Raw genomic sequence first — 115,343 nt, 5'->3', positions numbered from 1 at the left:
AAAAATTCGTTTAAAACGACTCCTGCAATAACTGCAATAAGTGCGCCCGGAACTAATTTTAATTTCTTTAAAAAGGAAACCTTTTCCCATGAAATCAAGATGATCAGCGAAACAAGCGAAATAATTACTGCTCCTAAGTGAATGTGGTTTAAAACATCGAATAAAAATGAAAACGAATTACTTCCATCATTTTGAACAAAAGCCTGATCGCCTTCAAAATCAGCATCGTAACCAAAAGCGTGAGGCAATTGTTTTAAGATAATAATAATCCCGATACCAGCTAACATTCCTTCAATAACATTTGTGGGAAAATAATTTGATATACTTCCGGCTTTTAAAAACCCTAATGCTAATTGAATTAATCCAGCAATAAAAACCGACATTAAAAACACATCAAAGGCGCCAAGATCAGTAATAGCTGTTAAAATAATAGCTGTTAACCCAGCTGCCGGTCCTGATACACTAATGTGTGACTGGCTTAAATAACCAACCACAATACCACCAATAACACCTGCTATAATTCCAGAAAATAAGGGAGCTCCAGAAGCCATTGCAATACCTAAACACAATGGAAGAGCCACCAAGAAAACCACTAAACCTGAAGCAAAATCAGATTTAAGGTTGGCAAAAAGATTGATTTTTTTTGTCATAATACAATACTAAAAAAATTATTCATTAAAGATTTACCACATTTAATTAAAAATGCAGTTGTAGTTCAAAATAATCGGAAGTATTATACTAAGTTAGGAGGTGGAGCAAAAATGCTCGGAGAAATATTATCTAATTTTACGATGTTTTCAGAAACAATCGTTTTCTTTTGAATATAAACAGGCAACAGAACTTCATGCTCAAATATTGTAGCATGAACTACTGATTTAAGTTCTTTATGAACTTCTTCTTCTGCGCAATTAAAAGACATAGGTGTATTGCCCCCTTTCTTTATCGCCTGAACAATTGTTGGGGTCGATAAGAAGGCGATAAATATGAATAATAATATGCGAGCGATTAGTTTCATTGCAGCAAAAATAGTGTTAAAGAAATAAAATCAAAGCGCGAGAGCAAAAATTTTTTACAAATTTAACAATCATAAAAAAACAGAATAAAAGAAAGACTCATATTCTGTTTATATAACACTAAAAAACAATTCATTACAGCGATTCTTCTAACCATGCATTCATCATCCAGATGGTTTTTTCCTGCTCTGCAATGAAGTCGCTCATCATCGAATTTGTTCCTTCATCATTAATATCAGCTGATTGTTTTAAAATGTCTCTTTCAATTTTTAATAAATCAGATAGAGAATTAACAATTAACTGAACTGCTTTCTCATCATTAGAAATATTCTTTCCTACCGCTAATTTATTATTTTTAATATAATCTTCAAATGTATGTAATGGAGTTCCTCCTATTGTTAGAACTCTTTCTGCAATCATATCAATTTTTAATTGGGCATCAGTATACAATTCTTCAAATTTAACATGTAGATCAAAGAAACGTTTACCACGAATATTCCAGTGTATTCCTCTTAGATTTTGATAGTATACCTGAAAATTTGATAACAGAATATTCAATTCATTGACTAATAATTCTGACTCTTTTACCGGCAATCCTAAAATATTTGTTTTCATAGTATTCATTTTATAATAAGTTTACTACAAATTTAAAACAAGTTCTTTAAAAATATTATAAAAAAAAATTATATTTTCTTATTTTTGCATCACAAAATACTATCAAAATGACGATTACTCAATTACAATATGTGTTAGCTGTTGCCGAACATAAAAATTTTACACTTGCTGCCGAAAAATGTTTTGTTACCCAACCAACATTAAGCATGCAAATTCAAAAAATCGAAGAGGAACTTAATATTTTAATTTTTGACAGAAGTAAAAAACCTATTCAGCTTACTGATATTGGTCAAAAAATTGTCAATCAGGCAAAGAATATTGTAAATGAAGCGGATAGAATTAAGGATATAGTAGAACAGCAAAAAGGTTTTATTGGAGGAGAATTTCGCTTAGGGATTATCCCAACGATTATGCCAACTCTTTTACCTATGTTTCTAAATAACTTTATAAAAAAATATCCTAAAGTAAGACTCTTAATCGAAGAATTAAATACAGATGAGATTATTATAAAATTAAAAAACGGTCATTTAGACGCTGCAATTGCTGCAACTCCTCTGGAAGATGAAAAAATAAAAGAGATCGTTTTATATTTTGAGCCATTTGTAGCCTATATACCGGAACATCATGCAAATTTCCAGAAGGAAGAAATTGAAGTTGCCGATTTAAACATTAATGAAATTCTGCTTTTGCAGGACGGACATTGTTTTAGGGACGGAATCCTGAATTTATGCAAAAACGGTACTGATATCGACCAAAATAATTTTCAGATACAAAGCGGTAGCTTTGAAACTTTAATAAAATTAGCCGATGAAGGTTTGGGTACAACATTACTTCCGTACTTGCACACCTTAGACTTAAAAGATTCCGACAAACTGAAACTACGAAATTTTAAGGAACCAAAACCTGCTCGTGAGGTAAGTTTAATTTACCCAAAGAGCGAATTAAAAATGCAAATCATTGACGCCATAAGATCGACAATCGCCGGAGTTGTAAAAGGAGCAATTGTTTTTCAGAACGTTCAAATTGTTAGTCCGCTACAAAAGAAATAGAAATAAAAAAGGAGCCAAATTGGCTCCTTTTTTTATACTGTAATTAGTAGTAAACTTTGTTTTAGTTCTGGTTTTTCAACAATAAAGTTCAATAACCACTCTTGTAATTGTTCCATCTCGTATGGTAACAGTGTTTTGATAGCTTTCTCTAGTTCTTTACAGAAAAGTATCGGATCGAAACTTACTCTCTCAAGTATTGATTTCGTGTAATCAAACATCATTTTTGACATAATAAAATAAGATTTTGGGGGTTATCTATATTTTTAAACTCGCACAAATTTAATCAAATATCATTCATACGCATTCATTTTAACTATTTTTTTTAAAAACTTTATCAACGAATACGTTTTCTTAATGTATATAAATCAATATAGAACGATTCTAAACAACTCATTTAAACCTTTTTAAAGGCTCTAAACATTTCTCGTTTTCCTGGAGGCCCTGCTAATTTTTCGACGGTAAACCCAACTTCTATCATACTTCTTTTAACAACTCCGCGAGCAGCATATGTTACCAGGACTCCGTTTGGTTTTAAACTATTATACATTTTCTGAAAAATTTCAGTACTCCAAAGCTCCGGCTGCACTCTATATCCGAAGGCGTCAAAGTAAATCAAATCAAAAATTTCAAAATCGTTTATTTCATCAAAAAATTGTTTCCTTTTGGTTAACGAAAAAGCATTGCAAATTTCAATTTTTTTATCCCATTCACATTTATGCATTTTCTCAAAAATGTTCTCAAATTCCAATGCTTCCAGCTCACTCACATAATTCATTTCTAAAACTTCTGCTGCTTCCACAGGATAAGCTTCTACTCCAACATAATCAATTTTCTGATTTTTTTGATTTGATTCTAAAAAAGTGATAAAAGCATTTAATCCTGTTCCAAAACCTATTTCAAGAATACTTACCGGATTATTTTCAAATAATGAAAGTCCGTTTTTAATAAAAACATGTTTAGCCTCCTGAATTGCACCATGTTTTGAATGATAACATTCATCCCACTCCTGTAAATGAATTGTGGTTGAACCATCTAGCGTTTTAATTATTTCTCTTTTCACTTTTTTCGGAATTTATAATCTGATTTTATTGGTATTCAGCGTTTTTTGCGAGTCAAATTTAGTCAAAACAAATGCGTAAAGCCTTAAAAAACGGCTGTTTTTTCATAAATTCTTTATAAAAATGTCCTAATTTTTTCACTTTATTATAAGATAAATAAATCTCAGTTAAACGGCATAAATAATGCAGTTTTACTAAGCAAATTATATATTTTTACTTAATTTTGCATTTATTAAATTCTATTTTACACCAAATCATTACTTTAGAATCTTCTATTGAAATGAAAATTACATAAAAACTTTATATAATTATGAGTACAACTCAAACAAGCAAAATTGAAATCAGAAAAGCCACTTCGTCAAAAATAAGCGGAGTAGACTTTCAAAACTTAAGCTTTGGTGCTGTTTTTACGGACCATTTATTCGAATGTGATTTTAAAAATGGAGAGTGGCAAAACCCGGTCATTAAGCCTTATGCTCCAATTTTAATGGATCCTTCTTCAAAAGTCTTTCATTACGGACAAGCTATTTTTGAAGGAATGAAAGCTTATAAAGATGACAATAATGATGTTTGGTTGTTCAGACCTGATGAAAACTTCAAACGTTTTAATAATTCTGCAGTTCGTATGGCAATGCCAGAAGTTCCGGAAGCTATTTTTATGGATGGTCTAAATGAATTATTAAAAATTGATCAGGAATGGATTCAGAGAGGAAACGGAAGCAGTATGTACATTCGTCCTTTTATGATTGCTACAGGTGCTGGTGTTGTTGCCAATCCTTCTGACGAATATAAATTCATGATTTTACTTTCTCCGGCACAATCTTATTATGCAGGCGAGGTAAAAGTGATTATTGCTGAACATTACAGCAGGGCAGCAAATGGCGGTATTGGAGCTGCAAAAGCTGCAGGAAACTATGCTGCACAATTTTACCCAACAAATTTAGCTAATAAAGACGGCTTTCAGCAGGTTATCTGGACAGATGACGCAACGCATACAAAACTGGAAGAAGCGGGAACAATGAACGTTTTCTTTAGAATTAACGATACATTATTGACTGCTCCTACAAGCGAAAGAATCTTAGATGGTATTACCAGAAAAAGTTTGATTGCAATGGCAGAAAAAGAAGGTCTTAATGTAGAGGTTCGTTCTGTTATTGTTTCAGAATTGGTAGAAGCGGCTAAAAACGGATCTTTAAAAGAAATCTTTGGGGCCGGAACTGCTGCAGTTATCAGCGTTATCAAAGGTTTCTCTTATCAGGATGTATATTATGAAATGACTCCGGTAGAAAATTCATACGCTTTACTATTGAAAGAAAAACTAACAAATCTTCAAAATAAACTTTCTGAAGATACTTTTGGCTGGACTGTAAAGGTGCAATAAGCTAAAAATATTTCAATAAATACAAGCCCAACGTTTCGATACATTCGTACGCTGGGCTTCTTTTTTATTTGATTTTTCAAACCTCATCAAAGAATGATTCAAAATCTGGTTTTACAAAATATTGCTAAACATATTTCGCTTGACGAAAATGAAATATCTTATTTTCTGTCTATTCTAAAAGAAAAGAAATATCCTAAAAAGAGCATGATTTTAAAAGAAGGTGAAATTTGCAAAACGATAAATTTTGTTCAATCCGGAATTTTACGTGCATTCTACAGAGATCAGGAAGGAAAAGAATCTACTATTATGTTTGCTATTTCGGACTGGTGGATTACAGATATGGCTTGCTTTATCAACCAACAGCCTGCAATACTCAATATTGAAACAATTGAAGACAGTCTGGTATTTTTTTTACAAAAAGAAGATTTGGATGAATTATATATCAAAATTCCAAAATTCGAACGTTTTTTCAGGATTATCATGCAAAATGCCTACATAAGAGAACAGTTAAGAGTTATTCAAAACCTATCACTTTCTGCAGAACAGCGGTATTATATCTTTCTGGAAAAATATCCTCAGGTTGCAAAACAAGTTACACAAAAACAAATTGCATCATATTTAGGTATTACGCCAGAATTTTTAAGCATGATTCGGGCAAACAAAAATAAACAGGCATTTTCTTAAACTACATTATTTTTTTACTGTAACAACTTCACGTGATTTGTAAAAAATATAAAGACATGCTTATACTTATTGCCGGACCATATCGTGGCGGGACAAATGATGATCCCAAATTAATTCAACAAAATCTAGAAAAATTAGAAGCCGTAGCGCTGCCTTTATTCAGAATGGGACATTTGCCCATAATTGGCGAATGGCTTGCTTTGCCTTTATTACATTTAGCCGGTTCTAAATATATTGGCGATAGTGTGTGGGATGAAATACAATATCCTGTTGCACACAGGCTTCTTGAAAAATGTGACGCCGTTCTACGTCTCGAAGGCGAATCAAAAGGAGCGGATAATGATGTTCGAATTGCTCAGGAAAGAGGTTTAAAAATTTATTATCGTTTAGAAGATATTCCAAATGCGGAATAACAAATCTAAAAAACAAAAAATCCCTAATAGGTTTTAGAAACTTATTAGGGATTTGTATTTTTATAGAAGTTTAGAAAAATCAGGTTTAAAATAATTCGGCCCTTTCATTACCTTACCGTCTTCTCTGTAAATAGGTTGTCCGTCTTCACCCAATTTACTCATATTACTACGCTGAATTTCATCAAAAACGGCTTCAATTTTATCTTGCAGACCGTGTTCGATAATTGTTCCGCACAAAATATACATCATATCACCAAGAGCATCAGCAATTTCGACTAAATCATTATTCTGAACTGCTTCAAGATATTCTTCGTTTTCTTCTTTCATCAAATTATAGCGAAGTATTTTCTTTGTTTCGCCTAAATCAGCAATTGGGGTCTGGCTATGACCAATTTTAAAAGCAGTATGAAATTCTGTTACGGCATCAAGTTGTTTCTTCATGATATTATTTGATTAAATGAGATGGCAAATTAGCAACTATTCGTGTACAATTCTCTAAATTTGTCAAAAAATAATTTTCAACTATGTTTAGTCAAGGACAATTAATATTCGCTCTCTGTTTTTTTATTGCATTTGTAATCGTAATGATATTTGCTTACCGTAAAGATCTCGCTTTGCATAAAGTTTTTTATAAAGGAAATTACAAAGTTTTAATTGTATTCTTGATTTTTATTGCTCTTCTATTTGTTATTAAATTCTTCTTTAAAAGATAATTTATAGAATTTATTGCTATATTTAGAATAAAATAATTTTAAGAGCTTTTACAATTAAACATCTTCAAAAACGTTTATTTAAAAGCTTTTTTTGACCAATATAATTTATAAAGTGTACTTTTATTGCTCCGCTATTATTGCGACAGGTAATTTAAATTTATAACTTTACGACACAAAATAAACGACTACAATGAAGATTCTAAAATATTTATTTCTACTATTATTATTAAGCTTAGTTGCTCTTACTGTTTTTGTCGCTACCCAAAAAGGGATTTTTTCTGTTGAAAGAAGCAAAGTGATTAATTCGCCAAAAGCAACAGTTTATAATTACATAAATGATTTTAGAAATTACGAAGATTTTGAATCGTGGTCTGTCGAAGACTCATCAATAAAAATGACATTCCCTAATAAAACATCCGGCAACGGGGCTTCTTATTATTGGGACGGAACTGAGGGAAAAGGAAATGCTATTACCCTAAAAGCAATTGACGGCGAAAGTATTCAGCAAAAAATGAAATATGACGGTACAGAAGCTGATGTAAACTGGACATTTAAAGATACTTTAGCAGGAAAAACAAAAGTGACCTGGAAAGCAAGCGGAACAATGAGTTTTTTATTTAAAGTTTATACTGCCTTAAACGGAGGTTCTGATAAAGTTATTGGAACTATTTATGAAAAAAGCCTTGCTAACATCGACAAAAATTTAGACTACGAAACCAAAACTTTTGCGATTAACGTAAATGGTGTCGTAAAGAAAACCGAAACACCATATATCAAACAGACTTTTACAAGCGAAATCTCTAAAATAAATAAAAATGCGAGAATTGTAATTCCGAAACTTATTGAGTTTAGTAAAAACAATGGTCTATCCACAAACGGAAAACCTTTTATAATTTATCACACTTACGATACCGAAAAGGGATTAGCAAAAATATCGATTTGTTTACCTACGAATAAAGAAATCATGACCACATCCGGAAGTGATATTTTAGGAGGAAAACTCAATGGTTTTGAAGCCGTAAAAACAACTCTAAAAGGCGATTACACACATTTGAATGCCGCAATTGCAAAAACTACAGCTTTTATCAACAAAGAAAAAATTACGCCTGAGTTAAGCTGGTCTCATCTTGAAATTCTGACTATTAGCAAGCTGGATGTAAAAAGCCCATCTAAATTGATGACAGAAATTTATTTTCCTGTAAAACCTAAAGTAGTTCCTGTAGTAAAAACTCCTGTATATACTACTCCAACAGCAGAACCTACAACACCTAAACCTGCAACGGAAACACCAAAACCAGCACCAAAACCTACTACGGAAGAAGAGCAGTCAGAATTTTAAAATAAATGATGCATTAAACCTTTTGTTTAAAGTTCATTCTAATAAGATAAATCGAAAAATTTGACAGACGAGAAGGAATTTATACAACAATTATTAGATCCTAAAACGCAGAATACAGCGTTTCAAAAACTCTTGTCTGATTACCAAAAACCATTATATTCTCATATTCGAAACATTGTTTTGAACCATGATGATACAGATGATGTATTGCAGAATACGTTTGTAAAAGTTTTTCAGTATTTAAAGAATTTTAAGGGAGAAAGTAAACTCTTTTCCTGGATGTACCGCATTGCAACTAACGAAGCCCTAACTTTTTTAAATCAGAAAGCTAAATTAAACGGATTAACATCTGAAGCATTACAAAATAAAACCATTGACAATCTGAAAGCTGATGTTTATTTTGATGGCGACGAAATCCAGATAAAACTTCAAAAAGCAATTGTAACCTTGCCGGAAAAGCAACAATTGGTTTTTAAAATGAAATATTTTCAAGAATTAAAATACGAAGAAATAGCTGAAATTCTGGGAACTTCAGTTGGCGCTTTGAAAGCATCTTATCATCATGCCGTAAAAAAAATTGAAATATATGTTACATCAAATTAAACCTTTTGTTATAAAACATATCTTATAGACATTATGAAAGCATTTAAATTAGAAAACGAACCGAAAATAACAACTGGATTTAAAACTCCGGAACATTACTTTGATAATTTTTCGGCAAAAGTTTTACAACAAGTAAACGAAGAAAAAGAAGTAAAAGTAATCCCGATTTACAAACGTAAAAAAGTGCTTTCGCTTCTTACTGCAGCAGTTGTTGTTATTGCATTAATGATTCCTATAATAAACAATTACAATAACACTTCTAAAGATCTTGATGAAGATACCTTAGAAACTTATTTATCTTACCAATCGAATTTAAATCAATATGATTTGATTCAAAAATTAGATACAAAAGACATTCAGGAACTAAGTAAAAATGTTGCAATTGAAGATGAAACCCTGGAGGATATTCTGGCAACAAATCCAAATATTGAGCATTTAATATCCGAATAAAACAATTAAAAAATGAAAATCAAAAATATACTTCCGATAATACTCTTTCTGATTAGTTTTTCGTTTTATGCCCAAAGTGGTAAAACGGATGAAAAACGAGAAAAAATTAAAGCTTATAAAGTTTCATTTTTAACGACTGAGCTGGAATTAACTTCTACAGAAGCTGAAAAATTCTGGCCCATTTATAATGCTTATGACGATAAACAATTTGAATTAAGACATCAGAAAATGAAAACGTACATGCGCAAATTAGATGATGACAATATCAATTCAATGTCTGAAAAGGAAGCTGTAACACTTTTATCACAGATGGAAAGTACAGACAAAGAATTGTATCTTTTGCGCGATAAATACATGACGAATTTAAAGAAAGTACTTTCAGCAAAAAAAATACTAAAACTTAAAAAATCAGAAGACGATTTTAATCGCAAATTACTGCAGCAATATCGAGATAAAGCAGGTAAAGATTAAAACACATTTTACAGTACAACAGCGACAGGAACCCTATATAATAATACTTACTTTATTATTTAGGGTTCTTGTTATTTAAAATTAATTCGAACCATTTTATTATAACCTGCAGCAATTGCAGTATTTTTATTTAGAAAGCGAATTGTAAAAAGTTTGGTATCATCTGACAATTGCACCCATGAAGCTCCGTTATCAGTTGAATATTGCAATCCTCCTGATCCCACACACACGAGTTGCTGTCCATTTGTTCCCGGAACATACTGCACACAAGAAGCATAACCAAAACCTTCATTTTGTCCTATCAAATTCCAGGTTTTTCCTCCATCTTTTGTAAAGGCTTTATTATCCTTTTTTTCATCAGGTAAATCATAATCACCTCCTGCAATAAAACCGTTTTTTGCATCATAAAAATCAGCAGTAAAAATTCCGGTCATTTGTTTACCCTGAACTATAGGAGTTTCAATTACTTTCCAGGTTTTACCTTTATCTGGAGAATAAAAAGTCCTAGCTTTTTTTCCGCCTGAAAAAATCCAGGTTTCATTTCCTTTTATTATAATATTCGAATTACTGGCTGCAAAGGCTGACTCGCCTGTAGCGTTTGTAGGTAGTTTATCAGACAATAATTTAGTCCAGTTTTCGCCTCCGTCGCGTGTAATAATAATTGAAAAAGTATCTTCGGTGGGATCACCTACAGCAATTCCTTCTTTATCATTCCAGAATTGCATACTATCATAAAATACTTTATCATGTACTTCTTTGTATACTAATTTTACTTTTTGAGTTTTTTTAGAAACCTGATAAAGTAGTGCGGGATTTCCTATACTTAATAAAAAAACATCGTTTGAAGTTTGTGCTATACTTCTAAATTCCAACTTTAAAGTATCACGATAAATATGTTCTTCAAATTTCTCATTTTTATCTAAATCATAGTATCCAAAACGAGAATTATCGCCGCCGTACCAGACCTTATTTTTATCTATTGAGATGGCGCGAATACTAATTTTATCCTTAAATAAAGTATCAATTTTCACAGTCGAAAAATAACCATTCAACCCTATTTTATCACTGTAATTCAGCGTCTTAAAAGACATAAACAAAACAAAAGCGCAACAAAATAAAATTAGTTTTTTCATAATAAATTAAAGTTTATTCGGCGCTAAAATACAATTATTTACAAAATATAAAATAAGTTAGGTGTTTTTTTCTGGCACAGTAATTGGATATCTCACAATATTAATCTTAATATGATTTAAAATGAAAACTAAACTACTTTTTATAGCCCTGCTAACACTAGGTTTTAGTTCTGTACAAGTACAAAGCCAAACTACTGTATATGCAAAAAATTCAGATATAAGCGATAATTTAGATTTAAGAGCCGTTGCCTCTATGTTTGGAGAATCAGCGAATCTACAGGATTTTGAAAGACGTTTGAATGACCCAAAATATCAAATTTCAAATCTTGACTTAAATGACGACAATGAAGTTGATTATTTAAGAGTGATAGAATCAGTAGAAAACAGAACCCATGTTGTAATTATCCAGGCTGTTTTAGATCGTGATGTTTATCAGGATGTTGCTACAATTGATGTAGAAAGAGATAATTATAATAAAGTTAGCGTTCAGGTTGTTGGTAACACTTATTTGTACGGAGACAATTACATCTACGAGCCGGTTTATAGCGTTGCTCCGGTAATTTACAGCTCATTTTGGGTTACAAATTACAGACCATATTATTCTACATGGGGTTGGAATATGTATCCAACTTATTATGCAGCATGGAGACCTTACCCAATTTACAGATATAGAAACAACATCAATATATGTATCAACGTAAATAATCATTACAATTATGTAAATACAAGAAGAAGTTATGTTGCGCCGGTTTTATACCAATCCAGACGTACCTACGGTTACGAAACAAGACGTCCTGACTATAGCTTTGCTCAAAGACATTCGAATGTGTCTAACAGATATGATCTGGATCAAAGACGTGTTGCAAGCAGAGAATCAGGCAGAAGCCAAAATTACGGCACAAACAGATCAAATACAGGAAGAGTATCTTCAACAGACAACAGAACTGCTCCAAACAGAAATTATGCTGAAAACAGAACTAATACTGACAGAAGCTATAATACAAATCGTTCAGTGTCTTCTGACAGAAACACATCGAATCCTGTAAACAATTCTCCAGTAAATAATCCTGTAAGAGTTGAAAGCACTCCAAGAACAGAAAACAGAAGAGATTATAGTCAGAACAATTCGAATGTTTCAAGAGGGAAGTCGCAAAGTCCGGTTAATACTACCAGACCTGCTCCAACTCAAAGAACTGAAACTTCCAGAAGTTATTCTGATAACAGAGGGAATTCAGAAAACAGAGGATCTTCAATGAGAACTCAAAATACGCAACGTTCTGAAGCTCCAAGAGCAAGTCAGGAATCAAGAAGCAGCCAGCCTCAAAGAGAAAGTGGTGCGGGAGGAAGAAGCGCAGGAGGAAGAAGAGGTTAATAATAAATTCGCATTTCTAAATAAAAAACTAAAGCACAATTTGACGATTGTGCTTTTTTTTATCTTTTTAATTATAATTGATGCTAATTTGTTTTAAAACAGTAAATTTGCAACCGTCTTTTATAAAAACATACATGAGCGCATCGCATAAAAACTTACATAGTAAGTTGTCTATAGGGGGTTTATTGATAACATTAGGGATTATTTATGGGGATATTGGTACTTCTCCATTGTATGTAATGAAAGCCATACTTGGTGAATACGCCATTAATTCTGACATTGTTCTGGGTGGAATTTCTTGTGTTTTCTGGACTTTGACCCTACAAACTACCATAAAGTACGTTCTTATTACCTTAAGCGCTGATAATCACGGCGAAGGTGGTATTTTTGCACTGTACGCACTGGTCAAAAAAACTAAAATTCAATGGCTCATCGTGCCCGCCATAATTGGTGGAAGTGCCTTGCTTGCCGATGGAATTATAACCCCTCCTATTTCGATATCATCTGCCGTAGAAGGAATCAGAGCTTTTTATCCTACAATGCAAACTGAAACAATTGTATATATTGTTATCGGAATTTTGTTCATATTATTTACCATACAACAATTTGGAACCAAGCTGGTTGGAAAGTTTTTTGCTCCAATGATGCTAATTTGGTTTGCTATGTTGGGAACTCTTGGAACTATCCAGATTATAAATCATCCGGAGGTAATAAAAGCAGTAAATCCTTATTATGCTTACCATTTATTATCGATTCATCCTGATGGTTTCTTCGTACTTGGTTTTGTGTTTTTATGTACAACGGGTGCAGAAGCTTTATACTCTGACATGGGACACTGTGGAAGAAAAAATATCAGAATTAGCTGGATTTTCGTAAAAACAACTTTAGTACTAAACTATTTTGGTCAGGCAGCTTATCTAATTCATCATGAAGGAAGCACTTTACAGCAATTAGGTGGAGAAAACGGAAACCCTTTTTACCTCATCATGCCACATTGGTTTCTTCCGTTTGGGATTGTTGTTGCAACTTTAGCAGCTGTTATTGCTTCTCAAGCACTTATTAGCGGTTCATTTACTTTGATAAATGAAGCAATGCGACTGAATTTCTGGCCAAAGGTAAAAATCAAATATCCTACTGAAGTCAAAGGACAATTATACATCCCGTCGATTAACTGGTTATTGTTTTTTGGTTGTGTTGGAATCGTGCTGCATTTCGAAAAATCAGGCAACATGGAGCATGCCTATGGTCTTGCTATCATTCTATGTATGATTATGACCACTATTTTACTTAATTATTATTTAATAATGAAAAGAGTAAAATTGTATTTGATGGTACCGCTTATCACAATTTATTTATTGATAGAATTTAGTTTCTTAATTGCTAATATTACCAAATTTGCTGAGGGTGGTTATGTAACCCTAATCATTGCCATGATTCTGATTTCGATTATGACGATTTGGTATCTGGCTAAGAAAATTAATAAAAGCTACACTAAAATCATCAAAATTGACGATTATAAAAAAGTATTAATGGAGTTGAGTGAAGACTTATCAATTCCTAAATATGCCACGCATTTGGTTTACATGACCAATGCAAATCGTGTTGATGAATTAGAGGAAAAAGTAATTTATTCTATATTACAAAAACGTCCTAAAAGAGCTGATATTTATTGGTTTGTACATGTAAACATTCTTACTGAACCTTATAAAACACAATATAAAGTTACTGAGATTGCGAAAGATGATATCTACAGAATCGATTTTAACCTAGGTTTTAGAGAACCTACAAAAATCAATTTAATGTTCAGGGAAGTAATTCGTGATATGGTAAAACGCGGAGAAGTAGATATTACAAGCCGTTACGAATCATTGAACAAAAACAATATTATTGGTGACTTTAAATTTGTATTGTCCGAGAAATTCCTATCGAATGACAACGATTTAAGATGGCACGAAAACATTATCATGAACTCTTATTTCTTTATCAAGAAACTGAGTTTATCTGAAGAAAGAGCATTTGGTTTAGACAGTAGTTCTGTAAAAATAGAGAAATTTCCTATGGTGCTTCACGCTCCGGAAAATATCGGACTAACGAGAATTATAAAATAAACACTTATAAAATACATCAAAAAAACACTCTTTTAAACTTTATCAGAGTGTTTTTTTTCTTTTAAGAGAAGTTAAAACAAGAATCAAAATTAAAAATTTAACTTTCAATCAATTAATAGTACCTTTGCAACTCAAATAATTAAAATGAGATTACACAGAAATTTAGTTTATACTACCATCGATTCTTTAAATGCAATTTTCAATGAAGGAGAATATGCAGACAAAGTGGTAGCAAGAGCATTAAAAAAAGACAAACGTTGGGGAAGTTCTGACAGGAAGTTTGTTGCTGAAACGATATACGAAATTGTTCGTTGGAAACGATTATACTCAGAAATTGCCGAAGTAAAAGAGCCTTTCGACAGAGAAAACTTATGGAGAATGTTCGCAGTTTGGGCTGTATTAAGAGGATATCCAATTCCGGATTGGAAACAACTGGAAGGAACTCCGGAAAGAAAAATAAAAGGACGTTTTGATGAACTTTCTAAAATCAGAGCATTAAAAGAATCTATTCCGGACTGGATGGATGAACTAGGTGTGAAAGAATTAGGTGAAAAAGTTTGGGCTACAGAAATTGCGGCTCAAAACCAACCTGCAAAAGTGATTTTAAGAACCAATACGCTTAAAGGAACAAAAGAAAGCCTTAGAAATACTTTGATGGATTTGAATATTGAAACAGAATATTTAAAAGATCAACCTGAAGCTTTAGTGTTAAAAGAAAGAGCTAATGTGTTTTTGACAGATGCTTTTAAACAAGGACTTTTTGAGGTTCAGGATGCAAACTCACAATTAGTTGCCGGTTTCCTGGATGTAAAACCAGGAATGCGTGTGGTAGATACTTGTGCAGGAGCAGGAGGAAAAACATTGCACATTGCTTCTTTAATGGAAAACAAAGGACAATTGGTTGCAATGGATTTGTACGAAAGCAAATTGAAGCAATTAAAATTAAGAGCAAAAAGAAATGGCGCTTTTAATATTGAATACCGTATCATTGATACTACAAAAGTGATTAAAAAACTACACGAAAAAGCAGATCGTGTTTTAATTGATGCACCATGTAGTGGTTTAGGAGTTTTAAAAAGAAATCCGGATGCCAAATGGAAATTACAACCTGAGTTTATTGATAACATTCGTAAAGTTCAGGCAGAAGTTTTAGAAAGCTATTCTAAAATTGTAAAGCCGGGCGGAAAATTAGTTTATGCAACTTGTTCTGTTTTACCATCAGAAAATCAGGAACAAGTAGAAAAATTCTTAAAAACTGAAATCGGAAAACAATTTACTTTCATAAAAGATCGTAAAATTTTAGCTTCAGAGTCTGGTTTCGACGGATTTTACATGGCATTATTAGAACGTAAAAATGCTGTAGTAATAGCTGAATAAACTCAAGATTACTTTATAAAAAAAGCCTTTAGAATTATCTCTAAAGGCTTTTTTTTGTTATATGATAATTATAGCAAACTTGGTTTACGTAATAATTTCCCGTTTTCATTTTCTTTAAATTTAGGAACAAAAACAATTTCCTTTGGTTTTTCGTATTTATCCAGGACATCAAAAAAGTCTGAAGCAAAATCTTGCTTTTCGCCTTCGATAACCAAAATTAATTTTTCGCCTAAATTGGTATCAGGAACTCCGGTGACAAAAAATCTCGTGTTTATTTTACTAATCAGCTTTGCTTCAATCTGCTCCGTAATTAGCTTTACTCCTCCACTATTTACGACATTATCAATTCGACCTAAAAATATAAATTGATTTTCTCTTACTACCTCAACTAAATCATTGGTAACAATAGGCTCTTCAGAAATAGTTGGAACGGTAATAACCAGACATCCACGATCATCCTGGGCAATTTTTACATTTGGCAAAACTGTAAAAACATTTTCTCCTACCTTCTTCGCTGCAATATGAGTAATCGTTTCAGTCATACCATATGTCTCATATACTTCTGTTTTAAGTAATGGTAAAACTTTTTCCTCTAAGGAAGCATCCATTTTAGCTCCACCAACTATTAGTTTTTTAATGTTTTTTAGCGCTTCTATAGAATTTTGAACTTGTAAGGGAACCATTGCCACAAAATCATAGACTTTTGAATTTAGCGCCAAAGGATGTGTACTTGGTTCTACGATATCTAGTTCAAGTCCTAAAATTATACTTCGCACCAACATCATTTTGCCGGCAATAAATTTTACAGGCAAACAAAGTAAAGCTTTATTTCCAGGCTCTAATTTAAAAAAGTCACCTGTCGCTAAAGCCGACTGGATCATAGCTTGTTTTTCTAATTGCACCAATTTTGGTAATCCCGTTGTTCCGGAAGTTCTCATTTCGATATATTCCTTATCATCGAACCAATCCAGTAAAAATTCACCAATCACCTGTTCGTTGCTGTTACCTTCTTTTATATAATCATAAGCAACACGGCGCAACTCCTCTGCGTTTAAATGAAAACCATTTATTTTAAAATAATTGTGAACATTTTTATGTGTTAAATGTGACATGATATTATTGATTTGAAATTTCTAAAACATTTATTTTCCCAGTTAATTTTTCTTTCCAGTTTGTCCATTTGTATTTTTTACTAAAAATAAAAAGCAAAATAGGATAAATTACTACCACAGGAAGTATTACATCAAGACCGGCAGAAGGATCTGACATATCTTTAAAAAGAGAGTGCGTCTGAAAAACCGACCAATCTGAAGTAACCAACAAAGCGCCAACCAAATTATTGGCAGCATGAAAACCTAAGGCCAACTCTATACCTTCATCCATAAGGGTAATAACTCCTAAAAATAATCCTGTACCAATATAATAGATCATAATAACGTAACCCATTTTTGTTACTTCCGGATTAAAAACGTGCATAGAACCAAATATGAGTGACGTCATCAACAACGGAAACCATCTGTTCTGTGCCAAATTAGCAAATCCCTGCATCAAATAACCTCTAAAAACATATTCTTCGGTACTGGTTTGTATTGGTATTAAAATCGATCCTACAGCAACTAAAACTAAAAAAGGGATCAATTTAAAATTCCATATAAAATTCTCAGGAGCTTTTAAGTATACAGCCAGAAAACTTAAAACAGAAAAGAAAGACCATAAAAAAAAGGAAAAACCAACACGTTTCCAATCTACTTTATTTCTTGAGGTCGTAATTGACAAAAATGTTTGATGATGCAAATACTTTACCACATAATAAATTCCTGCAAGTGCAAAAACAAAAGATATCATTACCAGAAATAAGGTCATATTAGGCTCGAATACTTTCATAACAGCAGCATTATCTGTTGGAAAAACCTCTTTACTGCTAAAAGTTTTATATAACACTGCAACCGAAAAAGGAATCTGACCAATAAATGACGCAATAATAATTAAAACTGACCCTATAAGATATAGCCAAAATTTATTCTGAGGTTTAATTCCTTGTTCTAAAAACATATTTATAATAATTTAAAAATGAGAATTCGATTTGATAAGTAAATCTTATTTTTGGTCTTGCTAAAATACCGATTTTTTAGTTTAATTATCTTACAACACTTTAAATTTACTAAAATGATACAAATTTACCATAATCCTCGTTGCGGAAAATCAAGAAACTGTCTTGCCTTTATTGAACAAACAAATCAGGAATATGAAATAATACCTTATTTAACAGAAACCCCAAGTTTTGACGAACTTAAAAAACTTTTAGAAAAACTAAACCTTCAACCAATTGAATTAGTACGTATTAAGGAAAAAATCTGGATTGAAAATTACAAAGGGCAAGAACTAACAAACGACCAGATCATTCAGGCAATGATTGATAACCCAATTTTGATTGAACGTCCAATTGTTATAAAAGACGGAAAAGCTATTATAGGAAGGGATTTGGATCGTGTAGCCTCTTTTTTAGATTGATTATAAAGAAGCGTATTAACATATTTTTGTGATTTCTCTCTTTAAACCAAAAGCTACATTTGCGGTCTAAAAAGTAATTGAAACCAAAAATAACAATGAAAAAAATCAAATTTGCTGTATTGCTTGTATTCTTTCTTACAAGTTTTTACAACTATGCACAACAGGAACCACCTGCCAAAAACAAAGTAAAAGTAACGGGAAAAGTTTTCGAAAAAGTAAGCAAACAACCCCTTGAATATGCAACAATTTCAATTACTGCACCAAATGACACTAAAGTTATTGCGGGCGGAATCACAAATCCTAAAGGGGAATTTGATGTTGCAGTTGCGCCGGGAACTTATGATATAAAAATTGAATTTATTTCGTTTAAAGCTACTGAAATCAAAGGAAAGAATATTCAGGATGATACAAATCTAGGCGTTGTGAATTTATCTGAAGATGCAGCACAATTAAATGAAGTTGTTATTCGTCAGGAAAAATCGACAGTAGAAATAAAACTAGACAAAAAAGTATACAATGTTGGTCAGGATATGATGGTCAAAGGCGGAACTGTAAGTGATGTTTTAGACAACGTGCCTTCTGTTTCTGTTGATACGGAAGGAAATGTAAGCTTAAGAGGAAGTGATAATATCAGAATATTAATTGACGGTAGACCGTCTAATGCCATCAATGTTGCCGAAGCTTTACGTCAGCTTCCTGCCGATGCTATTGACAAAGTAGAAGTAATCACCAACCCATCTGCACGTTATGATGCCGAAGGTGGTTCAGGAATTATCAATATCATTCTTAAAAAAGGAAAAAATCAAGGTTTTAACGGAACTTTTATAGCTTCTACAGGACTTCCGGAAACTTATGGCGCAAGTGCCAATTTGAATTATAAGACTGAAAAATTCAACTATTTTACTACAGCTGGATACAACTACAGAACCAATGAAGGTGCTGGTTTAACTAATTCTGAATATTTTAACCCAGACGGTACAACCAAAAATTTCCTGGACGAAGATCGTGATACTAAAAGAACCAGAGAAGGTTTTAACGGAAGAGCTGGTATCGAATGGACCGTTGCACCAAACACTTTTTGGACAAACGCCATCAATTATCAAAAAAACACTGGTGAAGACAGGGATTTAATCAATTATAATAATTTTGATGCAGGTCGTAATTATACCGGTTCAACATATCGTTTAAATACCGGAGATACCGGAAGTGAAAATGTAGAATATACTTCGAACTTAATTAAAAATTTCAACGATAAAGGTCATAAATTAACCGCTGATTTATCTATTTCAAGAAATACCGACGATAGCAATAGTGTTATTACAGGTTCAGATAATTTCAATAATACTCTAAACAATCAGGTTCAGAAACAAGTACAATTACAGGCAGATTATGTGTTGCCTTTAGGAAAAGGAAGCCAGTTTGAAGCTGGATATAAAGGAAGTTTTGGAGATTTGAATAACGAATATTTTGTTCGTGATGATCAGGGAGAAGCACTTCCTAATTTATCAAATACCTTAGAATACAAAGAGAACATCAATGCACTTTATACTTCATATGGTTTTAAAGTAAATAAATTTTCTTATTTGTTTGGTTTACGTTGGGAAGACACAAACATTCAGGTCAATCTATTAGATTCGAACGATTTTAACACTAAAAAATACAACAACTTGTTTCCAAGTGCATTTATTAGTTATGAAATCTCTGATCAGAGTAATTTTACGGCAAGTTACAGCAAGCGTTTATCAAGACCCAGAGGACGTTTTATGAATCCGGCGGTAAATTACTCCAGTAATATCAACATTTTTCAAGGAAATCCTGACTTAGATCCATCTCTTACGGATAAATACGATATTGGCTATATCAAACGTTGGGATAAAGTAACCTTTAATACTTCGGCTTATTTTGAAGATACTAAAGATGTTTTTAGTTTTGTTCGATCTCCTACGGGTGAGAATGTAAACGGAATTCCTGTTATTCTAAGCCGACCAATAAACTTAGGAAAAGAACAAAAATTTGGTTTTGAATTTACACTAAATTACACTCCGTTTAAATGGTGGAAATTAAACAGTAACTTCAATCTTTATAACGTAAAAACAACTGGAGAAAACAGCTATAAAGATGCAAATGGTTTACTTGTAGTACAAAATCTGGACAATCAGGCAAATTCATGGTTTGCCAGAATCAACTCAAAAGTAACTTTACCATACAAAATAGACTGGCAATTAACCGGTATGTATAACGGTGAGCAAAAAACTGCTCAGGGTAAAAACCTAGGTCAGTTTGGTATGAACACTGCTTTAAGCAAAGATGTACTGAAAGACAAAGCTACAATTGCTTTTAATATTAGTGATGTTTTCAATTCAAGAATCATGAAATCATATACTTATCTTGAAAACCAAACGTCTTATGGTGAAATGCAATTTCGTAAGCGTCAGTTCAACTTATCGTTTACTTATCGTTTCAACAAAGCTAAAAGTGATAGAGAAAAACCGGGAGCACCTAAAAATGAAGGTGACGGCGGCGGAGAATTCCCTGGATAATATTCAACAAATAACTTATAACAGGACTCGTGAAAACGGGTCCTTTTTTTATGAGTTAAAAAACATAAAGCATAAAAAAAAGGACTCGTAAAAACGGGTCCTTTTTTTATGAAGACAATTTAAAATTAAATTGCTTGTTCTTGTTTCTTTTTTGCTCTTTTCTCTTTGATTAGTTCCCAGCTTGCTCCCGTAACCCAATAAGATACGAAACCAACTAAGAAAAACATCAACCAAAACCCTATAGTTAGTATGGTCAAGAAAAGTAAAAAACCTAAGTACTGTGAAAATTCAAACATGTTTTCCGGAATTTTTGAATGTAAGCACAAATGTATGTTTTATATTTTTCGTTAGCAATAAAAACCAAATCAATTTTCGTAAAATCACAATAATCCGTATATTTAAACTCATTTTAAATAAGCTTTTTTCTCGATAATTATTTAACTATCTAAACTAGAAGATTATGAGTGTTTTCAGGAGCTATTTCCCGCTATCCATTACAATCTTTTATGGCGAACCCCGCCATAAAAGGATTTCCACTTCTATCGGGGCTATGAAAACCGTTTTCACAATAAGTTTCAATCATAAAGAAGAAAAATCCGTTCAATCCGCGTCACATTTAGCACAACATTTCACAAATTACATATAAACATTTTACATACAACATCATGAAATACAGAATAGAAAAAGACACGATGGGCGAAGTTCAGGTCCCGGCTGATAAATATTGGGGAGCACAAACAGAACGTTCCCGAAACAATTTTAAAATTGGAGCTTCAGCGTCTATGCCACAAGAAATCATAGAAGGTTTTGCTTATCTAAAAAAAGCTGCCGCTTACGCCAATGCTGATTTAGGAGTTTTACCTGCAGAGAAGCGTGATGCAATTGCGGCAGTTTGTGATGAAATTCTGGCTGGAGAATTAAAAGATGAATTCCCGCTTGTAATTTGGCAAACAGGTTCAGGAACACAAAGTAACATGAACGTAAACGAAGTTGTCGCGAATCGTGCACAAGTTTTAAAAGGTTTCAATATTGGCGAAGGCGAACCCTTTATAAAAGCAAATGACGATGTAAACAAATCACAATCATCAAATGACACCTTCCCTACTGCAATGCATATTGCAGCGTACAAAATGGTAATTGAAACTACTATTCCTGGAGTAGAAAAACTTCACGCTACTTTAACAGCAAAAGCAAATGAATTTGCAGCTGTTGTAAAAATTGGCCGTACACATCTTATGGATGCTACACCATTAACTTTAGGACAGGAAATTTCAGGATATGCCGCTCAATTATCTTTTGGATTAAAAGCAATTAAAAATACTTTATCTCATTTATCAGAAATCGCTTTGGGCGGAACCGCAGTAGGAACCGGATTAAATACTCCAAAAGGATATGACGTAAAAGTTGCCGAATATATTGCAAAATTCACCAACCTGCCTTTCGTAACTGCCGAAAATAAATTTGAAGCCCTGGCAGCACACGATGCGATTGTTGAAACTCACGGAGCATTAAAACAATTGGCTGTTTCTCTAAACAAAATAGCAAATGATATTAGAATGCTGGCATCAGGACCACGTTCCGGAATTGGAGAAATTCATATTCCTGAAAATGAACCGGGATCTTCTATCATGCCGGGAAAAGTAAACCCAACCCAATGCGAGGCTTTAACAATGGTTTGTGCACAAGTTATTGGTAATGATATGGCAATTGCTGTTGGCGGAATGCAGGGACATTATGAATTAAATGTTTTTAAACCTGTTATGGCGGCTAACTTCCTGCAATCGGCACGTTTATTAGGAGACGCCTGCATTTCATTTGACGAACATTGTGCTCAGGGAATCGAACCCAACTACAAACGTATCAAAGAATTGGTAGATAATTCACTGATGCTGGTTACGGCTTTAAATACCAAAATAGGCTATTATAAAGCTGCCGAAATTGCGCAAACCGCTCATAAAAACGGAACAACCCTAAAAGATGAAGCTGTTCGTTTAGGTTATGTAACTCCGGAAGATTTTGATGCCTGGGTTAAACCAGAAGAAATGGTATAAAAAAGTTTTCAGTTTTTAGTCACAGTTTTCAGTTCTTAGAATCGGTCAAACTTTGTAAAAGTTATGCACTGAGAACTGAAAACTGAGACTTTTTACTTATTTCCCGTCTACGTAATCTTGTAAATAACTAAATCTTTCTGTTAGTTTTCCTTTTTCGGTAATTTTAGCGCGTTTTAGAATTCCGTCTTTATCACCATTAAAGAAAGCTGGGATCACGTGTTCCATAAACTGTTCACCAAACCCTTCACTAGCATCTTTTGGGATCTCACACGGTAAATTATCAACTGCCATTACGACAACCGCTGCCGGATGAAAAACCTCAACTTCTCTATCTTCCAAAGGAAAATATCCATAAATAGGTTCTTCAATTGTCGAGGAACGCAACGTACACGCAATTGGACCCTTTACATCACAAGAAATATCAGCAACGACTTTTAATTTACAATCACTGGCATTCAGCATTTCTCTGGTTAAAATCATTGGAGCTCCAGTAGCATAAAAATGTCCTGCAAAATAAATATCTGATACTTTTGTAAACTTTTCAAAGTCAGAAACATATTGATCCGGATGCGCAACAAAATCATTAAAATCAATAACTTCGCCGTCTATTCGTTTATTATATTCTAAAACATCTAACTGAACGTAAACGGGTTGTGCGTAATTTTTACTTAAATAATTTTCAACCGTAATTTCTTTTACTTTAATGGCATCGAGAATTTCTTTTGCTCCATTTCCCACTTTTCCGGTTCCGGTAACTACAAATTTTAGTGCTGGCAAGTTAATACGTTTCAAGTGCATGATCAATGCATCTTTTCCGGCAAGGGTTTCTGCTTTGGGTAATTTAAATAATTCAAATTTTATTCCAAAAGCACGAATTCCGTTATAAACACCAACCATTCCGGCATATTTTCCGAAACCAATTAAACGACGATTTTGATCATCAACAATTGTTTCATGATCATATAGATCAATATTTTTCTCTAAAATTGCTTTTATCAGCTTCTGATTATAAGGCTGTTTCTTTATAGTATGAGAAAAAAAGAAATAGGCTTTATTTGGAATCAAATTTTCAACAGGAACTTCTTTTACGCCAAACAATACATCACAATCAGAAACATCATCTGTAATCGTAATTCCCAAACTTTTATATTGAACATCTGAAAAAATCCTAATATCCGAACTCTCTACTTCAACAACAGCATCATGATATGTTTGTTTAAGTTTTGCAAGTTCATTTGGTGAAAACACAACACGTCTGTCCGGCGGACTTTTTCTTTCTTTTATAATTCCAAATTTCATTTATAGCTGATTAAAATAATTATTAATATAACTTTTTAAGTTCAATTTGTTTCAAATATAACAAATTTAGTTAAAGTTTTGTTGTTAAAATACAATTTAGAATGTTTTGAAACCGTTAGGAGCTGACTTACAATCAACTAATTAAACAAAGTCTTAATTTTTTGTTAAAAAAACGTTTGCAATAATCGAAAAAAGCCAAAACATAAATATTGAATTCTATATATTTGTTTTTAAAGAACGATGAAAATGATTTTCCTTAAAAAAACAAAGATACCACAAATACTTTTCTCAATACTAGTTTTGAGCTCTTGTGGTAATGACAAAAAGACTCAAATAAATACAACTCCTGAAGTCGAAGATACTTTACCTAAAATGAAACCGTTAGGTCCGGAAACTAAGATTTCGCAAGCTTACATAAATTCAGTAACAGGACGAATAAATCATTTTTATGTTAAAAACTGGCCTAACAATAGTATGAACGGAAGTTTTTTAGTGGCAAAAAACGGTCAGATTATTTTTGAGAGATATAATGGTTTTGCCAATAAAAATGAAGGAACTAAAATTACAGCAGAAACACCTGTACAAATTGCTTCTGTCAGCAAAGTTTTGACTGCAACTGCAGTTTTGAAATTGGTAAATGCCGGTAAAATTGATTTAGACCAAAAAGTAAATACAATTCTGAAAACATTTCCATATGAGGATTGTACTATCAGGATGCTTTTAAGCCATCGCAGCGGAATGCGTAATTATGCCTATTTTACAGATCACGACAAATCTGTTTGGGACAGGCACAATCAACTAACCAATAAAGATATCTTAGATATTTTAGCAACAAAAAATGTTGGATTAGAATCAAGAACCGGAACACGTTTTAGCTATTGCAATACAAATTATGCCATGCTTGCGCTTATTATTGAAAAAATCACTGGACTGACTTATAAAGAAGCGATGTCTCAAATGATTTTCAAACCTTTAGGAATGACGCATACTTATGTTTTTGACGATGATAAGGAAAGAAAAAAAATTGTTCCGTCTTATAAAGGTAATGGTGTAGAGATTGGTTTTGATTATCTGGATAATGTTTACGGAGATAAAAACGTTTTTTCTACAGTACGAGATCTTTTAAAATTTGACAGGGCAAGAAATGCCCCCGGATTTTTAAAGCCGGAACTTTTAAAACAAGTTTATACTGGTTACAGCAACGAACGCAAAGGAACAAAAAATTATGGTCTTGGTATTAGAATGATCAATTGGGATTCCGGACAAAATTATTACTTTCACAACGGTTGGTGGCATGGTAATACCTCATCGTATATTCCGTTGATGAAAGAGCATGTTACTATTATTGCTTTATCAAATAAAATGACCAGAAACACTTATGCGGTTCGTAAACTGGCTCCAATTTTTGGTGATTATCCGTTTAAATTTAAAGATGAAGAATAATATTATTTTTCTGCAAAATTTATTACAAACCTAACTTCAAATAGTATAAATTTGCAAACTCATTTTTGGGGTCGACTGGTTTTGACAGCAAGTCGAATTGAAAAGTAAGCACGTCGAGCATTGAGACCTTGCTCGTAAATATAAGATCTTACAATTTTACACGGCGAAAATAACTACGCTTTAGCTGCATAATCCGAATTATAGTAAGATTAAGCCACGTCCCTATCAGATAGGGAAGCTGGATTCTCCTTGAAAGCCTTGGTTTGTGGCGGTCAGTACAGGGGAACCGTAAAAATAGACCTAGATTTCCATGAGCTTCGGGTGGATATCGAAATTAAGAAGATAAGTGTTGAGTGGTTGTTCCTGACCTAGCTTAACATCGAAAATCCAATCAGGAAATAAACGCGTAGAAAGCTCTTTAGTTGCTTGTTTGGACCCGGGTTCGATTCCCGGCGACTCCACAAAAAAAATCGCAATTACCTATAATAATGGCAATTGCGATTTTTTATTTTACATTTTAGCCAACATTATGCCGACAACATTTTTTTAACTACTTAATATTGTACGGCAATTCAAAAGTAAAATAAAACCTTTGTATAATAGTAGATAATCTTTGCTCCTCAATTCCATTGTCATGACGTTTTATATTTCCAACATTTAAATGAAGTATCAATGATTCTCTTGATGTCTCATTATAAATGTACCCCTCTAACTTGCCGTTGTTTATACGTACTAAAGCAAATGCTCCGCCTATAAAAATTTGTGCAAGGTTAGAATCGAAATGTTTATCAACACTTTCAATAGCATAGCTAAGCGTTGGACTAAATTCTAAGCTAATTAATAATTCTTTACTATTAGGTTTGGTAACAAAGTCGTAATTGGTTTGTCTTAATAACTTTAAAGTTTCTTCCATGATTTCCTGAATCATTCGGTCTTGTAAGATAGCCTGAGCAAATTTATGTTGATAAAAATCGAAATTACGCTCCTTTGGCCCTGTCCCTGTTGCAAATTCATAAAGCAAAATAGCTACTGAGGCTTCGTAACTTTTTCTAAATAATGCTTGCTTTTCGTTTTCATGATCCAGTCTTCTAACTCCGGGATAAATTCGGTTTGCAGTTTTAGCCAATACGTTTCCAGCTATTTCATTAGGCAAATCAATAATTTCCTGCTTAATTTTTTCACGTATTTTTATTCTTTTTTCTTTTATTTTTTCTGCTATCTTTTCCTCTATTTTTTTTCTTATATCATTAATTTCTGTTATTTCATTGTATAGATTTTTAATTAAATCAACATATGTTTCACTATAATGATCACTTAATTTCGTTCTTTCAAATTCTTCACTAATTTCATCATAAAGATCCGTTAGGTCTGTTGTTACTTCTTCACCAATATCTATTAATGAATATATTACTTCTTCAATTGCAGAAATTCCGGTATTTAAAACAAGTATAACGAGCTCATCTAAATTTGACAATACATAGATTACTTTTTCATTAAGTTTACCTTTTATTCTTGATAAACGCTCAAGTAACTTATATTCTTTTAAATGTTTTGACTCTTCTCTTATTGCCTTTTTTGGGTCAATCTTAAAATGCACAAACGTTTCAACTTTATATTTTCCAGGATCTTTCAGGATTTTATCAATATTATCCACTTTAAAAGTATCGCTCAGTTTTAAATAATACAATTCTTTTACCATCAATTGCCCAAGCTTTACCCTATCATCATATTTTGCAAAATTGAAAGTTATCTTTTTGTTTGTAGTAAAATGTTTTTCCATAATATCTTCTGTGATATCAGGAGCCATCCAAAGTGTAAAATTGTCATTAATCTGTTTAATAATAGCATCTAAATCCCTATTTCCGGTAGTTTCTGAAACTTCATCTAAGGATTTTTTCAGAAAACTATTATTTAAATCATTAAAAGATGAATTTATATAATCCTGAACTACAGTTTGTTCAAATTCTACCAATTTAAAATCTAATTCTTGTTGAGATAAATTTTTAAAACTTTGCTTATTTCCTTTAGCATCGATAAATTCTCCACTTAACGTTCCTTTGCCTTCTAAAAGTAATTTTACATTATTCATATTATCAGCAAATAAATATCTATTGCCTCCTTTTAAGAAATCATCTGTTTCGTCAGATAAGAACCAAAGATTTAAAAACATTTCTGGAGCTCCTAATGCCATTTCACCATCTATCGCAGTTCTAATAGACCCCATTGTTACTCTTGCCGCTGCATCAAACCACTCAGATATTATGCCTCTTGTCTTTAAATAAGCATCAACGAATTGATAATAAGCGTGACGTTGTGCAATGGTATGATATAAATAATGCTGGCCATTTAGGGTATTATACAAAGAAGCGTCCCAGAAAGTAGAGCCTTCTTCGGTAGGATTATCAATTCTGTCATAATCATACCATTGACCTATTTTTAATGGGGGAAAGGGATTAAAAAAACAGCATTCTATCTCACCTTTACCATATTTAATCTCTATTTCATCCAACAACGTTCCTGACCAAATAAAGTACATATCTTTTAGTCCAATGTTAGGGTACATTTTTTGAGGACTTAAATTGGGATATATTATTTTTTGAGTTTGGATGGTTACTTTGCCAGGCAAATTAGGAAAAACTGATTTTAATAATAAGAATAGTTCATCATGTTCTGAAAATAGTTTTTGGACATTTATATCCGGATTTTTAATTTCTTTAATCATCCTTTTATAATATTCTTTCAAATTTTCATTTGTTTCTTCACTTGATAATTGCAATAATTTCAAAATCATTAACTCGCTTGCATCTCCCCAATTTATATTATTAATTGCAGACTCTCCAATTTCAGCAAGACGCCATTTTTGTAATCCAAAATACATTTTTGTAAAAAGTTCATGATCCTTTTTGCCATTAAAATCCTGAGCAGTGGCACCTTTCTTAAAAGCTTTAGTAATCTGTCTCCAATAGGCTATTTCTCCTTTATTATTTATTGCGATAGCAGTATCTAATTTCTTTTTAATTGCCGCTTTAATAACTTCTAAAGCAGGTTCGTTGCTTGTACTGTGAGGTATTGTTAAAGTTTTTTGTGCCGCCAAACCTGCATAAGTCTGATTTGTTGTGCCGTTGCTGAAGTTAAGGGTATTATTTTCTGCTCCTGATGCGGAAGAATTCATTGTTGCTGTTCTATTGTTACCAGCAACGCTCTCCCCTATTAAGGTACTGGAAGTCGTTTCCCCAAAGACCGAAGGAGTATTGCTAACCAATGTTGCTGTTTTTGTTTCAGCACTGGTATCGATAGCGCCTCCTTCGATTAGGGAACCAGAATTGTTTGCCATAGGAGCAGCATTTTGCTTTTGCCATTCCTGCACTATATCTTTTTGCTGGCTCATTTCTTTTGAGACTTTGGCTAACTCTTTTATAATAGCATTCGTTAAGTCTTCTGAACTTTTTACATCAGCAGTATTTTTTATTAAAATATCGAAATTGTGAATTGAATTTTTACTCATCGCTAGGTGTTTTTCTGAGGGTAAAAGTAATATCAATATTTACGTTTTCTAAATTTTAAAACACTTGTATTCAGTAGCTTCAGCAAAAATACAACTTACTGAAACTACCGAATTCACAAGACTTTTTTTTGCAGTTTTTCTATTCTTCTGTTCTACTTTTACACCCTCAAAAATTGACTTTTATGCAATATGATTTGCAAATTCTGCTGTTAATTTCAGTTAAAAACAATCATCACACCTTATATATAAATCATACTAAAAACAATAGCCATTATGGATTATTTATTATCGAAAGGCAAAAGAAAAACGCCAAAAATTCCAGACAAGAAAAACCATCAAAATTCTTTTAATCGACCAATTAAAAGTGCTGATTTCAGCAAAATTTATAATCTATATAACTAAAAATAAGAAAATGGCAATACAAACATTAAACACCATAAAAAACTGGTTTAGAACTGGTTTAAAACCAACACAGGCTCAATTTTGGGATACCTGGGATTCCTTTAGACATAAGTACGAAAAAATTCCTGCAAAAGACATTGAAGGAATTGACGAACTATTTGGAGATAAAATTATTCCATCCGGACAGTTTTTAATTTTTAAAGTTGATCCAAATACTGCTAATGAATTAGAAATTGGCGATAGCGTAATAGGATATTGCGAAGGTAATTTTCTTAGCGAAGCAACATATTATGGTGGAGACACCAGTTTGATGAGCAGTTTTACTAATACAAACAATAGTGTAGGGAGAATTATATCATTTGATTATAACGATCCAAACTACGGTGACTTTATTATTTATGAACTTAATGATGAAGTATTGCAAAGAGCTTATAGCTGTGGTACCTATAATGGAGTTACCCTTATGTCTAAAAGACCAGGACAACTCGAATTTTCAGTAGAATATTTTAGTGCTTCCTACCCAAAAACATCGGTACAATGGCTTGAATTAACACCTGGCACTATTATTAAATTAAGAGATACTATTGGTGATTTTGACGATTCGAAAGAATTTATAATACCAAACGAAGAAAGATAAGCTAAACATTAAAACAAATCAATATGAAAAAAGCAATTATACTGTGCATGTTAATCATCGGGATGATGGCAGATGCACAAAATCAGATTACAACTAAACCTTTACAACTAAGCACAGTAAACAAAGGCTTTACCAGCGATAGTGTGCTTGTATGGGGTAAAGATAAAATTGTAAAGTTTATGCCTAAAAGCAGTTTTGGTACTAGCTCATCAACTTATATTACGGCTGGCTATAACGTAACAATCAATGGATCTGGAGATATAAACAATCCATATATAATCAACTCCAGCTATCCAACAAATGGTGCAAGTTATTCTGACAATCCTTTTACGGCCTACTGTTTTATTTATCCGGACAGAGGTTTTCAATATTATAAAAAAGAATCTCCTAGTAATGAAGGAAGATCTGCTCAGACTACTTATTCTGACTCAAGTATAAATTATTGGCTAGAAGGGAATGCTACATGGCCGCAAAGTAATAATACCCAATTAGAATTAAAATTTCCAAAACCTATTTCCGGTTACAATACTCACACCTTACCAATATCTGTTAATGGGAACTTTGCTGATTCAAGCGGTAACATTGAAATTTCAGTAGGAGGAGATGAAATCCCTAATTTAAGTCAGGTACTATTATCAGGAAGTACAGATAATACTGGACAAGTACTAAAATTTGAATCTCCAAATACGGGCTATATTGAAAGTGCGTTTATGCTATATAATGGAGTACATGTTTATGGAGCAGATAATGCAACACAAGTTTTCAATGATGGAATTAATTTTAGCAATGCAATTTCAGATAGTTTCGTAACTAATGTAAGATTAAAAGGATCACCCACAAAAGACATTACAAGAACAAGTACTTATAGTTTTCCCGATAAGATAAATGGAGAATATACCTTAGCCACCACAGATGATTTGGCACAAATGGTTACTACAAATGGTACTGTTACCGGAACACAAACTTTAAAATTAGAGAGTAACGATCATATAACTTCAACTTACATGAAGAATAATGAAATTGGATCACAGAGCTCATCCGGAAAAGTTTATTTAAGAAATAATGCTTTGTCTTTTTCAAAAGGTGGTTCGTGTATTGAATTATCAAAATCCCCAACTCAAAGATCAAGTACACAAATTTTTGTGACGATGCCAGATACTAACGGACAGTTGGCCTTAAGAGATGAGTTTGCATATGATAGCTCTGCGACTACAGCAGTCTCAGCAACAAATTTAGATGCAGACTTTGCAAATGCTCCAAATGGATTTAAAGTTAGAACACACATTGTAGACCCGTCTGACGCATCAAAATTTATTATGTATGAAAAAACCTCTACTGGATGGATTGAATACTCTTTTAAAACAGTAACTCCTTAAAAACTAAAATATGAACAAAACAAAAATTGCAGTAATCGTTGGTTTATTAATTGTCTTAACAGGATTTATAGACACGAAGTTCGATCTTTTACAAGAAGCAGGTTTTTCATTGCTGACAATCAATAGAATCAAACTATTTGGTTTGTTTTTGTCCGCTGCCTTGCCTGGCATTGCCCCTTTATTTTCTAAAGAAGAAAACTAAAACTGATAAAAAGAAACTAAAAAAATCATTTGGTTTCAAAATAACTCTTATCTCATTTTAAACAAATATACCCAAGATTCTAAGGAGTATAAATTTTCTAAAAACCTTGGGGATATATCCGGAAAGCTAAATTTTCCCTAAAAAATCCACAAATAATTTAAATAATAAAATGGCAATACAAACATTAAACACAATAAAAAACTGGTTTAGAACTGGTTTAAAACCAACACAAGCTCAATTTTGGGATACTTGGGATTCCTTTAGACATAAATATGACAAAGTTCCCGTAAAAGATGTTGAAGGGATTGATGAATTGCTGAATTCAAAAACAGACCAATCCGATTTTAAAACAATCAATGGAGAATCTTTAATAGGAAATGGAGATATATCTGTAGGAGGTGTTGGATCCCAAAATTTAGATCAAGTACTGACAAATGGTAATAGATCATCTCAGGAAATATTTATAGGAGAAGAATCAACACAGCAAGTTCAGGTAAACGATTATGGAGTATATGTATCAACTAAAGACAAACAATGGTCTGAGTTTTCAAGTAATGGTTTATATGTGGTTACTCAAAATGAAGCAGAACTTTCAACAGAATCTTCTTTTGGTAATGAACAATTATATTTTTCTGTCAATGGCGGAATAAAGCAAGCTTTTTTTGGTCATCTTAATGGTTTGTTCTTAAAGATGGGCGGAGGAGGCTCCTTTAATCTTAGATCTGACCTTGTTACTGAGGGGTTAACTGTAAATGTACCTAATGCATCAGGAGATAGAATTATGCCTTTGTCTATAAACGGAAACTTAGCAGATGAAACGGGAAATATTGTAATTGAAGGTGCCGGAGATGCACAAACTTTAGATGAAGTATTAGAAAAAGGGAATACTTCCGGCAAATCTGCCAATATTGGAGGAGTCTGGATCAATCCAACACCAGGAAATAATGTACTCTTAGGATCTGCCAATACCGGACAGGGTTTACCTAATAGCAATTACAATACAATAGTTGGTATTGGAGCCGGAGCATATGCATCAGGAAATTATTATTCAAGTATGTTTGGAACTTATGCCGGACAATCAAGTTCAGGAATGAGTAATACATTTTTAGGATCTTTTTCTGGTAATCTTAATTCCGGATCAGGTACAGTAGGTATAGGTATAAATGCAGCAAGAAGTAATACGAATAACAATGTTATAATATTATCCGGATTAAAATATGGAGATGGAGGAAATCTATTGCCATCAAATGACCATCAATTTGTTATTGGATCAGTTGCTGATAAACCAATACGATTTAATACGAATGTAGAAACTCCTTTAGATTTTAATTTCCCTTCACGATCAGGAACATTAGCAACAACAGATGACATACCACCAAGTCAGAGTTCTACATTACAGCAAGTTGTTACAAAAAATCCAATAATTTCTAATGGTCAAAATATTATAAATGAACTTGGAGCAGGAAGAACGGTTTTAGGTCCCGGAGTTATATCAATATCTGAATCTGGTACATTTGAAAAAAACACTCACTACGGAAGTCGCCAGATACAGTTTTTAGACGGAACTGGTAATCACGCAACTCTATGGGGAGAAGGTGGTAACGGAACTTATTTTATGCCAAATAAAGCAAGTGGTAATTATACCCTCGCAACTACTCAAGATATTAAAATAGGGACAACACCTCCCAGTTCCTCTACAGACAAAGGTGAACCAGGAGAGATTAGAGTGACTTCCAGTTTTATCTATTGGTGTGCAGCCCCTAATACTTGGTTTAGAGTCAATGCAACTTCTTTTTAAAAACAATCCCACAGGTTATACTTTTTTAAAGAGTAATAATTTAAGAAAACTTAATCATCTCAAAATCTACAATTTAATTTAATAGTTAACCCAAATACAATATGGCAACAAATATCAATACCATTCTCAACTGGTTTAAAACCGGCAAAAAACCAACGCAGGAACAATTCTGGTCTTCCTGGCAAAGCTTTTGGCATAAAGACGAAACGATCCCGCAAAACAGTATAACAAATCTTGTAAGTTCGCTTGATTCTAAAGAAAACTTAGGAAATAAAAGCTTAACCATTTCCTCATCATCAACAAACAATGATTATCCGTCTTCAAAAACAGTTTATGATTTTGTCAATGAATTTGTAAAAACAGAAAACAATTTAAATACAGAAGATATTTTAAATCTGGTAGAATCTAACTCTTTGATTCCGGGTAATTATTATTTGATAAATGATTTTCAAACCATTTATACTATTAATGGTTCAGACTCCGCTCCAAACATAACAACAAAACGAATTGATTCTTTTCCGGCAAATTACGCTGCTCTAAACGGTGGATATGATTTAAATTTAATTGTAGGCAAAACTGTGGTAATTAGTAAGCTTCCGGCCGGTTATTCAGGGGCGTTAACCGTTGGTTCAAGCACAACTGTTTCCCTTTCATATCTGGGTTATTATTTCCGTTTTGCTAATGGAATGCAAAATGTTTTAGGATTAGAATTTGAATACTCAATGCCCAGATATTCTAATGGAATTGCTGATAATTTAGTTGTTAATGATTCTAACGGAAAACCTGTAATACGCCCCGGAGGAGTATTAAATACTGAAGTACATAATGGTACGCAGTATATGAATATGTTAGCAGATGAAAACCCGGGAGTTCCTTTAGAATCGATTATTTTAAGGGCAAAATCTACGAACGAATTTGAATTAGAAGGAAAATCAATTACATATCCTGATGATATTATCGAATATAGATTGCCTGTTGCAGGCAATGTTGCAACAAAAGGAACAATATTAAGACGATACAATAATGCTCTTAATATTGATTTAAAAATTGACTGGAGAGTGCAACGCTATCGCCGATGGAAAATTTCTGCTGATTCAATTTTAAAAATACTTAATCAGGATCAGCCAGTTACTTCGCTAACCGGATTTGCTGGTGTTTACCAATTTACAGCTACTAACTCAACTAAAACAACAACTGAACGTTTTTATATAGCGTCAGATTTAGATAGTGAATCATTAGCTATAGATGCTGACACAAAGATTATTGATTTCACAATGGAGGTTAGTTCTTATGATCAGGCCAAAGATTTTACAATCTTTAAAATAGATCAAAATCATCAACCCGTCAATATTAAAATGATGAAGGTTTCCGGATCTTTTGACAATACCGTGATTCAAAATAATTTAAGTGAAATAAATTTTGATACTAATATAGATGCTGAAGTATTAAGCAATACAACATTTGTATGTTCTGTTACAATCAGCGGAACTTTTAGTAAAATATACGAAAGCTTATTTTTAGATAGTTTTCATATCACATCTGATAATAGTAAGGCAGAAATAGTGATTAGTAAAATAAAGTCATTACCGTACTTCATGATTGAGGGAGCAAATTCTTCGCAAATTTTTAATTCTGTAATTGGGGTTAATACTAATAATTATAGTAGTGCTCCTAATCCTTCTGTTAGATGGTTAAGAATAGAAAACATACAAGGTTCATTTTTAAAAAAAGTACTTTTAGGCGGTTCATCAACTTATTATAATTTTAATAATTCTCAAATTAACAACTGTACTTTGTTTTTCTATTATAATCAACGTAATGAGTATTCAATATTATTTTATGAAAACAGCAAATTAATATTTAATAATTGCCTCATGCTTTCAATGTCAATCTTCAACAGATCTAAATTGGGTAATGTCATATTTAATGATATACTAAGCAACGTTTTTTATGCACCGCCATCTGTGTCAGGAAGGGATATTTACACCAATTCAACAGATTTAAATGAAATTCAAATTAAAATGAATAAATACAATCATAAATTATTCTATGAAGAACGAGATGCTTCAGATATTTTAACCGTAAAAACATATGCAACTCCTTTGCCATAAAATGAAATTATAATTAGAGCATAAAAACAATTCATTACCATTTTAAAATAAACATCCAAGATGCCTGAGAATATAAATTCTCTGGCTTCCTGGGTATTTTTGCTTCTGCGTATTTGAGAAAAACATGATTGTAATTATTCTAAAATATTTAATAGATTATCTGAACAAAAAAAACTTTTAAACACTGATAAACAATAATTTACAAACATTTTTTTGTTACTGAAACTACTGAATACAGACCTTCATTTTTTCGTTTTTCACACTCTTCCGCCGTATTTTTACATACTCTAATTCCAACAATTGGTTTGCCTGAAAGGCGCAAAAAAATTACTGCTTTCAAAATATTTGTGAAAGTGGGCACCTCAACTATACAAATAACTTTTAGCAATCATAGTAACAATTAAACAATAACTAATCATGGATTATACACCCAGAGATTTAGGAGAAACACCTAAAACACCAGACATGAGTAATTTCAAAAATCCTTTAATGCAGGCATCAGAAGGAAGCATTTTTATAGAAAGTTTTAATATCACGCCTTTAAATCTATCTGAAAATGGAGAAAGCCTGACCGAAATTATAAAAAAGGAAAGCAGGGACAGCAGTATTTAAATATTCTAAAATCTTTTAATTCCACTCTGCTTCATAACAAAAGAAAAACACCTAAAACCAGAAAAAATGCCAGACGAAACAACCATAGAAAAATTAAAAGAAAAATACGGAACAGTATTAAAACTGACCTCAGAGGATCTTTTAACAACGACTTACTGCAAGAAACCATCCTTTACTATATTTCTAAACTATCAAAAAAAATATAAAGACAATCCGCATGAAGCGATTCTGTTTTTATTTAAGGAATGCGTTCTTGACCAGCAGATTTATGATGACGAATTCATGCTTTCGGCAGGGAATTCTATTGTAGCAATGATCAAAAACGATAGTGAATTTACTATAGACCCAACACCACAAAAAGATGAATTTAAAAAATCTGCTGCCCTTATTCGATATGCTTTTCAGGTAGATCCGTACCAATTATCAATCGATGAGTTTTACAAATTACTTGAAGAAGCGCTTTGGCTTCAAAAACACAACGATAAAAGACTGGAAAACACCTTCATGACAGCTCTTGCACAAACATTTTCAAATTAAAAAAACAAAATAAATCATTATGAAATTCAATTTTAATGTAAACGAAATTTTAAATACAAAAGATACTGAATATACTGGTATTAACTATAACGAATCAGAATCGAAAGATTTTATTATCGACAAAACCGGAGGTGAATTTAATTTGAGAGTTTTTGCTCCTTTGGTTTTTGAACCTCTGATAAAAACAGATCTTAATTTGCCTGCTTTAAGAATAGATGCTGTTACAGTTAATCTAAACCGCTCAAAAATCATAAAAAAAGAAGGCATAGAAGGCAGGGATTCAACCATAAAAGAACACATTACAAATGGCGATTTCAGCATTTCGATAGAAGGATTAATCGCTAGTGAAACCGGAGATGAATATCCCAAAGAAAAGCTTTTTTTATTGAAACAATTCCTAAATGCGCCTTATGCCTTAAGAGTAACACATGCGATTTTGAACCGATTTGGTATTTACGAATTAGTGATAGACTCCTACTCTATTCCGTCAATTTCAGGAACAAAAAACATTCAAAAATTTACTGCCAGCGCCACATCAGATGAAACTGTAGAACTAATAATCAGAGACAATGCTTAAACTAAATGCTAAAATTAGAGTTTACGAAACAGTACAACTTATCCCGACTCCTAAATTTTATGAATTTACCTATGTAAAAAATGTAGACATAAGCAGTTCATACAAATCCCTTACTGATACAGCCACCATTGTAATGCCCCAAAAAGTATATACAGACACAAAAGGATTTGACCAGAGCTTGTTTACAAATGCAAGCGGTACTGAAAAAACAATTCATGACTTTTTTAAACTCGAAAATTTCATAGAAATATTTTTAGGCTATGATGGTGATTACAAGCCTGCTTTTAGAGGCTACATTACAGGCGTACAAGCAGATATAAATGCTGTAATAACGTGCGAAGATGCAATGTATGCTTTAAAAAAAGTAAAAGCCGTAAAAGATGATGATGTTCAGGATAAGAATGATACTATGAATTTTGTAGCTACAAATCCAACTGCGAACGTTGAAAATTTTAATCCTAAAACTTTCTTTGAAAAGAGAATCAAAGAATTGAAATTACCTTTTAAGATAAATGCTCTTGACGAAGAATTAGGAAATATAATAATCAACAGAAACCAAAGCCTGGCGCAAGTTTTTGAAATACTGAAAGACAAAGGAATATATACTTATTTTAAAATCGAAGATGCCGCTCCTGTCCTTACAATTACCAATAATCCGCAACAACATACTGCAACTGAATTAGCCGGTTTTATAGATCGAAATTTTATTAAGAGCCCATTAGCAGGAACATTAGTAAAAAAATTGATTAATCAGGGACTCGCTATTTTGAGTTCTCAATTAAGCAAAGCCACTCAATCGCTTTCTGATCGTTTTTTAGGAAAAGTGCGTTTTAGATTTCGTTATAATATTATCGAAGATAAATTAGTTGTAGTCAAAGAGTCTACAAAGAATACGCGAATGCGGGTAGAAAAATACTTTAAAAACTCCAATACGCCAATCTATATCGAATTAGGAGATCCGAATGGACAATTAACCAAAACCCATGTATTGCATAATGACACAGATGATTTGCCTAAAGATCCTGAAGCTTTCAAAAAAGCAACCACGGAAGTTGCGTCAGAATTGTATCAATATGCTGCCTTAAGAGCAATGGAATCTAAACCAAGTGGATTTGAAGGTTCTTTTCTGACTTTTGGAGAGCCTTTTGTGCGACCTACAGATCAGGTAATTCTTGAAAACGCAAAGGATAAAGAAAAAAACGGCACTTTTCAGGTCGAAAAAGTAGAACGAAGCTTTGGCGAAAACGGCTACAGGCAAAGAATTTTTATAGGACGAAGAGTAGAAATAGTATAAAAAACACATAAATGGGAAATATAACAGATCTAATAAAAGATGTCGCCAGTAAAAATCAAATTATTGAAACCTTTGCGGCAAAAGTCATCCAAATAAATAATGAAACAGAATCGCTCCATAATCCGGAAGATGCTTATACTGTAAATATCATGCGTGCTGATGGAGCAATCCTTAAAAACGTACGACTAAAAGCTTCCATTCAGGATTTAGAACAAGGAATTATTACAATCCCCAAAAAAGACAGCTGGGTTTTGGCTACCATTATTGACGGTGTAGAAACCAGAGCTTTTATTTCGCAATTTTCTGAAGTTGACAGAGTAATGGGAAGAATACAGGATCATAGTGACTCTAAATTATACGTAGATTATAGTGCAGATGGCAATAAACTACATATTCGCTATATGAACACAGATTCTGAAACAGAGACTGATGAAACTAAAATTGTTGATGTCGCAAAAATAGAGTTTGATAAAGACCGAAATTTTAAAATTAGCTACTTTGATGACAATGAAAATCCATTGGCCATTACACATTTTACACCGGATAGCTTAACAACAACTTTCAATTCAATTGAAAACAAAGAAATAAAAGAACGATTGGCTTTGACGGTTTCTAAAGATGCTGTTTCTTTCAAATTTAAGAACAACACTGGCAAAGAACTAAATTCTATGCTGGCAACACCTGAAAAATACGCTATTTTATTAAAAACCGAAGAGGATAAAAAACAATCTTCATTTGCAATTGAAAAAAACAAAATAGCAGGATATTTATTTGAAGATGATGAACTAAAAAAATTAGCGTTTGAACTAAATGGAGACGCTGATAGTATTCGATTAAAAAAAGACGATCAAAATTTAATCGAACTTAAAGGAAAAACAGCCATTACTCTAAAAACGGAAGGCGACATTAACATTGAGGCTAAAAATATCAATATAAAATCTACAGAAAAGATAAATATTAATGCCACCGGAGATACTATTATTAGCGGAGATAATGTAAAAATCAATTAATCTATGGCTACTAAATATGTATGTAATGGTGCTTTATGTGCCTGTGATAAAGGTTCTGCGCCAGGTATATTAGATGTAATATCTCAAAAAAACATTTTTATACAGGATAAATTGATGGCTACTGATGATGACAAAACCTTCAAAAGTCCTTTTTTCGGAACTTGTGCAGCAAATCAAAATAATCCATGTAGCCCCAGCATTGTAACTAAATGGGAGAAACCCGCCAGTAATGTACAAGAAAACAATAAAAAAGCCCTTTTAGCAACTTCAACCGTAAAATGTACCATTGGAGGAGAAATTACTATTAAAGATCCGCTACAAACCGGACCAAAAATAGTAATTATTGATGATTATTCTCCTCCGGTGATAACACCTTTGACAAAGGAAATATTAAATATTACGTGGAAAAACGGAGATTTGGATAGTGAAATAGATACCGCACATATTGGAGAAAAAGTAAGTTTGGTTGTAGAAACAAAAAACTACAAAGAAGGAGAAACGGTCGTCATCGTAATAGATGAAATAAACGGAAAAGACATTAAAGAAAATACCAAACTATTAAAATTTAGTGGTGAGGTAAATGTAGATGGTATTGCCGTTTTAAAAGAAGAAATATTACTTGAAAATATAAACTAGCATAAAAAATGGATAGAACATTTAGAATAAAGGAAGTCAATGGCGATAATAGTTTTCAAGATAAAAAGTTAGTTGTAAAAAGAGACGAAATAAATCTTTTAATTGTTCTGGAATTAGGAGGTAAGGCACAATTTGACAGAACCTTTAATGATATTTGGAAAGTTGTAAAACTAAATACTATAGATATTGATTCTATAAAAAAATTAAACGAAAAATATGACTATAAGAATATTTGTATTGTTCATCATGGTAATATCTTTTCTGACACTGCGCTAGGATCAGCAAAAAGGGTAGAATTGATGTCATACCGAATGAAAGAAATAAAAAATGTAATTTCGAAATTAGAACCTCCAGCTGAAGTAGACGAAGCATATGCTGTCACGATATGTGATAAAAGTAAGACTATTTACAAAAAAGGAACTAAATTGACTGAAATAAAAGGATTTCTGGGATTAAAATTATTAATAGGACAATTACTGGATAACGGAACTTTTATTTCGGTAGCTTGTAACGAAGCTGATGATTCAGATTTCTTAGCAGAACTTGCTGATTTTACTGATAAAAAAATTAAAATATTCGGTAATACTAATTTTTCCTTTATTGATGATGGAAGAGGTTTCGAATATAATAATTTAACACTTAACAGCTACCATTCCATTTTAAACAGTTACTTATCATCAGCATGGCAAAATAAAAATGGCTGGATGTATTATGATACCTCAACCCAGAAATTAGAACCTACTAAAAAAGAACTTTGGTTACATAGTATGGGTAAAAAAATATATACTTTGCTAGAAAGAAAAAGTACATTAACTCAAACACAAATTGACAAACAGCATTATGCCCAATTGTACTTCTCTAAAAAATATAAAGTATTTCATGAAAAATATGTCACAACAATTAGTTATAATAATTGGAAAAAAGAAATGGAAAAAAAATATCCGGATTTTAAATAATTTAAAAATAAGAATTTCAAAAAATCTGATCCAAAACAAAAAAACTGCAACGTATCGTTGCAGTTTTTTTGTTTTTATCTAATTTAGCTTCTTCCTCAAACTCTCTTCCATTTCATAGAATTTACTTTCGAGATCATGAATCTTTTCATAAATATTTATTGGATCGGGCATTTGTTTAGAAGCATACATACTTGCGTACCAAACTTCCAGGATATCCTCGGCATAAATAGAATACATTGGGTAATTTCCGTCTCTGTTATCAGATTTAAGGATTAATTTTCCACTTTCCCTGATTCTGTTCAAAACCCTTTTTACCACTACTCCATCATTCTTACTGATAATTACATAGATTCTTCCGTCAAGGATATCATCAAAATTATCGACGTACTTTCCAAAAAGATAATCGCCGTCATGGATTGTTGTCGACATCGAATTTCCTTTAATTTCAAAACATCGATATGTTCCGTTTTTTAGCATTGGCATGCTAAACGAAGGAAGACTTTCCATATATTCCGGATCAGCATAACCGTCTAAATATCCCGCACGTGCTTTAACGCCAACAAAATTAATATTTTCTTCTCCTGCTTCATTTACCGTTATAATCTTTGGCAAATGCAAACCAACTTCCACATTTGGTTTATTGATAAAAATAGTATCGCTTTCTCCAAAAAAATAATCCGGATTTACGTTGCAATGGGTTATTATACTTTGAAGAAGATCAAATCCCGGTTTTGTTCTTTTTCTATCTCCATCCGCTTGCAATCTTCCAATAGTGATACTATCTATTGTTGTACTTGTAACTCCTATTAATTTCGCAAATGAGTTATTATTTAACTTCATCTCGTCTATAATACGTTTTATCTTAGTATGTATTTCCATGTTTTAATTGCATTTATATTTTTATGTAATATGTTTTGAAAATTATCAAACATTCCACTATATGTTGCAAAACTAAATAATATTATACAAATAATCGCATTCTTTGAAGTATTTTTTACAAAACAACTGATTTTCAATACATTTGTAACCTCTTTCTTATTGTATTACTAGAACATATGATCTAAAAATACAAATCATATTACTGAAACTATTGCATTTTTCGTCTCAATATGTTGTATATTTTAAAACATATGTTGTATATTTGTAAAAAAATAATCCATCATATGATTTTAAAAGAATTTTATAACGAGAAAAAGAGCGCAATCGAAACTGAGTTTTCTACTAATGCGCTAACAGTACAGCTTTACAGTGATGCCGTTTTTAAAACTGCAATTGAAGCGCCTTTAGTAATGTTTAAATATGATACTATTTCCTGGCAAACATCTTCTGAAAAAAACTATAAAGCAGATGTCTCTTTTTGTTTGTACGTTGTATTACCTATTGGTACAATTTCATCAACAAGTTACGAAGAGGTATTCGAGATTGCACATCGCTTAGACAAAGCCGTCTTGTCTGCAACCAGCAATAATGCTTTTATCGATACCAATTCGACTTTTAAAGTAAAAGAAAAGCAATATATCAATGAGGAAGTATACTGGAATAAAAATGATCATTTTATTTGGGAGATCACTTATAAAACCACATTAATTGAAAACATCTTAAAAAAGAAATACATTCTTTTTAATAATGGCTTAAGCAATGAAGCATTAGAAGAATTAGGATATGACTTAACTTCTGGAATAATAGGAATCAACCCTAATCAAGTTGAAGAAAATATAGATTTAAATACCACAAGATAATCTAAAACGGTCTATTAGTTTACAGATAAATGGCATAACAATACCACAGCATACAAAACCAAATCTTAAATAAAATTAACCCATCCTTATTAAAACCCCAAAAATGAAAAGAAGCAGAACACTATTAGACAAAAGGAGAGATTATGTGATCAACTACCTAAATAGAAATCAAGCTAAACAAATGAAAGTTGTAGTGTCTGAACTTTCAGATACTTTGTTCCTCACAGAGCGTACTATTTATACTATTATAAATGAAGGACTCGCTACAGAGGCCAGAGCTTAAAGCACTGAAACTACTGGCTTTGAAGATCAAAAAAATTGGAAAAAGCAACCTTGAACCTTAAATTTGTACTCGATATCAAAAGCAAATTTATCTCTTGGCCAAGAGCAAAATTCAATTGAAAAACCAGTTTTTATAAACGTCCAAAAAATATCAATCTACTTTTTGGATTCCAGATTACGAATACTTTTTAAAAAAAATTAAATCATTGATAATAATAAGCTTAGCAACTTGTTACAGTCCTTTTTTTGCCTTTTTTCAAGCAAAAAAACAAAAACAAATTTTAAACAATTAAACATTTTTATATTATGAGTACATTAAACGATGTAGTGATTAACAAACTATCAGGCGGATTAGGAAGAAGAAATCCAGACCAGGATATGGTTTCAGGATTACTTTTTGACGGTGTTGCAACTACAAAATTAACAGTAAACAAAATTGAGCGCCTGGTTTCTGTAGAAGATGCTGAAGCATTAGGAATTACTGCTGATTATGATGTAAATGGACAATCAGCGTATTACCAAATTCAACAATTTTTTAGAATGAACCCTTCCGGAGACTTGTACATCATGGCATCTACAGGAGCTTCATACGCAGAGATTGCAGGAAAAGCAATGGATATGCAGGAAAAAGCCAATGGAAACATTCGTCAAATGGCAATTATCTATTCCGGAGCTACCACTTTTGCACAAACAAAAACAGCAGTCGAAACAGCTCAAACACAAGCAGAACTTGCATATACTGACTATATGCCTTTTGAAGTTATTCTGGAAGGAAAAGGTTTTGATGCTGATTCAGCTACAAGCTTAGCTGAATTTAATGCTGAAAACGTATCTGTAGTAGTTGCTATGGATGTTGAGAAAGCGCTTGAACAAAAGTTAGTGAGAGAGGACGATAATACGGTTTACAATCTGGCTCCAGGAGAGAAAGTGGCTCGAATAGAAGATACGAATGTTTTTAACGTAAGAACCAAAGATGGTTACAAAGAAGAAGATGGTGCTTTTCTTGAATTCACTTTTAGAGAGGTGTACAAAAACACAGCAGCGGTTGGTTTGGCACTAGGAGCTGTATCAAGAGCAAAAGTATCTGAAAACATTGCCTGGATCGAAAAATTTAATCTTACCGGAGAAGGTTTTTCAAAAGCAGGTTTTATTGGCGGACAAGAAATCAAAACTCTTGGAACTTTAAGCGAGCTAAACGACAACAGATTCATTTTTGCAAAAACACATACCGGTTTAGCAGGTGTTTATTTTAATGACAGCCACACTTGTACTACAGGAACATCTGACTTTGCTTATGTAGAAAACAACCGTACAATCAATAAAGCAACCCGTTTATTGCGTACTGCTTTGTTACCAAAATTAGCTTCTCCGGTTTTAGTAGATATTGATGGAAAATTACCTCAATCCGTTTCAAAAAGCTTTGAAGGATTGTGCAGAAGTGCTTTGGAAGGAATGGTTGCTAACCAGGAAGTTTCTGACTTTGATGTGTATGTAGATCCAAAACAAAACATTTTGGCAACATCAGAATTAAAAGTAAAAGCAGAAATTACTCCTATTGGAACTGCCCGTAAAATTACTGTCGATTTAGGATTCAAAAATCCTTTTGGAATCGAAAAAGCATAATTTATTGAATTTCCTATAATTCAAAAACAATAAAAATTCACCAATAATATCACCCCAATTCAATTGTTAAAAAACAAAATAAACAAAAGGTGATAGCTCCTGAACGTTATCAGGATTAATAAAAACAAATCAAGATACATATGAATAAATTACCATTAATTAACGGACAACAACACAGCTGGTCATCTATCGAAGTAAGTATTGCGGGTAACATTGTTACCGGAATTACAGCTGTAAACTATAGTGACTCAGTATCTAAAGAAAACCATTACGGAGCCGGAGATATGCCGGTACACAGAGGTAGAGGAAAATATGAGGCAAAAGCATCAATCACTTTATACAACTACGAGGTTGAAGCTATTTTAGCTGCTTTACCAAAAGGACAAAGATTACAGGATATTAATCCGTTTAGCATCATCGTAAGTTATCTTGACGACAGCAACGAAGTGATTACGCATACAGTAAGAAACTGTGAGTTTAACTCAAACAGCAGAGGAATTAGCCAGGGAGATACTAAAATTGCAGTTTCTTTTGACTTGATCTGTTCTCACGTTGAGTGGAACTAATTTGGCGATAAATTCCTAAAACCATAATTCCCTTCCCTTTCTTTGAAACCGATTAAAAAGAGAAACCCAATATCAAACGCGTTACGCAAAAAAGAAGTTCAAAAGCAACATGATTTTTGCAAGTAAACTTATTCCAGAAGCTCTTTATTAGTCCGTTTACAAAAGAAAACCTACTTCAAGAGGCTGCTTTGAGGCTATTTAACTCAAAAAAAATAACTCGGGCAGCCTCTTTTTTACCAGTGTCTAAAAAACAACCAAAAGACACCAACTATATCAGACATCAATTTCCCCTATCATACAACCCATAATAAGTTTCAAAATGGAAAACACAATCTCAAAAACTGCCGATGTCCTTGACGGAAACATTACCCAGGCACAGTTTAATCAATGGAAACACAAGCATAAAAAAGTAGTTAAACTTAGCATTGCTGATGATGACGAAACCACTCTTTTTGCTTATTTCAAAAAACCGGATATCAGTATTCGTTCTGCAGTTTTACAAGCATCGAAAATGGACGAATTTAAAGCGCTGGAAGTATTATTTAAAAACTGCTATTTGGGTGGCGATGGCAAAATCGAACAAGAAGACGATTTGCGTCTCAACATTACCACCGCATTTTCAGATCATATTCAGCCGAAACCTGTTAAAGTAGAAATACTATAGTAAATACCTTTTTGCCTTTCATAAAAAACTATCCTAATGAGTACCAGAAAACATATTATAGAACTTGAAGATACCAGTGCTTCTGAAATGGCCCGTTTTAGACAAATTATGCTTCGCATTTGGCGTCAGCAGATTGAAGATGATAAAAATGCTGGTGAAATGCTTAAATATGTTAAAAGTTCCATAGTAAAAAAACATAAAAAAGTAGTACCCCATAGTGTTGCTATTCCTAAAAAGAATAATGGACCTATAAAAGGCTATGCTACTAACGTTATAGAAGTAAAATCTTATGTTCCCGGAACTAAAACACCAGCTACATATCGTTTTAGTAAGGCTGCTGTTCATTTACTTCATTTAGTTTCAGGTGTAGATAAAAAATCAATACAAAGTACTACTTTAGAATTTAAAAAAAGCTATTTAAGCGGTGGCGGTCTGACTACTGGAGATAATTCTAAATCAGGTAATATAACATATTACAATCAAAGGGCAAACTCTCTGAGCTTTCTTGGATTAAGCGCCCATGAAGTTGGTCACTTACCTCAATTAGACGATTATGGCGGAGCAAAACATATTGCAAGGTCTGTTGGAGCTTATATTGTTGAAGCAATTATTAATCTCGATGCTATAAACGAAGTTGATGATATAAAGACGGGAAAACCTGGATACGATACTATTATACATGATTCTTCTCCACTGGAACAACAAGCAGAAGTTGGTGCCGGAATTTTTAGAGACTTTTCAAAATTTGTTGATAAACATTATGGAAAAGGAAAAAAAAATATGATTCAAAAGCTTTTTAATAATAACATAAATAACGATAAAGTTATTATCATAAAACTCGACAGATGGTGGAATACGTACAAAAAAGGAAAATATGAAAAAATTGATTACTCAGACGTTTCTGATAACTAATCTTTTTTTGCTTATTTTTTTAATGATTCTTATCTGTAAAGAGATATTTAATTGATTTATAAAATCCTAATAATTAAGTGTTTTACAGATCCATTTTAAAATGAAGTCCGGAGTACTCATTTAGCAAGAAAGTTTTTAATATTCTTAACTGCAGCACCCGTTTTTTCAGAGTCAAAAAAATGGGTGCTTTTTTTTGCTCTTTTTTAGATCGCAAAATACAAATAAGCATGCAAAAAAAACACATAAACATATGACTTAAAACAAGATAACATTAATAATAACTTTGTTATGATATCGTTTTATAGTATTTCTAATACGTATCTTACTTTTTTAAATCTGATTATAAAACAACTAATTTTTCAGCATTTATTTACGAAATTCTTTCATCTTAAATAAATCTCAAAACACAAAAAATCTTACTAAATACTAAAAAAACTGGTTGTCTTAAAACAATCAGGAAAGGTTTTTTATTCTCAAAATTTGAAATCATTAATACATACAAATATGGATCAAACAACAAAAAAACACATTGATTTGCTTCATCCTTCGGTCAGGGAAGAAGTTACCAAAATTATTGAGGAATGTGATCTTGCCTTAACCGGAAAGGCTAAAGTTCGCATTACGCAAGGACTCAGATCATTTCAGGAACAAGAAGATCTGTATGCTTTTGGAAGAACGAAACCCGGAAAAAAAGTTACAAATGCAAAAGGCGGACAATCGATTCACAATTATGGCTTTGCGGTAGATATTTGCCTCATTATTGATGGCAAAACGGCTTCGTGGGATACGGCAAAAGACTGGGATAAAGATCAAATCTCGGATTGGCAGGAATGTGTCAAAATCTTTACCAAATACAACTGGAACTGGGGCGGAGACTGGAAAACCTTTAAAGATCTTCCGCATTTTGATAAAAAAGGATATAGCGACTGGAAAGTACTCAGCAAACTAAAACGAGACAAAAAAAACTACGTAATCTTATACAAATAATCAGATGAAATATTTAAAACTAAAGCATATTGTATTTTTAATTGCCATAACTTTTGCAATTAGCTCCTGTACCTCAACCAGAACTGCACTATTTGATCCTTATTCATATCAAAAAGCAACAGAGTTAAAAGTAGAAACTTCTAAATTAATGGCTAAAGCAATTACACCTTATGTTACTCACAAAGAAGAGGTTGAAACTTTACAACTTAACATCGAAAAATTGGTCGAATACGAAAAAAACAAGCCCAATAATGATATCTCTTTTGAGATGTGGAAAATTCTAACCAATAAAGAAAAAAATCTTTTATCCGGTTTTTTCAAGCGTTGGGAAACGAAAGTTATTTTATCTACGGTTTTTATAGAAGAATCTAAAAAACAGGTTTTAGATGCTTTGGATTTACTGATTCAATATGAAATTAAAAAAGACAAAGAGGCGAAGGATGCACTTTTAGATTTAATCAACAGTAACACTTAAAATGATGAATAGCGAGCAACTTATAGAAGAGTTAAAAAGTAAACTAAAAACGATTATAACAAAAAGTTATAAAGATAATAAAGCCGAATTAGAGAAAGATTTAAACGAATTTCTGGAAAAATCCAAAGAAAAACTGGAACGCTGGATGAGTCTTTTTGCTTCCGGAAATCTTACAGAAGAAGAATTGGAATGGCTTTTAAAAAGTCAGCTTGATTTAGTGTCATTACAAGCGCTTCAAACTACCGGAATTTCTAAAATAAAGCTGAATGCTATTAAAAATAATATCCTGAAAATAATTTTTAAAGTGATTATCGACCTCATTATTCCTAGTGTTTAAAAATCCTGATTTTAATTCCGAAACAAGAATATAAAACATTAAATAACAACAATTTAAAACACAATCAACTTACTGAAACTACTGATTACTACCCCTCAAAATCTTGGTAAAAGGCAATGCATGGCGTATTTTTACAGTATCAAAACAAAACATCATCTTTTGAGTATGGCGCGCAAATTCAAGAGAGATATTAATTAATAAAAACAATAAATAATAACGACATATGAAAGATTTTATCATAGATGAAGACTTGTTAATTACAAATGGAGATTTCGCCATTAATGAGGCAGATCAGCAAAATATAGAACATCTATTGTTAAGCCAGAAAGGAAGTTATAAAGAGTTTCCTATTCTGGGAGTAGGAATAAAAAAATACATTAACAGCCCGGACGCAACCTCCAGGCTTAGACTAGAAAACGAAATAGACAAACAATTATCGTATGACAATTTTTATGTAAAAACATTAGATGTCAACGATTTACAAAACATTAAAATCGATGGAAACTATTAAACCACAAGAAAACCAAAACATTTTTGACATCTCTTTACAAGAGTATGGAAGTATCGAAAAAGTATTCGACCTTTTAGAAGACAATGACCAGTTTAACCTGACAGATGACATTTCTGTATACGAAGATTTAAAAATAGGCAGAGAAGCGTTTAAAAAGGATATTGTCGAATATTATAATTCGAGAAACTTAAAACCTGCAACGGCCATTTCTGATGAAGAGCAATATTTACTGGATAACTTCTCAGGAATTGATTACATGATTATTGAAGATGATTTTATCATTTATTAATAAATCTCTTTTGAAATTACCTCATAACAGTTATAATTTTCTGGATCATACGGTAATACACAAATCTCCTTTTTAGAAATTTCTAAAAACAAAACTACTTTTCTGTAGTCTCTACAAAAAAACATAAACAATTATCTATAAGCATATTACACATGTCTTACAGGCTAAACTATTTTAAAAAATCAAAATATGGCACGTACAATTGCTGAAATACAGAATGAAATTCTGATTGAGAAAGGGAAACAATCTTCCCTAAATGGCTTAACAGATTCATTATCAAACTCAAAGACTGCGATTTGGAAACTCTGGATTAATATCATCGCTACTGCGATTTGGGTCCATGAAAAAGTGGTAGAAAAAAATGCACTGATATCAAGACCTCACACTCTAAACTGGTATCGCGAACAGGCTTTAAATTTTCATTACGGAATGTCTTTAGATCCGGATTCGATTAACGGAATGTCACTTATCTGGAAAGATGGTTCATATCAATTTGACACTACAGACTTATCTGAAGACGAAATTGAACAGGCAAAAATAATAAAACATTGCGCTGTTAGTGAAATTGACTTAGGAACGGTGCTTAAACCAAAAAAAGAAATAGAAGAAATTTTCTCTGACTATTTCCATAATAAAGTTGGGGTTGTTTTTATAAAAGTGGCTACTGTAAAAGAGGATAAAATCTCGAGAATCGATGTACCCAACGAACTTTTTGCTTTTAAGGAATATATCGCAAAAATAAAAGATGCTGGAAACCAAGTCTACATCACATCTGATCAGGGAGATAATCTTAAATTAAGTCTTAATGTTTATATCGATCCTTTGACTATTTATATCAATCCAAAAGACGTTGAATATTATCAACTCAAAAGTTTAAGCAGGGATTTAAATGACGAAGAACAAATCAAATTAGCGGCTTACGAATTAGCCTTATTAGAAGAACCATTAGACACAAGAAACGGTTCATTAATTTTAGAAAAAGAGGTTTTTCCGATATTAGATGCAGCAAAAGATAATTTAAAAAACATTGAATTTAATGGTGCTTTTGTAAAAACATATCTGGTTGATGCTGTTCAGAAAGCAACAGGAGTAAAAATTCCGATATTAAAAAAGGTCGAAACTTCGTGGGCAACAAATCCTAGTGACGATCCTGAAAGCCTTACAGATGTTACGAATATCGAATATTTTATTCCAAACGCAGGATATTTTGATATGGATACACTTCAGGTTGAGGTCAACTACATTCCTTATACTTTCTACCGCGATAAACAATAGTCTAATATATATACAATGAAATACACCGTTTTAAAATGGGAAAAGCTATTGTTATGGCTCATCCCTCCTATTCTTAGAAAAAAAACACATTTTGACTGGCTCGATGTTTTATTGACCCCTCTTCATACCATTTACGAGGAGATTCTGTATAAAATGCAGCATACAGGTCAGGTTATTTACCTGGAGAAAGTACTGAACGACACTTATAATCCTACTAAAATCTACAATCCTAATTTAAGCACCGAACAGAAACGATTAGAAGAGTTAATTTATATAGACGAATCGGTCAAACCTGCTTTACAGTATGTGTACCTGCACAAAGAGTATTATGAGCCGGATGGTACTTTAATGATTCCGCAGTTAAAAGTTTTTAAACATGAGGAGTACAAAAACAGGAACAACAAACCTGTTTATCTCGCTCATCGTACAGATTATACGACGATAGCTTATGCGAATTTCAGAGTATTTATTCCGCAAAGTTTAATAGCAAACAAAACTATAGTTATTGACCCCAATAAAGATGAATCTGTACAATCAGAAGCTATTAAAGTTGCAAATATTGAATACCACAATTTGTTAAACTTTTATAAACTGGCTGGTAAAAGTTACGAAAGCTATTCGTATTCATCAGGAAAAATAATATAAAACAAAGACAACAAACGAGTATAAAACAACGGACATTTAAATAAATAAAAATGAAACAAGTAAATTTTAGTCATTCAGGAGGATTTCCTCTGGAGCAAGAAACTTTAGAAAGACTTCAAACTGCGTACAGATCTGAGTTATTCGAAGCTTTAAAAAGCCATTTAAGCATCGATACAGGTTATAATTATATTGTAGCTCCCGCAACTAATGCTGCAAAAGGCTGGGCTATTATTCAACAAGACGAAAATAATCTCAAAGATTCCGGAAGGGCACTACCTCAAACAGAAGGGATTTTATATCCTATTGCCAAAGGTTCTGATACTGGTTATCTAAAAACCACCAGAACTGGAACAAATCTGGTATATGGGACAGGAGTATCTCAAACTGCTTATTTTGATTATGAAGCAGAATACATCACTGAAACTGAGTATGGTAACGGGATTTCTCAAAATAGCGACGAACTAAGAATAGAATATTATGATTTGGCAAATTTTAAAATCGTAAAAGACATTCAGTCGATACAAGCTGATATTGATACTATTAATCAAACCTATCTGCCTCTGGATGGCTCAAAGGCAATGAAAGGCGATCTTGATTTAGACATTTATCAATTATCAAAATTAGACATAAGAGAATCTTCTGCAGCAAATGTAAGAGTTGCTGATTTTAGAATGGGATCAGCATCCAGACGAGGATTAAAAAATCCCGGAAACCCTTTAGGTAGAGCTTTAGTAGACAGCAGTGATGCAGCGGTTACAAACCTTCATTTAAATTATGAATCGGATTGGGATAATACCTATGTTGGAGGAAAAGTACATTTTAACAACCTAAATACAAGTACTGAAAATTTCAATGATTCTGAGAGTTCTGATAAATCTTTATTACTGATGGATGATTACAATCAAGTCGTTAAAAGTAATAACCTACTCAATTCATTACTTGGCCGAATTAGTGAATTAGAAAAAAAACCAGCAACAGCTGTGCCTATCGGTATGATTGCTATTTGGGGCAAACCGGCACCTTTTCCTGATGGCTGGGAAGAATATGTGCCTTTGAGAGGGAAAATGCCTGTGGGGTTATTTAATCCAACTATTCAGGAGAGAAGTGATCTGCTAGATGGTGACGGGGGAAATGGGCTTACTTATAACAGAGACAGTAATGGCAATGCAATATTCCCTTTTGAGACAATAGCTGATACTGGAGGACGAATAGGTAAAAAACTAACTATAAATGAAATACCTCCCCATACGCATACAGAAACCAGGCTAAAAGATAATGCAACTTCTAATATTATACATTATGAATCTGTAGGTGATGACCGTCATGCCGGATATGAAACAGTTAATTCCGGAAGTGCTGGTGGAGGTCTGCCATTTTCAATCATAAACCCTTATCGAGTAGTTTATTTTATAGAATACACAGGGGGCTTAAGCGATAAAACAAAACCAACAAATTTAATAGTAACAAACATAGATTTTACCAGTTTAAGATTAACATGGACAGCGCCAATTGACAGTACAGGGCTTAGCAATTACGTTTTATATAAAAACGGATCTGAATTTGTGACTTTAGGAAACACTGTAACTTCACATCCTGTTTCGGGATTAACTAAAGGAACTTATTATACTTTTTCTGTTGTTGCAAAAAACACAGCCGGAACTTTATCAGCTGCAAGTACTGCAAACGCCACTACAAAAGATGTGGATCCAACTATGCCAACAAACTTACATGGTGAGTCACAAGGCGAAAATAGCATATATATTTCATGGGGCGCTCCTGCAACTCCGGGTGTTCTTAACTATGAGATATACAGAAGACAAACCGGAACGACATCTGCCCTGCACAAAACCGTTCTTGGAAACATAACAAGTTATGTAGACTCAGGATCTTATAGCACTACTTATATTTATAAAGTACGAGCTATATATTCTTCGGGTACTGGTGCTTTTACGGAGAGTGAAGTTGAAGTAACAACAGATCCTATAGACATCCAATGCTTCGACGTAGAATCATTGGTAACAATGGCATCCGGACAATCAAAAAAATTAAAGAATATTGTAATTGGAGATAAACTTCAGGGATTTTCTTTCCCTAATGAAATTGATGAATCTGATGGAGATTACATGATCTGGAACGGTAAACTAAATGAAGCTGCAAAAGCAGAAGTAACTGTAGTAAACAAAATAACAAGCATACAACCCAGTTATTACGAAATTAAAACGGCAGATACAACGCTTAAAGTTACGGGACAGCACCCTTTATTAGTTAGTGAAGATGGTGAAAATGTAAAATGGGTTTGTGTGAAAAATGTTTTACCATACATGTTATTAATTGACAAAAACGGAAAAACAAAAACTATCGAATCAATTGTATTTGTAGAAGAACCTCTGGAAGTAGCACTTCTAGATGTAGAAACTGTAGATAATTATGTGATTTCAGGAATTGTTGCCCACAACAATAAACCTCTGGATCCACATGATCCACAACCATAAAAATTACAATGAACCATTTGTTACAATCTTTTGGGGTTTTATGCCCCAAAAGATTACTTAGGTTTTGATCGTGCGCATAAATCTACAGGAGAAGATTAATAAATATAAAAAAAACAATGATGCATAAAATTTCAGAATATTCAAACGAAATAAAACTATTGCTTTATGGATTTTTTATTTACTTAGAAATGGATATGGAGATTGTTAAAGTGCTGTTTTACCTCATGGTAATGGATACTTTTTTAGGCATTATCAAAACCATAGTATTAAGTAACGCTTTTAGTTTTAAAAAACTGGCTTTAGGATTTGTATCCAAATTAGCCGTATTACTAATTCCAACAGCATTGGCATTGATGAGTAAAGGACTTAATTACAACTTTAAATGGTTCGTAACCGTGGTAATGGACTTATTAATAGTGAGTGACGGAATTTCGATAATCAGCAATATTATTGCCATAAAAACAAAAAAAGAAGTAGAAAATTTCGACGCAATGACACTGATCCTCAAATCGGTAAGAGATCGATTAATACAACTCTTTAAGAAACTTTTAATTACAATAGATCCTAAATTTCACATAGAAAAATAAAATAAGTGAAGGTATTCTAATACCTTCCCTTATTTTTTATGTGCAACTTAAAATGATACAAATTAAGAGATTAAATAGTGTAATATAATGTGATTTTAAACTGGTACATTTGAAATATACTAATTTAAAAATTTCATTATGAATACTTTAAATAACAAAAACAATGTTTCAAGTGCCAGAACATCCGATAAAAAAATGATATCAAAATCAATTTCATCGAGGACAAATGAAAAAAACAGTATTGAAATAAATAAAACGAAACAAAATCTGAACACAATATAAAACGGATTGCCTGTTCGTTAACTTCTATAAACGTTATAAAAAAGCCTGTAAATTTAGTATTTACAGGCTTTTTATTTTTAAATATTGGCAATTCCACATTAAAAATCAGTCCGGATTTGCGAGTATTTTATACAACTCAGCATTCGAAATATAGAACTGATTCTCGATACTAATCTGAGAAAGCTTTGCACTCACCAGATTATTTTCACGCGAATTAATCAGGAATATGGAGCTTTCACCAAAAGAGAATAACTTTTCTTCGGAACTTAGCATTGTCATATAATCTTTTACCAGATTATCGATAACTGCTTTTTGTCTTTTTAGAGATGCAATTTCGGTTTGTTGTGCTTTTATTTTGTTTTTAAGTTCCAGTCTCTGCTGATCGATATCATACTTTAAATCCTGAATTTTTAGTTTGGCCAATTTTAGTCCCCCGCGTTCTTTTCTTAGAAAAATTGGAATACTAAAATCGATATTAAACTTGTAATCATCGGCATTAAAAGAATCAAAATAAGACGGTTCAGAAATATAATTATATCCCACATTTAACTTTGGCAATAACGAATTCGCTTTAAGTTGTCGGTTAATTTCCAGCATAGACATTTTAGTTTCCAGAGCCTGAATTTTAGGATGTGTTTCCAGTGTTTCTGAATTTACCATCATTGCTGCCGTTTTTAGCGTTTCTTCAAGCGTTTGGATTAAATTTTGTTCTGGTTTTACATTATCTTCCAATTCAACCGGAACACTTTCGATCCACAAATAATTAGAAAGATTCAGTTTTGCCTTCGCCAGTTTCAGATTTCCGTTTTCTACATTCAACTCTCTGTTTCTGACTGTAATTCCTGCTTCGACGCTGTCAATCGCGGGAGAATCTCCCAGTTCGATCAGCTTTTTTACACCTGCAAAACGCGTACTTGCAAACCCCAGATAACTTTTATAAAGCTCTGCTTCGTTATAACTTTTTCTCCATTCAAAATACGCTTCACTTGCTTTATACAAAACCTCGATTGCTCGTAACTTTCGTTGTGCATCACTTAGTTTTATCTGCAATTTTCCTTCTCTTACATCTGCCATTCGCTGGTTGATAAACATTCCCTGACCTAAGGCAACGTTAATACCCAGAGAAGTTAATCCTGCTTCAGGAGTACGATTTTGAGGGTTGTAATATTGTCCGTCGGTTTGATCAAAACCTGCCTTGATTTCGACACCATACCACGTAGGAATCTTAAAACTGCTGTTTAGCAACGAATAATATTCTGTTCCTTTAAACTCTTTTTTATTATAATCTACTTCAATTTTTGGATCAAATCCACCGCGGGCAGCCATAAGCATTGCCTGTGCATTACTCACTTCAAGATTAGCCTGTTTTACCAGCGGATGATACTTTTTTACATATCCTAAAAATTCACTGTAACTTAATTCCTCTTTAATAAAATCCTGACTGTAAGATGTTGAAAATACAAATAGAAATAAAAGAGAAAACAATTTTATCATATTCTTCATTTTATTTTTTCTCCTTTCCTTTTTCTTCTTTTGCATCTGACTTATAATAATTAGGTGGAAAACCATTTAAGTTACGCCATATTTCATACCATACAGATACAGTTTCCAGCAATGCAATACTTTGCGCACCGGCTCCTATGCTCAGTTCTTTTGGCCATTTTTCTTCTTTATTACCATCTGGGGCAATTAGAACCCTGTATTTACCGTTGGCGCTTATAAAGTTCTCAATTGCCACAACTTTACCTCCAAAGGTTCCGTACGACAATCCCGGCCAGCCTGAAAATACAATTCTTGGCCATCCGTCAAACCAAACCCTAACTCCTGCACCACGATGTACAAGCGGAAGATCGATTGGGTCCACATAAGTTTCTACCGCAATATCATAATCTGCAGGCATAATGCTTACTATTGGTGTTCCTTCTTTTATTGTTTCTCCAAGTCCCGTCAGTAAAGCACGGTTTATGTAGCCGCTTTGAGGTGCTGTGATATAATACATCCCATTTCGCATGCTGTAATTCACATATTGATTCTGTAATTTATTAACTTGGGCTTCAGTATCATATTGGGTGCTTAAAGCGGTAAACTTATCACTTCTTGATTTCGAAATTTTCTCAGAATATTCTGCCGTGATTCGGTTTATCTCTACTCGGGCATTTATAAGTTCATTTTTACTGCTTAGCAATTTATTTTGCTGTGTGATAATATAAGCCTCTGATTCCTGCAGTTTCAGTTTTTTCTGTTCTACATCTGTAAGTGGTTTTAATCCTTCTTTATTAAGTGCCGTCGAACGGGTAAATTGTGTCTGTGCAATTCTTAACTGCGTTTTAATCGCTTCAAGATCCATACTGTCGCTTTTAATTTTCAGTTGGGCTTGTTTTATTTTGTTTTGTGCTTGCTGCAGTTTTAATTCCCTTTCAGTATTCAGCGATTTTGCCTGAACATCAAGCGAACTCACTTTATCTCCATAAGATTCTACAGCCATTTTTTTAGCATCTACCTGATCTTTTGTATTTCCCACCAGATTAGGATCTAAATAATCTTCTTTTGTTTCTGAAATAAAAAGAATCGTATCGCCTTTTTTTACATAATCACCTTCTTTTACAAACCATTTTTCAACTCTTCCGGCAATGGCATTGTGAACCGTTTGCGGTCTTTGGTCTGGTTTTAAAGTAGTAACAGATCCGCTTCCTGAAATATTCTGCGTCCAGGGAAGAAAAAGACAGGCAACTGCAAAAATCAAAAACCCAATTATAATTCTGTTTAAAATTTTATAGTGTGGTCTTCTTGCAACACTGGTGATCGACGCATATTGTCCTGGTGTTATAAGTATATTATTATCTTTAGATATGTTGAGCATGATTAAAGCTTTATGTCGTTAATAATTTTTCCATCATCAATCGTGATCATACGGTCGCATTTATTCTTCCAGATGTCATTTTTAGAAGTAATAATTACCGTCCAGTTATTTTCTTCTGAAAGTAAAAAATCAACAATTTTATTCGAAGTCAGTTCGTCCATTTTATCAACCGGATCTTCCAGGAACAATATATTAGGTTTATGGACGATGCTTCGTGCCAAAAGAATTTTTTGAATATCTGATGCCGAAAGTTCACTTCCGCCCGGATGAATCTGATTTTCCAATCCGTTAGGAAAAGTTTTAATATACGGCGTAAGACACACATTATCAAGCGCCCATTTTAAATCATCATTATTAATGGTTTGATTTCCAAAAAGAATATTTTCTCTAATCGTACCAGCAAAAAGTGTATCACCTTGCAGGAATGTTCCCGCCTGTTCCCTGTAAGTATCTTCGTTAAGGCGGTTCATGTAATTATCTGTAACATACATATCACCACTTTCCGGTTCTAGCAAACCTGAAAGTAAACGTAACAGCGTACTTTTTCCTGCACCGTTTGTTCCCTTTAATATAATTTTCTCTCCCTGAGATATTTTAAGGTTGATGTTTTTTAGTGACTTTTTATTGTGATTAGGATAATTATAGGCAATACTTTCTGTCTCGATGTTAATTCCGGTGTCGCTTATTGCTGAGGTTTGCGGAATCCCGGAGATCTCCATATCTGTAACCTGACCAATTTTTTCTACCGAAGTAAGCACATCATAAAAAGATTCTAACCCGAAGATGATTTTTTCGACCGAGTTAATCAGCAATACAATAACAATTTCTGCTGCCACAAACTGCCCAATGTTCATTTGATGATGAATTACCAGAAAACCACCAATCGACAAAAGGGCAGCCGTAACAATAACTTTAAAAATGGTAAGCTGAATGTATTGCTTTTTCATTACCTGAAAATGCTTTTCACGATTATTTACGTATTGGCTTGCATAACCGTCGTTTCTGTTCAATGCATATTCGAAACCGCCTTTTCTTCGGAAACTTTCGCGGTTACGAGCGATTTCCTGAATCCAGGCTGCGACTTTATATTTGAACTTAGATTCGTTAAGACTGGTTTCCAGACCGTCTTTATACGAAAATTTAAAAATGATATATAAAATAACGATAAACAAAAGACCAATTACCGTAAAAAAGGAATGATATAAAACCAATAAAATGATCCCAAGACCTACTTGCAAAAAAGCAGTACAAAAGTCTAAAAGCAGTTTCGCCGTTCCTTTTTGAACCATTAGCGTATCAAAAAATCGGTTGGCTTTTTCAGGAGCGTATTCAGAATACATTTCCTTAAATTTAATCAAAGGCATTCTGTAAGCAAATTCAAAGGAAGATCGCACAAAAATTCGCTGTTGCAGGTTTTCAACAATCCGAAGTTGCAAAATGGTCAGAACTCCGCCAAAACCAACACCCACAGTTACCAGAAAAACCAGCACTACCCAGGAAACGCTGACTTGCCCGCTTTGAATAAAATTAATAATAGCCTGAATTCCTAAAGGCAGAGAGAGATTTACAATACCGCCAAATGCAGCATAGAATATAATTTGATAAACGTCACGCTTATCAAGCGCAAGTAAATTAAAAAAACGTTTTAATGGTGTCATGAATTTATAGTATAAATACAAGATTAATATTAGACATTAATATACGGTAAATACCATACAAAGGATTATAGAATTACTCTATCCCTATCAAAATTAAGCATTTATAAAATAGCGCGAGGTGGTCTTAAATGTATTTTTCCATAAAATCCAAACGAAAAAATGGGATTATCGATATGATTTTCCCCTTTGGAATCTATTATAAAGTATAATGGAGTTATCGAAGTATCGAGAGGAATTAGATAATCTAATAAAAAAGTTCCTTTTGCCAGTTTTGCAGTTTTGGTATCTTTTGTTTCGTAATCATCCAGTTCTTCGGGAATACCGTCGCATTTGAATATTTTTTTAAGCAAATTGCAGGTAATTCCTTTAACGGAATGAGTTTCGGAATTATCATTTATTATTTGACTAATATTACCTGATATATTAATACTGCTCAATAAAAAATAGCCAATCAGTAACACCTGAAGGCATTTACAGAAAAGATTATTTTTAATTTTATTCAGCATTATCAGAAATCAAAGTTATAGTATAAGATAAAAATCAAAATCATAAGGACCGTTTCAGCTTTGTTTTTCGATGCTGAAACAATCCTGAATTGAAACAATTTTTCTCAAAAAAACGTACAAGCGCGCAATTTAAATCTAAATTTTCGCTGCTACATTAGAATAACATTAGAATTTCAGCACACACAATTACATCATTCATTATCAGATAATTAAAAAATAATCATTCTACTTATTCAAGCTTTTTTTTCGAACATTTACTTATTTATAAAAAAAAAGAGACAATTAACACGAAACTTTCTTAGTTGAAAACTTCATAGACAACAAGTATTTCAATCATAATTAAAATCGTAGTCTAAGTTTGTTTTTAAAATATAACTCACATTAAAAAAATATTTTAATAATTGAGCGCAATTCTTATAATTATTTAAAAAATATAGTAAGTTTGTAAAGGACATAACTATAAAAACCGATGAGTTTAAAAGATTTATTAGACAATAGTAAGGATAAAAGTCTTTCAGGTCAAAAATGGCACATGCTAAGACAATCTATAACAAAGCGTTTGCTGTCTGGAGGCAATGCTACTATTGCCGAATTAAGTACGGAACTTCAATCTAGTGTGCCCACTGTAACTAAAGCTGTCAATGAATTACTGACTGAAGGTTACGTTGTAGATATGGGTAAAATTACCAATAGTGGCGGACGCAGACCTTCATTATATAGTATCAACCCAACTTGTGCTTACTTTTTAGGTGTTGAGGTTGGAATAAGCAGTATGTCTATTGGATTGCAAAATATCAAAAATGAATTGGTTAGTGTAGAACTTGGTACATCATTTATTTTAGAAAATACCCAGAAATCCTTATTAAAATTCTGTGAACTCATCAACTCATTTATTGAAGACAGCTCTGTAGATAAAAAACTCATAGTTGGGGTTTGCATTAACTTTTCAGGCCGAATCAACTCTATGGAAGGCTTTAGTTATAACTATTTCTTTAGTGAAAACCGACCTTTAAACGAAATCATTTCAGAACAATTAGATCTTCCTGTTCATCTGGAAAACGATACGCGGGCAATGGCTTTTGGCGAATATTGCGAAGGTGTTGTAGATGACGAACAAAATATAATATTTGTAAATTATAGCTGGGGAGTCGCTATTGGAATGATAACGGACGGAAAACTATATTACGGAAAATCAGGATACTCAGGAGAATTTGGACATAGTACTATTTTTAATAATGATATTATGTGCCAATGCGGAAAACTAGGTTGTCTGGAAACCGAAATTTCAGGCTGGTCCTTAATTAATCAGTTTAAAGAAGCGGTAAAAGAAGGAAAACAATCCAAAGTCGTACTTGACGAAACCTCTTCTGCATTACAGCACAATGCTATTATTGCCGGCGCAGTAAATCTTGAAGACACTCTTTGTGTCGATCTTGTTACCCAGCAAAGCGAAAAAATGGGACGTTATTTGTCTATACTTTTAAATATCTTCAATCCAGACCTATTGGTAATTGGCGGAGATTTCGCACAATTAGGCGACTATGCCTTACTTCCTATTCAATCTGCATTAAAAAAATATTCTCTAGGTTTAGTCAACCGTGACATGAAACTTAAAAAGTCTGCTTTAGGCCGTCGTGCGGGCGTTATAGGCGCTTGCTGCGTGATTAAAGAAAAGATGTTATTTCCTCTAATTAATAACTAAATTTCCCAACTGCATCTTTATTATTAAAATATTTTAATAACTAATATTGTTATATTAAAATATTTTATATCTTTACTTCGTGATAATAAATTAATTTATTCATAATATTTTCATAACATTTAAATTGATAGTGAATTTTCAATGTTAAAAGTTCATTAATAAGATATTAGGTCTTTGAATATAGTATAAATCTAAAATTGATTTTTATTAACCCTCATTTCAAAATAAAATAATGCTAAGTGGCAAAAGAACCATCTTAATAATACGAGGAAAAATATACAAGTTTTTATATCAGGTAAAATTTAAAAATCAGCATTCATACAAATACAATCATCGCATAAATAATAATTTTCAAACATAAAAAAGCCAGCTAATGCTTGCAACATTGCTGGCCGGTTCCTCCTGGAACAATGACTTGAAAATTAATAAACAGACCTTTAACAAAGTTATTATTAACCAAACCATTACAAAAGTATGAAATTATTGCCTAAAAGTAAACCTAAAAATTGTAGGTTTACTCCTAACCACGGAAAAGTTATAAAATTGACGTCCACGTTGCTTTTAGTTTTTACCATGCAACTCGCAACTGCAAAAACAGAAAAAAGCATTACACTTACAAACAAAAATGTAAATAGAGTTGATCCGGTTCAAAAGAAAGTTACCGGTACAGTGACTAATGAAAAAGGAGAAGCTTTACCTGGTGTAAATATTATTGCCAAAGGAACTACATTCAGCGCACAAACTGATTTTGACGGAAAATTTACGATCGAAGTACCTGATAATGCTACTACATTAGTGGTATCATATATAGGTCTGCAAGAACAAGAAGTTGCAATTGGCACTGCGCCGCTTACTATTGTGCTAAAAGAAATAGGACAACAAATGAATGAGGTTATAGTAGTAGGATATGGTTCTCAAAACCGAAGAACTTTAAGTACTGCCGTTTCTAAACTGGATAAAAAAGTATTAGAAAATGTACCTTACTCAAACGTAACACAATCTTTGCAAGGAAACGTAACGGGTTTGGTGGTAAAAACCTCTTCTGGTCAGCCCGGGAAAGCTTCGAACATTCTGGTTCGTGGAGGTACATCTATCGATAATCCGGCTGGTGCAACTCCTTTATATATAGTAGATGGAGTTATTCGTACTCAAATCGATGATATAAACTCCCTTGATATTGCTTCACTTCAGGTTCTTAAAGATGCTGCTGCAACTTCTATATATGGAGCACGTGCTTCTAATGGTGTAATTATCATTACCACAAATACCGGAAAAGCCGGTAAAATGAAAGTTACCTATAATGTTTCGACACAAAGCAGTACAATTGGCAAGAAATATGATTTTATGGACGGTGGGGATTATATCAAATTTCAACGTCAGGGACTTTATAATGCTGCAGAAATTGCCGGACTTTCTACCACAACAGGTATTGCAAGACTAGGTCAGCTAACAGGTGCAACTCCTGCAGGTACAGGCAACAACCTTCAAAACAATACTCCGTTTGCTACATTATTAAAATCTAGTTTAACACCTGAATCAGTAGCACAATTACAGGCAAAAGGATGGCAGGAACTACAAGATCCGTTAAATCCTAACAGTACTATTATGTACAAAAGCACAGACTGGAACGATGTATTATTTCAAACTGCCATGACCCAAAGTCATACATTAGGTTTTAGCGGAGGAAATGAAACCGGAGTTTTTGATTTAAGCTTAGGATATTTAAAAGGTGACGGTATTACCATATTTACAGGATATCAAAGGTTTACCAGTAAATTGAATGCGTCATTAAAAGTAGCAGATAACTTCACCATCAACGGTCGTATGTTATTTTCTAAAGCAAGCAACAATCAAGTGGTTGCCAACAGTGTTGTTTTCAACAGATATTTAGGAAACTCACCAACAACAAAATTATATCTGGAAGACGGAACACTGGCTCCGGGACAAAATAATATCAACGGAAACCCATTATACCAAATGGGCAAAGTTAAGGGAATCAACGAAAACAATAAATTACAAATGAGCGTTGATGGTGAATTGAAACTTGCCAAAGATTTTACCTTCACTCCTTCTATGTCGCTTTATAGCGAAAACGAAAATGACAACACTTTTCAACAGGCATTTTTAAGCGGAAGCAGCGGTTTGGTAGACAATACGCGTACAGCAACAAGATTAAGCAATCAAATTTCGCAAGTGCAATACGAAGGTGTTTTTGCTTATAAAAAAGACTGGGAAAATATTGGTGATTTTGATGCTAAATTGGGAGCTTCTAAATACGACAGAACCATCAAGTCTTTTAACGCTTCAGGAAAAGGAAGCCCATCAGATTTGGCGCAGACTTTAGACTCTTCTCCTATTCCCGTTTCGGTTTACAGCAACAATACAAAATTGGTATTAAACAGTGTTTTTGGCCGTTTAAATTACGATTACAAAAACCGATATTTTGCAACAGCTTCTTTCCGTTATGATGGTTCATCAAGTTTAGGACCTGATAACAGATATGGTTTCTTTCCGGGAATTTCTGCAGGATGGAACATGCAGGAAGAAAAATTCTGGACAGCAACAATGCCTAAATTTGTTTCTTCGCTTAAACTTCGTGGAAGTTATGGTGTAAATGGTAACTTAGGAACATTAGGAGATTTTCAGGCTGGCGGATTATACTCAGGATCAACAAATGGTATAGCAAACAGTTACAACGGACAATCCGCAATTATAAACTCACAAATTGCAAATCCGGGTTTAAAATGGGAACAATCTGAAACCGTAAATGGTGGTTTCGATTTAGGATTCAACGGAGATAAAATCAGAATTATTGGAGATTTCTACAACAAGTTAACTTCTGATTTATTAACGAATTTAACGCTTCCTTCTAATAGTGGATTCTCTACAGTTCTAACCAATCTTGGAGGTTTAAGAAGTAAAGGTTTCGAATTAGAAGTACAAGCAAATGTTTACAATCAAAACGACTGGAAAATTAATGTTGGAGCAAACGTTTCTCATAATACCAATACGATTGAAAAACTTCCATCAAATGGAAATTTAAATAACCGAATTGGAGGAACAGAGATTTTCGATCAAAAAAGCGGAACTTATCAATATGTTGGAGGTTTACAAGAAGGTCAGAAAATTGGAAACTTCTATGCACACAATCAATTGTATGTACTTTCTACTCAAGCAGAAGCCGATGCTTACAACTTAAAAGTTCATGATACTTATGTTACTAAAACAGCTGCCGGAGGTGGTAATCCCGAAGGTAAAAAATTCGCGGGAGATGCTGTTTTTGAAGATACTGATAACAATGGTGTAATCGACAGCAGAGACAGAAAATACATGGGTAATATGTTCCCAACATTTGTAGGAGGTTTTAATTTTGATGCTGCTTACAAAGGATTCTCCTTAACTGTAAGAACAGATTACTCTTTAGGAGCTACAATTTACAACGAAGCAAGAGCACGTTTCTTAGGTCAGTTTCAGGGTAACTACGGACTATTGGCAGAAACTGGACAATCATGGCAAAAAGAAGGTGACATTACAGATGTACCTCGTTACCGTTGGGCAGATCAAACCAATCAAAATAACTTATTTAGATCAGAAGCTAGTGGAGCTGCTTACAACACAAACATGTTTCAGGGAAATAGCCGTTACTACGAAAGCGGAGATTATATATGTATCAGAGAAATTACCTTTAGCTATAATTTCCCAAAAGAATGGGTTGAGAGAGCTAAGTTAGCCTCACTTCGTATGTATATAACAGGAAGTAACTTATATTACTTTACTAAATACAGCGGATTAAGCCCTGAAGTACAAGGTATCGACGGAGGATCTAGTTTAGGATTGTCTGCAGCAGGTTCAACAGGAACCTATCCCGTTCCAAGAAATATTATCCTTGGTTTAAACATCAGTTTGTAAATTTTAATACTAAAATCATGAAAAAGAAATTTCTTCTATATACACTACTTTTCACTAGTCTCTCTATATTCAACTCCTGTCAGGATGATTTAGAACTAACTTCTGATAGTATCATTACATCTGATAGTTTTTGGAAAACAGAAGATGATGCCAAAGCTGGCGTAAACGGAATGTATGTAAACTTTAGAATCCAGACACAACAAAATTACTATTTGTTGGGCGGAGCCAGAAGTGCCGAAATAACAGGTGGTGTTCAGTCACCATTAACATTAGCCAATTATTACAATAACCTGCTTACGCCACAAAACATAGACGTAGACTGGGCTGGGTTATATACCGTAATCCATTCTGCAAACTTAGTTTTAAAATATGTGCCGCAAATTACCTTTAGTCCAACGACTATAAATGAACAAAAACGATACATGGCACAAGCGTATTCTATGCGTGCATTATGTTATTTTATAATGGCGCGTTCCTGGGGAGGTGTACCAATTGTTACAGATCCTACAGAAAATGCCAATCAGTCACAATACATAATTCCACGTAATACGATCGAAGAAACATTTGCCTTCATCAAAAAAGATATTGATGCTGCAATTGCAAACTTTCCGGATGCATCAAATAATAAAACGCAATTATCACTTCCTTCAATTTATGCTTTAAAAGCCGATGTAAATTTATGGACAGCAAAACAATTGGGCGGAGGAACAACAGATTTAAATACTGCCTTAACTGCTATTGATGCAATAGGAATTCCAACTTTATTGCCTAACTTTAAAGATGTTTTTGCTTATGACAAAAAAGCAAATGCTGAGGTAGTTTTTGCCATACGTTATTCTCTTGCTGATTTACCATCGAATTTAGCCGACAACTGGAATCAGTTTATGTTTGTGGGACCAAGTGATTTTGCACCATTATCATCTGCAACCGCAACTGCAACTTTTGGAACATTAGGAACTGGTGCAGGTAATGCCGGAATCTCAAGAGTTCAGCCAGATATTACACGATTTAACTTTGCTGCTACAGATACCAGAAAAGCGGCTACTTACTTAACTTTATACAACGGAGCTGTTCCTGTAGTGACAGGCTTGGTAAAATATAACGGGACGGTAGACGGAACATTAAGACGATTTGTAAGTGATATTATCATTTACCGTTGGGCAGATATTTTATTGATGAAAGCAGAAATCAAAAATGCTTTAGGACAAGATCCAAGTACAGAAATGAACCTGGTAATGAAAAGAGCTGATCCTTCGGCTTCATTTACAAATGATTCTCCTGCAAACAATGACAATGTAATTTTGAATGAACGTTTAAAAGAATTGGCTTTTGAAGGAAAAGCGTGGTGGGATTTAGTTCGTTTTAATAAAACAAGTTTAGTTCCGTCAATGACAGCGAGCAAAGAAGTTTTGTTTCCTATTTCTCAAAACACGATCAACTTTAATCCTAAAATTGTTCAGAATCCGCTTAGTAAATAAGATTTAAAGTACAGCTTAAAATTAGACTGGGAACTTTTAAACTCCCAGTCTAATAAATAAAATACACAAAACAACAAAAAAACATTCTCATGAAAATTGAACATTTACAAGGTCTTATTTCTGCTCCCTTCACTCCTTTTGACAGCATTGGAAAATTAGACGTTAGCCTTATTGCGCCTTATTATGCTTTCCTGAAAAGAAACGGAATTACCGGAGCTTTTATTAACGGATCAACCGGAGAAGGAGTTTCTATTACCTTAGAAGAGAAAAAAGCCGTTGCACAAGCCTGGGCAGATTGCTCGAACCACGATGCTGATTTTAAAGTAATGGTTTTTCTTGGAGGAACTTGTCTGGCAGATTGTATTCACCTTGCAAAACATGCTTACGAAATTGGCTTATATGCCGTTTCTCTAACCGGAGCTTTTTATTTCAAACCAAATAGTGTTGATACACTTGCCGAAATCTGCATTAAAGTGGGAGAAAGTGTTCCAAATATGCCTTTCTATTACTACCACATTCCGGTACTAACAGGTGTAAATGTTGCCATGTATGATTTGGTTAGAGCTTTAGATAATAAACTTCCAAACTTTGCCGGAGTAAAATACACACACGAAGATTTTATGGATTTCCAAAGCTGTATGAGCTACGAAAACGGAAAATTTGATATGCTTTGGGGACGTGATGAAAATATGTTATCGGCCTTAGTTCTTGGTGCAAAAGGTGCTGTAGGAAGTACGTTTAACTATGCAGCTCCATTATATTACGATTTAATTGACGCTTTCAATAATAATGATTTGGTTAAAGCAAGAGCGCTTCAGCAAAAATCAATTGATATGATTCGTTTCTTAGGCAAATATGGCGGAATCTCTGTAGGGAAAGCGTATATGAAATTGGTGGGTCATGATTTAGGAGAATTTAGATTACCGGTTAAAAACATGAGTGCTGCCCAATTTGAATTATTCAAAAAAGATGTCGCAGGTTTAGATTTCGATACTTTTAAATCCAAATAAATCCGTTCGTTTTCTCTAAAACAAACCCATATGAATACGTCTTTTTCTTCCTTAATCCTTACTATTTTTATTATGTCTACAACAGTTGGTTTTTCGCAAAAAACAAAGATTACAAATGTCGAATGGAAAAAAGCAGCACAATTACAAAATGCTGACGGAAGTCTTTCTTTGGGTTTTGCAGGCCCGATAAACGGAATAAGCAATGACGTTTTGATTGTTGCCGGAGGAGCTAATTTTCCTGATAAAATGCCTTGGGAAGGAGGAAAAAAACATTATTCGAATGAAATTCATATTTTAGAAAAAGCAGGCGATGATTTCCATTGGAACAAAAAAGTTACCAATACATTACCCGAAGCAATCGCCTATCCGGGAAATACAACAACAAATCTGGGAGTTGTTTATGTAGGCGGAGAAAATGAAAACGGACTTTCGAATAAAGCGTATATCCTAAATTGGAATGCTGATAAAAATGAAGTTGAAACAAAGTCATTACCCGAGTTCCCATTAGCAATTACCAATATTGCACTTACACATTTAGAGAATATAATTTACGCTATTGGCGGAGACGAAGCAAAACAATCCTCAGATTTAGTTTTTACTCTTGATTTGAATGCCGAAAAACCGGAATGGAAATCGTTGACAAAATTACCTTTTGCTTTAGCGAATTCAGTTTCGGTGATCCAAAATAATAAAATTTATGTTATTGGAGGAAGAACTAAAACTGCATCAGGAATTAGCGATTTACATAACACAACTTTAGTTTTTGATCTCAAAGAACAAACTTGGGAAACCAAAGCTAATATCTGTGACGGAAAAACTACCAACTTTTCTGCCGGCGCAGGGGTTGCTGTTGGTAATGAATATATTTTAATTCTTGGCGGAGATAACGGAACTACTTTTCATAAAATCGAAACCTATTTATCTCAAATTGCAAGCGCCACTTCTGAAGAAGAAAAAGCAAAACTAATCGCCGAAAAAAACATTTTAAATACAACACACAAAGGTTTTTACAACGACATTTTAGTATACAACACACACACAAATATATGGTCAAAAATTGGCGAACTGCCTTTTCTTGCCCAGGTAACGACAACAGCAACAATCTGGAATGATAAAGTCGTTTTATCAAATGGAGAAATAAAACCCGGAATCCGTACTCCTGACGTAATGTTGGGAACTATCAAATAAAAGATTAAACACGAATTACACAAATTACTACGAATTAAAATCATTATAATCTTTTTAATCAGTGGCAAAAAAATAAAATAAAATCTGCCAAATCTGCGAGAAAAAAATTAAACACTAATTGCACAAATTACCACCAATAAAAATCATTATAATCTTTTTAATCAGTGGCAAAAAAATTTAAACACATAGAAACATAGGTTCAAAATCAAAGTAAAGGTGATTCTAAAAAAACATATTTTTTTTCACATAGCGCTATGAGTTTTATTTCAAGTGAAACGCCTTTTCAAGCTATAAAAACTATGTCTCTATGTGTTTAAAAAAATAACCGATTAAACAAAAAAGCATATCAAAATATGAAAAACTCTAAATATTATCCCTGGTTAGTCGTTGCGTTACTCTGGATTGTAGCGTTGCTCAACTATATGGACAGACAAATGCTGGCTACCATGCGACCGTCTATGGAAGCCGACATTCCTGAACTGGTTTCAGGTGAAAATTTTGGACGTTTAATGGCCATTTTTCTTTGGATTTATGCTTTAATGAGTCCAGTTTCCGGAATTATTGCCGATAAACTAAACCGAAAATGGCTAATTATTGGCAGTTTATTTGTTTGGTCAGCCGTAACATATGCTATGGGATATGCCACAACATACAATCAAATTTACTGGTTAAGAGCCGTTATGGGCGTGAGTGAAGCTTTGTATATTCCGGCAGGATTGTCTCTAATAGCCGATTATCATCAGCAAAAAACGAGATCGCTGGCAATTGGTATTCACATGACGGGGCTTTATGTAGGATCTGCTTTGGGTGGTTTTGGTGCAACAATCGCAGCAAAATTTTCGTGGCATACTACTTTTCATCATTTTGGTATTGTGGGAATTGTCTATTCAATCGTTTTGGTTTTCTTTTTATACGAGAAAAAAGTCACAGCTAAAGTTTTTGATCCTGAGTTTAATAAAACCCACGAAAAAGATTCCCTTTTTAAAGGTTTGGCGTTATTGTTTACCAACATTTCATTTTGGGTGATTTTATTTTATTTCGCCATTATAAGTTTACCGGGTTGGGCAACAAAAAACTGGCTTCCTACCTTATTCTCAGACAACCTGAATATTTCTATGGATCAGGCAGGTCCTATCGCCACCATTACAATTTCAGTTTCATCCTTAATAGGCGTTATTTTCGGAGGGATTTTATCCGATAAATGGGTTCAGAAAAATATAAAAGGCCGCGTTTATACCAGCGCAATCGGACTGAGTTTAACCATTCCTGCACTGATGCTGATTGGTTTTGGGCATTCTCTATTTCACGTCGTTGGAGCCGTTTTATGTTTTGGTATTGGCTACGGAATGTTCGATGCGAATAATATGCCCATCATTTGTCAGTTTGTCTCGTCGAAACATCGGGCAACCGCTTATGGAGTTCTTAACATGACAGGAGTTGGCTGCGGAGCGTTGGTTACATCGCTATTGGGCAAATCAGCAGATTCAGGAACTTTAGGTTTTGGTTTTGCCTTAATGGCCGGAGTGGTATTGCTTGCCTTACTGGTTCAAATCAGTTTTTTGCGTCCCAAAGTCAATGATTTTGCAGATGCATAGGTTCTAATCGTTCACCCCTTTTTTACAATTTAAGAGTTAGTTGTTTTTTGGTTTTTTTATAAGCCCGGGCGGAGCCATGCGTTCTGCCCAGCTTATAATTGCCACATTTTTAATATATAGTTCTAAGAAAAAATGAGAACAAAAAATAGAAATATTCATATTATAATCCTACTCCTTTCAATGATTTTAAATTTTGAAATGAGAGCGCAAACTCCAATAAAAATAGCTTGTATTGGAGATTCTGTAACGGCAGGTTATCTTTTAGGTAATCCACAAACGGAATCTTATCCTTCGCAGCTTCAGCTTTTAACAGGAAACCAATATGAGGTCAAAAATTTTGGACATAGCGGAGCAACACTTTTAAAAAAAGGAAGTACACCGTATTTTAAAACCGAAAAATGTGCCGAAGCAATCGCCTATCGTCCGGATATTGCCATTATCCATTTGGGATTAAATGACACCGATCCCAGAAACTGGCCCAATTATAAAGAAGATTTTGATGCCGATTATTCCTGGCTGATTGATACTTTAAAAACACAAAATCCGAAAGTGAAAATTTTCATTTGCCGAATGACGCCGATATTCAATGAACATCCGCGTTTTAAATCCGGAACACGTGATTGGTTCTGGCAAATTCAGGAACATATTCAAGCAATTGCAAAAGCGAATAATGTGGGTTTAATTGACCTTCACGAAAAATTATACAATCGTCCAGATCTTTTTCCTGATGCTTTACATCCTATAAAAGAAGGCGCAACAATTCTGGCACAAACAGTTTACAGCAACATTACACAAGATTTTGGCGGATTAAAACTAGCTCCTGTTTTTAGCGATAATATGGTTTTACAAAGAAACCAGCCAATCGTAATTTACGGAACTGCAAATGGAGGTGATAAAATCGAAATCTCTTTTAATAATCATAAAGAAATTGTTACCACAAACGAATTCGGAAAATGGAAAGCAGTTTTTCCTGCTATGAAATCCGGCGGAACACATCAGATTACAATTTCATCTAAAGAAAAAAATATCGTTCTAAAAAATATTCTGATTGGTGATGTCTGGTTTTGTTCCGGACAATCAAATATGGCATTCCCGCTCTATAAATCAGAAAATGGAATGGCTGAGGTTAAAAAAGCCATCAAAAATACCAATCTTCGATTATTTAATTTTGAAGCCATTGCTGAAACTGATGAAAAAGCATGGGATTCTATTACTTTAGAAAAAACCAATCGCCTGGAATTCTTCTCAGGAAAATGGAAGATCAGTGATTCTGTAAGTGCCAAAGATTTTTCGGCCATTGCCTATTACTTCGGAGAAAATATAATACATGAAGAAAATATCCCGATTGGGTTAATACAAGTTGCTGTTGGCGGATCACCCATAGAATCCTGGATAGACAGATATACTTTAGAACATGATGATAAAATAGTCGATGTATTGACTAACTGGCGAAAATCTGATTTTATGATGCCGTGGGTAAGATCACGCGCCGATGAAAATTTGAAAAATGCCAAAAATCCAAAGCAAAGACATCCTTACGGACCGAGTTACAATTATGAAGCTGGCGTAACCCATTTTACCAATTTCCCTATAAAAGGAATTCTCTGGTATCAGGGAGAAAGCAACGCGCATAACACCGAATTATACGAACATTTAATGCCTGTTTTGGTTAGAAACTGGCGTAAAGCGTGGGGCACTTCCCTACCCTTTTATTATGTTCAATTGTCAGGAACAGATCGTCCGGCCTGGCCGTCCTTTAGAGATGCACAAACCAAAATCCAAAAAAATATTGCCAATAGCGGCATGGCAATTAGTATGGATTATGGTGATGCTACAAATGTTCATCCTATTCAAAAAAAGCAGGTTGGAGATCGTCTGGCGCTTTTGGCCTTAAAATATACATACGGAAAAAATATAATCGCAAACGGACCATCGGTAGTAAAAGCATTTCAAAAAGGAGATCAAATTGTAGTTTCTTTTTCGAATGCAAAATCATTATCGACAGCCAATAAAAAAGAATTAACAGGTTTTGAATTGGTAACCGAAAAAGGAATCCGAATCGAAAGTAAAGCGACAATCATAAAAAATGAAGTATCAATTCTTGTTCCGAAAGGTGAAAAGATAAAAACAGTTTTATACGCCTGGAAACCGTACACAACAGCAAATCTGGTTAATGAAGCAAATTTGCCGTGCTCGACTTTTCAATTGGAATTAGATAGAGAAAGATGAAAGATGAAAGATGAAAGATGAAAGATGTGAGAAGAAAGATGTGAGAAGAAAGATGTGAGATGTGAGAAGAAAGAAATAAAATGTGCTTCAACAAAAAAAACACATTAAAATAAAATCTGTTTATCCCGATAGCTATCGGGAGCGTGATCTGCGAGAGAAAAACAGACACAAATTATAATTAAATCCGCGTGATCTGCGTGTAAAAAAGAAATCACCCCTTAGTAAATACAAAAACTAAGTCAAAAACATATATAAAATGAGTTATTCAAATACTGATCTACTACAACTAAAAGATTTTTATCAGCATCAATTATTACAGGATACAGTACCATTTTGGTTTCCACAATCTATTGATACTATTCACGGCGGTTATTTATTAATGCGTGATCAAAATGGTGTTTTAATCGATGATGATAAATCGGTTTGGTTTCAGGGTAGAACTGCCTGGTTATTATCGACACTTTACAATACGATTGAGCCTAAACAAGAATGGCTGGACGGTGCAAAATCCGGAATCGATTTCCTAAACCAACATTGTTTTGATACAGATGGAAGAATGTTTTTTCACGTAACGCGCAAAGGAAACCCAATTCGCAAACGACGTTATTATTTCTCTGAAACCTTTGCTGTGATTGCGATGAGCGCTTATGCAAAAGCGAGCGGTAATGAAGTTGTGGCAGAGCAGGCACGTTATTTATTTGGAGAATGCATCAAATATTCGAGTACTCCGGGATTATTAGAGCCAAAATATACAGGAGAACGCCCGTCGAAAGGAATTGGCTCTCCTATGATTATGATCAATACGGCACAACAAATCAGGGAAACCATTGGAGATCCGCGTTGCGATGAATGGATCACAAATTGGATTGCCGAAATCGAACGTGATTTTGTAAAACACGACATAAAATGTGTCATGGAACAAGTGTCTCCAGATGGCGAAATAATCGATCATATAGATGGACGAACTTTAAATCCGGGTCACGCTATTGAAGGTGCATGGTTTATCCTGCACGAAGCAAAATACAGAAATAATGATCCTCATTTGATTGAATTAGGCTGTAAAATGCTTGATTATATGTGGGAACGCGGTTGGGACAAAGAACATGGCGGAATTTTATATTTCTGTGATGTTTACGGTAAACCGGTTCAGGAATATTGGCAGGATATGAAATTCTGGTGGCCTCATAACGAAGTAATTATTGCAACATTACTGGCATATACCATGACCGGTGACGAAAAATATGCAAAATGGCATAAAATGATTCATGATTATGCATACAGTAAATTCCATGATAAAGAAAACGGAGAATGGTTTGGGTATTTACACAGAGACGGAACTGTGGCGCAAACTGCGAAAGGAAACCTTTATAAAGGCCCATTTCATTTGCCGCGTCAGGAATGGTATTGCACACAAATATTAAACGAATATTTTGAAAAAACAATGAAACATGAAAATCAAAGCCTGTAAATCAATGTGCCTTTAAAGCACCTATTAAAAATAAAATCTGCATTAAAAAAAACAACAAAATGATATTGAATATGCTACTATAAAATCCAGTTTTTCCATCAAGTAGTTCGTTACCCAACCTTATGCTTATTAACCAATTTTTTAACCAAATATAAAAACTATGAAAAATTTATTACGCTTATTTTGTTCGTGTTTTATGTGTTTATACTGTACCAGCAGTTTACAAGCACAAAGTGGTAAGGTTTTGAACCTCGATGGAATTTCTACTTTTATGACAGTTCCGGATCATCCTGATTTAGATTTCGGCGCAAGTCAGAATAAAACCATTACCTGCTGGATAAAAACCACAACAGCAACCGGAACACCCAGGATTTTTGCCAAACGAAACGGCGCTACAGGAAATGGATACGAATTCTGGACGGGAAACGGAACCAATGCCGGAAAATTTGCCATGAATATGAGCGGAACCGGAACTCCCAATAATATAAGTACCGCAGGATATTCTGCCAATTCTATTGCTGACGGAACCTGGCATCACATTGCTTTAGTTCTGGACGCTTCAAGCAATAGAACGATGTACGGTTATATTGATGGTGTTTTGGCCAATACCGGAAAGGTATTTACTTCTGTAACATCTGATTTTTCGAACGCTTTAAATTTTGTTATAGGTGCAACTTCAGATTCCGGAAACAGTTATAAATGGGCAGGTCAAATCGATAACGTTCGCGTTTGGAATAAAGCCATGACTGCACTTGAATTACAAGCAGACATGACTGCAGTTGTCAATGCTCCGGCGGCAAATCTTCTGGCAGCGTGGAATTTTGAAAACATAAGCGGCACTTCTGTTCCTGATGTTTCGGGAAATAGTCATTCCGGAACTCTTGTGGGATCGCCAACAACTTCGAATGCTTTCCCAATGATTCTGTCTTTAGATGGCGTAAACGATTATATGTCGGTTGTGAATCATGCTGATTTTAATATAACGGCGGGTCAAAGTTTGACGATTACGTGCAAAATTAAAACCTCAGATTTTGGAAAACGCATTTTAAGCAAACGTCCCGGAGGTGCAGGAATTGGTTATGAATTTATCAATAATACATCTGCCGGTGGCGGACAATTTGGAGTAAATCTAACGACAAGCGGCGGAGCGGCGGGACCTCCATATGGAACATCAAATGTCGCAAATAATATTTGGCATCATTTGGCCATGGTAGTAGATGTTGCTACCACAAGCTGTAAAATTTATGTTGATGGTGTTTTGCAACAAACTAAAACAACAGCCAACATTGGCGGAACAAATACCGTTTCGAATACAGGAGATTTATTATTTGGAACACTAAGCAATTTTACATCGTATATGAATGCAGAGTTAGATGATATCCGTTTTTGGAATAAAGCCATGACAGCGGCAGAAATCGTAACTGATAAAACGGCCATTGTCAACGGACCTCAAACCAACTTAATCGCTGCCTGGGATTTTGAAAATATTAGCGGCACAAACGTTCCGGATATTTCAGGAAACAATCATCCGGGAACTTTAAATAACGGAGCAATGGTAATTGCGCAAACCAACGAAATGCAGATTAACTCGGTTTCATTGGTTCAAACCGAATTGCCAACCGGAATTGGAGATCTAAACCAACGTATAATTGCGGTAAAAGCTGCTGTAAGCGGTACAATAAATCCGCTTACGGTGAGTGCCTTAAAATTTACGATGGCAGGAACTACGAATATTTCTGATATTACGAATATCAAAATTTACTCAAGCGGAAATACTGCCATATTCAATCCTGCAACAGCAACTTTGTTTGGGAATGTTTCTCCGTCAAGCGGAAATCTTACTGTTAGTGGTTCAAAGGCATTAGTAAACGGAGATAATTATTTTTGGATTACGTATGATGTTTCGGCGACAGCCACAGAAGGAAATTTATTAGATGCAACCTGCGAATCGATCGTCGCAAACAGCATTACGTATAATACAACATCAAATACCGTTTCAGGAAACCGTGTTGTTTTATTAGCGAATACATTATTGTTCACGCCCGGAGATGCAGGTTCTGCTAGTTATCGTATTCCCGCAATTATAACTGCTGCCGATGGTTCATTGGTAACAGTAACAGATAAAAGATGGAACGGCGCCGGAGATTTGGCTGCCAAAATAGATCCTGTAGTTCGTCGTAGCACAGATAACGGAAAAACATGGTCTGCACCTGTAACCATTGCCAATTTTGGAGCTTCAACCGGAGCAGGCGATGCCGCTTTGGTTTTAGATAAAACTACCGGTGAATTATTATGTTTGGTTTCTGCTGAGAAAGGCTTTTTTGCTTCTACAAATGCAGCACCAGCCAAAGTTCTGGTAATTCACAGTACAGATAACGGTGTAACATGGGGAACTCCCGTTGACATCACAAGTCAAATTTATGGACCAAATCCAGGCTGGAAAGGCTTATTTGTAGCTTCAGGAAGAGCACATCAATTGCGTGACGGAAAAATTGTTGCCGCAATTGCTGTACGCGAAAATGTTTCAGGAACAGAACGAATAAGCAATTACATGATTACAAGTGCTGATCACGGAGTTACCTGGACGGCATCGACAGGAAGAGCAGAAATAGACGGCGATGAAGCCAAAGTTGTAGAGTTAAACAATGGAAATATCATGATGAGTATTCGTAATCCGGGAACACGTCGTTTTAATGTTTCTACAGATAAAGGCGCAACCTGGGGAACGGCTTACAATCAGACAAGTATATCTGACCCTAATTGCGATGGTGACTTTATTCGCTATACTTCTACCCTTGATGGTTATGACAAAAACAGATTATTACATTCTATTCCGTTTTCCGGAAGCCGAAAAAATGTGAGTGTGCAACTAAGTACCGATGAAGGAACAACTTGGGGATCGCCAAAAACTATTTTTACAAGAGCTTCGGCATATTCAAGTTTAACGATATTGCCTGATGGAACTATTGGTATTTATTATGAAAATGGCGAAAGTTCAACGTATCAAATGTATTTTGTTCGCTTTAGTCTGAATTGGCTAACCAATGGTGCTGATACGTACACAGCTCCAAATAGTGCGGTTACCTTTTCATCAATACCTCAGGATTTGCAATTTTATGCCAGAAACAGTAATAATAACGCAACTGTAAAAGTGGTAGGAACAACACAAATTCAGAATTTAAATACTATTACAGTCGATTTTTATCGTAATGATACTTTTCTAAAATCAGTAAATCAAAAATTAGATTATGCTAACGGAAGCGCTTCATTTGATTTATCCGGAACTATTAAATCAGAATTAGCACAATATAAGATTATTGTAAGCACGATTGATTTGCTTGGAAATAAAAAAGTAATAACAGAAAGAAAAGATTTGGTTGCCGGAGATTCATTCGTGATTATGGGACAATCTAATTCTCATCCTACACGTCCGGGATATACTTTCACCAATCCGTTTTTAAGAAGTTACGGTATTCAAACCGGCAACACTAATTATGATACTTACAATACCAGTGACGCAACTCAACAATCATGGGGATTGGCACAAGCGAATCAAACCGGAGCGATAAGTTCTGCGAACCCTACTTATTTTGCAGGACCTTATATGGTAGGCGTTTGGGGATTAGAGATGATGGATAAATTATCTGCTGAATTACAAATTCCGATTTGTGTAATTAACGGAGGTGCAGGTTCCAGTACAATCGAGCAAAATATCCCAAGTTCCACAAACCGTTTAGATTTGTCAACTGTATACGGCCGTACTTTATACAGAGTGCAAAAAGCAGGTCTTCAGAACGATATTAAAGCTGTTTTTTGGCATCAGGGAGAGAAAAATGCAGATGGAACATTTACCAATTATCCAACAAACTTTGAAACGATGTACAACAACTGGAAAGCTGATTATCCGGCTCTTGCAAAAGTATATGTTTTTCAGACCAATCTAAATTCATGTTATGGAGCTGCCAGTGTAAATCAGGCTAAAATGCGCGAATGGCAACGTACTTTGCCACAATTACATAATGATATTACCGTTTTTCCTATGGTGGGAACTCCTGCGATGCAATCCGGGGACGGAAATGAATCTCCTTACTGCCATTACGGATTACAGGGTTATAAAACAATGGGAGAACGCGTTTCGTATGTAGTCGAAAAAGATCTTTATGAGGTATCTTTTACAGAAAATCCGTTGGCTCCAAACATTATAGACGCTTATTTTAGTAAAAGTGACAAAACTCAGATTAAATTAATTTTTGATAATAATAATTTAATTGCCCAAAGTAATGTAGCAAGTTATGCTCTAAAAGACTACTTCTATCTGGATGGTATTTCAGGTAAAATAGCTTCATTATCAATTACCGGGAATACTGTAACTTTAGATTTGGCAACATCAAGTTCTGCTCAAAAAATCTCTTATTTATCTAATAGTATGTATAACGACAATTCGGGCATTTATGCTGGTCCTTATTTAACAAATACAAAAGGTATTGGTGCTCTTACTTTTAATGATTATCCCGTAAGTGCGTATTCAGCACTTTCAACAAAGAAAACATCAGATTATGATATTGATTCAAAATTTAATGTTTTGGCAGAACCAAATCCAACAAGTGATATCTTTAATATTACCATTAATAATGCAAAAGGAAACGTTACAATAAAAATAGTGGATGTTTCAGGAAAAGTAATTCAAAAGACAACACTTAGTAATTCAGAAACGAGTAAAACCTTCTCTTTAGGAAATAAAACAAGTGGGATTTATCTTTTACAAATTAGTGATTCAGAAACAACACTTAGCCGTAAAATAATTAAGAAATAAAATTAAAAAATGAAACAAGCGATTATCAATACGACTGTGCACACTGGTGATGAAATCATTACCAACGGAGTCATTATTATCGAAAACGGAACAATTCTTTCCGTTCAGAAAGAAATTCCAAATGATATTGAAACGATTGATTTAAAAGGAAAACATGTTGCTGCAGGCTTTATCGATATTCAGATCAATGGTGGTGAAAAACTTTATTTCAGTCAGGTTCCTACCGAAGAAACGATTCAGGATATTTATGATGCGAGTTTAAAATACGGAACTACTCATGTGCTTCCGTGTTTGATTTCGTCCTCGCATGAAACAATCCTTGAGGGAATCGAAGCCGTTCGTAATTACATGAAAAAGCATGATAATGGCGTAATCGGAATGCATTTGGAAGGACCGTTTATGAATCCCTTAAAACGTGGCGCACACAGTATTGATCAGGTTCGTAAACCAACGAATGCAGAGCTTGAAGAAATTATCAGAGTTGGAAAAGATGTTATAAAAGTTATTACTATTGCACCGGAATGTTTCACTGAAGAGCAGCTGAATATGCTGCTCGAAAGTGATATTCAAATCTCAATTGGGCATTCGACCGTGACACACAAAGAAGCTCAGGTTTATTTTTCGAAAGGGATAAAACTCGTCACCCATTTATTTAATGCGATGACGCAATTTGGACACCGTGAACCGGGATTGGTGGGAGCTGTTTTTGAAAACGAAAATGTGTATGCTCCCGTTATTTTAGATGGTGCACATTGCGATTATGCAGCCGCAAAATTAGCTTACAGACTCAAACAGGATAAATTCTTTTTGATTAGCGATGCGACGTTTTTAGGCCGAAAAGTAGCCAACTTTAAATGGGATAATTTTGATGCACATCTTGACAATGGCTTTTATAGAAATGACGATGGCAATCTTGCCGGAGCCACAATCTCGATGTTAGAAGCCGTTCAGAATGCGTACAACCATTTAGGAGTTTCTGCAGATGAAGCGATAAAAATGGCAACTTCGCGTGTTGCAAGTGCGATTGGTTTAGAAGATAAATTCGGAAAAATAAAGGCTGGTTTTCCGGCAAGTTTTGTACAGTTTAATGATGATTTATCTGAAATTGAAACTTTGAATTTTTCTAAAACATCAACCTTTATTTCATAAAAAGATGAAAGAAAAAATGCTCCCGATTACTACTAAAATCAAAGAATTTAAAATCATTATTGCCGGAATATTGTTTGCTTTTTTATGGGCTTCTGCTTCAACAGCAACCAAAATTGGGTTACATGCCGCGCAACCTTTTGTGATTTCTATTTTCAGGTTTATGATAGCCGGGAGCATTATGCTTATTCTTTCACATATCGTGATGGCAAAACGTTTTCCACAAAAAAAAGAATGGGTTCAGATCAGTATTTACGGTTTGTTCAATATTACTTTTTATTTGGGATTGTATGTCATTGCCATGCAAAAAGTATCTGCCGGTTTGGGGAGTCTGGCTGTAGCGACTAATCCTGTTTTTATTGTTTTGATCTCGGCTATTTGGTTATCGCACAAAATCAGATTCAAAAACATTCTTAGTTTGATTCTTTGTTTTACAGGTGTATTTCTGGCGGCTTATCCTTTATTACAAAGCAGTTTTGCAACCCCAGGCGGCATACTTATTTTAGTTACAAGTATGATTGCATATTCAGTAGGAACGATTTATTACTCTAAACAAAACTGGAACGGACTGCATATTCTTACCATAAATGGGTGGCAAACCATTATTGGGGCTGTGTTTCTGCTTCCGGTTTTATTTTTAACGTATGAATCTGATAAAAATATTTTCGACACCAATTTCTGGTTTTCGACTTCCTGGCTGGCAATTGCGGTTTCTATTGGTGCAGTTCAGTTTTGGCTGTACCTATTAAAAATCAATCCGATCAAAGCTTCGTACTGGCTTTTTTTATGTCCGATTTTCGGATTTATAATTGCCTATTTTATGGTAAACGAACCTCTAACTTTATACACCCTTTTTGGGGTTGTATTTGTTATAATTGGATTGTATGCCACGCTTTCTTCTGATAAAAAAATAAAAACATGAAGTGAGCATAAATTCTCTCTCGCAGATTTCATTTTTAAATCTATTTGATCCTTTAATCTGATAGTTATCGAGAGCAGCTAAAACATTTTTCACGCAGATTTAAAATGATTTAAGCAGATATTCGCAAATTAATTTTAATTAAATCTGCTCACTCGAACGATAGTGAACAGGCGAAGCAATCTGCCAAATCTGTGAGAAACAAAATCATTCAATTCTCCATTCTGATAATTGTTGAGAATATGCATTAAAACATCAATAGTAATAAAATAATTTAACCAAATAAAATGAATAAAATGGAAACTGATTTAGAAATAAAACCTGATATCAGCTATAAAAGCGCGGGAAAATTTGAAGAGACCAGATTTGAGAAAATCCACAATGAAATCTTCAAAAATTCAGCAGAAGCTTCAGTAATTGTAGCGCAGGAAATCGCGCAATTAATTAGATCTAAACAAGAGAAAGGAAAATCTTGCGTATTGGGTTTAGCCACAGGTTCTTCTCCTATAAAAGTTTATGAGGAATTAGTGAGAATGCACAAAGAAGAAGGCCTTAGTTTTAGCAATGTGGTCACTTTTAATCTGGATGAATATTATCCAATGAGCAGGGAGAACAATCAGAGCTATCATTATTTCATGCACCAGCACCTTTTTAACCATATCGACATCAAGCCCGAGAACGTGAATGTTCCCGACGGAACCGTTGCCATTGAGGAACTCAACCAATATTGCATCGACTATGAAATGAATATTAAAAACGCCGGTGGACTTGATTTTCAGTTACTGGGAATTGGCCGTACCGGACACGTAGGTTTCAACGAACCGGGATCACACGTGAATTCAGGAACCCGAATCATTACACTGGACCACATTACAAGAGTAGACGCATCATCAGATTTTAATGGTATCGATAACGTTCCTAAAAGAGCGATTACCATGGGGGTTTCTACCATTATGAGATCCAAGAGAATCGTACTTATGGCTTGGGGACAGAACAAAGCCGATATCATCAAGAGAACCATTCAGGGGGATATCAGTTCAGAAGTTCCGGCTACATTTTTACAAAATCATGCCAATGCAACCTTTGTATTGGACCAGTCTGCAGCATCAGAATTAACACGTTTTAAAACACCGTGGTTGGTAGGAGAATGCATCTGGACACAGGAATTAAAAAGCAAAGCGATTGTTTGGTTGTGCCAAAAAACAAAACAGTCGATCTTAAAATTAACAGACAGAGATTACAACAACAACGGAATGTCTGATCTTTTGGCGCAGGAAGGTTCTGCTTATGACCTGAACATCAACATGTTCAATGTACTGCAGCATACCATCACAGGATGGCCGGGTGGAAAACCCAATACAGATGATTGGAAAACCCAATACAGATGATTCGCATCGTCCCGAAAGAGCCAATCCTGCAAAAAAACGAGTGATCCTATTTAGTCCGCATCCTGATGATGATGTGATTTCTATGGGAGGAACTTTTTCAAAATTGATAAAACAGGGCCATGATGTACATGTTGTATATCAAACCTCCGGAAATATAGCCGTTACAGACGACGAGGCATTAAAATTTGCTGAGGTAGCAAAGGATTTTGTTGGCGACGCTGCAACACAAATCAACTTTGCATCGGTAATTGAATTTTTGAATAACAAATCAGAAAACCAGATTGATTCTCTTGAAGTGAGAAAACTAAAAGGACTGATAAGAAGAAGGGAATCTTATGCAGCGACAAGATATATTGGACTGAAAGATGAGAATACCCACTTTTTGGACCTTCCGTTTTATGAAACCGGACAGGTTAAGAAAAACCCGTTAGGCGCTGAAGATATTGCCATTGTAAAGGATATTATTGCCAAAATAAAACCACATCAGGTTTTTGCAGCAGGAGATCTGGCAGATCCGCACGGAACGCACGAAGTTTGCCTGAATGCGATTTTTGCTGCCATGAAACAATTAAAACCGGAGAAATACATGGATGATTGCTGGTTATGGCTGTACAGAGGAGCATGGCATGAATGGGACATTCACGAAATTGATATGGCCGTTCCGCTTTCCCCATCAGAAGTACTCTTGAAACGTCACGCAATTTTATACCACCAGTCCCAAAAAGACAGGGTAATGTTTCAGGGAAATGACTCCAGGGAATTCTGGGTGAGAGCCGAAGACCGTAACAAAAATACCGCCATTTTATACGATGATTTAGGATTGGCAGAATACGAAGCAATCGAAGCCTTTAAACGTTTTGATTACTAGAATAAAAATATTTTTACAATAAAAAAATCTAAAAAAACTTACTTTTACAACAAATTAAAACAGCAAATTCTTGTCAATACACTTGTTTTTAATAATGATATTGATAGTTTTGCGCTTTCACAAACAAACCCCAAATTTTACTTACAAAACCTATGAAAAAAATCCTTTCTTATGTATTCCCTTTTGTTATTCTCGCCAGCGTAATTGTTGGCTGCAGTGATGACGACTCAAAAGGAGACGGTTACAAACCAGATTATCTGGCTATTATTGATGCTACGAATTTACCGGCAGAAAATAAACCAATGACGATGTTTGAGGACGATGAAAGTCCCTCAAGAATGTATGACAATAAAGATCGCTGGTTTCGCGTAAACCAACCGATGCAAATCCTCCAGAAAGGAAAAGATTCTGTACAGGTTTCTCTTTATTCTCCTGTTGGGCTTAGTGATGTAAAAGTCTATGCAAAATTAGCCAACTACGACAAGCGTTTTTTAATTTATGAGTTTTCTAAAGTTCCTGCTTTTCACCGTTCTTTTCATCAGCTTCCTTTAGTAGAAGGAAAACATGATTATATGCTGGAAAACGGAAAAACAGTTACTATCGATAAAATTGACGGTTTTTCTAGCGGAGCGATTGAATTTTCTGTAGAATCAACAGATCCTTTATTTGCCAAATTCAAAAAAATAAAATCGGCGAGATTGGTTCAGTTTAGCGATCAGTACCATAAAAACGAATATGGAAAATATTTGCCTATGAACCCTGTTTTGGCTAAAGAAGCGATTACCATGATTATCAATTTCTCTTATGCTATAAGTCATCCTATATATTATGATACTTTCATGAATTTTGACTTGTACAAAAGAGAACAGGCCGCCGCAGCAGGAACTGCAGTAAACGGTGCCTTAAACTGGCACGGAAACGCTGATGATAAAGACGGGGTTTATGATTATTTTACCAAAGCGCAAATCGATCAGGCTTATAATACTTATATCGACAGCCGAAATTTGAATATGGCAATGGTTGGCGGAGATTCTGCCTGGGGAGGCGGTCCTCTGGCTTCACAATGGGAATCCAGCTATGTAACCGGACACTGGGTTGGCGAAATGTCGGTTTGGTCGCATGAATATTCACATCATAGTGGTTATAATCACAGTAGTAATTTAGCCAATAGCGGCGAAGGCGGCGGTCAGCAGGAAATGTTAACCAACTTTTATAAATACCTGATTCATTTAAATGATCTTCCTTTTACGGATCCTGATATATTAAAAGGATACTCAAAAACGGGATATTTAACAGGCACGTATAAAAAACCTGTATTTACTATCAATCCCAAAAATCCATTTTTAGTAAAATATAAAGAAGAAGGAAAATGGAAATAACCTACAAAACTATCATGAGCAAAATACCGTTTTTATTATTATTACTTTGTCTGTTTACCAATTGCAGCAAAGACTCTTCAGAAAGTAATCCTACTACTTACGATTATTTATATCCAACAGATGAAGCATCGATAACGGCTGCGCAAATTGGCAACGGAACCGGAACTCTGGATCCTAAAGGAATCACGATCGCGAACGAAAAATTATATGTGGCTAATGGTGATGTACTGGAAGTTTTTAATGCTGTAACCCTGGCTCATATCAAAACGATTACCGAATATAAAAAAGGAACCACTACAATTGCTTTAAGCGAAATTACTTCTGTTGCTGTCGATAATGGCAGGATTTATATAGGAAGTCGTGAATCAAGACTTTTTGTTATTGACGAAAACACAAATGCCGGAATCAGCACTGTTGGTAACGGACAATGGTGGCAAACTTTTGTACACGTTTTTGGGGTTGTGGTAAAAGACGGATTGGTATTCGTGAAAGAAAAAGAAACGTCTATAAAAGTTTTTGAAACTTCTCAAATTACCGAAACCAGCGAATGGAACCTAAAACCTATTGCGAAGCTAAATACTTTAAATGGTTTTGATCAGGTTTATGCCCTGGATGTCGAAGCCGGAAATCTGGTTGTAGCAGGACGTGATGCAAAAAGCTATTTGTATTATGATATTGCGGGTATTAAGGCCAATGCGGCAGCTTCTCTTACTGAACCATTAAAACCGGTTGTATCTGCTTTTGATGCAAAACCTATTGCGGTTTCTTTTAGTAAGGATTGGGCGGTTACATCAGAAAATGTGGGAAATGTCAATTATTTACGCATATATCCTAAAGCTCAGTTTATGGCGCGCAACTTTACGTCAAGTTTAAATGTTTCTGACGTTTTGGGAGCAAATCCTTTTGGAAGCATTGTAAGTGTTGCACAACTTAACGACCGTTTATTTTTATCTGATAATACAAATAAAAAGATCAGGGTTCTTAAACTTAATAAAGCTACGATTGCTGAACAGGATTAATCCAATTAATTCCGGTAATTCAATAATAAAGGGAATAGTCTAACAGCTATTCCCTTTATTGTTTTTAGCACATATTCAGGGATTATTCTTTTTGTATTCGTGAAGTACTTTGTCTGTTTCACGCAGATCATACGGATTCGCTAAAGCGAAAACGCGGATTTAAACGGATTTTTTTATTTTGGATTGAAACTTTTAACCCCATTTTTCTCATTTCGAAGAATGAGAAATCTCCATAAAAGCTCCGCAATCAAAATCGCCAATGTAGAGTTATTTACGATGATCTCTCCTCTGTAGAAATAACAATAATGCAGATTTTTATTGAACGGAAAAACTAACATAAAAACTCAACAATTCATTTTTAAATTTCTAATTTTAGGGAGTATATTTCAATACCTCTTAGAAACTTTATGCTAAAAAAACACAGCTACTTAATTATTTTTATTGCAATTGAAATCGCAATCGCATTAGTTAGTTTTAATACTCATATCAAAAATAATTGGACTTTATTATCAGTCTTCACGGCTCTATTTTTGATCGTAACTCCGGCTTTATATTATCTCACAAATAAAAAACAAACTGAATTTACTTTTTGGTTTATTTTTTATTCTGTTTTCAAGATTACTCCTTATGTATTCGAAATGGAAAATAACTTCTTTCAGGTTATTTTTCAATATAAAATCTTTTTAAACATTGCGTTTCTGATTTTCTTAGTATGGAAAGCTTTTCAATTTATACGAAACTTTAGAAAAGCCGTAAAACAAAAAGATAATATGGAGCAAGATGAGTATTCTATTATTTCAGATTCTTTAAAAAAATCTATCCCGTTTAAAAAACTGGGAAAAATGATCTCGTTTGAGGTTTGTTCTTTCTATTATTGTTTTATAAAATGGAACCGAAATAAAACAAATCAAAACAATTTTTCGGGCTATCGCGAAAGTGGCGTCAGTGCACTTTATATCGGTTTAATGTTAGCTTCGGTTTTTGAAGCGATTGCGTTGCATGCTTATCTAATTTCACAAAATAGAATTATTGCCATCGTTATTCTGGTGCTTCATATTTATTTACTCATTAACCTGATTGGACATTTAAAAGCGATTTTTTTTAGAAGCCATCTTCTTTTGTCACAAAAAATTGTAATTCGTTATGGCCTTTTCGATACTCTCGAAATACGTCTTGATTCAATAAATACCATACAAAAGTTCGAAGGTGATTATGAAAAAAGCAATGAACTTGTAAAATTTGCCTTGCTGGGTAAATTAGAACCGCATAACATTTCGATTGAATTAAAAGAGAATATTCAGGTTAGTTTACCTTTTGGAATTAAAAAGGAACCTAAAAGAATATTACTTTACATAGATAATGCTGCTGATTTTCTTAAAACTGTTGGTAGCAGAATGGCAGAAGCGCAGGATTTTGATTCTGTGTGTTTAGAACTAGATGGTACTGAACCCGTTTTTGTTATTTAAAATTGAGAAAACTTGCAAAAGAACCCGATGATCTTCTTTTTTGTCATTTCGACGGAGGAGAAATCACACTCGTAACTCGACAAAGATTGGCGATTTTTTTGCAGAATTTCTAGTATGATTTCTAATTCTTCGAAATGACAAGATTGTGGATAATTATAATAATAAATCAAAAAAAAAGACTGCCCTTTCAGGCAGTCTTTATATTAAAAAAAGGATTCGATTATGCTGATATTTCTTTCGCAGCAAGTTCTCTCTTTTTCGCCAGCTGATTTACTCTCCATATTAAGAACACAGTAAAAGCGGTTATTACAGCAATTACATATCCTAGTACATCATAGTTTTCCAGTGGGGAAGATTTCGTTTTTTGATGCACGATAAATCCGGCGCAGACTGCGGCGATTCCGCCTGCAATTTGCTGTAAAGACGAAGATATCGACATATAAGCACCACGATCTTCTAATCCCGGAATTGCTGTATTTAGGGTAGTTGCCGGAATCATTCTGCTCATGATTCCCATAAATAGAATCATATTAATGACTACGATTTCCCATAACGGAATAGGATTCAGGTTGGTATAAATTAAAATCATAATCACAGAAATTAAAGATCCTGCGGCAAACAATTTAAATTTACTGACTTTATCACTCAGTTTCCCGATCAATGGCATAATAAAAAGTACTGAAAGTCCGGTAAAGAAAAATACCATTGGCAATTCTAACTGGCTTATTTTAATATTATTGACCAAAAAAGCACTTCCGAAAGGCTGTAACATAAAACCTCCTACAGACAGAAATGCAATCGAAGCAAAACCTATCTGATATTGTTTGTTGCTTATGGTATGCCAAAGGTGCAGAAATGGACTTTTATCTGATTGTACTTCTAAATGTTTGGTAATAGGCTGCATTTGGGTGATAATTGCAATAAGAATCAATACTCCCAGGGCAGCAATCATAATAAAAGCGGAATGCCATCCCCAATGATTGGCAAAATACAAACCAACAGGAATGCCTAAAATCTGACTTGTCGCAAAAGCCATTTGTATGAATCCCATAACACGTCCTCTTTGATGAATGACGAATAAATCGGTCACGATTGCCAATGAAACAGAACCAATCACGCCACCAAAAAGTCCAGTAACGATTCTGGCAGTCAGCAACATAATATAACTGGATGAAAGTGCACAGAAAACCGTGCCTATGATAAATCCTGTATAAAAGAAGATGAGCAATTTTTTTCGGTCAAATCGGTCTGCAAAACCTGCTGCCAGCAATCCCGATATTCCGGCACTAAAAGCATAAGCAGAAACGGCAAACCCAAAGTTTGACGTTGTCATATCAAGGGTTTTCATTAAGATATCTCCTAACGGAGAAATTACCATAAAATCAAGTATTACAGTAAACTGTAAAAGTGCCAGGATAGCAATAATGATTTTTTGGTGAGATGTAAAAGCGGGGCTTTCCCCTATTGTTTTTTCCATATAAACTGGTTCTTTTTTATTAATTTAATTCTTGGCATTCGTGACCAAATTGGTTGATCATACCAATAATTGTTTCGGGTTTCAAGACATCCGAAACGACGCGAAGTACACAATCGACATCTTCATGATCGATACTCCAGTGTTTTATATCAGAATGGTCGTCCAGCGTTTTACGCATTTCGCAAGCCGGATCAATATTCTTAATATTTGTTTTAAAAACGTGTATTGAGTTTAATTCTGTTTCCATAATTTTTCATGGTGTTAAAGCTTTTATGGTTCGGCTAAAAGCTTCTTTCATAATTTCTTTGGTAAGTTTAAATGGCTTCCCTCCCATACTCTTACCCTCAGTATGCAAGTTCAACAGCGTGTACAAAGGTCCGTAGGCAACAGACCAAAAAGCTTCAAATGTCATAGGGACCAGTTCTTTATTACGTAGTCCGTTATCGATAAACTCCTTCATAATCTTTCTAAAATCTGCAAACTCCTGAATAGAATCGAGAATGATGTCTGAATGAGGCGAATGTTTGACGATCTCAAAAAAAGCAACTTCCTTCGGGTATTTCATGGTAAACGCCGCGCGGTTTTCCCATTGCTTCCATAATCCTTCTTCAAACGACATTTCGGGCGAAAAATCTTTTACTGTACCGGTAAAAAACTTAAGAGCAATCACTGCTCCTATTTTTTGTATTAAATCATCTTTGTCTTTGTAGTATATATATAACGTTCCAACAGAAATTGAACATGCCTTAGCCAGTTTATTCATGCTGAAACCCTGAAATCCGTCGCGTACGATTTGATCAATTGCATTGGTAATAACCAGCTTCTCTTTATCTACATCACGTATTCTCATTATATTTTTTTTGACAAAGATAAAATAATAAATGAATGAACATTCTTTTATTAATTATTTTTTTGTAATTTATTTTATGAATAAACACGACAATAAATATCACGGTAATCTTGTCATCTCGACCGAAGGGAGAGATCACACAAGAAATTCTGCAAACAATGTCGCCAATCTTTGTCGAGTTACGAGTGTGATCCTTCGTTCCTCAGGATGACAAACTAGACGAAAATCGTATTATGAAAATGAGTGCCCTAGCCCCGATAGTTCCGAGGCTTCGGAAGGAAATCCTTTTGTGCCGGTCCCGAGGCTCCGGGAGCCAAAAGATTGGAACGAATTGCTTCGCCAGTTCGCACTTTCAGGCTTGGGTAAGGGATTAGCTCCTAAAAAAATAGTAAATAAAAAAAAACTCCTGCTCAAAATGAACAGGAGTTTTAAAACAAATCTAATTTCTATTTCTAATCTACTTCTACTATTTTATTTATGCTAAACCGCGTGTCAGCCAACCTCTTTTGTTGGCAGTAACGATAGCATAAGGTGTAATCCAGAATAAGCTAAAGGTGTAAAAAACACTGTATGAATATGCCCAAAGCGAATCAGACAAATTATATCTTTTAGCATAAAATAAAACCGGAAAACTGGATACGATTAAGATCCCTAAAAGTGTTGAACTTAAAAACAATAATGGATGCATAATGATAAAAAAGAACATAAAAAGCATAAACGGATACGCCATAACAATTTTTGTAGCCTGGTTTAACCATAAAAGTCGGGCACCAAATTTAGATTCTTTTCTAAAATCTGTAAAAACGTATTTTGCCATTGCGATGTTTTCACGTACATTACTTCTGCTCCATCTTATAAACATTTTGTACAAACCTGTGTATTCTTCCGGTACATTTGTCAATACATAAGCATTTCTTTGAAACAATACATGCTGACCTTGTTTCAGGATCATATTGGTCATGGCGCGATCTTCACCAATGTCTGATGGCTGTCCCATAAAAGTCTGGTTGATCCATTCGTCAAGACAAGCAAAAACTGCTGTTTTACGATATGCTGCTGCTGCTCCCGGTGTACAAAGAACTGAACCCAATTTACTTTCTGCCGAACGCATGAATTCAAAACTCATTACAAAACTTACATTCAGCATTTTTGGCAAAATTGCTTTTTTACTGTTCAAAACATGAACGTTTCCTGCAACTGCTCCACATTTTTCGTCTACTACAAACGGGCTCACTAGGTTACGTAAAGTATCTTTTTTCACGATCGAATCACTATCTACCGTTACAAAGATTTCTCCTTTTCCTAATTCAAATCCACGGTATAAGGCGTGACGTTTTCCTGCATTTGCCGGTTGTTGAAAAATCGTTAAACGATCTCCTAATTTTATTTTGGCCTGTTGCATCCAGTACCAGGTATCATCTTTACTTCCGTCATCAACGGCTAATATTTCTAATTTGTGTGCCGGGAAATCACTCTCGGCCAAACTCAATAAAGTATCCCAAACCAGTTTACCTTCATTATAAGCAGGAACAATTACGGTAACTGTTGGCAACATTTCATCCGAAACGGATTCGATAGGCTTGTATTTTATATATAAGTAAGCATTATACAGGAAAACCCCTGTCTGAAAGAAAAACAAAATTCCTGCAACTATCAAAAACGGTAATCCCCAGGAAGAGTTCATTCTATCGATCTGAAACTGATCAAAATCGTCCTGCAAATAATATACAGAATAAGCTCCAACAAACATTAAGATAAAGGTACTTACGAGAACAAATAACCCAAATTTACTTTTGGTGCGCTCGCTTACTTTTTTTGATGTTACATGGTCATTGCTAATACGAAAAATGGAACTGTTTAAGGCTTGTTCGTTATTAAGATCTGATTTCGAGGTATAAAATTGTTCTGTTGTTAAGGTTTCACTTTTCATATGACACTACTTTTGATTGCTTTGTATGGCTTTTATTTAATTTGCTTTCCTACTGATTCTTTATTTTCATTTATCAGTAAGGAATTTACTTTATCCCATTTTGCAAGTGTTGTGCCATTATCAGTTTTTACTGGTTTTGAGTTGTTTAGGTATTTTGAGTGTTTTTGATGTGTGTAATTATTATACGTTTTTAGGATACAGTATACAGTTTTTGTTGGGGTTTGGAGGTTTTTTGGGTTGCCGTTTTGGTGTCTTTGAATGTGACGAAGTTTAGTAAAAACGGTTTTTGGGGTTTATTATTGTCGTTGAAGTTTTTTTGAGAATTTTAGACTTGATGGATAGAAAACAAACGAAGCAATTTAGAATTTGGAATTTTTGAAATATTGGAATTTCTTTTTTTGGAGCTATTTCCTGCTATCCGCTTGTATCTTTTCCTTGCTAAAGGAGCAAGAAAAAGGATACCGCTTCTATCAGGGCTAGGGATTATGGATTCATTAGGAATATTTTTTAAAACTATATAAATTTAAAATAATAGCACTTTTATATTATAGCTTTTTTCTTATATTTACTTTAACTTTTAACTATAAAAAATAAACTTAAAAAATAAGATTATGTATGAAATACATGATATAGTAGCTTTGTCAATATCGACAATTAAACCATTATTAAGGCAGCAAATGTTTTCCATTCCTGAAGACAATCTTATTTTTGATGCTTACGAAGAATTAGCTATTTTCATTATATCTAATTTTGATATCCCATCAAGTCATGAAGAATATATTGCTAAAAATTTAGGAATCCAAACGAATTATTTACAAGGTAGTATAAAAACCGAATTAGAAAATCACTTAAAGAATACAAAAGGAAATTTTAGTTTAGAGTTCCCCTTAAGAGCTTTAGAAGTGTACTTTTCATATGGCAAACCACTTGATATGGACTTAAATATTCTTATGAAATTAAAATACTTAATTTCTAAACTCCATCATCTTGTAGGAGAAAATTATAGATTTTAGAAATCTACATCTAATTAACGAATATTTTTTGATAGCTTCTCATAATTATTATAAATGATAAAACGAGAGTAAAATATAAATTTTACTCTCGTTACAATACTTTAGAATAGAAATATTTTAATATTAAAAAAAACCAGTTTTAAATATTACCTTCCAGATTTTTATATTGGAGGTAAGCCCAATTCTTCAAGAAACTTATTATGTTTTTCTGTCGCTACTTTTATTTCTATATTAATATCAACTAATTTTTTATTTACTTCTAGCAAATCAATTTTTACTTCATCAATTGAAGTACTAACATATCTAGAAATATTTAGATTAAATCCATTTTTCTCAATTTCATCCATTGAAACTCTACGAGAATATCGCTCTTGTTCTGTTCGATATTGGTAGGTTTCAACAATTTTTTGAATATCATTTATTTCACTATCCTCGCCATCTCTAAGCCTATTTTGACGTTTTCCTTTTTCGTAATGTTCACTAGCATTTATAAAAAGTACATCATCAAACTTTTTACATTTTTTTAAAACAATAATACAAACTGGAATACCTGTTGAAAAGAACAAATTACTTGGCAAACCTATGATAGTGTCAATATGATGATCTTTTAATAACTTAGTACGAATACGCTCTTCTGCTCCACCTCTAAATAAAACTCCATGAGGTAAAATAATTGCCATAGTACCTTCTTTGCTCAAGAAATGAAAACCGTGTAATAAGAATGCAAAATCGGCAGCTGACTTTGGAGCCATTCCATAACTCTTAAAACGAAAATCTTCTGCTAGTGAATCATTAGGCACCCAACGTAAACTAAAAGGCGGATTAGCCACTATAGCATCAAATTCCATTTTCTTAGCGGGATTCATTTCATTTAAAATATCCCAATCATTTAATAACGAATCTCCATGGTGTATTTCAAACTCTGTATCTTTTACACCATGCAAGAGCATGTTCATTCTGGCTAAGTTGTATGTGGTAATATTTTGTTCTTGCCCGTAAATTTTTCCAATACCATTATTGCCCATTCTATTACGTACATTAAGCAATAATGAACCAGAACCACAAGCAAAATCAAATACTTTATCAAGGATTTTCTTTTTACCAGTACTTGGATCCTGACTGTCTAAAGTTACTATTTCAGAAAGTATACTTGATACTTGTTGGGGAGTATAAAATTCGCCTGCTTTTTTTCCTGAACCCGCTGCAAATTGACCAATTAGATACTCATAGGCATCACCCAAAATATCACTATCTGTAGAAAATTGTGCGATACCTTCTGATATTTTTTGAATAATAGCACAAAGCTTTTTATTTCGTTCAGAATAGGTTTTTCCTAACTTTTCAGAACTTAAATTGATTTCTGAAAACAGACCTTGAAATGTACTAGCAAAAGATTCATTTTCAATATATTTGAAGCCTTTTTCTAGTGTATGTAATAATTCTTCATTTTGTGTTCTTGCCATTTCGGCTATACTGCTCCACAAATAATTAGGTTCAATAACATAATGCACTTTTCTACGCATTTGTTTTTCAAAGGCAAAAACATCAGTTTCATTAATTTGATACCATAGAGATAAAGGCGTATTTTTATTATCTTTTTTTATTTCAGGATAATCAGACCCTAATTCTTTTTTAGCAGCAGTTTCATAGTTGTCCGACAAATACCTTAAAAAGAGAAACGACAGCATATAATCACGAAAATCATCTGCATTCATCGAACCTCTTAATTGGTCTGCTATATTCCAAAGGGTTATTCCTAATTGTTTTTGTTCTTTTATTGTCATTGCTTATATTTAAAAACTAAAATTATATTTGACTTGTATTTTTTGAAAAACATCTTTAAAAATATCTTCTTCTACAGGTGTCATTTTATTATACTGCATTTGGTAAGCATTTTTATGAGATAAAGAATTTATAATATTTCCAACCTCTTCAACATTTTCTATCCCAATTTGAACTAAAGTAAATCCAATTTTACCAGTTCCTAAAAAAGAAGAAATATTTTCAAGTAACTGTCTTAATAAGACAAAATGAAAAGCATATAATTCCGTCTTAATTGCACTATACAACGTTTGCATTAAATGAAGATGAAACAAAAAAACATCCTTCTTAAGACTTTTTAAAACAAATTTATTTTCTTCTTTTCCTAAAATAAATTGATTTGTAAGTTCTCTATATCGACCACTTTTTTCACCTCTTGTTAAACGATCAGAAAGAATGGAAAACAACCCAATATGGTGAGTTGTTACAATTATTCTTTTCTTAAGGTAATGACTTTCAATTAAATTAAATATAGACTCCGCGGTTATAAAAATATTATGATCATCTAAACTTGATACAGGATCGTCAATGAAAAAGTGGGCATCTTGAAAGTTTGCAAAACCATCAACTTCTAATAATGCTAAGAAAAAGCACCAAACAAACATTCTTTCTTCACCTCTTGAAATCTTTATTGGTTTTTTATTGTCTTCATCCATGAAAAAAGTGATGGACTCAATTCCTTTTTCTGTATTATCAAAAAGATTAAAATCAAATTTGTATTTTGGATGATACATTGCTAATTTTTCTTCAATATCTTTTACATCAAGAAACGAATGAAATTGATTTAAGCTGCTAAATGTAACATCAAGTTTGATATTTGCATTATCTGCTTCTTCGTTATTATCCCACACAAATAGATCTTCACTAAATGCATTATAGTAAACACCTGTATGCTTACCATCATTTTCAGCTTTAGTATAATCCTTATAAGCGACAGACAAACGTGTTTTGCCTGTAGCATTAAAAGCGTACATCAAAATAATATTTTCTTTTGCTTCTTTTAATTGCTGGGCTATATCTAATAAATTCATTGTATTTTATTAATCATTATATTTTAGGAAATAATCCCTGCAACAACCCTTTTTTTTGATCTATTAATGCATCAAGTTTTTTACTTTCTGCTTCAATTTTATTGTCTAGTGATGAAAGACATTCAGCTATTTTTTTTTGTTCATCGGGTTCTGGATTAGGTATCAAAATTTCAGAAAATTGATTATAACTTACCATTTTCCCATCTCTAATACCTTCAATATTTCTGTTTAAATCACGAATAAAAAATTCTGATTTAAAATAATGTTTATAAAACTCATCATTGTCTTTATTATTTTTTTTTCGAAGTATAATATAGGCGGGACTACAAATTCCTTTATAATTTGAATACTCTATACCGCCTTGAAATGACCTTAAACTAATAATAAAATCGCCAATTTCAACAATCTTATAGCTTTCTACACTTTTGTCAGTGACGACAACATTGTAATTTATTTTTTCCCTAGGTATAGCACCATGTTCTTGAGTAACCGCTAAAATTGATAAATCAGAATTGTGATTTTTATTAGAAATAGGTTCAAATAAAATATTTCCATTTTTAAAATCCCACTCTCCATTTTTTTTAAATTCAGAAAACCTGTACTTTGGTTCGGTTTTAACTTCTGTTGAGAAAAGATTTTGTATTAACCCTTTTTTATGAGCCTTTATTTCTTCTAATCTATCATTTTGTGAAGCTATCACTTTATCTAATGATGATAAAAAATTTGCAATTTTTTTTTGTTCATTTTTGTTTGGAAAATAAACACTAATTTTAGAAAAATTTTCATAAAACAAATAATTTCTAATTCCTCCCTCAACACTATTCCTCACTGCTTTAGTAAAATAAAAAGTATCAAAGAAATGTAATAGAAAATTATTATTAACCTCCTCTGATACTGTAAAGCACACATATAAAGAACTTATAATTATATTATGTAATTCTCCACTAAACCCTATAGAACCAACATCAATTCTAGCTGGGTTGTATGCAAAAGTATTTCTCTCAATAATTTTATACAATGAAATGTCATATCCTCTATCACTACTGTTCATTCCCTCAAATTGCTCGTTTTGAGGAACAAAACCTTTCTTATTATTAATTGAATAAATTGGTAATTTAATGCCTTTTTTATTTCTATTAGAAAAATTTTTTGTAACATCTCCTAATATTTTTTCCTTCCAATTTCCATCATTTACAAATTCAGGGAAACGCAATTTGGGAACTAAATTTTTAGTATTCTTATTCATATGCTGATAATCCAGATATTTCATGCCCTTGGGCTAATTTTTTTAATTGTGGCACTAAATCTTCCATGAAAGCTAATTCTTTTTGCGTTCGAGCTTTCCACCCTAAATCTAACGGTTCCATTAAATCACTTAGTTGTTCACCATCAAAAATCATTCGATTCATAATTCCTTCTACAAATTGTTGTAATGGAGCAGCTGCTAATCCATGTTTATCGGCAATAGCAATAAGCTCTTTTGTATTTTTATCGGCTTTAAAAAAAGTATATCCTTCTTTTATTTCTTTTTCATTTAAGGCTTTGTTTACTTCTAAACTATTAATATAAGCCACTATATCATCTCGTTCCTGCATTAAATTAGCACTAGAACAAAGTAAACTAATCAGCTGTTCACGCGACATTGTATGCTTTGACGTTTTATTTTGAGTATAATTAGCAATTAAACTCATGATATAATCATAATCAATAACAGCAGAAGCAAACAAGACAAATTCAAAATCTAATTGTTGTAAATCAGGAGTTGCGGTATCACCAAGCTTTTCTTCTTTTGCTTTCAATCGTTTAGCAGTCTCTAGATACATCCCTTTAAACGATCTCAAGTCATCTTGTGGTAATAGTGTTTCTATTTTCTTAGTTTGATCTAAAGTTATATCGGTATATTGATCCAATTGTGTTTTTAAACGTTGGATTTCTTTAAATCGATTAATAAATTCTACACGAGCCTGATCTCCTTTTAAGTTATTTACTTCTTCTGGTTTACATGTTAATCCATATGATGTCATAAATGTATTCAAATCATTAACTGCTTTTTCATATTTCACAATGACAGCTGGTGCAGGATCAACTAACCAAATTTCTTTAGCTTTTCCTGTATCTTCGCCAGAAAACAATGCAATAGCATCATTTACAGCATCATTTTGTTGGCGAAAATCTAAAATATTACCATAAGGTTTTGTGTCGTTTAATACACGGTTTGTTCTGGAAAAAGCTTGTATTAATCCGTGATATCTCAAGTTTTTATCTACATATAATGTATTAAGATATTTAGAATCAAATCCGGTAAGCAACATGTCTACCACAATAACAATGTCTATTTTATTTTCATGTGGATAATCAGTATTACTATATTTTTGATCTTTAATACGTCTTTGTATATCCTGATAATATAAGTCAAATTCACTAATAGTATGATTCGTATTATATTGTTTATTATAATCCGCAAGAATTACATTAAGTGCTTTTTTCTTTTCTTCAGGATTTTGTTGGTTATCCGCTTTTTCTTGTTCTAAATCTTCCTGAATCTGTTGAATATCTTTATTACCCTCTGCAGGTGGAGAAAATACACAAGCAATGTTTAAAGGTAAAAAAGCATCATCTTTTTCTAAACGACTTTGCTGTCTTTCTTTTAAAAGTTTATAATATTCAATAGCTTCATTAATAGAAGATGTAGCCAAAACGGCATTGAATCGTCGGCTATTAGTTGCTGCATCATGCTTATTTAGAATAGCTTCAATCACAGCCAATCGATGCATTGAGCTACCTAAAGTAACAACACCTTCAGGTTTATAATAATCAATATGAAAACGTAATACATTTTTATCCTCAATCGCATGGGTTATTGTATAAGCATGCAATTGCTTTTCAAAAATATCCTCTGTTGTTTTATAAGATGCTTCTTGTCCATTAATTTTTTTATAAGTCGCATTACGCTCAAAAATTGGTGTACCAGTAAAACCAAACAATTGAGCGTTAGGAAAAAACTCTTTAATAGCTTTATGATTATCCCCAAATTGAGAACGATGACATTCATCAAAAATAAAAACTACTCGCTTTTTACTAAGCGGTTCTAAACGTTCTTTATAGTTTTTCTTATTGGTTCCGTCTAATGCTAAACCCAGTTTTTGTATTGTAGTTACAATTACTTTATCTGCATAATCATCAGAAAGCATTCTTCTAACAAGAGTTTCTGTATTAGTATTTTCTTCAACGCTTCCTTCTTGAAATTTATTAAACTCCTCACGAGTTTGTCTGTCCAGGTCTTTTCGATCGACTACAAATAAACATTTCTCAACATCTGAATTATCTTTTAATAAAGTTGATGCTTTGAATGAAGTTAGTGTTTTTCCACTTCCGGTAGTGTGCCATATATAGCCGTTTCCACGGTTTTCGTGAATACAGTCTACAATAGCTTTGACAGCATAAATTTGATAAGGGCGCATCACCAATATTCGCTGTTCGCTTTCAACCAATACCATGTATTTACTAATCATCTCGCCAAGCGTACACTTGGTAAGAAACTTATCAGCAAAAGAATCTAAAAGAGTAATCTTACTGTTTTTTTCATCTGCTAATTGATAAATTGGCAAGAACTGCTCATCAGCATTAAAGCTAAAGTGTTGGTTCCGATTGTTTGCGAAATAATAGGTATTACTTCGGTTACTAACAATAAAAAGCTGCATAAAACATAACAACGAATTTGTATAACCATTGCCTGGCTCTGTTTTATAATCTACAATTTGCTGCATTGCTTTACGCGGACTAATTTCCAGAGTTTTAAGCTCAATTTGCACCACAGGAATTCCATTAATCAACAGAATTACATCAAAACGATGATTACTATTTTCTGTGTTTACACGCAACTGATTAATGACTTCAAATTCGTTTTTACACCAATCTTTAATATTAACTAATGTATATTGCAAAGGCGTTCCATCTTCGCGCTGAAAAGTATTGCGCTCACGAAGTAATTTTGAAGAAGTAAACACATCTGCATTTACAATTTCATCCCTTAAACGATAAAATTCAGCATCTGTTAAGTGCACACGATTTAAAGACTCAAATTTCGCACGAAAATTAAGTTCAAGTGTATTTCTATCTCTAATATCAGGTCTAATAGTGTATTTGAGATCAGATAGCTTATTAATTAAGCCTTCTTCGATATGATTTTCTTTAGTCATTTAATGTAGAGAAATGAAATAGATATAAATTATTCATTAATCTGCCAAAAGTAACGAAATAATTAGAGAATAGATAGTATCAATGCTGTACTTTTTATTAAAAATCAAACATATATTAAATCACATTACTTAAAAGAAATTAACTATTTCTCTTTTTCTTTAATAATAATTTATTTATTACTATCCATTACGGTTTTCCATACCTCAATATTAAATCCTTTCTGTATGTTTGTTAAAATAATAAGATTTTTGCTTTAGACTGAGAAAGAAATGGTATACACGAAAACAATAGAAACTTAGTAATTTGAAATAATCATTTACTGAACTAAATTTATAAATTTAATGAAATTAAACGAAGTAATACAAGACATAGTTGTTTGGACAAACTGGGTAAACTCATATAAAAAATACGTTCCCAAATTTATTGAAGAAGCAAAGAACAAAGAGAAATGGGAAGATTGGGATGAAGATACTTTTAGAGAGTTTTTTGAGAAAAGCAGAAATCAATGTGTCTCTTCATTACAGCAAGGATACTTTACAAATGATGAAAAAACCAGAATTAAGAATAATTGGCACGAAATAGCTCCATTACTAAAAAAAATTGCAATTAGTCAGGATGAACCACTATATGATATTTATGAATCAATAGAAAAAATTATAAGGAGACATACAACTCTACACAGAAGAGCATCAACTTATAGGTTAATAGCAGGGTTGCAACCAAAATTATTATCGACAATAGTTAATAAGAATAATTTGGGTGAATTATTTTATTATTTAAAAAAGCATGTAGATGAACCTTCACCTAAATTCACCGGAAACTGGTATAAAGACAGCCATAATATAGCACAATATTACAAAGAGCACATTAAAGTTGATAATCCTATGGATCTAATTGCCTATCCATGGCAAACAATGGTCCATTTTAAAGAGGGAGTTAATATTACATCAAATGAAATGAGTGAAGCAGAAACAAAGAATAGTATTGATTCTAAAAATGACAATTCTTTAAATCAAATTTTATATGGTCCACCTGGAACAGGAAAAACATATGCGACGAAAGAGTTGGCTGTAAAAATTGCTAATCCAGATTTTATTTTTGATATATCCTGGGATGACGAAAAAAAAAGAAAAGAAATAGTTAAAGAATATGAAACTTTGTTTGAATCAGGACAAATTGTCTTTACCACTTTTCATCAAAGTATGAGTTACGAGGATTTTGTAGAAGGTATAAAACCAAAAACAATAAACAATCAAGTTGAGTATGAAGTTGAAGATGGTATCTTCAAACAAATCTGTCAAAAGGCTAGTGTTAAGAATGGTAACTTTGATGAAGTTATAGAAAAATTGAAACATGACATATCTGAATTAGATGGAAAACCAGCACTTACAATTAAATATGCTAACAATTCTTTTTTAGTAATATACAGAGGAACCGGTGTGTTTTATGTTCAACCACAAAATACAACTAAAGATAATCCTTGGTATCCCGTTAATATTAATAATATGCGAATTGCATTTGATACTAATGATTATGAAAGATTATATAACCCTACTTACATTAGAGAGATCCTAAATTATTTAGTTAAAGAATATGCATTAGTTAAAGGAAAAAAAGAAAACAGTAAAAATTACGTGTTAATTATTGATGAAATCAACAGAGGAAACGTTTCTGCTATTTTTGGAGAATTAATAACTTTATTAGAAACAGATAAGCGTCACGGAGAAGATGAACAGATTTTTTTGAACCTCCCTTATTCTAAAAATGAAAAGTTTAGCATTCCAAATAATCTTTACCTAATAGGAACAATGAATACTGCCGACCGAAGCATAGAAGCATTGGATACTGCGTTAAGAAGGCGTTTTTCATTTACTGAAGTAATGCCAGAACCAAAGTTATTAGAAGGCAAACTTGTAGGTGGTATCGCATTGGACATATTATTGGAAACTATTAACAAAAGAGTTGAAATTCTATTAGATAGAGATCATACTATCGGACATTCTTATTTTATTAAACTTAAAGAAGATGATATTGAAGGACTAAAACAAGTTTTCAAAAACTGTGTTATACCATTACTTCAGGAATATTTTTTTGGTGATTATGAAAAAATTGGAATGATTATAGGAACTGGATTTTTTGATGAAACAGAAAAATATGATAGTAAAATTTTTGCATTATTTCCTACTAAAAATTATCCGGAAAACGGAAATCTTCTAAGGTTTAAAACTATAAATGAAGATTTTGATATTATCAGAGCAATAAAAATTTTATTAAAAATAAAAGAAGAACAAAAGATTAATGCCTAATATTCAAGTTTTTGAACACAGCTTTCTAGCTATTGAAGGCGATTTTGGACAACGTCATTTTATGGCTTTGTCCAAATTAAATGCATTCCATAACGACAAGTATTTTTGTATACGTCATAATGGTATAAAATTCAAACAGTATGTCGGTGTAATTCAAGTTGATGGCTTAACAATTGAAATTCTTCCTAAAATAGATAATCACAATGGCGATGAAGCATTATGGCAAAAAGCTTTAATAGAAATGCTTCGCATTACCAAAAAATTGAAAGTACAAAAAGTAGATCAAGCAAATGTAAACAGACAAAATATTCATTTGTTAGACCTTTATTTTGAGTGGTTCTTAAATGAAGTTCAAAGCTTAATTCATCAAGGATTAATAAAAGAATATTATAAAGAAACTCGTAACGTCAAAGCACTAAAAGGAAAACTTGAATTTGCTGCACATATTAGCAAAAATTTAGTTCATAAAGAGCGATTTTACACCACTCATCAAGTTTACGACAAAGATCATCTTGTTCATCAAATACTTTCTAAAGCTTTAGATATTATAGAAAAATGTACTAAAGGCAACTACTTATATTCCAAGTGTAAAACGGTACAACTAGATTTTCCTGAACTAAAAAACATTTCAGTTACTGAAGCCACATTTTCAAAAATTCCTAAAACCAGAAAAACAGCTCCTTATGAAACTGCATTGGCAATTTCAAAATTCATTATATTAAATTTTGCTCCAAATATTTCTAGTGGCTCAGAAAACATGTTAGCCTTATTATTCGATATGAATAATTTATGGGAAGAATATATTTTAGCCAGATTAAAACAATCAGATAGAGAAGTAACTGTTTATGGTCAGCAATCTACACAATTTTGGAATGGCATTTCAATCCGACCGGATATTGTTATAGAAAATGGATTACATAAATTTATTATCGACACAAAATGGAAAAACATTTCTTATAGCCAACCTTCAACACATGATTTAAGACAAATGTATGTATATAATGATTATTGGAAATCAACAAAAGCTATACTTCTATATCCATCTAATGAAACTAAATTTGATGGCTTTATAAAATTTCAAGATCATCATATCCATAAACATACAATATACAATGAAGAAAAAATTGAACAGCATGAATGTGGATTGGGAAAAATTTCAATCTTTGAAGATGATCAAAAAACATTAAATCAAAACATAGGTAATGAGATAATAGATTGGTTTATCAGTCCAAAATAAGATTATCAATTATTTAAAAAACTACTCCTCATACATCTCCATCCACAACCTCGTCTCCCAAATCCAGTTCCTTCTCAATTTTTTCTAAAAATCTCTTCATTGATAGAACCGGATTTATGCATCGATTCTAACTTATTACGTTTCACATTCAGTAAATCATTTGTATTTTAGTAAAATTGTTGAAGATCTCGCCGCCCATTAGATTTTAGAAATTGTCTGGGAGTTCAGTTTTCTATTTTAAAACCTTTGTTCAATTCTATTTTAAAACCAAAACTTAATTCTTAAGACCTCGGTTTAGCTAAATTCCTATCATACATAATAATAGTTCCTGCCACCGCCACATTTAAACTTTTTTCTGATTTAAATTTTACTAAATGATGGCACTTAGCCATTACTTTATGAGATAAGCCGTGATCTTCTGCTCCCAATAGATAAACACAACGTCTTGGATGTTCAAAGGTTTCTAAATCAACAGCTTTTTCATCTAATTCAACTCCAACCAATCGGGCTCCTTTAGGTAGGTTTTCAAAAAAAGCTTCAAAAGTATCATAATGAAAATACGGAATTGCTTTTACCGCATCATGCGTATCACAGGCCTGTTTAGCATATCGATTGCCTATGGTAAAGATAAAAGTAGCACCTAAATTTTGAGCAGATCGCCACAAAACACCCAGATTCTCAGGCGTTTTACCATTTTGAATTCCTATTCCAAAATATTCATTTATAAAGTTATCATTCATACCGCAAAAGTACAAACTGTAAGTACATAAGTCAATTTTTTATTCCTCATACATTTCCATCCACAACCTCGTCTCTTCCAAATCCAGTTCCTTTTCAATCTTTCTGAAAATCTCCTCATTTACAGAACCTGACTTATGCATCGATTCCAGCTTATTACGTTCCACATTTAGTAAATCAATTTGTATTTTAGTAAAATCGTTGAAGATTTCGCCCCCCATTAATTTCCCTTTTCCGAAGAAATTGGCTGGGAGTTCCGTTTTTTGGAGGCGATTGAATTTTACTTCGTATTTGCTTTTTATGTTGTGCAGCAAGTCATCGTTGAGTAACGAGAAATTATCTTCGATATGGGTAATAGTTTGCGAAACGATAATGTTTCGGATCTCGTATTCTTCAGCAAGAATCGAATATTTTTCTATTTTTAGTTTTTTGATCAGCCATGGTAATGTCAATCCCTGAATAACCAAAGTGGAAAGGATCACACAAAATACCAGATAAATGATGAGGTTTCGTAACGGGAAAACTTCTGTTTTGTTCATCATTAGCGGAAGCGCCAATGCCGCCGCCATCGAAACCACGCCACGCATTCCGGACCAGCCGAAAACAATCATGTTCCGGAAATCGAATTCTTCCTGCAAACGGATTTTTTTACTGATTACTCGCGGTAATAATGTCGCCGGAATCACCCATAAAAAGCGCACCAAAATCACAACCAGACTTACCGAAGCGCCCCAAATAAACAATGACCAACCGGAATAATCCCCAATTCCCAACATGATTTGGCGCAACTGCAATCCGATTAAGATAAAGATTAAGCCGTTTAGGATATTCGTTAAAACACTCCAGATTGTTCCTGTCATGATTCGGCTTTCGTGAGTGAAAATTGTTCCTGATCTTGCCGAAAGAAAAAGTCCCGTTGCCACTACCGCCAAAACTCCCGAAGATTCAAAATGCTCCGCAATTAGATAAGATGCAAAAGGTGTTAATAAAGTTAAGGTTGCTTCGATAACTTCATCGCAAACAAACTTTTTATGAATAAAACTCATGATATATCCTACGCCTAAACCAATCGCGATTCCTAAAACCGACATGATAACAAAGTTAAGCCCCGCTTGCCACAGCACAAAGTTTCCTGCGGTAATAGCTGTTAAAGCATATTTATACGCTACCAGACCGCTGGCATCGTTTACCAGACTTTCGCCTTCGAGAATGGCAATTAATCGTGGGTGTAAACCTAAACCTTTTGTTATAGAAGTAGCTGAAACTGCATCAGGAGGCGAAACGATCGCACCCAATAAAAAAGCTAACGGCCAGGAGATATCATCTATTAACATATGTGCTGCAAAAGCTACGGCAACAGTAGTAAAAAGTACCAAACCTACAGCCGCCAAAGTAATAGGACGAATGGTTTGCTTAAAATCAGACCAGCTTGTGTACCACGCAGCGTGATATAAAAGTGGCGGTAAAAACACAATAAACACCACTTCAGGACTTAGGGCAATAACCGGAAGCCCCGGAATAATACTAATAACTACACCGCAAAGCACCAGCACAATAGGGATTGGAAAATTGTATTTTTTACTGATAAGACTTAAAAATGCTACTCCAAATAGTAACATGATAATAACGGTAATGTTTTCCATTTTCTGATTATTTGGTAATTCTGGTATTAGTGTACGAATATAATATTTTTAAATCTTTGTTGTGACTTTGATTCTATGGGTTCTTTTTTTGCCATGCAATTACTCAAACGATCAAAATCTCTTTTAACCAAATTTTATCATACTTTCCATCATAAATATGCTAAAAAAAATTACATTTGAGCCTTAAATTTATGCCCCGTATTATGATTCAGAAAAGAAATTTTATTGGTTTACTTACTTTGTTAGCCGTCTTTTTTTACGCGCCGTTAACCTACTCTCAAACCTCAACGGAGAAAACAGAAGTTACTCAGGAAAAAACTGAAACTACACCTGCCAAAACCGAAAACAAATCAAAACTTTTTGAAGAAACTGTTACCGACAGTGATTATTTGATGGCAATCGAAAAAGCCGGAGAAGTTTTGGAATCTGCTCATAATGACACTGAGTTTGATGGAAACAGCCATCGTTTATTTGGAGAAATCAAAAGAACACAAGGCAAACTTGATCTTATTCTGGCGAGTTTAAAAGGAGCAAATCCTAATGTGCGCAACCAGCAAATGTACCGTATCGTTCTAAAAGAAATTGAACAGGAACTTAACGAACAAAATACTGCCATTAATTCCCGAAATCTTGCACTTGAAAAAATCAAAGGCCGTGTAATTGATTTACGCAAGGACAAAACCCTGATGGGGCTTTTGAAAGATACTATTAAACGCAAGCAATTTAAAAAAGAATTTGCGAATCTTAAAAACAGATACCTGAGCACAGACAGTTTGATGACTAAAAATCAAAATATTTTAAACAAAAATAAAAGACTGACTGTAGAAAGAAAAATAGCGGTATCGAATGCTTTAATCACTGTAGAAAGCAAACTTGAACAGTCCGGAATAAGCATGCTTAAAAAAGAATATCCAGTTTTATGGAGTACAAGCGATTCTACGGCTAAGAAAATAGTAGGCAAAAATATTAAAGCCAAAATCATTATCGAAGAAAACGTTGCTGCTTATTATTTAAGTTACAGGGCAGGCGGATTAATTTTTCTAACTTTACTAATCTGTTTATTGGGCTGGTATATTTCACGCAATTTAAAATATCTTAAAAATAACGGACATCAGGGTCACTTGTCTGATTTTAACTTTAAATATCTAAATCGTGGTGTAATTATTCCCGTTGCTGTCATTGGTCTTAATATTGCCGTAGTAAGCAATTTGTATGCGCCGGCAATGTTTATAGAATTGATTCAGCTGGTTCTTTTGGGACTTATTACTTTTCTGTTTAAAGATAACTGGTCAAAAGTTGCGATGCGCAATTGGCTGCTTCTGTTAGTTTTATTTTTAATATTGTGTTTCTTAGACTTATTTATTGCTGTTGGTTTTATACAACGATGCGCTTTTATTGTAATCAATATTATGGGCGTTCGTTACGGATTTGTTCAAATAAAAACATTGAAGGATCAGCTTTACTACAAAGGTTTTTTTAAATGGGCAACAATTATTTTTATAGGTCTGAATGTGCTGGCGATATTAAATAACATTTTCGGGAGAGTTTCTCTTGCCAATATGTTAAGTATAACTGCTTTTATATCGCTTACTCAAATTGTTGCCTTAAGCGTATTTTTAAAAATAATTTTAGAAATTATTCTTTTACAAATTTATACCACCCGAATTAAACGCGGAATCGAAAAGATTTTTGATTTCGAAAGTTTATCAGAGACACTCAAAAAACCTTTTATCATCGTAATTAGTTATATGTGGATTGTGGTAATCGCCGCTAACTTAAATATTTGGGAATCTTTGCGCGCTGGTTTAACCTCACTGTTAATCCACCCAAATACCATTGGCAGCATCACTTTTACCTTAGGAAACATTGTATTGTTTTTTATCATTATCTGGGTTGCCCATTTATTACAGAATTATGTGGCGTACTTTTTTGGTGAAGTTGATGATGAAAACGAAGAAAACATCAACAAAAAACAACATTCTAAATTACTGATTACAAGACTTGTTGTTTTAATTTGTGGTTATCTTCTGGCTGTTGCCGCCTCCGGAATGCCATTAGACAAATTAAGTATTTTGCTGGGAGCGTTGGGTGTTGGTGTTGGACTAGGACTTCAGAGTGTGGTTAACAATTTTGTTTCGGGTATTATCCTGATTTTTGATAAACCAATACAAATTGGGGACGTTATCAATATAAGTTCAGAATCCGGCCGAGTAAAATCGATGGGATTGCGTACTACCAAAATCAACTCGGCAAACGGTGCCGAAATCATTATACCAAATGGTAATTTATTGTCGCAAAACATTACCAACTGGACGTATACAGACAATTTTAAACTGGTAGAAATTGCTGCAGAAATCAGTGGAGACATTATGCCCGAGGAAATTAATGCCTTAATATTAGAATCTCTTGAGAGCATGGATTTAGTCAATAATACTAAACCTCCACAGATTTATTACACTGCTATTGCCGATGGAAAATTCAAACTGCAAATAAAATTCTGGTGCAGTATTTACCGCACCGAGGAAACTATAAGCAGCGCACGTCAGGTACTTTTCAGTAATTTTAAAGCAAAAGGTTTAGCTTTATCAACATAAAATCAAATTAGATTATATTTTTAAAATCCGTCAGATTAAATTTTGGCGGATTTTTTTTTGAAGTTGACTTCAGAAATAAACATCGCAGAGACAATCAGTATTATTTGAGACTCAGAGCAAAGGTTTTAATACATTAACAATTGTTCTATTTCCTTAAATGGATTTTTATTTTTAAAAATTCACTGAAAAACGGCCTTTAAAAAAGCTTAATTATCTAATTTTAAAAACAATACACAAAAAATAAGAAAATTTTTATTTACATCTAAAAGCGCAAAATTTATCGGTATATTACTGATTAATAGTAATTAAATTAGTCCTATCTTAGCAGAATTAAATCGATTTTGAATTAAACAGCCTCTATTCTGCAAAGAAAGAAATGTAGGAACAGATCGAATTACAGAATTAGAAAGCGAATTAATTTTCGGAAAAAATAAAAAATTTACAATATTACAAATGATTAAACAGAATTACAATTTATTGCTGGCAGATGATGATGAAGATGATTGCGCTTTTTTTAAAGAAGCACTGGACGAACTATCACTTCCTGTATCTCTTGTAACTGTTAATGATGGCGTGCAGCTTATGGACTTTCTAGCGGATCACTCGTCAGAAAACTTGCCGGACCTGCTTTTTCTGGATCTGAATATGCCTCGCAAAAATGGTTCAGAATGTCTGAAAGAAATTAAGGAAAAAGAAGCGTTAAAGAATCTTCCCGTTATTATTTTTTCTACTTCTCTGGATAATGAGATAGTCGACCTAATGTATAAAAAAGGGGCGACTTATTATATTCGTAAACCGGCAGAATTTTCTAAATTAAAAAAAGTAATCGAGAATGCTCTAACTACAGCATCTCAAAATAATTTTAAGCAACCTGTAAGAGAGCATTTTATCCTTCAACCTTAATTCGTTTCCAGAATGAGCGTAACAGATCATAAACATTATTTTCTATCCGATGGTGGCGAAATGGGCAAATTGATACGTGCTAAAGATTGGGATAAAACCTCTTTAGGCGATCCTGAAAACTGGCCTGAAAGTCTTAAAACCATGGTTGCTGTAATGCTCAACAATCCTTTTGGAATGTACATTACCTGGGGTGACGATCTAACACAATTATACAACGATACCTACAGTCAGATTCTGGGATCAAAACATCCTAAAGCTTTAGGAATTAGTTCGCAAATTACATTTGCTGAAGCCTGGGATACGATATACCCAATGTTTAATGATGTAATGCAGGGAAAGTCAGTTAGTAATTCTGATTTAAAACTGATACTAAACAGAAACGGATTTGATGAAGAATGTTATTTTAATTTTTCATACAGTCCCATTAAAAAAGAAAATGGTGAAGTTGGCGGTATTTTGGTTACCGTTATCGAAACCACAGATAAAGTAAGAGCAACTGAAGCTCTTAAAGAAAGTAATGCAAGATTTAGAAATAATATCATGCAGGCTCCTGTCGCTATGTGTGTTATGCGTGGTGAAAATCATGTGGTAGAAATTGCAAACGATCAAATGATTCAGTTATGGGGAGTAGAACCCAGCCAAATTCTCAACAAACCCGTTTTTGAAGCTTTGCCCGAAACAAGAAATCAATATCTTGAAGATGTACTCAATAATGTGTACAGAACCGGCGAAAAATTTACTGCCAATGAACAATTGGTTAAACTGCCGCGTGACGGAAAAATAGAAGACACTTATTTAAATTTTGTTTACGAAGCCCTGAAAGAAACTGACGGAACAATTTCTGGCGTTGTAGGTATTGCAATAGAAGTTACACCGCAGGTACTTTCGCGTTCAAAAATCGAAGAAAGTGAACAAAAAGTAAGAGAGTTGGTTGAAAATGCCCCTTTCCCGATTGCTTTATACGCAGGAAAAGATATGATGGTAGAACTGGCAAACGATTCTATTATAAAAATATGGGGAAAAGGAAATGACGTTATCGGAAAATCATTTAAAGATGTTGTTCCGGAACTCGATAATCAATTGGTTTTTGAACAAATTAGTGAAGTATTAACGAGCGGAAAATCTTTTCATACAAAGAATACCCCTCTTGATCTTACTGTCGACGGAAAACTACATACTTATTATTTTAATTACAGTTTAACGCCTATATATGATATAAACGGTAATGTATACGGTGTCATGAATACCGGGGTCGATTTGACGGACCTAAATTTAGCCAAGAAAAAAATTGAAGAAAGCGAACAAAATTTGCGCAGTATGGTCTCGCAATCGCCAATTGGTATTTGCGTATTAGATGCAGAAACTTTGGTAAGCGAAATTGTAAACGACAGTTTTATTGAAGTCGCAGGAAAAAAATATGAAGAAATTGCGGGAAAACATTATTGGGAAGCTTTTGCTGAGGTAAAATCTGCTTATGAAACTGAGCTTCAAAAAGTAATTGATGAAGGGAATCCGTTTTATGCAAATGAGGTACAAATGAACCTGATCAGGCACGGAAAAGAAGAAACTATATATGTGACTTTTGTATATGCGCCGCTAAAAAATATTGATGGCAAAGTAACCAAGATTGCAATCTGGGTCCTGGATAATACACCGCAGGTTTTTGCAAGACAAAAAATTGAAGAAGCTGACAAGCGTTTTAGAAATACGGTTAAGCAGGCACCAGTTGGAATTACCATTTTACGCGGCCCTCAACATATTGTAGAAATGGCCAATGAAGCGTATCTGAAACTGGTTGACAGAGAAGAAAAAACTTTTATTGGCAGACCATTATTCGATTCCTTGCCGGAAGTAAAACAAGCCGTTAGTTCCCTACTCGATACCGTTTTGCAAACCGGAATTCCTTTTCATGGAAATGAATTACCAATTCCGTTAAACCGACATGGAAAACAGGAAATTTTCTATTTTGATTTTCTATATCATCCTTTAAAAGAACAAAATGGAGAAATTTCAGGTATTATCGTTACTGTAACTGAAGTTACTGAAAAAGTTGAAGCCAGAAAAAAAACAGAAATAAACGAAGAAAGGCTGAATATTATAGTCGAAGCCAGCGAATTAGGAACCTGGGAACTTGTATTAAAAACAAAAGATCTTCAATATTCTAACCGATATCTTGAAATTGTTACCGGTTACAAAGAACAAGAATATTTAACTCACGCCCAACTTCTTAGCCATGTGCATCCGGATGATTTGCACATACGCGAGAAAGCTTTTAAAGAGGCCATTACTTTAGGAAACATTCATTATGAAGCCAGGGTAATATGGGATGATCAATCGATTCATTGGGTTGAAGCCAAAGGAAAAATGTTTTATGATTCAGACCACAATCCTGAAAAATTATTAGGTACCGTAAGAGATATTACTGATGAAAAAAACCATCAGCAGGAACTTGAAGCCAGCGAAAAAAGATTTCGAAAACTGGTAATGGAATCTCCTGTACCAAAAGCAATCCTAAAAGGCCAGGACATGGTAATCGAAATGGCCAATGCGGCACTTTTGAAAACGATCTGGAGAAAAAATGAAAGCGATGTTCAGGGTAAAAAAATATTAGACGTTTTTCCCGAACTTAAAAAGCAAAAATATGCCAAACTTTTAAATGAAGTTTACACCACCGGAAATGTACATTCAGAATCAGAATCGTTATTTTATTTAAATCATGATAACATCGAACATAAAATGTATATTGATTTTGAATATGCACCGCAACGCGAATTAGACGATACCATTTCAGGAATAAAAATAACGTTGATTGATGTAACTGAAAAAGTAGAAGCCCGAAAAAAAATCGAAGAAAGCGAAAAAAGATTCCGTTCCTTAACAGAAAGTATCCCGCAGCTTATTTGGGAAACAGATGAAAAAGGAAATGCTTTGTTTACCTCAGGCAAATGGATGGAATATACCGGAATAATACCAAATGGCGAAGCAGAATGGAAAGCTATGATTCATCCTGCTGATTTTGAAGAAAATACCAGAGTCTGGAAACACAGCCTTGAAACCGGAGAATTATATAAAACAGATGTCAGGGTCCTGAAAAAAGATGGAACATATAGATGGCACACCGTTATTGGTGAACCGGTTTTGAATAAAGACAATAAAATTATTAAATGGGTTGGTGCATTTACTGATATCCAGACAGAAAAGGCATTTACGCAGGAACTCGAAAAGCAAGTTACGGAGCGTACAAAAGAACTCGAACAAAAAAATGTAGAACTGGAGCAAATGAACAAAGAACTTCAGTCGTTTGCCTATATTTCGAGTCACGATTTACAGGAACCTTTGCGTAAAATTCAAACATTTGCCACCCAGATTATCGAGAAAGAATCTCAGAATCTATCCGATTCAGGAAAAGATAAATTCCTGCGTATGCAAAATGCTGCACAGCGAATGCAAACCCTTATCAATGATTTACTCTCGTACTCAAGAACCAATATTCAGGAAAGAAAATATGAAAAAGTAAATATTTCTACAATTATCGATGCCGTAAAAGAAGATCTAAAAGAAGAACTGGAGCAAAAAGGAGCCATAATCGAAAGTAACCAAACGTGCGAAGTAAGTATAATTCCGTTTCAGTTTAGACAATTATTATACAATCTGGCCAGTAATTCGCTTAAATTTTCGAATCCTGATATTCGTACCGTAATAAAAATAAATTGTGAATTTGCCAAAGGCGAAGATTTAAACCATGACGTTTTATCTAAAGAATTAGAATATTGCCATATTAGTATCTCTGATAACGGAATAGGTTTTGAACCGCAATACAACAAAAAAATATTCGAAGTTTTTCAGCGTTTACACGGAAAACTAGAATATACCGGAACAGGAATTGGACTGGCAATCGTAAAAAAAATTGTAGAAAACCATAATGGAGTTATCACCGCAACGGGAGAAAAAAATAAAGGAGCTACATTCGACATTTACATTCCTGTAGTTCAAAATCTAAACTAAAAAAAAAACGGAAATAACTTTAAAAAAGTCATTTCCGTTTTTATTTTTTTAATCCTCTCAAAGAATTAAGAAAATTTACTTTATAATTATCTTGTATAAACAGTAATTACTCCAGTAACTTTATCTTTAATCTTTAATTCTTTGTTAGTAAGATTCATGATATCACTTGTTGAACTTACAGTACCAACAGTAAGAGTTAAATCATTGTGAGATCTTACATAAGTTCCGGTAGTTTCTGTTAAAGCACAATTGCTTCCGTCATAATCACCAATAACTGCTGTGTTGCTCAATCTTAGATCTAAATAATCTCTGTTACATCCACTTGCGTTTTGAGGAGCGTCGATTAACACTTCTTGTCCGTTAATGATTGTTCCTGTTTGGCTTAAATTATATTTACCCTGGATTGGTACAATTGTTTCCCCGTCGTTGTCATCGTTACTACAAGATGTTGCAAATAAACCGATGCTTAATAATACTGCGAATAATATTCTTTTAGTTTTCATGTGATTTCTTTTAAAAATTATTGTTTGATTTTGTTTAAAATTATTTATGCTAAATTACTTTCAAAGTCGATGAATAATGTTCTATAATTTTCGATTTGATTTACATAATTTCACATAAGTTTAAAGAAATGCTTTACGAAATAACATTCCTGCAACAAATCCAGTAGTATTTATCTCAGAAAAGCATAATATGTAATATTTTCACCTTTACCTATATATAGGTAACACTATTTTTTAGCTACTTCAACAAAATACAATAAACAAGACCGCTTTTATAGAAACATGTTGTTGCATATACTCATTACATCTGCAAAAAATTGTATTTTTACTTCACCAAGTCAGGCAACTAATAGATTTAAGCGATATTAATGTTTGACTGTATCGTACAATACCTGAGATGTTTTTTACACATCGCCAGATTACACTTAATTATTATCTTTGAATTATGAGCACACTTACAAAACCAAATCATATAGGGCGAAAAATCAGCCGTATTCGTGAACTTCGAGATATGAAGCAGGAAGCTTTGGCGCAAGCTTTAGGGATAAGTCAACAATCGATATCTGCTATCGAAAATAGCGAAACCATAGAAGAAGAAAGACTTATTGAAATAGCAAAAGTATTGGGAGTAAACGTCGAAGCTCTTAAAAACTTTTCGGACGAAGCCGCGATTAATTTTTTTAATACAGTCAGTGATAACGATATTAATGGTAATGTTTTTAATGCAAACGTAAATAGCTGTTCGTTCAATCCTTTAGATAAAATGATGGAAATTGTTGACGAAAACAGAAAACTTTACGAACGTTTACTGCAGGCTGAAAAAGATAAAGTTGAATATTTAGAAAAAATATTAAACGGAAAATAATCCGTAGTAACCTATCAAAAAAAGGGCGAGACTTCATATAAAGTCTCGCCCTTTTTTTATTGCAATATAGAATTACTTACAGGGTTTATTGCTAATATATTCGCCAATCATATATTGTGTTATTGGCTTTAAATATTGAGTTGGTCTTTCAGGATGAGGCCCAATTTGATTAAAACACTCTAATGAATCTCCAGATCTTGCATAAAATACAACAGGTTTTCCATTTTTAAAAAAATGTGTTGTATCACAAACTTTAATCCTTTTCAAATTAATCTGATTCGGATCTAAAAGTACAATGTTATTATCTGGTGCTTTCAATCCACAATCTACAATATCATAATGATCACCAGACCATTGCATACAGCCTTTCGCAGGAAATGCAAAAAAGATTACCGCAAAGCCTATGCATAAAACTATTGTGAGACCTATTATAGTATTCTTAATTCTTGGTCCCAACTTAATTCGAGGATTTTCTTGAATCGTTACAAAAGCATTAATTGCTTTTGATTTTAGTTTTACTTCTTCAAAAGTACTTTCTCTTATTTCCTCACCTTCTTCTTCTCTTTCTTCTTCACTTTCTCTTTCTTTTACTTTTTCATCTTCCTCTTCTCCTTCTTTTATATTCTCATTGTCCGTTTCTTTAACTACTGCTTTTATTATTCCTTTCTCTCTTTCCTTTCCATC

93 protein-coding genes, 1 other RNA gene and 1 pseudogene (2 of these 95 cut by a window edge) are annotated in these 115,343 nt (G+C 33.5%); 66 read left to right on the top strand and 29 right to left on the bottom strand.

The features are described from left to right. From RC62_RS13575 to RC62_RS13565, 3 genes are all read right to left on the bottom strand, one after another. Positions 1-650, bottom strand: partial view of a SulP family inorganic anion transporter gene (locus RC62_RS13575; RefSeq protein ID WP_055096019.1) — the 5' portion only. It extends 1,000 nt beyond the left edge of the window; 650 of the gene's 1,650 nt are visible here — the first part of the coding sequence; its start codon is at positions 648-650; its stop codon lies beyond the left edge, outside the window. Between the two features lie 83 nt (positions 651-733). Beyond that, the gene (locus tag RC62_RS13570; protein WP_055096017.1) at positions 734-1,015 is read right to left on the bottom strand and encodes a hypothetical protein; all 282 of its coding nucleotides are present in this window, start codon (positions 1,013-1,015) and stop codon (positions 734-736) included. A 133-nt stretch (positions 1,016-1,148) separates the two neighbouring features. Further along, positions 1,149-1,628, bottom strand: coding sequence for a Dps family protein (locus tag RC62_RS13565; protein WP_055096015.1), 480 nt, complete (start codon positions 1,626-1,628; stop codon positions 1,149-1,151). Positions 1,629-1,735: 107 nt separating this feature from the next. Here RC62_RS13565 and RC62_RS13560 point away from each other — a divergent pair, with 107 nt between their 5' ends. After that, positions 1,736-2,677, top strand: a complete 942-nt coding sequence (locus RC62_RS13560; RefSeq protein WP_055096014.1) for a LysR substrate-binding domain-containing protein — start codon at positions 1,736-1,738, stop codon at positions 2,675-2,677. A 32-nt stretch (positions 2,678-2,709) separates the two neighbouring features. Here the strand turns inward: RC62_RS13560 and RC62_RS23150 are convergent, their stop codons facing one another. Together RC62_RS23150 and mnmD are read right to left on the bottom strand one after the other, a co-directional pair. After that, positions 2,710-2,907, bottom strand: coding sequence for a hypothetical protein (locus tag RC62_RS23150; RefSeq protein ID WP_055096012.1), 198 nt, complete (start codon positions 2,905-2,907; stop codon positions 2,710-2,712). Between the two features lie 164 nt (positions 2,908-3,071). Next, positions 3,072-3,737, bottom strand: coding sequence for a tRNA (5-methylaminomethyl-2-thiouridine)(34)-methyltransferase MnmD (mnmD, locus tag RC62_RS13550; protein ID WP_055096010.1), 666 nt, complete (start codon positions 3,735-3,737; stop codon positions 3,072-3,074). A 308-nt stretch (positions 3,738-4,045) separates the two neighbouring features. Here mnmD and RC62_RS13545 point away from each other — a divergent pair, with 308 nt between their 5' ends. From RC62_RS13545 to RC62_RS13535, 3 genes are all read left to right on the top strand, one after another. After that, the gene (locus RC62_RS13545) at positions 4,046-5,116 is read left to right on the top strand and encodes a branched-chain amino acid aminotransferase (protein ID WP_055096009.1); all 1,071 of its coding nucleotides are present in this window, start codon (positions 4,046-4,048) and stop codon (positions 5,114-5,116) included. A gap of 93 nt (positions 5,117-5,209) precedes the next feature. Beyond that, positions 5,210-5,800, top strand: a complete 591-nt coding sequence (locus RC62_RS13540; RefSeq protein WP_055096007.1) for a Crp/Fnr family transcriptional regulator — start codon at positions 5,210-5,212, stop codon at positions 5,798-5,800. Between the two features lie 56 nt (positions 5,801-5,856). Beyond that, positions 5,857-6,213 (top strand): DUF4406 domain-containing protein, encoded by a 357-nt coding sequence (locus tag RC62_RS13535; protein ID WP_055096004.1) that lies wholly within the window; start codon positions 5,857-5,859, stop codon positions 6,211-6,213. A gap of 60 nt (positions 6,214-6,273) precedes the next feature. Here the strand turns inward: RC62_RS13535 and RC62_RS13530 are convergent, their stop codons facing one another. Then, a complete protein-coding gene (locus RC62_RS13530) occupies positions 6,274-6,654 on the bottom strand; it encodes a nucleoside triphosphate pyrophosphohydrolase family protein (protein ID WP_055096002.1) in 381 nt (126 codons plus the stop codon). An 83-nt stretch (positions 6,655-6,737) separates the two neighbouring features. On the opposite strand from RC62_RS13530, the gene RC62_RS23145 reads away from it, so the two are divergent. From RC62_RS23145 to RC62_RS13505, 5 genes are all read left to right on the top strand, one after another. Next, complete coding sequence (locus RC62_RS23145; protein WP_055096000.1) at positions 6,738-6,926, top strand: hypothetical protein; 189 nt, start codon at positions 6,738-6,740, stop codon at positions 6,924-6,926. Positions 6,927-7,116: 190 nt separating this feature from the next. Then, positions 7,117-8,265 (top strand): SRPBCC family protein, encoded by a 1,149-nt coding sequence (locus RC62_RS13520; protein WP_055095998.1) that lies wholly within the window; start codon positions 7,117-7,119, stop codon positions 8,263-8,265. 60 nt (positions 8,266-8,325) lie between these two features. Beyond that, positions 8,326-8,868, top strand: coding sequence for an RNA polymerase sigma factor (locus RC62_RS13515; RefSeq protein ID WP_055095997.1), 543 nt, complete (start codon positions 8,326-8,328; stop codon positions 8,866-8,868). 33 nt (positions 8,869-8,901) lie between these two features. After that, entirely contained in the window at positions 8,902-9,318 is a 417-nt protein-coding gene (locus RC62_RS13510; RefSeq protein WP_055095995.1) for a hypothetical protein, read from the top strand. Between the two features lie 12 nt (positions 9,319-9,330). Continuing rightward, a complete protein-coding gene (locus RC62_RS13505) occupies positions 9,331-9,789 on the top strand; it encodes a hypothetical protein (protein ID WP_055095993.1) in 459 nt (152 codons plus the stop codon). Positions 9,790-9,860: 71 nt separating this feature from the next. Here the strand turns inward: RC62_RS13505 and RC62_RS13500 are convergent, their stop codons facing one another. Beyond that, positions 9,861-10,922 (bottom strand): WD40/YVTN/BNR-like repeat-containing protein, encoded by a 1,062-nt coding sequence (locus RC62_RS13500; RefSeq protein ID WP_055095991.1) that lies wholly within the window; start codon positions 10,920-10,922, stop codon positions 9,861-9,863. A 121-nt stretch (positions 10,923-11,043) separates the two neighbouring features. On the opposite strand from RC62_RS13500, the gene RC62_RS13495 reads away from it, so the two are divergent. From RC62_RS13495 to RC62_RS13485, 3 genes are all read left to right on the top strand, one after another. Next, complete coding sequence (locus RC62_RS13495) at positions 11,044-12,294, top strand: hypothetical protein (RefSeq protein WP_055095989.1); 1,251 nt, start codon at positions 11,044-11,046, stop codon at positions 12,292-12,294. 134 nt (positions 12,295-12,428) lie between these two features. Continuing rightward, the gene (locus RC62_RS13490; RefSeq protein ID WP_055095987.1) at positions 12,429-14,402 is read left to right on the top strand and encodes a KUP/HAK/KT family potassium transporter; all 1,974 of its coding nucleotides are present in this window, start codon (positions 12,429-12,431) and stop codon (positions 14,400-14,402) included. A 144-nt stretch (positions 14,403-14,546) separates the two neighbouring features. Continuing rightward, positions 14,547-15,779: an RsmB/NOP family class I SAM-dependent RNA methyltransferase gene (locus RC62_RS13485; protein WP_055095985.1), complete on the top strand. Its 1,233-nt coding sequence runs from the start codon at positions 14,547-14,549 to the stop codon at positions 15,777-15,779. A 68-nt stretch (positions 15,780-15,847) separates the two neighbouring features. Here the strand turns inward: RC62_RS13485 and RC62_RS13480 are convergent, their stop codons facing one another. Both RC62_RS13480 and RC62_RS13475 read right to left on the bottom strand, forming a co-directional pair. Continuing rightward, a complete protein-coding gene (locus RC62_RS13480; RefSeq protein WP_055095983.1) occupies positions 15,848-16,891 on the bottom strand; it encodes an AMP-binding protein in 1,044 nt (347 codons plus the stop codon). A gap of 4 nt (positions 16,892-16,895) precedes the next feature. Further along, positions 16,896-17,831 carry a CPBP family intramembrane glutamic endopeptidase gene (locus RC62_RS13475; RefSeq protein WP_055095980.1) on the bottom strand — a complete coding sequence of 312 codons (936 nt, stop codon included), beginning with the start codon at positions 17,829-17,831 and terminating at the stop codon, positions 16,896-16,898. Between the two features lie 114 nt (positions 17,832-17,945). On the opposite strand from RC62_RS13475, the gene arsC reads away from it, so the two are divergent. Together arsC and RC62_RS13465 are read left to right on the top strand one after the other, a co-directional pair. Then, positions 17,946-18,290, top strand: a complete 345-nt coding sequence (gene arsC / locus RC62_RS13470) for an arsenate reductase (glutaredoxin) (RefSeq protein ID WP_055095977.1) — start codon at positions 17,946-17,948, stop codon at positions 18,288-18,290. A 95-nt stretch (positions 18,291-18,385) separates the two neighbouring features. Continuing rightward, positions 18,386-20,830, top strand: coding sequence for an outer membrane beta-barrel family protein (locus RC62_RS13465; RefSeq protein ID WP_055095975.1), 2,445 nt, complete (start codon positions 18,386-18,388; stop codon positions 20,828-20,830). 125 nt (positions 20,831-20,955) lie between these two features. Here RC62_RS13465 and RC62_RS22885 read toward each other — a convergent pair whose 3' ends face one another. Then, positions 20,956-21,126, bottom strand: coding sequence for a hypothetical protein (locus RC62_RS22885; protein ID WP_055095973.1), 171 nt, complete (start codon positions 21,124-21,126; stop codon positions 20,956-20,958). Between the two features lie 369 nt (positions 21,127-21,495). Here RC62_RS22885 and fumC point away from each other — a divergent pair, with 369 nt between their 5' ends. Further along, the gene (fumC, locus tag RC62_RS13455; RefSeq protein ID WP_055095971.1) at positions 21,496-22,881 is read left to right on the top strand and encodes a class II fumarate hydratase; all 1,386 of its coding nucleotides are present in this window, start codon (positions 21,496-21,498) and stop codon (positions 22,879-22,881) included. Positions 22,882-22,977: 96 nt separating this feature from the next. On the opposite strand, the gene RC62_RS13450 is transcribed toward fumC, so the two are convergent. Continuing rightward, positions 22,978-24,180 carry an NAD(P)-dependent oxidoreductase gene (locus RC62_RS13450; RefSeq protein ID WP_055095969.1) on the bottom strand — a complete coding sequence of 401 codons (1,203 nt, stop codon included), beginning with the start codon at positions 24,178-24,180 and terminating at the stop codon, positions 22,978-22,980. A gap of 240 nt (positions 24,181-24,420) precedes the next feature. Here RC62_RS13450 and RC62_RS13445 point away from each other — a divergent pair, with 240 nt between their 5' ends. Further along, positions 24,421-25,623: a serine hydrolase domain-containing protein gene (locus tag RC62_RS13445; protein ID WP_055095967.1), complete on the top strand. Its 1,203-nt coding sequence runs from the start codon at positions 24,421-24,423 to the stop codon at positions 25,621-25,623. Between the two features lie 67 nt (positions 25,624-25,690). Beyond that, positions 25,691-26,087: a transfer-messenger RNA gene (ssrA, locus tag RC62_RS22775) on the top strand. An 86-nt stretch (positions 26,088-26,173) separates the two neighbouring features. Here ssrA and RC62_RS13440 read toward each other — a convergent pair. Further along, positions 26,174-29,164 (bottom strand): hypothetical protein, encoded by a 2,991-nt coding sequence (locus RC62_RS13440; protein WP_157472516.1) that lies wholly within the window; start codon positions 29,162-29,164, stop codon positions 26,174-26,176. 376 nt (positions 29,165-29,540) lie between these two features. Between RC62_RS13440 and RC62_RS13435 the strand changes: the two genes are divergently transcribed. From RC62_RS13435 to RC62_RS13380, 12 genes are all read left to right on the top strand, one after another. After that, a complete protein-coding gene (locus RC62_RS13435; RefSeq protein WP_055095964.1) occupies positions 29,541-30,167 on the top strand; it encodes a hypothetical protein in 627 nt (208 codons plus the stop codon). A gap of 23 nt (positions 30,168-30,190) precedes the next feature. Next, positions 30,191-31,543, top strand: a complete 1,353-nt coding sequence (locus RC62_RS13430; protein WP_157472513.1) for a hypothetical protein — start codon at positions 30,191-30,193, stop codon at positions 31,541-31,543. A 10-nt stretch (positions 31,544-31,553) separates the two neighbouring features. Beyond that, the gene (locus tag RC62_RS13425; RefSeq protein WP_055095960.1) at positions 31,554-31,745 is read left to right on the top strand and encodes a hypothetical protein; all 192 of its coding nucleotides are present in this window, start codon (positions 31,554-31,556) and stop codon (positions 31,743-31,745) included. 169 nt (positions 31,746-31,914) lie between these two features. Beyond that, the gene (locus tag RC62_RS13420) at positions 31,915-33,543 is read left to right on the top strand and encodes a hypothetical protein (RefSeq protein ID WP_055095957.1); all 1,629 of its coding nucleotides are present in this window, start codon (positions 31,915-31,917) and stop codon (positions 33,541-33,543) included. Between the two features lie 101 nt (positions 33,544-33,644). Beyond that, positions 33,645-35,654 carry a hypothetical protein gene (locus tag RC62_RS13415; RefSeq protein WP_055095955.1) on the top strand — a complete coding sequence of 670 codons (2,010 nt, stop codon included), beginning with the start codon at positions 33,645-33,647 and terminating at the stop codon, positions 35,652-35,654. Between the two features lie 417 nt (positions 35,655-36,071). Beyond that, positions 36,072-36,266, top strand: coding sequence for a hypothetical protein (locus RC62_RS13410; protein WP_055095953.1), 195 nt, complete (start codon positions 36,072-36,074; stop codon positions 36,264-36,266). 66 nt (positions 36,267-36,332) lie between these two features. Further along, complete coding sequence (locus tag RC62_RS13405) at positions 36,333-36,803, top strand: hypothetical protein (RefSeq protein ID WP_055095951.1); 471 nt, start codon at positions 36,333-36,335, stop codon at positions 36,801-36,803. Between the two features lie 19 nt (positions 36,804-36,822). Further along, entirely contained in the window at positions 36,823-37,380 is a 558-nt protein-coding gene (locus tag RC62_RS13400) for a DUF6046 domain-containing protein (RefSeq protein ID WP_055095949.1), read from the top strand. Further along, on the top strand, positions 37,373-38,674 hold the full coding sequence (locus RC62_RS13395) for a hypothetical protein (RefSeq protein WP_055095947.1): 1,302 nt from the start codon (positions 37,373-37,375) through the stop codon (positions 38,672-38,674). Before RC62_RS13400 ends, RC62_RS13395 begins: the two co-directional genes overlap by 8 nt. Positions 38,675-38,685: 11 nt before the next feature. Next, the gene (locus RC62_RS23045) at positions 38,686-39,684 is read left to right on the top strand and encodes a hypothetical protein (RefSeq protein ID WP_055095945.1); all 999 of its coding nucleotides are present in this window, start codon (positions 38,686-38,688) and stop codon (positions 39,682-39,684) included. Between the two features lie 3 nt (positions 39,685-39,687). After that, positions 39,688-40,320, top strand: coding sequence for a DUF4280 domain-containing protein (locus RC62_RS13385; protein WP_055095942.1), 633 nt, complete (start codon positions 39,688-39,690; stop codon positions 40,318-40,320). Positions 40,321-40,328: 8 nt separating this feature from the next. Further along, complete coding sequence (locus RC62_RS13380; protein ID WP_055095940.1) at positions 40,329-41,276, top strand: hypothetical protein; 948 nt, start codon at positions 40,329-40,331, stop codon at positions 41,274-41,276. A gap of 78 nt (positions 41,277-41,354) precedes the next feature. On the opposite strand, the gene RC62_RS13375 is transcribed toward RC62_RS13380, so the two are convergent. Further along, complete coding sequence (locus tag RC62_RS13375; RefSeq protein ID WP_055095939.1) at positions 41,355-42,155, bottom strand: S24 family peptidase; 801 nt, start codon at positions 42,153-42,155, stop codon at positions 41,355-41,357. Between the two features lie 284 nt (positions 42,156-42,439). Between RC62_RS13375 and RC62_RS13370 the strand changes: the two genes are divergently transcribed. The 15 genes from RC62_RS13370 to RC62_RS13305 all read left to right on the top strand — a co-directional run bounded on the left by RC62_RS13370 (position 42,440) and on the right by RC62_RS13305 (position 54,660). Then, a complete protein-coding gene (locus tag RC62_RS13370; RefSeq protein ID WP_055095937.1) occupies positions 42,440-43,015 on the top strand; it encodes a hypothetical protein in 576 nt (191 codons plus the stop codon). A gap of 103 nt (positions 43,016-43,118) precedes the next feature. Continuing rightward, positions 43,119-43,298, top strand: a complete 180-nt coding sequence (locus RC62_RS22875; RefSeq protein ID WP_110889218.1) for a hypothetical protein — start codon at positions 43,119-43,121, stop codon at positions 43,296-43,298. A 305-nt stretch (positions 43,299-43,603) separates the two neighbouring features. Continuing rightward, complete coding sequence (locus tag RC62_RS13365; protein ID WP_055095935.1) at positions 43,604-44,920, top strand: DUF2586 domain-containing protein; 1,317 nt, start codon at positions 43,604-43,606, stop codon at positions 44,918-44,920. Between the two features lie 140 nt (positions 44,921-45,060). After that, positions 45,061-45,486, top strand: a complete 426-nt coding sequence (locus RC62_RS13360) for a hypothetical protein (protein WP_035684757.1) — start codon at positions 45,061-45,063, stop codon at positions 45,484-45,486. A 319-nt stretch (positions 45,487-45,805) separates the two neighbouring features. Next, complete coding sequence (locus tag RC62_RS13355; protein ID WP_055095933.1) at positions 45,806-46,150, top strand: hypothetical protein; 345 nt, start codon at positions 45,806-45,808, stop codon at positions 46,148-46,150. 36 nt (positions 46,151-46,186) lie between these two features. Next, positions 46,187-47,062 carry a hypothetical protein gene (locus RC62_RS13350; RefSeq protein ID WP_055095931.1) on the top strand — a complete coding sequence of 292 codons (876 nt, stop codon included), beginning with the start codon at positions 46,187-46,189 and terminating at the stop codon, positions 47,060-47,062. 504 nt (positions 47,063-47,566) lie between these two features. After that, positions 47,567-48,049 (top strand): M15 family metallopeptidase, encoded by a 483-nt coding sequence (locus RC62_RS13345; RefSeq protein WP_055095929.1) that lies wholly within the window; start codon positions 47,567-47,569, stop codon positions 48,047-48,049. 4 nt (positions 48,050-48,053) lie between these two features. Next, positions 48,054-48,524 (top strand): hypothetical protein, encoded by a 471-nt coding sequence (locus RC62_RS13340; protein WP_055095927.1) that lies wholly within the window; start codon positions 48,054-48,056, stop codon positions 48,522-48,524. A gap of 1 nt (position 48,525) precedes the next feature. After that, the gene (locus RC62_RS13335; protein ID WP_245176828.1) at positions 48,526-48,861 is read left to right on the top strand and encodes a hypothetical protein; all 336 of its coding nucleotides are present in this window, start codon (positions 48,526-48,528) and stop codon (positions 48,859-48,861) included. A 223-nt stretch (positions 48,862-49,084) separates the two neighbouring features. Beyond that, the gene (locus tag RC62_RS13330) at positions 49,085-49,372 is read left to right on the top strand and encodes a hypothetical protein (RefSeq protein WP_055095925.1); all 288 of its coding nucleotides are present in this window, start codon (positions 49,085-49,087) and stop codon (positions 49,370-49,372) included. Further along, on the top strand, positions 49,359-49,661 hold the full coding sequence (locus RC62_RS13325) for a hypothetical protein (protein WP_055095923.1): 303 nt from the start codon (positions 49,359-49,361) through the stop codon (positions 49,659-49,661). Before RC62_RS13330 ends, RC62_RS13325 begins: the two co-directional genes overlap by 14 nt. Positions 49,662-49,850: 189 nt before the next feature. After that, positions 49,851-50,936: a hypothetical protein gene (locus RC62_RS13320; RefSeq protein ID WP_055095921.1), complete on the top strand. Its 1,086-nt coding sequence runs from the start codon at positions 49,851-49,853 to the stop codon at positions 50,934-50,936. Positions 50,937-50,951: 15 nt separating this feature from the next. Then, positions 50,952-51,581, top strand: a complete 630-nt coding sequence (locus tag RC62_RS13315; RefSeq protein ID WP_055095919.1) for a hypothetical protein — start codon at positions 50,952-50,954, stop codon at positions 51,579-51,581. A 50-nt stretch (positions 51,582-51,631) separates the two neighbouring features. Continuing rightward, on the top strand, positions 51,632-54,073 hold the full coding sequence (locus RC62_RS13310; protein WP_055095917.1) for a fibronectin type III domain-containing protein: 2,442 nt from the start codon (positions 51,632-51,634) through the stop codon (positions 54,071-54,073). Positions 54,074-54,189: 116 nt separating this feature from the next. Further along, complete coding sequence (locus RC62_RS13305) at positions 54,190-54,660, top strand: phage holin family protein (RefSeq protein WP_055095915.1); 471 nt, start codon at positions 54,190-54,192, stop codon at positions 54,658-54,660. 387 nt (positions 54,661-55,047) lie between these two features. Here RC62_RS13305 and RC62_RS13300 read toward each other — a convergent pair whose 3' ends face one another. The 4 genes from RC62_RS13300 to RC62_RS23140 form a co-directional block, all read right to left on the bottom strand. Further along, positions 55,048-56,445, bottom strand: a complete 1,398-nt coding sequence (locus RC62_RS13300) for a TolC family protein (protein WP_082421304.1) — start codon at positions 56,443-56,445, stop codon at positions 55,048-55,050. A gap of 1 nt (position 56,446) precedes the next feature. Further along, positions 56,447-57,802: an HlyD family secretion protein gene (locus RC62_RS13295; RefSeq protein WP_055095913.1), complete on the bottom strand. Its 1,356-nt coding sequence runs from the start codon at positions 57,800-57,802 to the stop codon at positions 56,447-56,449. Between the two features lie 2 nt (positions 57,803-57,804). Beyond that, positions 57,805-59,460, bottom strand: a complete 1,656-nt coding sequence (locus tag RC62_RS13290) for a peptidase domain-containing ABC transporter (RefSeq protein ID WP_055095911.1) — start codon at positions 59,458-59,460, stop codon at positions 57,805-57,807. A gap of 101 nt (positions 59,461-59,561) precedes the next feature. Then, a complete protein-coding gene (locus RC62_RS23140) occupies positions 59,562-59,810 on the bottom strand; it encodes a hypothetical protein (RefSeq protein WP_245176827.1) in 249 nt (82 codons plus the stop codon). A 625-nt stretch (positions 59,811-60,435) separates the two neighbouring features. On the opposite strand from RC62_RS23140, the gene RC62_RS13280 reads away from it, so the two are divergent. The 15 genes and pseudogenes from RC62_RS13280 (at position 60,436) to RC62_RS13210 (ending at position 87,543) form a co-directional block, all read left to right on the top strand. Next, positions 60,436-61,668 carry an ROK family transcriptional regulator gene (locus RC62_RS13280; RefSeq protein WP_055095907.1) on the top strand — a complete coding sequence of 411 codons (1,233 nt, stop codon included), beginning with the start codon at positions 60,436-60,438 and terminating at the stop codon, positions 61,666-61,668. A 474-nt stretch (positions 61,669-62,142) separates the two neighbouring features. After that, complete coding sequence (locus RC62_RS13275) at positions 62,143-65,577, top strand: SusC/RagA family TonB-linked outer membrane protein (RefSeq protein ID WP_082421296.1); 3,435 nt, start codon at positions 62,143-62,145, stop codon at positions 65,575-65,577. A 17-nt stretch (positions 65,578-65,594) separates the two neighbouring features. Beyond that, the gene (locus RC62_RS13270) at positions 65,595-67,055 is read left to right on the top strand and encodes a RagB/SusD family nutrient uptake outer membrane protein (RefSeq protein WP_055095904.1); all 1,461 of its coding nucleotides are present in this window, start codon (positions 65,595-65,597) and stop codon (positions 67,053-67,055) included. Positions 67,056-67,144: 89 nt separating this feature from the next. Then, positions 67,145-68,065, top strand: coding sequence for a dihydrodipicolinate synthase family protein (locus RC62_RS13265; RefSeq protein WP_055095902.1), 921 nt, complete (start codon positions 67,145-67,147; stop codon positions 68,063-68,065). 30 nt (positions 68,066-68,095) lie between these two features. Then, entirely contained in the window at positions 68,096-69,253 is a 1,158-nt protein-coding gene (locus RC62_RS13260) for a kelch repeat-containing protein (protein WP_055095900.1), read from the top strand. Positions 69,254-69,606: 353 nt separating this feature from the next. Continuing rightward, positions 69,607-70,848, top strand: coding sequence for an MFS transporter (locus tag RC62_RS13255; RefSeq protein WP_055095898.1), 1,242 nt, complete (start codon positions 69,607-69,609; stop codon positions 70,846-70,848). Between the two features lie 198 nt (positions 70,849-71,046). Then, complete coding sequence (locus RC62_RS13250; protein WP_245176826.1) at positions 71,047-73,077, top strand: GDSL-type esterase/lipase family protein; 2,031 nt, start codon at positions 71,047-71,049, stop codon at positions 73,075-73,077. Positions 73,078-73,333: 256 nt separating this feature from the next. Beyond that, positions 73,334-74,545, top strand: a complete 1,212-nt coding sequence (locus tag RC62_RS13245; RefSeq protein ID WP_055095896.1) for an AGE family epimerase/isomerase — start codon at positions 73,334-73,336, stop codon at positions 74,543-74,545. Between the two features lie 160 nt (positions 74,546-74,705). Then, positions 74,706-79,358: a LamG-like jellyroll fold domain-containing protein gene (locus tag RC62_RS13240; RefSeq protein WP_082421294.1), complete on the top strand. Its 4,653-nt coding sequence runs from the start codon at positions 74,706-74,708 to the stop codon at positions 79,356-79,358. 9 nt (positions 79,359-79,367) lie between these two features. Further along, entirely contained in the window at positions 79,368-80,507 is a 1,140-nt protein-coding gene (nagA, locus tag RC62_RS13235) for an N-acetylglucosamine-6-phosphate deacetylase (protein ID WP_055095892.1), read from the top strand. Positions 80,508-80,511: 4 nt separating this feature from the next. Beyond that, positions 80,512-81,426, top strand: a complete 915-nt coding sequence (locus RC62_RS13230) for a DMT family transporter (RefSeq protein ID WP_209435106.1) — start codon at positions 80,512-80,514, stop codon at positions 81,424-81,426. A gap of 293 nt (positions 81,427-81,719) precedes the next feature. Beyond that, positions 81,720-83,679, top strand: a pseudogene (nagB, locus tag RC62_RS13225) (glucosamine-6-phosphate deaminase). Positions 83,680-83,831: 152 nt separating this feature from the next. After that, on the top strand, positions 83,832-85,058 hold the full coding sequence (locus RC62_RS13220) for a hypothetical protein (protein ID WP_055095890.1): 1,227 nt from the start codon (positions 83,832-83,834) through the stop codon (positions 85,056-85,058). Beyond that, on the top strand, positions 85,049-86,077 hold the full coding sequence (locus RC62_RS13215; protein WP_055095888.1) for a hypothetical protein: 1,029 nt from the start codon (positions 85,049-85,051) through the stop codon (positions 86,075-86,077). The genes RC62_RS13220 and RC62_RS13215 overlap by 10 nt, the downstream gene beginning before the upstream one ends. A gap of 407 nt (positions 86,078-86,484) precedes the next feature. Then, positions 86,485-87,543, top strand: coding sequence for a hypothetical protein (locus tag RC62_RS13210; RefSeq protein ID WP_055095886.1), 1,059 nt, complete (start codon positions 86,485-86,487; stop codon positions 87,541-87,543). A 220-nt stretch (positions 87,544-87,763) separates the two neighbouring features. On the opposite strand, the gene RC62_RS13205 is transcribed toward RC62_RS13210, so the two are convergent. From RC62_RS13205 to RC62_RS13190, 4 genes are all read right to left on the bottom strand, one after another. Next, positions 87,764-89,020 (bottom strand): MFS transporter, encoded by a 1,257-nt coding sequence (locus tag RC62_RS13205; protein ID WP_055095884.1) that lies wholly within the window; start codon positions 89,018-89,020, stop codon positions 87,764-87,766. 19 nt (positions 89,021-89,039) lie between these two features. Then, a complete protein-coding gene (locus tag RC62_RS13200) occupies positions 89,040-89,267 on the bottom strand; it encodes a hypothetical protein (RefSeq protein WP_055095883.1) in 228 nt (75 codons plus the stop codon). Positions 89,268-89,273: 6 nt separating this feature from the next. Then, complete coding sequence (locus tag RC62_RS13195) at positions 89,274-89,870, bottom strand: TetR/AcrR family transcriptional regulator (protein WP_055095878.1); 597 nt, start codon at positions 89,868-89,870, stop codon at positions 89,274-89,276. A gap of 475 nt (positions 89,871-90,345) precedes the next feature. Further along, complete coding sequence (locus tag RC62_RS13190) at positions 90,346-91,800, bottom strand: glycosyltransferase family 2 protein (protein ID WP_055095877.1); 1,455 nt, start codon at positions 91,798-91,800, stop codon at positions 90,346-90,348. A gap of 611 nt (positions 91,801-92,411) precedes the next feature. On the opposite strand from RC62_RS13190, the gene RC62_RS13185 reads away from it, so the two are divergent. Continuing rightward, the gene (locus RC62_RS13185) at positions 92,412-92,813 is read left to right on the top strand and encodes a hypothetical protein (protein ID WP_157472511.1); all 402 of its coding nucleotides are present in this window, start codon (positions 92,412-92,414) and stop codon (positions 92,811-92,813) included. A 161-nt stretch (positions 92,814-92,974) separates the two neighbouring features. Here RC62_RS13185 and RC62_RS13180 read toward each other — a convergent pair whose 3' ends face one another. From RC62_RS13180 to RC62_RS13165, 4 genes are read right to left on the bottom strand one after another with little or no spacing between them, the layout of a single operon-like run. Then, positions 92,975-94,597 carry a type I restriction-modification system subunit M gene (locus tag RC62_RS13180; RefSeq protein ID WP_055095873.1) on the bottom strand — a complete coding sequence of 541 codons (1,623 nt, stop codon included), beginning with the start codon at positions 94,595-94,597 and terminating at the stop codon, positions 92,975-92,977. Between the two features lie 9 nt (positions 94,598-94,606). After that, positions 94,607-95,665, bottom strand: coding sequence for an AAA family ATPase (locus tag RC62_RS13175; protein ID WP_055095870.1), 1,059 nt, complete (start codon positions 95,663-95,665; stop codon positions 94,607-94,609). A gap of 16 nt (positions 95,666-95,681) precedes the next feature. Next, positions 95,682-96,911 (bottom strand): restriction endonuclease subunit S, encoded by a 1,230-nt coding sequence (locus RC62_RS13170; protein WP_167343860.1) that lies wholly within the window; start codon positions 96,909-96,911, stop codon positions 95,682-95,684. Then, positions 96,904-99,864, bottom strand: a complete 2,961-nt coding sequence (locus RC62_RS13165; RefSeq protein WP_055095866.1) for a type I restriction endonuclease subunit R — start codon at positions 99,862-99,864, stop codon at positions 96,904-96,906. Before RC62_RS13165 ends, RC62_RS13170 begins: the two co-directional genes overlap by 8 nt. Positions 99,865-100,206: 342 nt before the next feature. Between RC62_RS13165 and RC62_RS13160 the strand changes: the two genes are divergently transcribed. Continuing rightward, on the top strand, positions 100,207-102,171 hold the full coding sequence (locus RC62_RS13160; protein ID WP_055095864.1) for an McrB family protein: 1,965 nt from the start codon (positions 100,207-100,209) through the stop codon (positions 102,169-102,171). Next, complete coding sequence (locus tag RC62_RS13155; RefSeq protein WP_055095861.1) at positions 102,164-103,408, top strand: McrC family protein; 1,245 nt, start codon at positions 102,164-102,166, stop codon at positions 103,406-103,408. The genes RC62_RS13160 and RC62_RS13155 overlap by 8 nt, the downstream gene beginning before the upstream one ends. 281 nt (positions 103,409-103,689) lie before the next feature. On the opposite strand, the gene RC62_RS13150 is transcribed toward RC62_RS13155, so the two are convergent. Together RC62_RS13150 and RC62_RS13145 are read right to left on the bottom strand one after the other, a co-directional pair. Next, entirely contained in the window at positions 103,690-104,148 is a 459-nt protein-coding gene (locus RC62_RS13150; protein WP_055095859.1) for an RNA methyltransferase, read from the bottom strand. Between the two features lie 39 nt (positions 104,149-104,187). Then, positions 104,188-105,789 carry a Na+/H+ antiporter gene (locus RC62_RS13145; protein WP_055095857.1) on the bottom strand — a complete coding sequence of 534 codons (1,602 nt, stop codon included), beginning with the start codon at positions 105,787-105,789 and terminating at the stop codon, positions 104,188-104,190. Between the two features lie 203 nt (positions 105,790-105,992). Between RC62_RS13145 and RC62_RS13140 the strand changes: the two genes are divergently transcribed. The 3 genes from RC62_RS13140 to RC62_RS13130 all read left to right on the top strand — a co-directional run bounded on the left by RC62_RS13140 (position 105,993) and on the right by RC62_RS13130 (position 113,291). Then, entirely contained in the window at positions 105,993-108,383 is a 2,391-nt protein-coding gene (locus RC62_RS13140; protein ID WP_082421293.1) for a mechanosensitive ion channel domain-containing protein, read from the top strand. 453 nt (positions 108,384-108,836) lie between these two features. Next, a complete protein-coding gene (locus RC62_RS13135; RefSeq protein WP_055095855.1) occupies positions 108,837-109,286 on the top strand; it encodes a response regulator in 450 nt (149 codons plus the stop codon). A gap of 12 nt (positions 109,287-109,298) precedes the next feature. Next, entirely contained in the window at positions 109,299-113,291 is a 3,993-nt protein-coding gene (locus RC62_RS13130) for a PAS domain S-box protein (RefSeq protein ID WP_055095853.1), read from the top strand. Positions 113,292-113,377: 86 nt separating this feature from the next. Here RC62_RS13130 and RC62_RS13125 read toward each other — a convergent pair whose 3' ends face one another. Further along, on the bottom strand, positions 113,378-113,794 hold the full coding sequence (locus tag RC62_RS13125; protein ID WP_055095851.1) for a lipocalin family protein: 417 nt from the start codon (positions 113,792-113,794) through the stop codon (positions 113,378-113,380). Between the two features lie 445 nt (positions 113,795-114,239). Here RC62_RS13125 and RC62_RS13120 point away from each other — a divergent pair, with 445 nt between their 5' ends. Beyond that, positions 114,240-114,659: a helix-turn-helix domain-containing protein gene (locus RC62_RS13120; RefSeq protein WP_055095849.1), complete on the top strand. Its 420-nt coding sequence runs from the start codon at positions 114,240-114,242 to the stop codon at positions 114,657-114,659. A gap of 72 nt (positions 114,660-114,731) precedes the next feature. On the opposite strand, the gene RC62_RS13115 is transcribed toward RC62_RS13120, so the two are convergent. Continuing rightward, a protein-coding gene (locus tag RC62_RS13115) for a hypothetical protein (RefSeq protein ID WP_055095847.1) crosses the window boundary here: on the bottom strand, positions 114,732-115,343 show its 3' portion. The gene runs 477 nt beyond the window's last position; only the last 612 of its 1,089 coding nucleotides appear in the window; its start codon lies beyond the right edge, outside the window; it ends in the stop codon at positions 114,732-114,734.

The organism is Flavobacterium aquidurense, from assembly GCF_001404985.1.
In the GTDB taxonomy this organism is placed as follows: Bacteria; Bacteroidota; Bacteroidia; order Flavobacteriales; family Flavobacteriaceae; genus Flavobacterium; species Flavobacterium aquidurense_B.
This window is presented reverse-complemented; position numbering and strand designations above follow the sequence as displayed.

Coding starts and splice junctions, on each gene's coding strand:
- RC62_RS13340 (WP_055095927.1), top strand. CDS start 48,054: ATGAAATATTTAAAACTAAAGCATATTGTATTTTTAATTGCCATAACT.
- RC62_RS13505 (WP_055095993.1), top strand. CDS start 9,331: ATGAAAATCAAAAATATACTTCCGATAATACTCTTTCTGATTAGTTTT.
- RC62_RS13295 (WP_055095913.1), bottom strand. CDS start 57,802: ATGCTCAACATATCTAAAGATAATAATATACTTATAACACCAGGACAA.
- RC62_RS13305 (WP_055095915.1), top strand. CDS start 54,190: ATGATGCATAAAATTTCAGAATATTCAAACGAAATAAAACTATTGCTT.
- RC62_RS13530 (WP_055096002.1), bottom strand. CDS start 6,654: ATGAAGAAACAACTTGATGCCGTAACAGAATTTCATACTGCTTTTAAA.
- RC62_RS13165 (WP_055095866.1), bottom strand. CDS start 99,864: ATGACTAAAGAAAATCATATCGAAGAAGGCTTAATTAATAAGCTATCT.
- RC62_RS13540 (WP_055096007.1), top strand. CDS start 5,210: ATGATTCAAAATCTGGTTTTACAAAATATTGCTAAACATATTTCGCTT.
- RC62_RS13245 (WP_055095896.1), top strand. CDS start 73,334: ATGAGTTATTCAAATACTGATCTACTACAACTAAAAGATTTTTATCAG.
- RC62_RS13560 (WP_055096014.1), top strand. CDS start 1,736: ATGACGATTACTCAATTACAATATGTGTTAGCTGTTGCCGAACATAAA.
- RC62_RS13345 (WP_055095929.1), top strand. CDS start 47,567: ATGGATCAAACAACAAAAAAACACATTGATTTGCTTCATCCTTCGGTC.
- RC62_RS13315 (WP_055095919.1), top strand. CDS start 50,952: ATGAAATACACCGTTTTAAAATGGGAAAAGCTATTGTTATGGCTCATC.
- RC62_RS13250 (WP_245176826.1), top strand. CDS start 71,047: ATGAGAGCGCAAACTCCAATAAAAATAGCTTGTATTGGAGATTCTGTA.
- RC62_RS13545 (WP_055096009.1), top strand. CDS start 4,046: ATGAGTACAACTCAAACAAGCAAAATTGAAATCAGAAAAGCCACTTCG.
- arsC (WP_055095977.1), top strand. CDS start 17,946: ATGATACAAATTTACCATAATCCTCGTTGCGGAAAATCAAGAAACTGT.
- RC62_RS13175 (WP_055095870.1), bottom strand. CDS start 95,665: ATGAATTTATTAGATATAGCCCAGCAATTAAAAGAAGCAAAAGAAAAT.
- RC62_RS13495 (WP_055095989.1), top strand. CDS start 11,044: ATGAAAACTAAACTACTTTTTATAGCCCTGCTAACACTAGGTTTTAGT.
- nagA (WP_055095892.1), top strand. CDS start 79,368: ATGAAACAAGCGATTATCAATACGACTGTGCACACTGGTGATGAAATC.
- RC62_RS13450 (WP_055095969.1), bottom strand. CDS start 24,180: ATGAAATTTGGAATTATAAAAGAAAGAAAAAGTCCGCCGGACAGACGT.
- RC62_RS13480 (WP_055095983.1), bottom strand. CDS start 16,891: ATGTCACATTTAACACATAAAAATGTTCACAATTATTTTAAAATAAAT.
- RC62_RS13490 (WP_055095987.1), top strand. CDS start 12,429: ATGAGCGCATCGCATAAAAACTTACATAGTAAGTTGTCTATAGGGGGT.
- RC62_RS13150 (WP_055095859.1), bottom strand. CDS start 104,148: ATGAATGATAACTTTATAAATGAATATTTTGGAATAGGAATTCAAAAT.
- RC62_RS13220 (WP_055095890.1), top strand. CDS start 83,832: ATGAAAAAAATCCTTTCTTATGTATTCCCTTTTGTTATTCTCGCCAGC.
- RC62_RS13145 (WP_055095857.1), bottom strand. CDS start 105,789: ATGGAAAACATTACCGTTATTATCATGTTACTATTTGGAGTAGCATTT.
- RC62_RS13205 (WP_055095884.1), bottom strand. CDS start 89,020: ATGGAAAAAACAATAGGGGAAAGCCCCGCTTTTACATCTCACCAAAAA.
- RC62_RS13500 (WP_055095991.1), bottom strand. CDS start 10,922: ATGAAAAAACTAATTTTATTTTGTTGCGCTTTTGTTTTGTTTATGTCT.
- RC62_RS13435 (WP_055095964.1), top strand. CDS start 29,541: ATGGCAATACAAACATTAAACACCATAAAAAACTGGTTTAGAACTGGT.
- RC62_RS13200 (WP_055095883.1), bottom strand. CDS start 89,267: ATGGAAACAGAATTAAACTCAATACACGTTTTTAAAACAAATATTAAG.
- RC62_RS13275 (WP_082421296.1), top strand. CDS start 62,143: ATGAAATTATTGCCTAAAAGTAAACCTAAAAATTGTAGGTTTACTCCT.
- RC62_RS13425 (WP_055095960.1), top strand. CDS start 31,554: ATGAACAAAACAAAAATTGCAGTAATCGTTGGTTTATTAATTGTCTTA.
- RC62_RS13140 (WP_082421293.1), top strand. CDS start 105,993: ATGATTCAGAAAAGAAATTTTATTGGTTTACTTACTTTGTTAGCCGTC.
- RC62_RS13270 (WP_055095904.1), top strand. CDS start 65,595: ATGAAAAAGAAATTTCTTCTATATACACTACTTTTCACTAGTCTCTCT.
- RC62_RS13355 (WP_055095933.1), top strand. CDS start 45,806: ATGGAAAACACAATCTCAAAAACTGCCGATGTCCTTGACGGAAACATT.
- RC62_RS13190 (WP_055095877.1), bottom strand. CDS start 91,800: ATGAAAAGTGAAACCTTAACAACAGAACAATTTTATACCTCGAAATCA.
- RC62_RS13125 (WP_055095851.1), bottom strand. CDS start 113,794: ATGAAAACTAAAAGAATATTATTCGCAGTATTATTAAGCATCGGTTTA.
- RC62_RS13170 (WP_167343860.1), bottom strand. CDS start 96,911: ATGAATAAGAATACTAAAAATTTAGTTCCCAAATTGCGTTTCCCTGAA.
- RC62_RS13510 (WP_055095995.1), top strand. CDS start 8,902: ATGAAAGCATTTAAATTAGAAAACGAACCGAAAATAACAACTGGATTT.
- RC62_RS13380 (WP_055095940.1), top strand. CDS start 40,329: ATGGATAGAACATTTAGAATAAAGGAAGTCAATGGCGATAATAGTTTT.
- RC62_RS13330 (WP_055095925.1), top strand. CDS start 49,085: ATGAAAGATTTTATCATAGATGAAGACTTGTTAATTACAAATGGAGAT.
- RC62_RS13135 (WP_055095855.1), top strand. CDS start 108,837: ATGATTAAACAGAATTACAATTTATTGCTGGCAGATGATGATGAAGAT.
- RC62_RS13325 (WP_055095923.1), top strand. CDS start 49,359: ATGGAAACTATTAAACCACAAGAAAACCAAAACATTTTTGACATCTCT.
- RC62_RS13265 (WP_055095902.1), top strand. CDS start 67,145: ATGAAAATTGAACATTTACAAGGTCTTATTTCTGCTCCCTTCACTCCT.
- RC62_RS23145 (WP_055096000.1), top strand. CDS start 6,738: ATGTTTAGTCAAGGACAATTAATATTCGCTCTCTGTTTTTTTATTGCA.
- RC62_RS13185 (WP_157472511.1), top strand. CDS start 92,412: ATGTATGAAATACATGATATAGTAGCTTTGTCAATATCGACAATTAAA.
- RC62_RS13180 (WP_055095873.1), bottom strand. CDS start 94,597: ATGACAATAAAAGAACAAAAACAATTAGGAATAACCCTTTGGAATATA.
- RC62_RS22885 (WP_055095973.1), bottom strand. CDS start 21,126: ATGTTTGAATTTTCACAGTACTTAGGTTTTTTACTTTTCTTGACCATA.
- RC62_RS13405 (WP_055095951.1), top strand. CDS start 36,333: ATGCCAGACGAAACAACCATAGAAAAATTAAAAGAAAAATACGGAACA.
- RC62_RS13420 (WP_055095957.1), top strand. CDS start 31,915: ATGGCAATACAAACATTAAACACAATAAAAAACTGGTTTAGAACTGGT.
- RC62_RS13465 (WP_055095975.1), top strand. CDS start 18,386: ATGAAAAAAATCAAATTTGCTGTATTGCTTGTATTCTTTCTTACAAGT.
- RC62_RS13210 (WP_055095886.1), top strand. CDS start 86,485: ATGCTAAAAAAACACAGCTACTTAATTATTTTTATTGCAATTGAAATC.
- RC62_RS13300 (WP_082421304.1), bottom strand. CDS start 56,445: ATGAAGAATATGATAAAATTGTTTTCTCTTTTATTTCTATTTGTATTT.
- RC62_RS13255 (WP_055095898.1), top strand. CDS start 69,607: ATGAAAAACTCTAAATATTATCCCTGGTTAGTCGTTGCGTTACTCTGG.
- RC62_RS13520 (WP_055095998.1), top strand. CDS start 7,117: ATGAAGATTCTAAAATATTTATTTCTACTATTATTATTAAGCTTAGTT.
- RC62_RS13290 (WP_055095911.1), bottom strand. CDS start 59,460: ATGACACCATTAAAACGTTTTTTTAATTTACTTGCGCTTGATAAGCGT.
- RC62_RS13155 (WP_055095861.1), top strand. CDS start 102,164: ATGCCTAATATTCAAGTTTTTGAACACAGCTTTCTAGCTATTGAAGGC.
- RC62_RS13365 (WP_055095935.1), top strand. CDS start 43,604: ATGAGTACATTAAACGATGTAGTGATTAACAAACTATCAGGCGGATTA.
- RC62_RS13410 (WP_055095953.1), top strand. CDS start 36,072: ATGGATTATACACCCAGAGATTTAGGAGAAACACCTAAAACACCAGAC.
- RC62_RS13400 (WP_055095949.1), top strand. CDS start 36,823: ATGAAATTCAATTTTAATGTAAACGAAATTTTAAATACAAAAGATACT.
- fumC (WP_055095971.1), top strand. CDS start 21,496: ATGAAATACAGAATAGAAAAAGACACGATGGGCGAAGTTCAGGTCCCG.
- RC62_RS13360 (WP_035684757.1), top strand. CDS start 45,061: ATGAATAAATTACCATTAATTAACGGACAACAACACAGCTGGTCATCT.
- RC62_RS13475 (WP_055095980.1), bottom strand. CDS start 17,831: ATGTTTTTAGAACAAGGAATTAAACCTCAGAATAAATTTTGGCTATAT.
- RC62_RS13240 (WP_082421294.1), top strand. CDS start 74,706: ATGAAAAATTTATTACGCTTATTTTGTTCGTGTTTTATGTGTTTATAC.
- RC62_RS13310 (WP_055095917.1), top strand. CDS start 51,632: ATGAAACAAGTAAATTTTAGTCATTCAGGAGGATTTCCTCTGGAGCAA.
- RC62_RS13570 (WP_055096017.1), bottom strand. CDS start 1,015: ATGAAACTAATCGCTCGCATATTATTATTCATATTTATCGCCTTCTTA.
- RC62_RS22875 (WP_110889218.1), top strand. CDS start 43,119: ATGAAAAGAAGCAGAACACTATTAGACAAAAGGAGAGATTATGTGATC.
- RC62_RS13230 (WP_209435106.1), top strand. CDS start 80,512: ATGAAAGAAAAAATGCTCCCGATTACTACTAAAATCAAAGAATTTAAA.
- RC62_RS13260 (WP_055095900.1), top strand. CDS start 68,096: ATGAATACGTCTTTTTCTTCCTTAATCCTTACTATTTTTATTATGTCT.
- RC62_RS13130 (WP_055095853.1), top strand. CDS start 109,299: ATGAGCGTAACAGATCATAAACATTATTTTCTATCCGATGGTGGCGAA.
- RC62_RS13160 (WP_055095864.1), top strand. CDS start 100,207: ATGAAATTAAACGAAGTAATACAAGACATAGTTGTTTGGACAAACTGG.
- RC62_RS23150 (WP_055096012.1), bottom strand. CDS start 2,907: ATGTCAAAAATGATGTTTGATTACACGAAATCAATACTTGAGAGAGTA.
- RC62_RS13335 (WP_245176828.1), top strand. CDS start 48,526: ATGATGAATAGCGAGCAACTTATAGAAGAGTTAAAAAGTAAACTAAAA.
- RC62_RS13485 (WP_055095985.1), top strand. CDS start 14,547: ATGAGATTACACAGAAATTTAGTTTATACTACCATCGATTCTTTAAAT.
- RC62_RS13195 (WP_055095878.1), bottom strand. CDS start 89,870: ATGAGAATACGTGATGTAGATAAAGAGAAGCTGGTTATTACCAATGCA.
- RC62_RS13120 (WP_055095849.1), top strand. CDS start 114,240: ATGAGCACACTTACAAAACCAAATCATATAGGGCGAAAAATCAGCCGT.
- RC62_RS13350 (WP_055095931.1), top strand. CDS start 46,187: ATGAGTACCAGAAAACATATTATAGAACTTGAAGATACCAGTGCTTCT.
- RC62_RS13445 (WP_055095967.1), top strand. CDS start 24,421: ATGAAAATGATTTTCCTTAAAAAAACAAAGATACCACAAATACTTTTC.
- RC62_RS23045 (WP_055095945.1), top strand. CDS start 38,686: ATGGGAAATATAACAGATCTAATAAAAGATGTCGCCAGTAAAAATCAA.
- RC62_RS13375 (WP_055095939.1), bottom strand. CDS start 42,155: ATGGAAATACATACTAAGATAAAACGTATTATAGACGAGATGAAGTTA.
- RC62_RS13385 (WP_055095942.1), top strand. CDS start 39,688: ATGGCTACTAAATATGTATGTAATGGTGCTTTATGTGCCTGTGATAAA.
- RC62_RS13415 (WP_055095955.1), top strand. CDS start 33,645: ATGGCAACAAATATCAATACCATTCTCAACTGGTTTAAAACCGGCAAA.
- RC62_RS13430 (WP_157472513.1), top strand. CDS start 30,191: ATGAAAAAAGCAATTATACTGTGCATGTTAATCATCGGGATGATGGCA.
- RC62_RS13370 (WP_055095937.1), top strand. CDS start 42,440: ATGATTTTAAAAGAATTTTATAACGAGAAAAAGAGCGCAATCGAAACT.
- RC62_RS13535 (WP_055096004.1), top strand. CDS start 5,857: ATGCTTATACTTATTGCCGGACCATATCGTGGCGGGACAAATGATGAT.
- RC62_RS13395 (WP_055095947.1), top strand. CDS start 37,373: ATGCTTAAACTAAATGCTAAAATTAGAGTTTACGAAACAGTACAACTT.
- RC62_RS13320 (WP_055095921.1), top strand. CDS start 49,851: ATGGCACGTACAATTGCTGAAATACAGAATGAAATTCTGATTGAGAAA.
- RC62_RS13565 (WP_055096015.1), bottom strand. CDS start 1,628: ATGAAAACAAATATTTTAGGATTGCCGGTAAAAGAGTCAGAATTATTA.
- RC62_RS13280 (WP_055095907.1), top strand. CDS start 60,436: ATGAGTTTAAAAGATTTATTAGACAATAGTAAGGATAAAAGTCTTTCA.
- RC62_RS13215 (WP_055095888.1), top strand. CDS start 85,049: ATGGAAATAACCTACAAAACTATCATGAGCAAAATACCGTTTTTATTA.